Origin of the sequence: Streptomyces sp. NPDC088733 (assembly GCF_044751185.1) — a bacterium.
Classification (GTDB): Bacteria; Actinomycetota; Actinomycetes; order Streptomycetales; family Streptomycetaceae; genus Actinacidiphila.
Window position 1 is genome coordinate 1 of the sequence record NZ_JBIVLH010000006.1, and the last position, 114,390, is coordinate 114,390.

Consider the following 114,390-nt stretch of genomic DNA (forward strand, 5'->3'; position numbering starts at 1 on the left):
TGGTGGGTGACCTGTTCCAGGTGGTGCCGCAGTTGACCGAGGAGGTCACTGCCCGCAAGGGCTGATCTTCGTTTCCCCGCGGGCGGCTCCCTCACGGCCCGCCGCGACGGAGCCCCGTGGCGCCACCCGGCACCACGGGGGCTCCGCACGTATGACCGGGGTCACAAGAACGCGCGCGCGGATCCGGACAGTACAGGGAGTGATATCGAGATCCCTCGCCGACCGCACGCCGCCCGTGCCACGCGCGGGCGGGCCGCTCGTGCCCGCGCCCCGCACCGCCGTCCCCGCGCCGCGCCCCGCCCGGGCGGGCAAGGGCCACGCGTGGCGTCCGGACATCCAGGGACTGCGCGCCGTCGCGGTCACGATGGTGGTCCTGGCGCACGCGCAAGTGCCGCACCTGGCGGGCGGCTACGCCGGCGTGGACGTCTTCTTCGTGATCTCCGGCTTCCTCATCACCACGCTCCTCCTGCGGGAAGTGCTCGCCACCGGCACCGTCTCCCTGCGCGCCTTCTACGCCCGGCGGGCGCTGCGCCTGCTGCCCGCTTCCACGATCGTCGTCCTCGCCACGGTCGCCGGCGCGTGGTTGTTCCTGTCGAAGATCCGCTTCGCCGAGTACGCCGGTGACGCGCTGGGCAGTTCGCTGTACGCGGTGAACTTCCGGCTGGCCGTCCACGGCACGGACTACTTCGCCCAGAGCGCCCCGCCCTCGCCCTTCCAGCACTTCTGGTCGCTCGCGGTGGAGGAGCAGTTCTACCTGCTGTGGCCGCTGCTCCTGCCCGCCGCCGCGCGCTTCACCCGGCGCCGGCGCGGGCTGGCCCTGCCGCTCGCCGCGCTCTGCCTGCTGTCGTTCGGGCTGAGCGTGTGGACGACGCGGAGCTCGCCCTCCTGGGCGTACTTCGGCTTCCACACCCGGGCCTGGGAGCTCGGCGCGGGGGCCCTGACCGCCCTGGCCGCGGTCCGGCTGCGCAGACTGCCCGCGCGGTGGGCGGCGCCGATGACGTGGGCGGGGCTGGCCGGTGTCCTGCTGTCCGCGGTGGTGTTCGACGCGGACACCCCCTTCCCGGGCCACCACGCCCTGCTGCCGGTGCTCGGTGCCGTACTCGTCCTGGCGGGCGGCTGCGCGCCGGCACCGCAGTGGGGTGCCCGCGCGCTGCTCGCCCGGCGGCCGCTGACATGGCTGGGCGGACTCTCGTACGGCTGGTACCTGTGGCACTGGCCGCTGCTGGTGATCGTCCCGGTGGCGCTGGGGGTACCCGCGGACCCGCTCCTCGGGGTCGGTCTGAGCGCCCTCGCCCTCCTGCCCGCGTGGCTGACGCTCCACCTGGTCGAGAACCGGGTGCGCTTCCACCCCGCGCTGCTCAGGCGCCCCGCTCGCGGGCTCGTGCTCGGCGCCGCGCTGACGACGGGCGCCGTGGCGACCGTCCTGGTCGCGTCTGCCTTCCCGCCCGCCGTCGACTCCGGCGCGCCCGCGGTCGCCCTGAGGCCCGCGCTCACCGCCGCCCCCGACCCGGGCGGGCGGCTCGCGGAGCTGCTGGACGGCGCGGCGACGAGCCTGCCCGGCAACCTGCGCCCGGCGCTGGCGGACATCACGTCCGCACGGTCGGCGGTCTACCAGGACGGCTGCCACGTCAACTACGCCAGTACCGCGGTGTCGCCGTGCGTGTACGGCGACACGTCCGCGGACCGCACCGTGGTCCTCTTCGGTGACTCCCACGCGGCGCAGTGGTTCCCCGCGCTGGACCGGCTGGCCAAGGCCCGCCACTGGAAGCTGGTCTCACTGACCAAGGCCTCCTGCAAGGTGGCCGAGGTGACCACCGTCAACGGGGGCGGCCCGTACCGCGCCTGCGACCAGTGGCGGGCCAAGGCCCTCGCCCGGATCCACGCCCTGCACCCGGCGCTGGTCGTCGCCTCCTCCTCCGACGCCGGTACTCCGGACCGGCGGACGGACGACCCGCTGCGGCAGTGGACCGCCGGCTTCGCGGCCACCTACCGCGCGCTCGCACGGGACGGCACCCGCGTCGTCGCCCTCCTCGACACCCCGTGGCCCCGGGCCGACGCGGTCGACTGCGCGGCCACCCGCCCCCTGCACCTCGAACGCTGCACCAACCACCTGCCCGGCGCGGTCCGCGACCCCCTCCGCGGGGCCGCGATCCGCGCGGCCGCCCGTACGACCGGCGGGACCGTCCTCGACCCCACCCGCTGGTTCTGCACGGACGCGGGCGCCTGCCCGGTCGTCGTGGGCGACGTCTTCGTCTACCGCGACGAGAGCCACATGGCCGACGCCTACGCCGAGGCCATCGCCCCCGTCCTCGGCGACCACCTGCCGCTACCTCCGAGGTAATCGACGCCTCCGCGCCGTCCCGGCAGGGTGGACGTACCGGCGGACGGGCCGCGCACTCCACCCCGTCCGCCGGGCCCACCACAACGAGCGGGAGGAAAAGGCATGGAGCAGAACCGGTACGAGACCGCGGTGGCCCGGTACTTCGAGGCATGGAACGCCGGAGGCCCCGGGAACGCGGAAGCACGGGCCAAGGCCGTGGCCGCCGCGTGGACGGAGGACGGCCGCTACACCGACCCGCTGGCCGACGCCACCGGCCACGAGGCCATCGACGCGCTCATCGGCGGCGTGGCGGAGCAGTTCCCCGGCCTGGTGTTCACCCTCACCGGCAGCGTGGACGGCCACCACGACATCGCCCGGTTCTCCTGGGAGCTGGGGCCGCAGGGCGCGCCCGCGGGAACCGCACCGGTGGCCGGGTCGGACGTGATCACACTGGCCGAGGACGGCCGGATCCGCTCGGTCAGCGGCTTCCTGGACCGGATTCCGCAGGGCTGACGGGCGGCGTTCCCGCCCTGAGGGCGGCGGCGGTCTCCGGGTCGGCGGGCAGGAACGTCTCGATCGCCAGCTCGGAGACCGTGATGTCCATGGGGGTGTTGAAGGTGGCGGCCGTCGAGAGGAACGACAGCTCCCGGCCCCCGTGGGCGACCCGCAGCGGCAGCGCCAAGGGGACGTGCGGGCCGTCCGGCGCGGGCGGGTCCGGGTGCGCGCCGTCCACCGGATAGGCCGCCAGCTCCTCGTGCAGCCGGCGCAGCGGCGCGTAGCCGCTCATCGTGATCTGGCGCTCGACGCGCTCCAGCAGATGGCCGCGCCACTCGCGGAAGTTGAGGATGCGCGGGGCGAGACCCTGCGGGTGCAGGGTGATCCGCAGGGCGTTCATCGGAGGCCGCAGCAGGTGCCCGGCGACACCGTCGAGGAGCAGGCCGACCCCGCGGTTGGCGGCCACGACGTCGTACATGCCGTCCAGGACCAGCGCCGGGTACGGGTCGTACGCGGCCAGCAGCCGGTCGAGGCCGTCCCGCAGCGGGCTCATGGCGGGGTCGCGCAGCGGCGTCTCGGGGAAGGAGGGAGCGTAACCAGCCGCCACCAGCAGGGCGTTGCGCTCCCGCACCGGTACGTCCAGGTGCTCCGCCAGCCGCAGCACCATGGCCTGGCTGGGACGCGAGCGGCCGGTCTCGATGAAGCTGATGTGCCGGGCCGAACTGTCGGCCCGCAGCGCGAGTTCCAGTTGGCTGATCCGGCGCCGTTCGCGCCAGCCGCGCAGCAGGGCGCCCACCCCCGCGACGGACGGGCCGGGGCCGGCGGTGGTCGTCGTCATGCGCCGACCGTAACGCAGGTGCGCGGCGCGGGCGGTCGTGCTGTGATGCGTTGATGGAGCGGGAACCGCGGATCGACATCGGCGAGCACGAGGGGCCGACGCCCTGGGCGGACCGGGCGTGGCGGCACGACGCCCTCGCCTGGGCGGAGCAGGCCATCACCGCCCGCGGTCTGCGACCGCGGGCGCGGGAGGAGTGGCTGGCCCGGCTGCGTCCCTGGTCGGTGGTCGTGCGCATCCCCACCGCCTCGGGGGAGACGGTGTGGTTCAAGGCGAACCCCCCGGGTTCCGCCTTCGAGCCCGCGCTGACCAGGGCCCTGCACGGGTGGGTGCCGGGCCGGGTGCTGGCGCCGCTGGCGGTGGACACCGGGCGCGCCTGGGCGCTGCTGCCGGACGGCGGGCCGCTGCTGGCCGGCACCGCGGACCGGCCGGGGGGCAGCCCCTACTACTGGGAGGCCCCGCTGCGCGCGTACGCCGCCCTGCAGCGGGCCACCGCGCACCGCGCGGAGGAGATGGCCGCACTGGGAGTGCCCGACCTGCGGCCCGCGCGGCTGCCGGAGCGGCTGGACGAGCTGATCCACCGCACCGACGCGCCCGCCGACGTCCGTGCCGTCCGCCCGCGGTTCGCGGACTGGTGCGCGGAACTCGACGGGTCCGGCATCGGCGCGGCACTCGACCACGCCGATCTCCACGACGACCAGGTCTTCCACCGCGGCGACGCCTATGTCTTCTTCGACTGGGGCGACGCGGCCCTCGCCCACCCCTTCACCAGCCTGCTCGTGACCGCCCGGATGGCGCACCGGCGGCACGGCGCGGACGGCCCGGAGGTGGTGGCCCGGCTGCGCGACCGCTACCTGGAATCCTGGGGCGGCGAGGGCCACGACCTGCCCGCGCTGCGCCGGCTGGCGAGCCTGGCCTGCCGGGTCGGCGCGGTCGGCCGCGCCCACACCTGGGGCCGGGTCTTCCCCGCCACGGGCTCCGGCACCGCCACCGGAACGGTGCCGGTCGAGCGGATGACGCTGTGGCTGAAGGAACTCCTCAACGAGCCGCCTCTGTAAGGGAATCCGGGCCCTTGGCGAGGGCGACCGGCCGGAAGACCGGATCGGGCCGAGGCCTGTCCTGGTCCGGCAGGGCCGCCGGCCGCCCGGCCGGTGAGGCGGCGTCCCCCGCGCCCAGCACGAGCGCGGTGGCGAAGTGGCCCGCGGCGATCCGTGCGGCGAGCTCGCGCGGGGTCCGGCCCTGTCCGTGGCCGGTGAAGCGGGCCTCCCCGGCGGGACGCAGGCCGTGCGCCGCGGCGTGCCGCAGGACCGGCCCCTCGGCGTCGTACGGCTCGCGCCGCCGGAAGGGTCCGAGCAGCGCGTCGATGTCGCTGCCCACGTCGTGCCCGGCGTCCTTGTCGACGGTGGTGACCAGCACCCCGCCGGGCCGCAGGACCCGCGCGCATTCCGCGACCACGTCCGTCGCGAACGGCAGCAGATGCAGCACCCAAAGCGTGGACACGGCGTCCAGCGACCCCGTCGCGAACGGCAGCCGGCGGACGTCGGCGACCATGATGCCCGGCCCTGCTCGGGCCCTGGCCATCCGTGCCATGGCGGTCGCGCCGTCCACCCCCGGCACCCGCAGCCCGGGACGTGCGTACCGCTGCGTCACCAGGCCCGTCCCGCACCCCGCGTCGAGCAGCGTGCGCGCCTGCCGTGGCACCAGCCCCAGCACCGCCTCGGCGGCGGCCCGGGCCCGCGGTGTCCCGCCCCGGGTGGCGTCGTACCGGGCGGCCTCCCTCTCGTGGTCCAGCATGACCGCAGGCCAGGCCGGTGCCTCAACCCCCTTCACGGCGCGGGGGGTTACCGAAGCCAGGGCGCTTGGGCGACTGCCGGGAACGGCAGAGGCGGCGGACCGGTCACCGGTCCGCCGCCCTTGTGCCGTGCGGGGCGAGGCCTATGTCAGTTGAAGACCATCGGGTCGGGGCCCAGGCGGCCGTCGTTGTCGAGGGCGTCGATGGCCGCCAGGTCCTCGGCGTCCAGCTCGAAGCCGAAGACGTCGATGTTCTCCTTGATCCGCGCGGGGGTCACGGACTTGGGGATGACCACGTTGCCGAGCTGGAGGTGCCAGCGCAGCACGATCTGGGCCGGGCTCTTGCCGTGCTTGGCGGCCAGCGCGGCGAGCGCGGGCTCGTCGAGCAGGCCGCGGCCCTGGCCGAGCGGCGACCAGGCCTCCGTGGCGATGCCGTGCGCCGCGCCGAAGGCGCGCAGCTCGGCCTGCGGCAGATTCGGGTGCAGCTCGATCTGGTTGACGGCGGGCGCGACGGTGCCCTCGTCGAGGACGTGCTGCAGCTGCGCGACGGGGAAGTTCGAGACGCCGATCGCCCGGGCCCGGCCGTCGGCGTGGATCTTCTCCAGGGCGCGCCAGGTCTCCAGGTACAGGCCGCGCGCGGGGCTCGGCCAGTGGATCAGGTAGAGGTCGACGTAGTCGAGGCCGAGCTTGTCCAGGGAGGCGTCGAAGGCGCGCAGCGCGTTGTCGTGGCCCAGATCGGTCTTCCACAGCTTGGTGGTGACGAACAGGTCCTCACGGGCGATGCCGGAGGCGGCGATGGCGCGGCCGGTGCCCTGCTCGTTGCGGTACAGCGCGGCGGTGTCGATGCTGCGGTAGCCGGCCTCCAGGGCCGTGGCGACCGCGACGGCCGCCTCGTCGTCCGGCACCTGCCAGACGCCGAAGCCGAGCTGGGGCATCGTGATGCCGTTGTTGAGGGTGATGTCGGGGACCGTGCTCACAGGCGGCTGATCCTTAGGTTCTCGTTCGGTATACACGTAACGTGGGTGCCAACGATCGCATCCCGGCAGGCATTCCCGCGACGTCCCCGGTCAGTGCCGGTACAGGGCCTCGATCTCCCGCGTGTACGTCTTCTCTATCGCCTTCCGCTTCAGCTTCAGCGACGGCGTGAGCAGCCCCTCCTCCTCGGAGAACTGGCCGGCCAGGATGCGGAAGGTACGGATCGACTCCGCCTGCGAGACGAGGGTGTTCGCGGCGACCACCGCCCGGCGGATCTCGGTCTCCAGGTCGGCGTCGTGGATCAGCCGGGCGATCGGCAGCTGCGGCTTGCCCCGCATCGTCAGCCAGTGCCCGACGCCCTCGGGGTCGAGGGTGAGGAGCGCGGCGATGAACGGACGGTCGTTGCCGACCACGACGCACTGCGACACCAGCGGATGGGACCGCACCCGGTCCTCCAGCACCACCGGGGAGACGGACTTGCCGCCGCTGGTGACCAGGATCTCCTTCTTCCGCCCGGTGATGGTCAGATAGCCGTCCTCGTCCAGCGCGCCGAGGTCGCCGGTGGCCAGCCAGCCGTCGTGCAGGACCTCCGCGGTGGCCTTGGGGTTGTTGAGGTACTCGGTGAACACCTGGCCTCCGTGCACCCACACCTCGCCGTCGTCGGCGATGTGCACGGAGGTGCCGGGGATGGGCAGCCCGACCGTGCCGAAACGTGTCTGCTCCGGGGGGTTGGCCACGGCGGCGGCCGTCGTCTCGGTCAGTCCGTACCCCTCGAAGATCCGCACGCCGGCGCCGTCGAAGAACAGCCCGAGCCGCCGGTCCATCGCCGACCCGCCGGAGAAGGCGTGCCGGACCTTGCCGCCGAGGGCCGCGCGCACCTTGCCGTAGACGAGCTTCTCGTACAGCTGGTGCTGCATCCGCAGTCCGGCGCTGGGGCCGGGGCCGGTGCCGAAGGCGCGCGCCTCGGTGGCCTCCGCGTGCCGTACGGCGATCTCGACGGCCTTCTCGAACGGCCCCAGTTTGCCGTTTGCCTCGGCTTTGCGGCGCGCGCCCTGGAAGACCTTCTCGAAGACGTACGGGACCGCGAGCACGAAGGTCGGCTTGAAGGAGGCCATCGCCGGCAGCAGTTCGGCGGCGGCCAGGTTCGGCTGGTGGCCCAGCCGCACCCGGGCACGCACCGCCGCGACCTCCACCATGCGGCCGAAGACGTGGGCGAGCGGGAGGAAGAGCAGGGTCGAGGCCTCGTCGCCGGGCCGGGAGTGGAAGACCGGCTCGTACTTGGCGATGACGTTGTCGGCCTCGGCCATGAAGTTGGCGTGGGTGATCACGCAGCCCTTGGGGCGGCCGGTGGTGCCCGAGGTGTAGATGACGGTGGCCGGGCCGTCCGGGGTGACGGCCATGCGGTGCCGGTGGACCAGGTCGTCGTCGACGTCGGCGCCGTCCCGGGCCAGTTCGGTGAGCGCGTCGGAGTCCAGCTGCCACAGCCGGGCCAGCCGGGGGAGTTCGTCGACGACCGCGCCGATGGTCATCGCATGGTCCTCGTGCTCCACGACGCAGGCCACCGCGCCCGAGTCCTGCAGCATCCAGCGCACCTGCTCGGAGGAGGACGTCGGGTAGATCGGCACCGGCTGGGCGCCGATCGTCCACAGCGCGTAGTCCAGCACGGTCCACTCGTAGCGGGTGCGGGACATCAGGCCGACCCGGTCGCCGAAGCGGATGCCGTGCGCCAGCAGGCCCTTGGCCACGGCGAGGACCTCGTCCCGGAAGCGGGCGGCGGTGACGTCCTCCCACTCGGCGCCCTCGGGACCGGTCCGGCGGCCGAGCACGACACGGTCCGGCTCCTCCGCGGCGGCGGCGAACACGGAGTCCGCCAGACCGCCGACCTGGGGTGCCGTCACCAGTGGGGGAATGGTGAACTCGCGCAACGTCGCTCCTCGGCCGCTCGGGCGGTTGCAGAAGCTACCCGATGGCGCGGCGGGGCGGGAGGGGTGCGAAAACCGTGTGTGAGGGTCTGCGGAGAGGCCCTCACACGCCGGTGACGAGCGGATTCCCTGTTACCGCAAGGAACATGGGGCCGGGAGGGAGCGTCCGGACGGATCGGGCGCCGTCCGGATCTGCACCAAATCCCCGCGCGGGTATCACCCTCGCTCTACAGCGCCCACCGGCTCCGGAACGGGTCGTTCCGGTGCTGCCGCCTGCGGCTTCGACCGTACGAGGACAAGCACGACCGCGCCCGCGACCAGCCCCGCGATGCCGGCGGTCACGGCGGCCGCGTCGAGCCCCGCGGCGAAGGCGGCGTGCAGCGCGTGGTCGGCCGCCGGCCGCTGCGCCTCGGGCACCCGGGCCAGCAGTTCCCGTGCGCCGCCGCCCGCGAGCACCCGCGCGGTGGCGTGCGGGGCGGGGACGCCGGAGTCGCGCAGCGAGTCCTCCATCCGCCCGGTGAGCAGCGTGCCGAAGACGGCGACCGCCAGCGCGTAGCCGAGCTGGCGGAAGGTGTTGACCGCGCCGCCCGCCATGCCCGCGCGCCGCGGCGGTACGGAGGCCAGTGCCGCGCCCGCGATCGCCGGGTTGACCAGGCCCACGCCGAGGCCGGCCACCACCAGGCCCACGGTCAGCGAGGCCCAGCCGGAGCCCGCGTCCAGCACCGCCTGCGCCAGCGCCCCGGCGCCGATCAGCACCAGGCCGCCGCCGATCACCAGCCGGTACGGCGCCCCGTGCAGGAGCCGGCCGCCCACCGCCGAGGCCACGAACGCCGCCAGCGCCAGCGGGATCAGGACCAGGCCGCCGCGCACCGGGCTCAGCCCCAGCAGGGTCTGCAGCCACAGCGAGGTGTACGCCAGGACGCCGAACGCCGTACCGGCGAGGGCGAACGCGCCGACCATGACGGCGGTGAACGAGCGGTCCCGGAAGAGCGCGAGGTCCAGCATCGGGTGCGCGGACCGCCGTTCCACGAGCACGAAGACCACCAGGGCCGCCGCCGCGCAGGCGAACGTCGTCGCCGTGCGCGCCGAGGCCCAACCGGCCTCGTCCGCGCGGATCACCGCGAAGGTGGTGAGCCCGGCGAAAGCGGTGAAGGACGCGGTGCCCGGCCAGTCGATCCGCGCGCCGCCGTGGCCGCCCTTCGACTCGCCCACCACGCGCAGCGTGAGCGCGATGGTGACGACGCTCACCGGCAGGTTGACAAAGAAGATCCACCGCCAGTCCAGTCCCTGCGTCAGCAGGCCGCCCAGCACCGGGCCGAGCGCCGCCGCCGCGCCGCTGACCGCGCCCCACACGCCGAGCGCCACCGAGCGGTCGCGTCCCTGGTAGGCCGCGCCGATCAGCGAGATCGTGGTGGCGAACATCGCCGTCGCGCCCACACCCTGCACGGCGCGCATGGCCACGAGCCAGCCCGCCCCGGGTGCCAGGCCGCAGGCGAGCGACGCGGCGGCGAACAGCGCCGTCCCCACCACGTACATCCGGCGGCGCCCGATGACGTCCGCCGCCGAACCGGCGCCGAGCAGCAGGGCGGCCAGCGCCAGCGCGTATATGTCGATCATCCATTGGAGGTCGGACAGCGAGGCGTTCAGCGCGTCCGCGATGTCCGGGAGCGCGACGATCACGATCGTCACGTCGATCAGCAGCATGAAGGTGCCGAGACAGACCGCGACCAGCGGTCCCCACTTGCGCATGGATTTTCCCTTTTCCTTGACGTCCCCCGCGGTCCCTCGACGGGGACCCTCTTCCGTACCATCGCCAAGGACGGCCCGGTTCCTCCAGCCACGAGCCGTGATGCGCCGGATTCCGACATGAGGAGAGAAAAGATGGGGGATTCCCACATGCTCGACGAGCTCGACCTGCGCCTGGTGCACGCCTTGCAACTCGACGGACGGGCCCCCTTCAGCCGCCTCGCGGACGTGCTGGGCGTCTCCGACCAGACCGTGGCGCGCCGCTACCGTCGCCTGCACGCCGACTTCGGGATGCGCGTGCTGGCCCTGCCCGAGCAGGAACTGCTCGGCAGGACCCGCTGGGCGCTGCGGCTGCGCAGCACGCCGGAGGCGGCCGAGTCGCTCGCCAAGGCGCTGGCCCGGCGCGCGGACACGGCGTGGATCTCGCTGATGGCGGGCGGCACGGAGGTCATGTGCGTCACCCGCTCGCGCAGCCACGACGAGCACGACGCGCTGCTGCTGGGCCGGCTGCCGCGCACCCCGAGCATCGTGGAGATCGGCGCCCACAGCATCCTGCACACCTTCTACGGCGGCGCGCTGGGGTGGTTCGCCAAACGGGAGGCGCTCACCGCCCAGGAGGCCGATGCCCTGCGGCTGCCCCCGCCGGACCTGCCGGAACCCGGCACCGTCGTCCTCGACGCCGCCGACGAGGCCCTGTTCGCCGCCCTGGCGCGGGACGGGCGCGCCACCTACCCCGAACTGCACCGGGCCACCGGGCTGTCGGAGTCCGCCGTCAAGCGCCGGCTGGAGCAGTTGCGCGGCTCGGGCGTGCTCTACACCGACGTGCAGCTGGACACGGCGTGGATCGGCCACGGCACCCGGGCGGTGTTCTGGATCACCGCGGCCCCGGCGGAGCTCCACTCGGTCGGCACGGCGCTGGCCGCCCACCGGCAGACCGCTTTCGTCGCGGCGACCACCGGCTCGTCCAACATCGTCGCCATCGTCATCTGCCGGGACACCGCGGAGATGTACCGCTATCTGAGCGAGCAGGTCGGCGCGCTGGAGGGCGTCCGGCATGTGGAGACCGTGCCCTACCTGCGCCTGGTGAAGCAGATCACGACGGAAGGGATCCACTGAGGGACCCGCTGAGGGATCCGTCGAGGATCGCCGCCGCCAGCGCGTCCGCCGCCTCCCTGGCCGCGGGCCGCCGCGATCCGTGCAGCAGGACGAAGTCCACCCCGCCGAGGTCCGGCAGCCCCGCGCGGGACGGCACCCGCACCAGACCGGGCGGGAGGAGTCCCTCGGCGTGTGCCATCACCCCGAGACCCGCGCGGGCCGCGGCGACCAGCCCGCTCAGCGAGCCGCTGGTGCACGCGATCCGCCACGACCGGGCGTGCCGTTCCATGACCTCCAGCGCCCGGGCCCGGGTGATCGCCGGGGCGGGGTAGAGGATCAGCGGGACCGGCCGCCGCGCGTCGAGCCGGAACCGCTCCGCGGCCACCCACACCAGCCGGTCCCGCCACACCAGTTCACCGTGCGTGTCGCCGGCCGCGCGCTTGCCGAGCATCAGGTCCAGCCGTCCGGCGGCCAGCCGCCGGTGCAAGGTGGCCGACAGCTCGACCGTCAGCTCCAGGTCGACCTCGGGATGCTCGCGCCGGAACGCCTCCAGGATCTCCGGGAGCCGGGTCAGCACGAAGTCCTCCGACGCGCCCAGCCGCAGCCGCCCGCGCAACCGGGTGCCCGCGAACCAGCCCGCCGCCCGCTCGTTGGCCTCCAGGATCGTGCGCGCGAAGCCGAGCATGGCCTCGCCGTCCTCGGTCAGCTCCACGCTGTGCGTGTCGCGTGCGAAGAACTGCCGTCCCGCCTCCTCCTCCAGCTTCCGCACGTGCTGGCTCACGGTCGACTGGCGCAGGCCGAGCCGCCGGGCGGCCTGCGTGAAGCTCAGCGTCCCCGCGACCGTGACGAAGGTCCGCAGCTGCACCGGGTCGAACATGCCCCCAGACTAGCGATGTCCATCGCGAAACGTGATGACAGTCAGTGCGGTCAATGCCATTTACGATCGACCGCGCGGCGGGCAAACTGGCGAGGCCACGTCCGTGCACCGATGAGGAAGTCCATGCGCCGCCTGCGTTACCCGTCCTGGCTCCCCCTGGACCCCTACATCGCGGCGCTGCTCGGCACCGTACTGCTCGCGGCCCTGCTGCCCGCCCGGGGCGCGGGCGCCCATGTGGCGGGAGGGGCCTCCACCGCGGCCGTGGCGCTGCTCTTCTTCCTGTACGGGGTGCGGCTGTCCACCCGCGAGGCGATGGACGGGCTGCGCCACTGGCGGCTCCACACGACCGTACTGGCCTGCACGTTCGTCCTCTTCCCCGTCCTCGGCCTGGCGGCCCACGTCCTGGTGCCGTACCTGCTGACGCCGCAGCTGTGGACCGGACTGCTCTTCCTGTGCCTGGTGCCCTCCACCATCCAGTCCTCGATCGCCTTCACGTCCCTCGCGCGCGGCAACGTCGCCGCCGCCATCTGCGCGGGCTCCTTCTCCAGCCTCGCCGGTCTCGTGCTCACCCCGCTGCTCGCGGCGGTGCTGCTGGGCGGCAGCGGGGCGGGCTTCTCGATGGACTCGGTCCTCGGGATCGTGGTCCAGCTGCTCGTGCCCTTCGCCGCGGGACAGGTGCTGCGCCGCTGGATCGGCGGCTTCGTCCTGCGGCACAAGAAGGTGCTCGGCCTGGTCGACCGCGGCTCCATCCTGCTGGTCGTCTACGCCGCCTTCAGCGAGGGTGTGGTCGGCGGCATCTGGCACCTGGTGACGCCCCTGCGCCTGCTCGGGCTGCTGCTGTCGGAGGCCCTGCTGCTGGCCGCGATGCTCGCGCTGACCTCGTACGGGGCGCGGCGCCTCGGCTTCGGCCGGGCGGACCGGATCACCATCGTCTTCGCCGGGTCGAAGAAGAGCCTCGCCGCCGGACTGCCCATGGCGACCGTGCTGTTCGGCGCGCAGGCCGGCCTCGCGGTGCTCCCGCTGATGCTCTTCCACCAGATGCAGCTCATGGTCTGCGCGGTGATCGCCAAGCGCTGGGGACGCCAGGCGGAGGCGGCCGCGCCCGCGGCGGACACTGCGGCGGGCACGGTGCCCGTACGCGGCGTCCTGGTGCGCAGTTCCGCGCCGGCGCGCGGGGACGAGGCCCCCTGACGCGGCGCGTTCCCGGCCTCGGGACTGGTGGGCTCGCATGTCGAAGTCTCGTATGTGCGTCGCTGACGTCGGCAGCTCCATGACGCCGAGTGAGCCGTCCGAGGCGGTCAATCGCGGTGGGATGATCGCGCGGTGAGCGAGACGAGGGTGTCGGCCGCGGAGGCCGTTGAGGCACATGTCCGGGCGTTCTTCGAGGGCCACTCCGTGGATGTCGTCGATTGCGACCTCGGGCCGGAACGGCGAGAGGTGTTGCCTGATTTGCGGGTACTCGTTGTGGGGCCCGGTCCCCGCAGCGACAGCTGGGCCTATGTGACCGCCGGGTGCTGGGCCGTGATGGAGAAGGACGGTCACGGCCTTGAGTTCGTCATGACGGCCCACGTCCGCGACCAGCGGTTCATCGAGGTCATGGCGATGATCGCCTACTACCACTGCGGAGGGCATCAGCTCGACCTGGAGCACAGCCTGCCGATCGGTGAACCGTGGGTGCCGGGTTCAACCTGCGATCACCTGCTGATCAGCCTTCCCTATCTCCACGGACCCGACCTTGAACACTGTCCCGTTCCCGGGGGCCACGCGCGCATCCTGTGGAGCCTGCCCGTAACGACAGCTGAGATAGAGTTCCGCGGGCGTCACGGGCACGAGGCGTTGGAGAAGCTCTTCGACGAGGCGGGAATCGTCCCCACCGATCCTTTCAGAGCGTCGGTTGCCTGAGTGTTCGTCCTCCGGCGGTCACCGATCGTGGTCGCCAGGAGCGATCGGCTTCAGGTTCCGCCGGCATAGGTGACCAGCCGGGTGGCGGTCGTGTCGCGATAGCCGAGTGTCTTCGCGACGGCGGGGCCAGGGCCGGCAGGACCCGGCCGCGGGAGCGGGTGGAGGCGGCTGGAGATGCAGCGGTCCTCCTTGAAGACGACCGGGTCCTCGATCCCGGCCTCGGCCAGGGACGAGGTTCTGACGGTCGATCGACTGCCGGTCGGCTGAGCGCCCGCTCCCGGTCGCCCGCCCGCAACTGGCGGTGGAGCCTCCACGCGAAGAATCGCCGCCTCCGGCGGGGCCCCTGGCGAGCTGCGCCACCGCCGTGACGGTCAGGGCACGGCCGCGGCGTGCACGGCTCAGTCCTGCCGGCAGATCACGAAGCCGGGGTAGGGGTGGTTGCCCCGGCGCTCGCCGATCTCGTCGATCGCCCGCCGGATCTCGTGGAGCTGGCCGACCGTCATCTCCAGCGGCGGTTCGTCCGGCTGGTAGGTGGTGCGGATCGGGTAGTCCACACCTGGGTCGCGGCTCATCTCGATGTGGCAGCCCAGCACATGGCTGACCGGGCGCTCCGCGGCGAAGGCGATGAGCCGGTCGACGGTGCGGACGAAGGCGGCCCAGTCGGCGATGTACAGGCGGCCCGGGTAGACCGTGTCGCCGGTGAGCAGGAAGCCGGTGCGGGGGTCGTAGTAGGTGACCGAGGCCTCGTGGTGGCCGGGCGTCGCCAGGCACTCCAGGACGCGGCCGCCGAGGTCGATGCGGGCCACCGCGTCCGGGTCCGCGTCGAAGCCGAAGAACGGCCACGCGCCCTCGCGCCCGGCCGGGACGACGACGGTGTCCGGGCGGTCCGCGAACTGCCCGTCGCCCGCGACGTGGTCGCCGTGCGCGTGCGTGTGCAGCACCAGCAGCCCGTACCCGTCCCGCGGATGCCGCTCCCGCCAGGCGTCGACCAGCTCGTCCACGACCCGGCGCAGCGGGAAGAACGCGGCGGACTCGGTGGCCCCGGTGTCGATCAGCACCGCCCGCTCCTCGCCGAAGAGCAGGAAGAGGAAGGGCGCTTCGTAGTGGACCGCCTTGTTCTGCCGCAGCACGACGGTGTCCTCGGAGTACGCGAACACCTGGATGTCGGGGTCGGTGTTGTGCTTCGCGGACGGGGACCCGTGGATCCATCGCACGTCCAGGGGCTGTGTCGCGGGGGTCATCCGGCTCCTCGTTCCTCGGCGGCGTCGCGGTCCCGCCGGGCAGTGCCCGGCGAGCGGCAGCGTACGTGCCCCGTCCGCGGCGGTCGCGGTCCCCCCGGCCGGCCGGGCGCCGTTTTGTGCGACCGCCCGGTCGGGAGGGACACTGTCCCCGTGACCTCAGAGGGCTCGGCGGAACGGTTCCTGCACCACATCGGCGTCTTCGCCGCCGACCACGAGGCCAGTCGCGCCTTCTACACGGCCGCGTTGGCGGCCCTCGGCGTGTCCGTCGGCCACGAGGCGGACGGGGTCGTCGAGTACTGGCACCCGGACCGCGACACCCCGTCGCTCTCCCTCGAACGGGCGGACGGGCAGCCCACCCGAGGCGCCCACATCGCCTTCGCCGCGTCCGACCGGGCGGCCGTCGAGGCCTTCCACGCCGCCGCGGTCTCCGCCGGCGGCACCTCGCGGCACGCCCCGCGTCACTGGCCCGAGTACCGCGCGTACTGCGCTTTCGTCAGCGATCCGGACGGCAACAACATCGAAGCCGTCCACAAGGAGGTGGCTTCCTGATGGCCTCGCGCCTCGTGCTCGTGCGGCACGGACAGACCGAGTGGTCCAAGAGCGGCCAGCACACCGGCCGTACCGACATCCCGCTGACCGAGGAGGGGCGGGAGGCGGCGCGGCTGCTCGGCAAGCGCCTCGCCCGCGCCCCCTGGCACGACTTCCCGGGCGCCCGGGTCCGCACCAGCCCGCTCCAGCGCGCCCGCGAGACCTGCGAGCTGGCCGGGTTCGGCGACCGCGCGGAGTCCTGGGACGCGCTGCGCGAGTGGGACTACGGGGAGTACGAGGGCCGCACCTCGCCGGAGATCCGCGAGGAGCGGCCGGGCTGGGTGATCTGGCGGGACGGCGTCGTGGGCGGTGAGACCTCCTGGCAGGTCGCCAACCGCGCCGACGAGGTCGTGGCCTGGGCCAAGTCCGAGGACAGCGACGCCGTGGTCTTCGCGCACGGCCACTTCCTGCGCACCCTCGCCGCCCGCTGGCTGCGTCTGGACCCGATGCGGGGCATGGTGCTGAGCCTGGCGCCCGCGTCGCTCTCCGTCCTCGGCTGGGAGTACGGCGACCCCGCGATCACCCTGTGGAACGACACCGCGCACCTGCAGTGAGGCCCGGCCGCCTCAGCGTGCCCACGGCGGGCTGAGGCGCGAGCCGTCGGCAAGGGACGCCTCCAGCCCGGTGCTCGTGGTCACCCAGAGCACGGCGGGCTCGTCCGCCGGGTTCTCCAGGACCAGGGAGCATCCGGCGGGCGCGATGGCCACGTCGCCGGGGGAGAGGTCGTGGCGGTCCCCGTCCAGGGAGAGCCGAGGTGTGCCGCCGAGCACCAGGAAGACCTCCTCCCGGCTGATGACGTGCGCGGGTCCGGCGGTGCGCGGCGGCACCTCGCCGCGCCAGGCGCAGATCTCCCGGCTGCCGGTGGCGGTCGCGGCGTACGAGACGAAGCGGACGCCGTGCAGATCGTGCACATGGGCGTCGGAGGCACGGACGACGGGCATGGTGGACTCCTGTCGATATGGGCAAGCAGCTTGCGCAAGTGACTTGCTCATATGTTCAAGCTGCTTGCGCACTGTGTCAAGGTGATCCCATGAACGACGAGGAGGCCCTGGCCACGGCCCTGGGCGTCAACCTGCTCGCGGCGGCGGGCGCGCTTACCGCCGCCATCCACGACGGCGTCGTCGCCCGCGGCTACACCGACCTGCGCCCCGCCCACGGCTTCGCCTTCGCCCGCATGGCCGCGGGCGGTGCCACCGTCACCGAACTCGCCGCGCATCTCGGCGTGACCCGCCAGGCCGCCGGTCAGCTCGTCGACGAACTCGTCGCCAAGGGCTACGCCGAACGCCGCCCGCACCCCGACGACGCCCGTGCGCGGCTCGTCGTCCTCACCGGCCGGGGCCACGACTGCACCCGCGCCGCCGAGGCCGCCGCCGCCGACGCCGTCCGCCCCTGGACCGGCGTCCTCGGCCGCGACCGCCTGCGCGCCCTGGCCGAGGACCTGCACCGCGTCGCCCCGAACGGCCCGGTCCGGCCCACGTGGTAGCCGCGGCGGAGGCGGCACGCCGCACCGGCGGGGAGCCCGGCCGGTGAACGCCCGCGAGGAACGCGACCCCGCGGCCGCCGCGCACCGGGCCGTGCTCGACCATCTGCTCGGCCTGGTCGCCCGGTCCCCGCTCGGCGACCTGCTCGTGCTGCGCGGCAGCATGGTCATGCCCGCCTGGGTCGGCGCCGCCGCCCGCGAGCCGGCCGACCTCGACTGGATCGTGCCGCCCTCCCTGGCCGTGCCGGTCGATCCGCTCCACCCCCACCCGTACGTCGACGAGTTGGCGACCGTCCAGCAGTGGCCCGAGGCGGCCGACGGCGCGGCTGGCCCCGAGATATGGGCGGACGAGGAGTTCGGCACCGGCGGACTGCGGGCCCGCGTCCCGCCCGAAGGGCTGCGCTGGATCACCGATCCGGAACCCGACCCCTCCGACGGCCCGCCCGGCGAACTGCTGGAACTGGTGCGGAGGCACCCCGAAGCCGCCCCCGGCGTGCGGCTCGACGCGAACGGCGCCGGCCACGACGGCAACTGGACGTACACGGAGTACGACACTCCCGGCGTGCGCCTGGTCGTCCCCTGGCACGCCGACGGACTGCCCCCGGGCGAGGTGCGCCTCGACTTCGCCCGCGACGAACGGATGCCGGAGGCGCCGGTGCTGACCGCCGTGCCGCGCGGCGACGGCGGCCCCCCGGCGGTGGTGCGCACCGCGAGCCGCGAACTCTCCCTCGCCTGGAAGCTGCTGTGGCTCCAGGCCGATGCCGCGGCAGAAGGCCGCGCGCAGGGCAAGGACCTCTACGACGCGGTCCTCCTCGCCGAAGGGCCCGGCATCGCCCTCTCCCCGCGCCTGCTGCACCAGGTGATGCGCCGGGAGCCCGGCCACCCCGCCGCGCAACCGCGTCTCGCACGGGTCGCGCCGCACTCCGTCGACTGGGACGCCTTCCGCGCCGCCCACCCCCGGGTCGGCGGCACCGCCGCGCAATGGCTGGACCGCCTGGGACGGGCCCTGGACGCCATGCCGGACGCGGACGGCTGACACTCCCCTCCCGCGACCGGTCCGGCCCTACGCTGTCCTCGGGGCCGTCACCAACGGAACGAAGGGCCGGGACCACCGTGGCAGCAGCACCCGAGACCGACCCGGTGTACCTCACCTACCAGCGCGGCGCCCTCCACGACCTCCCGGACGCGCCGGATGCCTACGACACCGTGCTCGCGCGCGTCGCCGAGGAGGCGCTGGCGCGCATCACCGAGGACGGCAACCTGGAGCGCCCCGGCTGCGTGCTCGACGTCGGAGACACCTCACTGGGCGTCACCTCGCTGCTGGCGCTCGCCTTCCGGCGCTCCGGCGGCGCCCTGGAGCACCTTGCCGAACCGGTCCGGCGAAGCCTCGCGTTCCACCTGCGCGAACGCGTCTACGTGCACGACAACCCGGGCTACCCCAACCTGCGGGTCCGTGACTCCGCTGTGCCGTACGCCCGTTACTCCCTCGGCGACGGCGAGCACCCGCTCGGGGACTGGCCCAGCACCGTGTGGGCGCTGCTCCAGGCCGTCAACATCCTGGACGCCGCCGACGGGCTGCTCGACGCCGCCCACCGCGCCGCCCTCACCGAACTGGCCCGCGGCTACTGGCGCCGGCTCACCGAGATCACCTTCTTCAATCCCCAGGACGCGACCAACCAGGCCATCGGCTGCGTCGTCGGCGGCCTTATGCTCGCCCGCCACCTGCCCGCGGCGGCCGGTGCGGCCGTACGCGCCACCGCCATGCAGCTGTACGAACGCGAGGTGCGCGCCCGCCGCCTCCCCGACCGGGGCGCGCTGCTGCCCGCGGAGCACGGCGGCGCGTACGACAACAACTACGGCCCGATCTCGCTGTCCTTCCTCGCGCAGGCCCACCGCGTCAGTGGCGAGGAGGTCTTCGCCACGGACGGCGACGAGATCGCCCGCTACATCGACGCCCGCCTCTCCTCCGGCGGCTACGACGTCGGCGGCCCCCGCTACAGCGAGCAGCACTGCGGCTTCGAAGCCGTCCTGGGGCTGCGGTACTTCAGCCGCCGCGTGCGCGCCGACCTCGGCCGCTACCTCGGCGACACCCGCTGGGCACGGCACGCCGCCGGCCCCGACGGCGCGCTCGACGGGCACTTCGCCTTCATGCTGGTCTGGCAGACGCAGGACCCGCCGGGCTGGCACCGCGCCCCGCGCGAGGGCGCCGTGCGGCACCAGTTGCGCCGCGAGGGCGTCAGCGTCTCCTTCGACGACCGCCTGACGCCCGCCGTCGTCGAGGCGGGGCGCACGGTGCTGCTGCCCGCCGCCGTGAGCCGCCAGCACGGCATCGGCCCCGCCGAGGACGGCTTCCTGCTCACCCGGCCGTTCGGCCGGGTCCGCGTACGGGACGCGGCCGCCGGGCCCGGCCTCACGGCGAAACTGGTCACCAAGCCCGTGGTCACCAGGGACGGGGACCTGGTCCACACCCGGTCCCTGTACGTCACCGACGGCGTGCGCCTGTGGCTCGTCGTCGCCGTCGACCGCCGCCCCGGCGAGCCCTACCTGCTGGCCGGCCTCCCGTACGCCACCGCGCACGGCGACCGCCTCGCCAAACTCCGGCACGCCGCGGGCGTGGACTTCGCGGCGAAGGGCCTGCGGCACACCACCGACGGCGCGCTCGTCATCGGCGGCATGGCCGTCGCCGGCGCGGCCGGACTCCGCCTCACGACACCGGACTTCCCCGGGGCCGACGGCACCGCGTACTTCAACAGCCCCACCACGATCGGCCTCACCCAGGAGCAGGCCGCCTTCCGCCTCGCCGCCGACCCCCGCGGCTTCGGCAACCCGGACGAGGGCTGGCGCCACATCACCGCGACCACCGCCATCGAGGCCCCCGCCGTCCCGCAGGGCCCGGACGGCCTCCACCTGTTCGCCGTCCGCTACGGTCCGGCCGCCACGGCGGCGGAGCCGTTCGAGCCGTCCTTCGAGCCGGCCGGGGCCGATCTCGTCGTGCGGGCGGAGGAGTTCACGGCCGTCGTGGGTCCGCCGTCGGGCGACCACGCGGGCGAGCCGACGCTGCGCCTGCGGGGCCGCTGAGGCGGCGCTGCCGACAGGGCCCGGGCGGCCTGCACGTGTTTGCCGTCCGCTCCGGTCCGGCCGTGGAGCCGTTCGCCCTGCGGGTGGGGGAGTCCACGGCTGTCGCCGTGCCGACGGCGGGTCGGTCCCGGGCCGTCATGACGTTCCCCGCAGGCACACCGGCGTCCGGTGCATGTCGGCGCGGGCCCTCCACGGGGCCCGGACGACCTCCACCTGTCAAGTCCGCTGTGCTCCGGCCGTCACGGCGGCCGTGGAGCCGTGGGCCGCGTTCCTCGGTCTGGTGGGGGGAGTTCCCGGCTGTTGGCGGGCCGCTGTCGAGGGATGACGCGGGCGAGCCGACGTTGCGTCTGCGCGGCCGTCGACGCGCCGCCGCCGGGTTGCCGAGGCTTCCTCGCGGGCGCACCGGCGACCGGCAAGCTACGGGGGCGGCCTGCACGTGTTCGCCGTCCGCTACGGTCCGGCGCGCACGGCCGATGAGGCGTGGCGGGGGCCGCTTTTGCCGTGCGGGTGAGGGAGTTCAGGCCCGCCAAGGGCTTCCTTCGGGCACACCGGCGTCCGGCAGGGTCTGGGCGGCCTGCACCCGTTCGCCCGTTCGCTGTCCGCTGCGGTCCGGCGGTCGCGGCCGGTGAGGCGTGGCGGGCGGGGGAGTTCACGGCCGTTCGGACGCAGGTCGAGAGCCGGTGGCCGTCGGGGGGCCATCCACCGTCAGGCGGCCTCCCACAGGCACACCAGTGTGCGGTCGGTGTCGGCGCCGGCCGTGCGGAAGGCGGACTGCTGGAGGAACCCCAGGAGGTCGGGGGAGCCGGCGGTCCAGGCGTCGGCGAGGTGTTTGGCGACGTCGGGGCGGCGGATCAGCTCCGCGGTGGCGCCGGTGCACAGGACCAGCACGTCGCCCGGGCGGGTGTGCACGGACTGGTGGCGCAGTTCGCACCCCGCGGGCAGGGCGCGGCCGGGTGCCCACGCGGTGGCCTCGGAGAGCTCCAGCACCGGGTGCCAGGCGCCGTCGCGCAGCAGGAACGCCACGCCGGTGCCGGTGCCGAGGACGAGGTGGCGGCGGACGGGGGTCTCGCCGAGCGGGGAGAGCACCGCCAGGACGTCCGCCGACACGTCCCCGGTGTCGGCCTGGTGGCGGTGGCCGAGCCGTTCGAGGCTGTTCGCCGTGCCGCGGAGGGCCGTGCGCAGCAGGTCGGTCACCGTCTCCGGCGACGCGTCGTCCGACAGGGCGGTGTCCAGCGGCTTGGCGAAGGCGTCGAGTTGGGTGCCGAGCGACTCGCACAGCAGCTCGGCCGCGGTCCGTGACCACAGGCCCAGCGGGTTGCCCGCGGCGACCGCCGACAGCAGCGTGGGACGGGGGAACTCAGGGAGGGTGCGGGTCAGGAAGGCGTCGCGCCGGAACCTCTGGTCGGCGCGGTGGCGCCCGCCCCGCAGCGAGCCGCCCCGTACGTGGAGCGACCCGAGGTCGGCGCCGTCGACGACGGTGTCGTGGACGGCGTCCCGGCCCAGCGCGAGGCCGCCGGGCACGGCGGGCGGGAAGGGGCCCGGGCCGAACTCCGGGGCGGGGCCGATCCGTACGACCCGTTCGGGGCCGGGGACCTCGACGCGGACGATCCGCTCGGGGCCCGGTATCTCGACCTTGACCATGCGTTCCGGGCCCGGGACCTGGACGACGCGTTCGGGGCCGGGGACCTCGACGCGGACGATCCGCTCGGCCACCTCCGCGGGGCCCACGCGGGGACGGCGGCGTCGCACCGTCCACAGCAGCAGCGCGTTGCCGGCCAGGGAGAGGCTCAGGACGACGTAGACGAGGGTTTCCACCGTGGTTCCTCCTGGAGTGCGCGGAGCGCGAGGGCGGTGAGCGGGGCGCAGGACGCGGCGAGGAAGCGGGCGCGCAACTCCGCCGCGTAGGAAGGGTCGAGCAGGCGCACGGGGTCCGGCGGGGAGGCGGCCCGGCCCGGGCCCGCCGCGCGGGCGAACCCCTGCCGCGCGGAGCGCAGGGCGGCGGCGTAGCGGAGCGTGGACAGCCTGGCCACGGTCCCGCCGGCCGACGCTGTCCACGGGCCGAGGACCCGGTCGGCGAGGTCGGTCAGGCCCGCGGCGGTCCGCTCCCGCCCGGTCCCGGCGGCCGCGGCGTGCCCGGGCAGCACGGGCACCACGGTGAGGGACGCCGCCGCCTCGCCGAGCACGCGGCGGGCCGCCGCGGCCGACCACTCGCGCAGGCGCGGCCGCGCGCCCACCCCGAGCGCGTCCGCGCCCAGGACCAGCACCGCCGTACGGTCCGCGCCCACGGCGGCCACCGCCGTGGGGAGGATGTGGCGCAGGGCCCGGAGCCGGGCCCCGAGCCGCGTGCCGGACGCCGCACCGCGCGCGGCCGGCTCCAGTTCCCCGTACTCCACCGCCACCAGCACGGCGTGCGCCTGCCGCACGACGCGCTCGGCCGCGCGGTCCTCCCCGTCCGGGGCCGCGGGTCCGACCGCGGCGTCCAGCAGTTCGTGGCGCACGAGCGGTCCGGGTCCTGCCGGGCCGCCCGCGGTCGCCGCGTCGAGAGCGCCGTCGAGCACCGCGCGGAACCCGGCGGGCAGTGGTGCCGCGCGCACCAGGGCGATCCGGTGGCCCACCGCGTCCGCGGAGGCCGGGTCGCGCCCGACGTCCCCGGCGAGCGCCGGTCTGAGGCCGGCCCGCTCCCCGGTCGGGGTGGCGCCGAGGACCCGGGCCACATCGGCGGCCCAGGACGGCGGCGGGGGTTCCGGCAGGTGCCGGGGCGCCGGTGCGGGCATGTCAGCCGTGCCCGCGCGGGGTCCAGATCACCCGTCCCGGCCGCAGCACGGCTTCGCCCTGACGGGTGATCACATACGGCAGCCGGACCCACCACAGGACCTCCGCGGTGTCGCCCCGCCCGTACACCGTGATCGAGTCCTGGACGAGGCTGTCCAGGTTCTCCTTGGTCTGGTAGTTGGCGAAGCCGCCGCGCTGCTCGGCGCCCTCGCCCTTCAGCAGGGTCGCCACCTGCTCGACGGCCTCGCGCCGCCGCTTCTCCCACCAGCTGTCGCGGGGCGGGACGGGGTCCGGCACGATCTGCGCGAGGATCTCGTCGAGCTGGACCAGGGTCGCGACATGGGCCTCCCGGTCGGGGCCCGCGGCGCGGCTGGACGACTGCCGGCGCAGCGTGCGCAGGCACCGGTGCAGATGGGTCTTCCAATTGGCGACCCGCGCCCGGTCGAGTTGCCGGACCCCTTGGTCCCCCGCCGGCTGGTCGATGAGCGCCAGGCCGCCGCATCCCGAGCGCGTGCTCTCGTCGACGACGGCGACGAGCTGCGCCGCGCCGGCGACCAGCCGGCACAGCGCCCCGGTCTCCTCAGGGTTCTCCGTGTGGGGCGGCGACGCGTCCTGCGGGTCGACGGAGGGCGCCAGCAGGCCGACCAGTTCGCGCCACAGCGACGGCAGGCCGTCGCCCGCCGCCTGCCCGGTGCGGGGGATGCCGACGGCCTCCAGCACGTCGTCCCAGCCGGGCAGCAGCGCGTCCCCGGGGGAGCGGACGCCGAGCAGCTTCTCCAGGTCCAACAGCGGCGAGGCGGCGTCGTGGGGGTTGACGCGGAGCGCGTCCAGGCGCAGTCCCCGTGCCAGCGCCTCCGGCGTGCCGGGGTTCCGGAGGCGTTCCTTCGCCACCTTGGTCTGGAGGCCCGGGAGTTCGGGGTGGAACCGGGCGGGACGCCCCTTCCCCGCCGGGCTCTCGGGCCACCAGGTCTCGGTCAGCCTCCGCAGCTCGGCCTCGCGGCCGTCCGGCGGGGAGGCCGCCGCGGCGCGCGAGGCGGTCCGTGCCGGTGTCCGCCGCGGTGCCGGGTCCTCGGGTGTCGCCGCCGCCGGGGCCTTCGCCGCTGGCGGCGAAGGCGGTGGTTCCTCGGGCCGGGTCGCCCTGCGGTGCTGGAACGCCAGGACCGCCAGCTGCAGTTCGTCGAGGTGCCGGACGAGCGTCATCAGGGCGATGCGGCGGGCGTGCTCCGCCGGGTCCGTTCCCCCGCAGAGCGCGTGCAGGCTCGTGGTGGCGCTGTGCAGCCACGCCAGCGCGTTCTTCTCGTCCTCCTCGTGCTCCAGCGCGGTCAGGGCGCCGGCAAGGCCCTCGGCCGCCCGGCGTACGGCTTCTGCGGTGTCGTCCGGCATGCGGACCGCCTTCCTTGGCTCGGCCGCCCGTCCGGCGTCCGCTCGCGACAGCGGTTCAGTGCTCGCCACTGAAGGGGTTCCAGTCGGGGTAGAGGCTTTCCAGGTCCTGGCGCATCGGCGCGGTGTAGACCGCCCCGGGGTGCTCCTGCATCGCGCGGATGGTCTTGAACGTCAGGTACGGGGGCCGGCCGCCGTGGACCCGCAGCCTCCCGCGGCTGTCGAGGCTGAGGAAGTGCTCCGTGCCGGACCGGCGGCCCGCCGGGACGGGCACGTTGCCGAGCGTGTGCGCCCGCCCGTCCCCGTCCACCACCTCGATCACGTACTCGCCGGAACCGGCGAGGGGCGCGAACGGGACCAGCAGCCCCGGCAGTGCCTCGGCGGAGGCGGCCGGGTCGTGGTCGGTGTGGAAGGTCTCGGGCAGCCGCTCCGCGAGTGGCGCGCCGTCGTCCTGCCAGGGCCGGACGAGCTCGACGGACTCGGTCCGCTCGCCCTGCCGGTTGACCCCGTGCAGCCGGACGGTGCCGAGCAGCGCGGTGAGATGGCCGTCGACGCCGAAGGCCGCGTGCCGCGTGCCGACGAGACCGGTGCCCCGGCCGTCCGCCGGGCCGACCACGAGGTGCGCCCGGCGGCCGTGGCAGAAGTGGATGCCGGGTTCGAGGCGTTCGTCGATCTCCAGTTGCATGCGGATGCCGGGCTTGACGCCCTCCGACAGCCGGCCCCACCACAGGTCCTCGTCCAGCTGGACGTCCTCGGCCAGCGCGGTGCGCAGCACCGAGAAGGAGCCCCAGCTCATGCTGACCCGCCCGTTGAGCGGCCGGTGCAGGTCGAGCACCCGGCTCGGGGCGCGCCAGTCCGAGCGCACGGCGAGCCGTTCGCCCGCGAGCGACTGGTACGGGGTGCCGACGGTGAAGACCTTCTCCAGGTCGTTGTTGGCGTCCACGAGGCTGAAGTCGCACGGCAGGGTGGGGCAGATGTCGCCCACCACGATGTCCACCGAACTCGTCCGCGGCGCGCCGCCGGTGCCCTCGGCCCACTGGTGCCTGGCGGCACGGCTGCGGGCGTGCGCCCAGGCCGCGCCGATCGAGGTGGCCTGCTTGGCGAAGGGCGCCTCCACCTCGATGGCGGCCGGATTGCGGAACAGCGGCTTGTCGTTGGGGAGACTGCGCGGCGCGATCTCGTCGGCGACGGACTCCCGGGCGACCGGCATGGAGGTGCTGCGCCCGGAGAGGATGATGCGGTCCAGCGTGAGGGAGTCGTCGAGCGCGAAACGGCTCTGGACGAGCTCCACCGCGATGGTGGCGGCCTCCCGGAAGACGGGGCCGGCGAGCCGGTCGAACTGCGCCTTGCCCAGGGTCAGCACCTCCGGGTCCTCGATCTGCTCGACCAGGTCCAGGACATCGGGGCCCGAGCCGTCGCCGGTCAGCCCGGAGAGCCACTTGATGACGTCGGGGCGCAGCGCGCGCCACGAGTCGGCGCCCTCCTTGCCCAGGTGGATCTTGGCGTCCTCAGCCGCCGACCACAGCGCGTGGAAGACCGGGTTCTCCCGGGTGTCGCCCCGCTCCCACCCGGTCGGCAGCACATTGGCCAGCGCGGACCTGACGGTCTCCGGGGCGAGTTTCTTGGGCAGTTCGGAGCCGGAGAGGTGGGAGAGCACGGCCGTGGCCAGGCTCGGCGCGCCCGCGGAGCCGGTCAGCAGCGACTCGGGGATCAGGTCCAGCAGCTGCCGGTAGGTCTCCGACCCCTGGGCGCCGCCCGCCTCCTGGGCCTCGTACGCCTGCCGCACCAGGCGGTCGATGAGCGTGGCCTTGAGCAGGTAGTACACCCTCAGCGTGAGGTAGTCGCCGCCGAGGTCGGGGTGGCCGGTGGAGCCCAGCACCTCCGGGCGCAGCTCGTAGCGGCGCCCGCGCGTCCTGGCCTCCTCCTCGGTCAGCTCACCGCTGTAGTCGGTGAGGGTGAGGCCGAGCAGGGCGATGTCGGTGGTGCCGCCGCCGATGTCGACGACCAGCATGGTCTGCTGCCAGGTCGGCCACGCCGCCCCGGGCACCGGACGGGCAGCGGCGCGCAGGGCCTCCACGCCGGAACCGGTGTTGCCGGAGAAGTCCCTCAGCACGAAGAACAGTCCGGCGGCCACCCCTTCGTCGTAGCCGACGTAGACCTGGCTCAGGCCGGCCTTCGACTGCAGCAGGTTCTCCAGCCGCCGCTGCACGTCCGGCGCCGTCGTCGTGGGATAGGTGACGACGATCTCGGTGAGGTGCCGGGCCTCCTGGGTCTGCGGGTGCCGGGTCCTGGTCTCGGCGGCCTCGATCAGCCGGACGAAGGCCAGGGCGATCAGGTCGTCGGAGTGGTGGGCCACTCCGTCGCCGAGCCGCGGCACCGGGACCTGCACCGGGCGCCGCAGCATCCGCTTGAGTCCGCGCAGCGACCCGGAGTGCTGGTCGGACAGGTGCAGGGCGCCGTTCCTGACGTTCAGCGCGCTGGGCACCTCGTAGGTGTCCGTGGTCTCCCCGAAGTTGATCCGCTCCAGGCCGAGCCGCTTCAGGGGCGGCACGCGGAAGGCCCGGTTGTAGGCCCGGAACAGGCGCGGCACCAGCCAGTCGCCGTGGTCCGCCGTGCGGGCCAGCCGCTCCAGTTCCTGCGCCGTGCGCTCGATCAGCCGGCGGTCGGGGCCCTCGCCGCCGACGGTGAGCAGTTCGACCAGATGGGCGCAGGTGCGTTCGTCCTGCGGCCGGTCGGACAGGACCACCGCCGCGATCTCGTCCGCCGACTTCGGCCAGTCGGGCGGTGTCCTGTGCCCGGCTGTGGTCACGGCGGCCGGGCGGGCGTCCCGGCGCAGCGTGGCGGCGAGTTCGACCGCGAGGGCGCGGCCCTGGTCGGGGTCGATCCGCCAGGTCGTGTTCTCCTCGCCGTTGTAGAGGGTCGCGGTCGAGCTGGTGTTGCCGAAATCCACCGAGGCGAAGTGGACGAAGACCGGACGGTCCCCCACGTGCCGCGGAATGCCGTCCAGCAGGGGTGCCGCGGCGGGCGGCCCGTCCTCGGTGCTGAAGGTGAGCTCCACGGAGGCGAAGTCCTCGCCGGGAGCGCTCTTCTCGTCACGGAACGCCAGCTTCCAGCTGACGGTGACCCGTACGTCGCCCGGGGGAGTGCCGGCCGGCCGCACCACCTCCGCGGGGATGCTGAAGGCCGGGATCACCACCTGGCGGCCGTAGACCGGGTGCTTGCCCGTGAGGACCCCGCAGACCCAGTTGTTCTCCAGCCACTGGCGCAACGGCACGGGCCCGCCGCCCGTCTGCACCACCGTCAGGTCCTGCGGGTAGCCCAGCATGGCGTTGACCGAGTCCAGCGCCACCGCGGGCAGGGGGTAGCGGCCCTCCTGCTCGACGCTGGTGAACGCCTGGTCGATGCCGTTGAGCCCGGGCACCGGTTCGAACGTGATCTGCAGGATGCTCACTTCTCGGCCTCCCAGCGGCGCAGGACGGCACGGAGCGACTGCCGGGCGCCGTGTTCCTGCTCCTCGTCCTTCGCGCCGCCGCCCCGGGCGGCCGCGCTGATCATCTGTGCCACCTGGAGCGAGTCGGGCACGGCCTTCGCGTTCTCCTGGACCATGCCGATCATCTGGGCCAGCGCCGCCGCGAGCATGTCCGCGAACGCCGCGGCCGTCTGCTCGTACACCGACGCGACCAGCCGGTCGCGGAACAGGGCGACGGCGTACTGGCTGCTCTCCGCGTTCCGCCGCTCGGGGGAGGGATCGTCCCGGTACTCGTGGCTCCACGGCAGGACGTGGTCCTGGAGCTGCGGGAAACCGCCGACGGGTGCCTCGGTCCGCGCCTCGGCCCGCTTCCGTGCGCCGCGTTCGGCGGCCGAGGCGAGCGCCGAGGTACGGGCCAGCACCTTCAGCTGGGTCACCCGGAACGACGGGGTCGTGGCCCGGTCCGGCAGCTCGGCGAACAGGCTCTCCAGCCGTACGGCGGTCTCCTCCTCGGCGAGCCACGCGACCGACTCGCCGAACGCCTCGTCCTGTTCCGCGGCCCACGCCGCCGCCCACAGGGTCAGCTGCTCGAACGCGTCGTCGTACAGCGAGCGCACGGTCTTCTCGTACTGCTCGTGGAAGGCGGCCGTGGTGTCCGCCTGGCGCTCCCGGGTGCGGCCCCTGAGGTTGTCCAGGAACTCGTGCCGCTCCTCCTCCGGCAGGGCGTAGACCCATTCCGGGACGTCCTCCGGGTCCGTCCTGGGGGCCTTGGCGACCACGCCGTCCTGGAGGGTCGCGTACAGCTCGCCCCACAGCGGCCAGGTGAAGACCTGGGCGACCGCGCGCTCCTCCAGCCGGGCCAGCACCGAAGCGCCGCCGTCCCGGCGGGCCTTGGCCGGGTTGCGCAGCTCGTGCAGGCCGGTCATCAGCCGCTCCGCCGCGGTGCGCAACTGCTCGAACCGCTGGATGATCCGGGCGTGTTCCGGGCTGCCGGCGGCCACGCCCCGGGCGCCGGCCCGCACGTCCACGGTGCGCCAGGCCCGGTGGGTGCGCAGGAACTGCTCCTTGATGGTCTGCCGCTTGAGCCGGGCCCCGTGCTCCTCGATGTGGCGCGCGAGCAGCCCGCGCAGCGCCAGCAGACCGCCGTCACGGGCGTACTCGCCCAGCTGGTCCACCCAGTGGTGGCCGGGATCGGCGGCGGCGATGCGTCCGGCGAGCCGCCCCCACGCCAGGCGCTTCCTGCCGAGGGCGGCGATCTCCTCCTCGCTGGGCGAGGCCAGGTCCCGCAGGGTGCAGTCGAGTCCGGTGCCCTCGGTGGTCAGCGCGGTGAACACGGAGAACGGCTGCATCCGGTCGCGCCGCTGGAACAGCAGCTTGGCCGCGTCGGTGCGCAGGGAGTACAGGTCGTCGGAGTGCTCGGTGACGGTCTCACCCGTCGCGGCGACGCCGTCGGGCAGCTGCGGGACGTCCGCGCAGTCCCACTTGTTGAAGGCGACGAGGATGGAGTCGCGCAGCGCCGCCCGGTCGGGCCGCTGGGTCTCCATCATCCCGTAGAAGCTCGCGGCCAGGTCGGAGCCCATGAGGTCGCCGCGTGCCACCACCAGGATGGTCTCGACGTTCTTCAGCTGCGACTGGCACAGGTAGTCGTCCCGCCGGCCGGCCGCACCCAGGCCGGGGAAGTCCAGCAGCACCGCCCCGCCGTCGCCGGACTCGACGGGCGCCCAGGTGCCGGGGCGGACGGCGACGTCGAGGTTGATCCTGCGGATGAGGGGCGGGACGAGCCTGCGCCGGTCGGCCTCCTGCCGGCCCTCGGGGTCCGGCCGCAGGAGGCGGGTCAGCACCGCGGCGTCCAGCCGTTCCCGTGCGGGGGAGCGGCCGGGGTAGGGGGCTCCGGGTGTCTCGGGGCGTCCCGTGTCGGCCAGTTTCAGCGCCTCCTGGGCCGGCAGGGTGTGGGTGGTGCCGAACAGCGACGGCTCGGCGCTCAGCACGGCCTCGCTCAGCGCGTGCAGTTCCCTGACCCGGCCGCGTATCTGCTCGTTGTCCTCCGGGCCGGCCCACAGCGCGCCGCGGGCCCATGCGTCGAACCGCTGCCAGGTGCGCGGATCCCGCCAGGCGGGCAGCTCGGACGGGTGCGCGGACGCGGGAGTCCCGGAGCCGGCGAAAGCCGCGAGGAACTCCTGCAGGGGACGGCGGTCGACGGCGGGCTTGGACCGCTTGAGGTCGTCCGCCAGCTTCTCGGCCATGTACGTCAGGCAGGCCGCGAGTTCGGCCGGGCCGAGCAGTTCCACGGTCGCGTCGGGGCCCAGCGCCGTGGGGACGCCGTCCGGGCCGGGGCGCAGCCGCAGCGCGGTGACCTGCGCCGTGGCGGCACGGCGTGCGACCGGCAGGAGGTCGGGCTTGCCCAGGATCGCGCCGACCACACTGGACTTGCCGGCCGTGAACTCACCCACCACACCGATCGTCACCGGGGTGGTGGCCACGGCCTCCAACTCGTTCGTGTGCTGTCCGGCGTCGGTGAAGTCGTCCACGGCGTCGTCGGGGATGTCCGGCCAGTCCTCGACGGCCTGGCGGACCTCCCGGACGAATCGCAGCGCCTGTGCGGGGTCGTCCCATGTCACCTGCGTTCTCCTCAACGGTCGTGCTCGGCGCCGGTGTCCCGCGCGAGGGGTCCGGCGGTGGCTGGTGGGCGGGGGAGGCGCCGGCTCCGGGCCGGCGCTCAGGCGTTGTAGAAGAAGACCTCCATGCGCAGGGCACCGGAGGCGCCGCTCAGGTCGATGTAGCCGCGGTAGAAGGCGGCGTCGAGGGGGAGCAGCCGGTGGTGGCCCCGCAGTATCGCCTCGGCCGCCGCGTCGGCGTAGCGGGAGCTGCGGTCGGAGTCGGCCGCGCAGCCGGCGCACCCGCCGTCCGAGCCCCAGACGAAGATCATCGCGCCGCGCCGTCTCTCGCCGGCCAGGACCCGGTCCACCTCCTTGTTGATCCGGCGCCGCGCCGCCTCCCGGGCGCTGCCGGAGCCGCGCAGGTCGTCCGCCACGTCCTGGCTGACGAGCAGTTTCAGGCGCTTGCTGACCGGGTCCATGCCGATCCTGTTGGGGGGCGCCGCAGCGGACGGCGTGGCGGACGGTGCGGCCGAGGGCGCGGCGTAGGCCCGGGCGGCCGGTGCGGGTGCCGCGTCCTGGACGGTGTGGACGGTCTGGCCGCCCAGCACGATCAGTACGAGGACGAGCAGCAGGTCGGCGAAGAGCCATCCGGCGAGGTGCGTCACCCCGGGGCCTCTCATGCCGCGCCGTCCGTTCCGTCGTCCCGCGCCGCGTGGCCGGGGGAGCGGCGCAGGAGCACCGTGCCGCCCCGCAGCGGCGGTTGACCGCCGTCGGGGACCAGGGTGTCGTCCGGCGGCTGCCGGTCCGCGGGCACGGCGGGGACGTGGGGGACATGGGGCACGGCGTCGGCGGGAGGTTGCCACTGCCGGTCCGCGGGGTGGCCGGGCGCGGGCGCCGCGACGGGCGGCTCACGGAGGGCGCCGACCGTGCCGTCGAGCCGGCCGACGGCCTCGGTCAGGGCGGCCAGGGCGCTCTCCACACCGCCGCCCGCCTCGTGGAACCGTCTGCTGAGTTCCACCGCCGCGGTGGCGATGGCGAGTTCATAGGTGCGGGCGATGCGGTCGGCGCCCTCGCCGAGCGTGTACTCCAGCCACTCCGACAGCCCGCCACCGGCCGCGCCGAGCCGGCTGCTGGAGCGGTCGAGCGCGGCCGCGGCGACCCGTACCTCGTCCAGCAGCCGGGTGAGCGAGGCGCCCGCCTGGGCCGAGGCGTTGCCGACCAGCTGCCGGCCCTGCTGCGCGGTCACTTCGAGTGCCTTCTCGACCTGGCCCCCGATGTCCGCCATGCGCTGCGTGGCCGCGTCCGACAGGGCGGCGACCGTGCGGACCGCCTCGTCGCCCAGCGTCGCGACGCGCTGCGCCGAGGTCTCCGACGCCCGCCGGATGTCGTCGGCCGTCGCGCCCGCCGCCGCGGCCAGTTCCGTGCGCGCCCGCTCGATGTCCTCGGTGACCAGCCGGCCCATCGCCTCCGCGGCCACGGTGGTGCGTTCCGTCGTGGCGGCCATGCGGTCGCCCGAACGGTCCAGCCGGGCCGCGGCGACGTCGAGCGCGCCGGCCGCCGAGGAGAGCTTCTCGATGTCCTGCTGTGCGGTGCGCAGCAGGGCGACCGTGGTGTCGGTGACCTTGCGGCTCTCGGCGTGGGTGCGGTTCGCCGCCTCCAGCAGGGTGGTGAGCCGGGCGGCGGCGCCGCTCAACTCGGCGGCGAACCGGGCGGGTGTCTCCAAGCGCAGCGGCAGCAGGTGGAGTTGGGTCTCCGTGAGCAGCGGCAACAGCTGGTTCACGGCCTCCTGCACGGCCGTCTCCGCGGTTCCCTCCTGGCCGCGGCGCAGCAGGCCGGACGCGAGGGTCACCACCACGAGGAGGCCGAGGGACGCCAGCGTCCACCACACCTGCGCGCCGAAGGTGAACGCCCCGCTGAGATGGCCCGCGAAACCGTCCTGCCACAGGTCGAGGAAGGTACGCCCGTCGGCGATGCGCCGTCCTTCGCCGGTGGCACGCAGCTCCTGGTAGGCGTGGGTCGCCCGGCTCAGCCCGTACCAGGTGACCACCAGGGGGAGGAAGACCAGCAGGGAGGGGAGCAGGCCCAGGACGGAGCGCACCCGCGCCTCGCCTGCCGACGGAGCCGGCACGCGGTACGTGTCGGGGCGGCCGAACAGCATGAGCAGGTCGAGCTGGGCCCAGGTCGCGGCCTCTGCCTCCAGCACGGGCCCGGGGTCGCCGCTCCGCCGGCCCCCTCGCGGGGGTGTCCGGCCCGCCTGCCGGTCGACGGCGGCGGCGAGGCCCAGCAGCCCGGACCGGTGGACGGTCAGGGCGGGCAGCGCGGCCGCGGCCCGCAGTCGGTCGCCGAGACTTTCCGGCAGCGTGGTGTGACGCACAGTATTGTCCCCCCGTCAACGAGGCCGGTTTGCGCCCTTTGGTGCCTCGCTGAGGGGACAAGTGTGAAGGCGGCGTGGAGGACAAGGCAAGGCATAGACCGAAAAAGCCCTTGAATGCCATGAGTTGCCTGTTTGCCCGGACAGTTCCCCGGCGCGGTGGTGGCAGGGGGTCCGCCGGGGACGCCGTCGGCCCCTCCGGCCGTCCGCGCCGCGGGCGGGCCTGCCGCTTCGAGCGGTGCGGGAGCGGCGGGATGGCTAGCATGCGGGGAGAACATGATCGCGCGCGAAGGAGGCGGGTCCACCATGGCGGACGACCGTACGATCCCGGGCATCGACCCCACGGCCAAGCCGAGCGGCGAGGGCTGCGCCGACTGCGGCGCGGGCCAGGGGCCGGGCTGGTGGCTGCATCTGCGGCGCTGCGCCGAGTGCGGCCGGATCGGCTGCTGCGACTCCTCGCCGTCCCAGCACGCCACGCGGCACGCCCGGGAGGCGGGACACCCGTTCATCACCAGCTTCGAGCCCGGTGAGGACTGGTTCTGGAACGTCGACACGGAGGAGTACTACGAGGGGCCCGCCCTGCCCCCGCCGACCTCCCGCCCGGAGTCCCAGCCCTCCCCGGGCCCGCACGGCAGGGTGCCCGAGGACTGGCGTCAGCAACTGCACTGACGCGCTGCCTGGGGCGCGGGCGCGGTAGCCGCAAGGCTCCCTCGTGGCCGGCGTGGCGGGGCCGCAGGGACGATGCGGCAACTCCCCCGGGCAGAAGGCCGGGGGAGTGCCGACACGGCCTACCGGCCTACGTGTCCTCCGGCAGCCGCACCCGCGCCAGTTGCCGCGACTGCGCCACGAGACGGCCGGCCGAGTCCCAGACCTCGGCGTCCTCCTCCATGTAGCCGTCGGCGAAGTTGCGCGTGGAGTGCTTGAGCCGCAGCCAGCCCGGCGCGGGCCGGGCCCGGACGTGGGCGGTCAGTTCCAGGGTGGGGGCCCAGCCGCCGATGCCCAGGTCGAAGCTGGCCGGCGGGAGCGCGTCGACGGCCAGCAGCAGCATCAGCGGATCCGGCTCACGTCCGTCGGGCAGCCGCAGCCAGCCCTGGATCAGGCCGCGTCCGGACGGTGCTCCGACCGCCCAGCCGACGGTGTCCGGGTCCAGCCGCAGCTCGATGCGGTCCAGCATCGGCGCGATCTTCAGGAAGTCGGGCGGCGCCAGGTCGGTGCCGGCGCACCGTTCCGGGGGCGGCATCTGCGGGGGCGTCGCGGAGGTCCGTACGTCACCCGCGTGGTCGTGGCCGTCCAGGTCGCCGTAGGTGGCGATGGCGCGCAGCCGCTCCTGGCCGTCCTGCACGACCGACGCCGTCCCGGTGGAGACGGTGCGGCCGCGGCGGAGCGTCTCGGTGCGGACGGTGACCGGGCCGGGGCGCGAGGTCGACAGGTAGTACGCGCTGATCGAGAACGGGTCGCGGTGCCCGCGGTCGTCCCCGCCGAGTTCGGCGGCGAGCGCCCGCCCGGCCAGGGCCAGCAACAGGCCGCCGTTGATGCCCATGCCGATCCGCCAGCCCTCGTGGAGCTCGCCGTCCCGGAGCGAGGGGTCGTCCGGGCGGGGGGTCAGGGCGGTCTCGCGGTCGAAGCCGTAGGTCTCGGTCATCGTCGGCGTTCCTTGAGGTCGTACGAGGTGAACAGGGCGTCCAGCGCCGCGTCCGCGGACGGCGCGCCGGTCGCGAGGGCGAGGGAGCCCCACAGCCAGAGTTGCACCAGGCCGTGCAGTCCCGACCACAGGGCGCCGGTGAGCGCGCGGGAGTCGGCCTCGGGGTGCCAGCCGTCCGCCTGGGCGGCGCGTACGAGCACGAGCAGCCGGTCGTCGAAGGCCGACAGGCTCACCCGGCCCAGTTCCTTGTCCTGGGGGTCGAGCAGGTCGTGCCGGAACATCAGCGCGAACATGGCGGGCCGCTCCAGGGCGTAGGCCACGTATCCGCGGGCCCCGGCCCGCAGCCGCGCCGTCGCCGAGGCCCCTTCGGGGCAGTCCCGCACCGCGGCCTCCGCCGAGGCGTTGAGTTCCCGGAACCCGGCCGTCGCCACGGCCGACAGCAGTGCCGCGCGGTGCGGGAAGTGCTTGAGCGGGGCGCCGTGCGACACCTCGGCCCTGCGGGCGATGGCCCGCAGGGTCAGCCCCTCGACGCCGTCCTCGTCGAGGACGGCGAGCGCGGCGCCGAGCAGCCGGGCGCGGGGGTCGGTGGCCGTGGCGGGCATGGCGGGCACAGCGGGCATGGTGGACAGTGTCCACCGCGTGGTAGACGCTGTCTACCCCCGGCGGACCGGCGGACCGGCGGACCGGCGGAATCAGCCCCGGCCGGCCACCGGCGCGGGCAGGGCGATCCGCTCCTCGCCCGCGTAGACGTTCATGGAGGTGCCGCGGAGGAAGCCGACGAGGGTGAGGCCCGACTCGGCGGCCAGGTCGACGGCGAGGGAGGACGGGGCGGAGACGGCGGCCAGGACGGGGATGCCGGCCATGACCGCCTTCTGGGCGAGCTCGAAGGAGGCGCGGCCGGAGACCATCAGGATCTTCCCGGCGAGCGGGAGCAGGCCCTGCTGGAGCGCCCGTCCCACGATCTTGTCGACGGCGTTGTGGCGGCCGACGTCCTCGCGGACGTCGAGCAGTTCGCCGTCGGCCGTGAAGAGCGCGGCGGCGTGCAGACCGCCGGTCCGGTCGAAGACCTGCTGGGCCGCGCGCAGCCGGTCGGGGAGGGCGGACAGCAGGGCCGGTTCCAGCCGGAGGGGGGAGGGGTCGGCGATGGGCCAGCGCGCGGTCGTGCGGACCGCGTCGAGGCTGGCCTTGCCGCACAGGCCGCAGGAGGACGTCGTGTAGACGTTCCGCTCCAGGGTGATGTCGGGGACAGGGACACCGGGCGCGAGCCGCACGTCGACGATGTTGTACGTGTTCGACCCGTCGACGGTCGCGCCCGCGCAGTAGACGATGTTCGCGAGTTCCTCGGCACTGCCGAGCACGCCCTCGCTGACGAGGAATCCGGCGGCCAGGGCGAAGTCGTCGCCCGGTGTGCGCATCGTGATGGCGAGCGGCTTGCCGTTCAGCCGTATCTCCAGCGGCTCCTCGGCGACCAGGGTGTCCGCCCGGTGGTCGATGGCGCCGTCCCTGATCCGCAGTACGCGGCGCCGTTCGGTGACCCGTCCCATGTCGATCAGTCCCGGTTCTGTCCGTGCGGGCGGCCGGTTCGGCCCTTGGTACAGAGGTTGCCACGCGCGGGCGCGGTGGCGCGCGGCGCGGGTGCTCGTAGATTGTCTACAACATTCAGCGAGGTGGTCAAGTGCCGTGTGCGCGGGGGCGCGGGGGTCAGAACACGTCCACGACGCTGCCGACGGTCAGGTAGAGGGCGCCGGCGAGCAGGGCGAGGGTGAGCAGGCCCAGCGCGGTGATGCCGGTCAGCCGGGCGTACCAGCCGGTGCCGGAGACCACGTCGGGGTGGTCCGGGTCGTACGTGATCTCCACGCGCCGCGCGTCGCCCTCGACCTTGCGGCCGGAGCCCCGGTAGTCGTGCACGACCCCTTTGAGGTCGGTGAAGCGGTAGACCGTCACCGCCGACTGCTCGCTGTCCGCGGGCTCCTCCTTGCGGTCGAACACGGCGACCACCGTGATGCCGCGCCGACGCAGGGCCAGGCCCTTGTCCAGTTCCGAGACGAACCCGTACAACGCGCCGCCGCCGATCAGAAAAGGCAGGAAACCGAGGCCCCAGCGGAGCGCCTGTCCTCCCTCGCCGTCGACAAGCAGCCAGACCAGACCCGTCAGCCAGCCCAGCGCCACGAGCAGGAACACGATCCCCCCGGCGGCCTCGGCCGCGGTGGCCTCCTCGGCGGGCTTCGCGTCGTCGCGCGCGGGACGGGACTTGGTGGAGGTCACCTCCACCAGGGCCGTGCCGTCCTCCCGGGTTTCGTGGGCGTCGCGCGGCGGGATCGCGGCGTTGACGGCCGCGGCGAACGCCGTCACGGCACGGGAGTTGTGGTGCGTGACGGAGTGCACGGCCGCGGGCCCGCCCGCGGTGGTGAGGACGATCTCCGCGGTGCTGCCCTGCGGGCCGGCCGCACGGACCTCCTCGATCGCGGCGACCGGGATGCGGCGCCGCTCGTGCCCTTCGCTCACGTGCACGTCGTCCCCGTCGAAGCGGGCGGTCACACCGCCCCCTCGCAGGACCAACTCCGGCTGCTCGGCGGCGGATACCTCGCTCGTCACGGGATCACTGTATTGGCCGGTCGCGCAGCGCGGAACAGCCTCGCGGCCATGGTTTGACGCGCGGTGCCGCAACTGGGTACAACCGTGCGAATCCGCTGTGCCGTACGCCGACAGGGGCTGTCACTCGTGAGTACCACGGACGCCGATCAGGGGACCCAGCCCCCGGTCACCACCTGCTACCGCCACACCGACCGCGAATCGCACGTCCGCTGCACGCGCTGCGACCGCTTCATCTGCCCGGACTGCATGCGGGAGGCGTCCGTCGGCCACCAGTGCCCGGAGTGCGTCCGTGAGGGCAACCGCGGTGTCCGCGAGGCCCGTACGGCCTTCGGCGGCAGGATCGCGACCTCGGACGTGCCCGCGGTGACGTACGCGCTGATCGCGCTGAACGTCGCCCTGTACGTGGCCGAGTTGATGCGCCCGGACATCGTCGTCCGGCTGGACGCCCTCGGGTCGGGACTGCTCGGTCCCGACGGGAACAGCTACGTCTACCGCGGCGGGCCGGTCCCCCCGGGCTTCCGGGCGATCGGTGTCGCGCACGGCGAGTGGTACCGGCTGATCACCTCGTCCTTCCTCCATCTCGCCCCGACCGAGGGGCACTTCGGGATCACCCACATCCTGTTCAACATGGCCGCGCTCTGGAACATCGGCCGGGTCGTCGAGGGCCAGCTCGGACGCGTCCGCTACCTGGGGCTCTACCTGCTCGCCGCCCTCGGCGGCGGTGTCGCCACGTACGTGCTCGCCCCGTACACGCCCGCGCTCGGGGCCTCCGGGGCCGTCTTCGGGCTGGGCGCCGCGTACTGGATCCTGAGCCGGCGGCTGCGCTACGACCCCCTCGGCGGCAACCAGCTGATCGTGATGCTGCTGGTCTGGATGGTGATCTCGGCGGCCATCACGTCCTGGCAGGGCCATCTCGGCGGCCTGCTCACCGGCGGCGTGTTCGGGCTGGTCATCGCCCGTGCCCCGGCCCGTCACCGGACCCTCGTCCAGGTGGTGGGCGCGGTCGCTACGCTGGCCGTGCTGGTGGTGCTGGTGACGGTCAAGACCGCCCAACTCACCGGCGCCGCATAAGGGAAGGCCCGCGTCCCAGATGTGAAGAGGGTCACGCGCCGGGGCGGTGTCCTCAGCGGGCCCCACCCCCGGTAGACTGTAGACGAAAGCCAATCATCCCCGGAAAGGCAGGGGGCCGAGATGCTGTCCACTGGGCTGTCACAGGGATCAGTGCCCAAACTGGAGCGTCCAGGACCCCTGCGCGAGCGGGTGTACGAGGCACTGCTCGAACTCATCATCACCCGGGCGCTGAGCCCCGGCCAGCATCTGGTGGAGACCGAACTCGCCGGCCACCTCGGCGTGTCCCGCCAGCCCGTGCGCGAGGCCCTGCAGCGGCTCAACACCGAGGGCTGGGTCGATCTGCGCCCGGCCCAGGGCGCGTTCGTCCACGAGCCCACCGAGGAGGAGGCCGACCAGCTGCTCGTCGTCCGTGCGCTGCTGGAGACCGAGGCCGCGCGCCTGGCCGCCGCCAACGCCGGCGCCGAGGGGCTGGAGCGGCTGGACGAGCTGTGCCGGACGGGCGAGGCCGCGGTCGCGGTGGACGACGTCGACGCCGTCGTCGCGGCGAACGCCGCCCTGCACGCCTACGTGATGGAGCTGGCCGGCAACGCGGTCCTCGCCGAACTCTCCCGGCAGGTCGACCGGCGGGTGCGCTGGTACTACACCCCGGTCGCCCGGCAGCGCGGCATGCAGTCCTGGATCGAGCACCGCGAGCTGATCGACGCCATCGCCGCGCGCGACGCCGCGCGGGCGAGCGAGGTCATGCGCGGCCACACCGAGCAGACCCGCACCTCCTACCACCACCGCGCCGACAAGGACTGAGCGCGGCGCCCCGCGGGACCGGACCGGCCCGCGGGACCGGCTCGCGAGGTCAGAACAGCGCGTTGCCCTCGAAGTAGCCGAGCCTCTCCCGGTACAGCTCCAGATTGAGGCCGTTGGGGTCGCGGATGTACAGGCTGTTGTCCACGCCCCGGTCCGGCCCGAGGTACTCGGTGCCCGCCGCGTCCAGGCGCTCCTTCGCCGCGTCGAACTGCTCCGCCGTCACCGACAGCGCCATGTGCTGCAGACCGCCGATGGTCTCGTGCTGCTCGGGGTGCTCGTGGCCGGGGAAGTCGAAGAAGCCCAGCAGGTTCCCGTGACCGATGTCGAAGAAGAAGTGGCTGGAGCCCGCGTAGTCGCGGTTCTCGACCAGTTCCACCAGCGGGAAGCCCAGGAACTCCTGGTAGAAGCGGATGGTCTCCTCGACGTCGCGGCAGATGAACGCCACGTGGTGCACCCCCGCCGCTGTCGTCTCCGGCCGCTTGCCGGGTTCGCGCAGATAGGCCGCGCGCAGCTCCTCCCGCCGCGCCCGAACCGCCTCCAGCTCCTTGCCCTGCGGCTCACCCATGTCCGTCCCGCCTTTCAGCCCCGCCGATAATCCAGTGCGCCGGAAGATATACCCGATTACCCTCCCGCCATGGTGACCTTCGACCGACTGGCGGCCTTCGCCCTGGTATCGCTGGTGCTGGTGCTCATCCCCGGCCCCAGTGTGCTGTTCGTCATCGGCCGCGCGCTGGCGCACGGCCGCCGCGTCGCGCTGACCTCCGTGGCCGGCAACACCCTGGGCTCCTACGTCCTCGTCCTGGCCGTCGCGTTCGGCGTCGGCCCGGTGGTGGAGCGCTCGGCGCTGCTGTTCGCCGCGCTGAAGCTCGCCGGCGCCGCGTACCTGGTGTATTTGGGGGCCAAGGCGCTGCGGCACCGCAAGGCGCTCAGCATGGCCGCCGCGGAGGCGGGGGCGGCGCGTGGCGCGCTGCGCACACTGGCCGAGGGCTTCGTCGTCGGGGTGTCCAACCCCAAGACGATGGTCTTCTACGCGGCCGTCCTGCCGCAGTTCGTGGATCGCGCCGCCGGGCACGTCACCGTGCAGATGCTGCTGCTCGGCCTGGTCTTCAACGTCATCGCGCTGGCCTCCGACAGCACCATGGGCCTGGTGGCCTCCGCGGCCCGCTCGTGGTTCGCGCGCTCGCCGCGCCGGCTGTCGATGGTCGGCGGTGCGGGCGGCCTGGCCATGATCGGCCTGGGTGTCACGGTCGCCGCGACGGGGCGTACCGACTGATCACCGCGGCGCTGGATAGGCTGGGCGGATGAACGAAGGACACGCGGACGACGCGGCCGCGCTGGAGCGCCTGCGCCACCTGCGCGGCAGTATCGACAACCTGGACGCGGCCCTGGTCCACCTGCTCGCGGAGCGCTTCAAGGCGACGCAGCAGGTGGGCGAGTTGAAGGCCGCGTACCAGATGCCGCCCGCCGACCCGCGGCGCGAGGCCGAGCAGATCGCGCGGCTGCGGCAGATGGCCGAGGAGGCGCACCTCGACCCGGCCTTCGCGGAGAAGTTCCTCAAATTCATTGTCGAAGAGGTCATCCGGCACCACAAGGCGATCGCGGCAGACCGCTCCGGATGACCTCCGCGTGGGCCTCAGCCGTGAGGTTCCACGGCTGAGGCTCCCGTCATGCCGTTCTTGCCGTTCTTGCCGTCCGGCGACCGGACGCCGCCGGGGTCACCCGGTGCCCGGTGGGCACCTCAGACCATCTCCCGGCTGATGGGCTGGGGGTTCGGCCGGATGTCCTTGGCGCGGGGACGGCCCGGCTGCCGCAGCAGCAGCGACAGACCACCGGTGAACAGGCCGATGCAGCCGGCCAGGATGAAGGCGCCGCCATAACCCCAGGCGTCCACGACGATCTTGCCGACGCCCGCCCCGACGAGGCCGGAGACCAGCTTGGAGCTGTAGACCAGGCCGTAGTTGGAGGCGTTGTTGTTCTCCCCGAAGTAGTCCGCGGTCATCGCCGCGAACAACGGGAAGATCGCGCCGCCGCCGAAGCCCGAGATCATCGACGCCAGCAGGAACAGCGGCATGCTGCCCATCGAGCCGGAGAAGTAGACCGCGAACTGCGCCAGGCCCAGCACCACGCAGACGAAGGTCAGCGTCTGCCGGCGCCCGTACCGGTCGGAGATCCAGCCGATGACACCGCGGCCGGTGCCGTTGACGATGGCCTTCAGGCTCATGGCGAGGGCCACGATGCCGCCCGCGAAGCCCATCTCGTCACCGAAGTCGACCTGGAACGAGATGCCGAAGATGTTCACGCCCGCCGTGCAGAGCAGGCAGAACCACATCAGCGGCAGGACACCGGTCTTGACGGCCTCCATCGGGGTGTACTGCTTGACCGCGGGCGGGTTCTTCTCCAGCGCCCGGCGCACCCGGGGGTCGTCGGAGACCGCGAGCGGGTCGATGTGCGCGGGCCACCAGTTCTTCGGCGGGTCCTTGAAGAAGAAGCCGCTGACGGCGACGGCGAGCGCCAGCCCGATACCCACCACGATCAGGACGTTCCCGTAGTTGTCCAGGTCCATGTAGTTCTTGAACAGGAAGATGAAGGGCACCGACCCGTAGGCGAAACCGCCGTTGACGAAGCCGGTCTTGCCGCCCTTCCGCTCCGGGTACCACTTGCCGACCATGTTGATGCAGGTCGCGTAGACGAAACCGGCGCCGCCGCCGCCGAAGAAGCCGAAGCCCAGGTACGCCCAGAAGACATTGGGCGCGTGGGCCAGCGACAGGTAGCCGAGCAGGGTGCCGCCGGCGCCCAGCACCATGGCGGCGCGGGCCGACAGGGTGCCGTTCTCCCGCATCTTGCCGGCCGGGAAGGCCACCGCCGCCTGGAAGAGGATCCAGACGCCCAGCAGCCAGAAGATGTGCGCGCCGTGCCAGTTGTGCGCGTCGGCGAGCGTGTCCTCGGCGGAGGTGAACGCGTACTCCGAGGAGCTGATGGCCATCATGGCGACCCACGGCAGGATCACCATGGTCCACCGGGGCCGCCCCATGATCTGCCGGTCGGTTTCGCCGATCCGGTACGTGCGGCCGTTGCGGTCCGTCACCTCCGTGTATGAGCTGGGTGGTTGAGACGATGTCGATGACGCCATTGTCGTTCCCCTTGCCTCGTAAGAGCCGGGCCAGCGCCCCCTGGACGGTTCTCTTGTGGTGCTTCCGGGGCGGGCGGTCCGGTCGCGTGTCACGGGACCGGTGCCGCCCCTTGTGCTCCGCTCGCAAGCGGGAGCGACTGCCCGGTACGACGTCGTCCGGGCAGGATCAGTGGCGGGCCGACTGCGCGGCCCGGGCGCGGCGGCTGGGCCGCGCTCGCGGAGGGACGTGCGCGCCGTCCCGTCCGCCTACGGCGGCGTACCGCCGGTGATGTTCCTGGCGAGGGGTGCCGCGCGTGACGGCGCGGTGGGAGAAGTACCGGCGGCGGGTGCGGAGTTGCCCTCGTACATGGCGAGCGGGGTCCTTCCGTTCGGGGCCGGTGGGTGGGTCCTTGGTGCGATTCCGTTCAGCAGTCTGTACATTGCATACAGCCGACGAATACTGTATGCAGACGTTTATCCCTCATCGGCCGTCCGGTGTCCAGAGGTGTGCACCGGATTCTCCGCCGACTCCAGTCAGGGCAGGTGCGTTTGACGATGGATCTGTTCGAGTACCAAGCACGGGAGCTCTTCGCGGACCACGGCGTCCCCGTGCTCGACTCCTCCGTGGTGGACGAACCCGCCGCGGCCCGCGCCGCGGCCGAGCGCCTGGGCGGCCGGGTCGTGGTGAAGGCCCAGGTCAAGACCGGCGGCCGGGGCAAGGCGGGCGGTGTGAGACTCGCCTCCGATCCCGCGGACGCGGAGGACAAGGCCCGCGCGATCCTCGGTATGGACATCAAGGGGCACACCGTCGGCACGGTCATGCTCACCGAGACCGCCGACATCCAGGACGAGTTCTACGTCGCCTATCTGCTCGACCGCACGGAGCGCACCTTCCTCGCCATGGCCTCCGCCGAGGGCGGCATGGACATCGAGGAGGTCGCCGCCACGCGCCCCGGGGCCCTGGCCCGCGTCCCCGTCGACGCCGACGAGGGCGTCACGGAGGAGAAGGCCCGCGAGATCGCCGCCGCCGGCGGCCTGCCGGACGAGGCCGTGCCCGTCCTGGTCGCCCTGTGGGAGGTCTTCACCGAGGAGGACGCCCTCCTCGTCGAGGTCAACCCGCTGGTACGGACCGAGGACGGCCGCATCCTCGCCCTCGACGGCAAGGTGTCCCTCGACGACAACGCCCGCTTCCGCCACCCCGCCCACGCCGCCTACGAGACCCCCGGCGAGGGCGACCCCCTGGAGGCCGCCGCCCGGGCGAAGGGCCTCAACTACGTCAAGCTCGACGGCACGGTCGGCGTCATCGGCAACGGCGCGGGCCTCGTCATGAGCACCCTCGACGTCGTCGCCCACCACGGCGGCGCCCCCGCCAACTTCCTCGACATCGGCGGCGGGGCCTCCGCCCAGGTCATGGCCGACGGCCTCGGCGTCATCCTCTCCGACCCCGACGTCACCTCCGTGCTCGTCAACGTCTTCGGCGGCATCACCGCCTGCGACGCCGTCGCCGACGGCATCGTGCAGGCCCTCGGCCTGGTCGACCTCACCAAGCCCCTCGTCGTGCGCCTCGACGGCAACAACGCCGAGCGCGGCCGGGCCGTGCTCGCCGCCGCGGCGCCGTCGCTGGGGCCCCTCGTACAGCAAGTGGACACCATGGACGGCGCGGCCGCGCGGGCCGCCGCGCCCGCAAGGAGCTGATCGCGATGGCCATCTTCATCGACCGCAACAGCAAAGTGATCGTGCAGGGCATGACCGGCTCGGAGGGCATGAAGCACACCCGGCGCATGCTCGCCTCGGGCACGGACGTCGTCGGCGGCGTCAACCCGCGCAAGGCCGGCACCCATGTGGAGTTCGACGGGCGCATCATCCCGGTCTTCGGGTCGGTCAAGGAGGCGATCGGCGCCACGGGCGCGGACGTCAGCGTCGTCTTCGTCCCGCCGCCCTTCGTCCGCGCCGCCGTCGACGAGGCGGCGGACGCCGGGACCCCCCTCGTCGTCGTCATCACCGAGGGCGTCCCCGTGCACGACACCGTCGCCTTCCGGGCCCGCGCCACCGCGGCCGGGACGCGCGTCATCGGCCCCAACTGCCCCGGCCTGATCAGCCCCGGGCAGTCCAACGCGGGCATCATCCCCGCCGACATCACCACCGCGGGCCGCATCGGACTGGTCTCCAAGTCCGGCACCCTCACCTACCAGCTGATGTACGAGCTGCGCGACCTCGGCTTCTCCACCGCCGTCGGCATCGGGGGCGACCCCGTGATCGGCACCACCCACATCGACTGCCTGCGCGCCTTCCAGGACGACCCCGACACCGACCTCATCGTGATGATCGGCGAGATCGGCGGCGACGCCGAGGAGCGGGCCGCGGCCTACATCTCGCGCCTGGTCACCAAGCCCGTCGTCGGGTACGTCGCGGGCTTCACCGCCCCCGAGGGCAGGACCATGGGCCACGCCGGCGCCATCGTCTCCGGCTCGGCGGGCACCGCCCGGGCCAAGAAGCAGGCCCTGGAGGCCGCGGGCGTCGCCGTCGGCAGCACGCCCTCGGAGACCGCGCTCATCGTCCGCGGGCTGCTGTGATGACGGGCACCGAGGACCTGCTGGTCCGCCGCCACGACGTCGGCGCCGCCCTGATCCCCCTCGACCCGAGGAAGCGCGAGCCGCAGACCCGGGTCGCCATCCTCGCCTGCATGGACGCCCGGCTCGGTGTCGAGGCGATGTTCGGCCTGCGTGCGGGCGACGCCCATGTCATCCGCAACGCGGGCGGGTGCGTCACCGACGACGCGCTCCGCTCGCTGCGGCTGAGCCAGATACGGGAGGGCACCCGCGAGATCGTGCTGGTGCACCACGAGGACTGCGCCGCGCTGAGCGACCCGGACGAGGACCTGCGCGTCTGCATGGCCCGCGTCGAGGGCAACCCGCAGCTGCCGCACACCGAGGCGCTGCGGGGCTTCCTCTACACGCGCAGCGGCGCACTGAGGGAGGTGCGTCCGGCGTGAGCCGCGCCCGATGACCGATGAGCGCAGACCGCGGCACCGTGCGCCCCGCGACCCCCCCCGGGGGGAGGGCGGCGTACGGTGCCGCGGCCCTGCGGATACGCAGGTGAAACCCGCCCCGAATCCTTGGTATCGTTGTCCTTGTCGCCGCGGGGATGCCCCGCGGTCGGACACCCGGTCCGGGTGGCGGAATGGCAGACGCGCTAGCTTGAGGTGCTAGTGCCCTTTATCGGGCGTGGGGGTTCAAGTCCCCCCTCGGACACAGCAGACGTAGCGAGGAAAGTGCCGGCAGGGAGTGATCCCGGTCGGCCTTTGTGCTTTCCGCGGGCGTGCCGCGGCGACGGGGACGCCGTGCGGGGCGGCCGGTTCCCCGGCTGCCCCGCACGGCGCGGAGCGTCATCGCCCCGTCGCCGGCCGTGTCCCTCAGAGCGCCTCCGGCAGCGGTGCCGCGCCCATCCCCTGGTGCACGCGGTCGAGGAGCGCGGCGTACGCGGCGATCATGCGGGTGCGGCTGAAGCGCTCGCGGCTGAGGGCCATCGAGGCGCCGAATTCCGCCCGGCGGGCCAGGGCGTCGGCCCAGGCCTCCCCGATCGCCTCGGGGTCCTGCGGGGTGATGATGCCGTGGCCGGCCACGATCGCCGCGGTGTCGCCGACGTCGGTGGCGACCGGGACGGCGCCGCACATCATGCCCTCGATCAGGCACAGCGGCGCCGCCTCCCCCGAGGAGGACGTCAGGGCCACCACGTCGGCGGCCGCGTAGACCGTCTCCATGTCGCCCCGCACACCGAGCAGATGGAGCCCGCGGGGGAGCCGCGCCCCGTCGCCGAAGGCGTCCGCGATGTCCGCGCGCAGCGCGAGGTTGGCCTCGGTCATGCCCGCGCCGCACATCAGGACGTGCCCGTCCGGCTCGCGCCGCAGCCACGCCTGCGCGGCCCGCAGGAACAGCGGGACGTTCTTCATCGTGGCGTAGCGCGCGGCGAAGACGACCACCGGCGCCTGGTCCGGGATGCCCAGCGCGGAGCGCAGCAGCACCCGCCGCGCGGGGTCGGGGCGGAAGCGCAGCAGGTCGACACCGTTGGGGATGACATGCAGCAGCTCGCCCGGGATCCCGGCGGCCTCGTACGCGACGCGCGTGGACTCGGCGCAGCACACGCAGGCCGCGATCCTCCCGTTCGCCACGGCGGCCTTGAGCTCGTCGAGGGCCTGGCCCTGGTTCTCCGGGTCGGAGCGGTGCAGGCAGACCACGACCGGCCGCAGCGGCAGGCCGGCCTGGTTGAGCAGTTCCAGGGGCTGCTCCTTGAGCGACAGGATGACGTCGGCGGCCGCCGTCGCCCTGGCGGTGGCGGCCAGTTCCGGTCCGGTGAAGGCCGTCGGGCCCCCGGTCGGCCCGAAACTGCGGCCCAGGGAGGTGACGTCCACCCCGGCCGCCGTCAGCGACCGGTAGCAGGCGTCGTTCTCCATCGGCTGGCGGGTCGCCTCCCGATGCACCTCGCCGTGCATGCTGAGCACGCTGTGGTGCTGACCGCCCTCGCGCAGTCCGAGGACGACGTCGCTGTGCAGGATCCGGGCCCCACCGGAGAAGAAGCCCTCATAAACGGAGAGCACACGCAGTCCGTGCGTCACGCGCACACCATCACCCGCCTTGCAGAAGTTCTGAACGACCCCCGTGATCTGCGGGTTAGCCGATATCTGGGGGGATGGAGATGACGCGGTCCTGAACACGGCCCTTCGCCTGGACGTACGATCGGTTGTCTGCGACCCAACAACCTGAGCCAGGGTCTATACGGTACAAGTCGGGCCCCGGCGAGGTCACCCCGGCTGCGCGAACTTCGGCGGGTTTGCCCGGATGTACGGGCGGCCCGCGCCGGGCCGGGCCGCCGGAGGCGTCGACCGGCGGGTGAGCGGGCACGGGCATTCCGGTAGGAATCGCGCATACGCCGCACATATACTGCCAACGGACAGGAAACCTCCGTGATGAGCAGCCGGACAGTCACAGGACACGACCGCGAAGCGGTCCCCTCCCCGGCGCTGGGCGGCGATCTGGCGGCGGTGGTCTACCGTGCGCTCCGCGACGCCGCGCAGCGGCTCGACGGTGTGGCGGCGGCCGTCTACCTCCTGACCGCGGACGGCGGCGAACTCAAGGCGGCCATGATCGGCGGCAGCTCGCCCTCGGTGTTCACGCTGCCGGGGCACATGACGCTGGACGCCCCCTACGCCTCCTCGCGTGCCCTGGCCACCGAAGCGGTCGTGGTCCTGACCGATCCGGACCCCCAGGTCGAGGACCGGTCCGATCCGCCGCTCGACCTGCCGCACTACCCCTTCGCCGTCGCCGCGACCCCGCTCGTCTGCGAAGGAGTGCGTTTCGGCGCGCTGTCCGTCCTCCGGCCGGAGAACCGCGGCGGCTACGACGCCGCCGACCGCGCGCGGCTGGCGGCGCTCGGCGACCGGCTCGCGCAGACCTTCGCGGCGCTGGCCGAGCGGGGCACGGCGATCGTGCCGGGCCACATGCCCGCGGTGGTGCCCATCGACCGCGCCGCACGCACCGACGTGGTGGACGAGACGGCGGGGGACGTGCTGTGGGGGGTGCGCGGCGTCGCCGGCTCCGTGGGGCTGAGCCTCATGTACCCGCTGCGACGGCTCTCCGAGATGGTCAACCAGGCCACGACCCTGGACCAGCTCGTCGGGGCGGCGGGCTTCTGCGTCATGGCGCCGTTCCGGGCCAGGGCGCTCGTGCTGGCGTCCGTCGGCCGGGGGCGCCTCTGGGTCGTCGGGCACAGCGGGGACTCCGCGGACCTGGCCCGGCGGATCCACGGCAGCGGGCTGCACACCGCGCAGCCCGCGGCGGAGGCGGTCCGGCGGCGGACACTGGTCGTCGCCGGGGGTTGCGCTCCGCTCGCGGCCGGCCCGCTCCTGCCCGACGACGGGTCCCCCTCCGCGGCCTACCTCCCGCTCGTCGGGAACCGGCACGTCATCGACCTCCCCTTCATCGGGAAGGACGACGTCGTCGGCGTGTGCTGCCTGGAGTTCGCCGGCCCGCGCCGCTTCTCGCCCGAGGAGCGGGCGGTGCTGGCGATGATGGCGGGCACGCTGGGCCCGGCCGTCGAGCGGGTGGAACTGGGCCGCAAGCGGCACGCACTCGCCGAGACCCTGCAGAAGCGGCTGCTCCCGCCGGTGCTCTCGGAATCGCCCCAGCTGACGACGACGGCCCGCTACGAGCCGGCCGTCGCCGCGTCCGAGGTCGGCGGCGACTGGTACGACGTGATCGACCTGCCGGGCCGCCGTGTCGTGCTGGTGGTGGGCGACGTGGAGGGGCACGCGATGGAGAGCGCCGCCCTCATGGGCCAGTTGCGCGGCGCGGTGGTGGCGTACGCGACCGAGGGGCACAAGCCGGCGGCGGTGATCGACCGGACCGGCAGACTGCTCGCCCGGCTCGGCACCGACCTGCTCGCCACCTGCTGCGTCATCGCCCTGGACACCGCCGACGGCGTGGCCGAGGTGGCCCTCGCGGGCCATCCACCGCCGCTCGTCATGGGGCCCGACGGAGGTGTCGCCGTCCTGGAGGCCCCCTCCAACGTGCCGCTCGGTGTCGCCGTGGGCGGTGCCTGCCGGGCGCGGGAGCACACGGTCGTGCCGGGGTCGGTGCTCATGCTGTACTCGGACGGGCTGCTGGACGCGTGCGTGCCCGACCCCACCGCCGCCGCGGCCGGCTTGTTCCGTACCGGCGGCTGCATGGCGGGGGACAACCTCGAAGAGCTCGCCGACGGCGTCGTCGCCGAGATGCCGGGGTTCGACCAGCGGCGCGACGACGCGGTACTGCTGCTGGCCCGTTTCGAGGGCGCCGACGTCCGCGACGGCTCCCGGACGGGTCATCTCCACCTTCAGGAGCACGACCTGCTGGGCGTCAAGGCGGCCCGGGGCTTCGTGCACGACTCGCTGCGCGCGTGGGGCCTGGAGGAGATGACGGAGGACCTCCAGCTCGTCGCCTCCGAGGTCGTGACGAACGCGCTCATCCACGCGGGAAGCGACGTCGACGTACGGCTGCGGGCCTTCCGCGACAACATCCGCATGGAGGTCCGCGACTCCGACAGCGACCCGCCCGTCCCGTCGGCCTTCTCCCTCACGGAGGAGGGCAGTTCCCAGGCGGAGTCCGGACGCGGCCTCTTCCTCGTGGACGCGCTGACCAGGGCGTGGAACAGCTCCCCGAACGGGCGCGGCAAGACGGTCTGGCTGGAGATGGCCATCCCTGGCGCCTGAGGGGCCGCCCAGGGGCGGCAGAGGCCCCTCGTGCGCTCCTGGGGCGGTGCCGCCCGTCAGCGGCGCCCTGGGCGGCCTGTGCGGCCGTCGACGGCGGCGCCGAGTGCGACTTGGGGGCGGCGTCGGCCAGTCGGGCGGGCGCTTCGAGACGTGGGCGTACTCGGGGCCCGGCCGGTCACCGGGAAGTCCCGCGAGGGGAGGCCGCGACCGGGGCAACCGGTACCGGGCGGAGCGCTCCGCGGCGCGAGCACGGCGTCCGGTCCCGCACCCCGCCCCGGGCCGCACACCGCTGTCGGACCGCGCTGTTACGGTCCCCGGTCATGGCGGCAGACGACGGCATCGCATGGATCGGCGCACGGTGGCCCGACGACGACGCCGACCCCCTCCTCGGGGTGCAGGCGGGTCTGGTGTTCGCGGAGGGCATCGCACCGCAGGACCTGGCGGTGGTGTTCGGCGCGGTTCCGTGGGAGATGCCGGAGCCGGTGGGCGCGGAGGCCAAGGCGGTCTGGGACCGGACCCACCCCTGTACACGGGTCCCCGACGAGCCGTTGCTGACCGTCTACGGCAAAGAGGGCGAGTGGTCGTTCCTCGCCGGGCACTTCGACTACCTCGTCCCGTTCCGCGAGGACTTCGCGCTGCCGCGCGGGACCGGTCGGGCCGTACTCCTCTACAACATCGCCGCCAAGGGCATGAGCCTCATGGCCTGCTTCGAGGGCGGCCGGGAGGTGTGGCACGGCGAGATCCCCGGCGGGTCCGGGAGCCGGCAGGGGGCAGGGGAGCCGGCCTTCCTCGACCAGGCCGTGAGGGAAGCCTGCCGGGGGGAGGGCGGTCACCGCTCCGGGGACTGGCGGAAGCGGTTCCTCGGGAGCCTGGGGACCGCGTTCGGCTTCTCCGTGTGCCAGGAGACCTTCGACGCGGGCGGATATCCGCTGGCCGCCGTCCACTTGTCCTGAATCGCGGGGCCTCCCCGCCCGGCCCCGCGGGGTGCCCGTACGGGCAAATATTTGCCGGCGCGGTCTGGACATCCGTCACGCCTGCCGCGACCATGAAGGAACTCCATACGGTATGCAATCTACAGTCCAGGAGTCAGTCAGTCGGTCGGGTCGGTGTGGACAGGTGAGGTGGGGACGGCGATGAGCAGGGCACTCGAAGGCATTCGTGTTCTGGACATGACGCACGTGCAGTCCGGGCCGTCGGCGACGCAGTTGCTGGCATGGCTGGGGGCCGACGTGATCAAGCTGGAGGCGCCGGGGGGTGACATCACCCGCAGTCAGCTGCGCGACCTGCCGGACGTGGACAGCCTGTACTTCACGATGCTCAACGCCAACAAGCGGAGCATCACCCTGAACACCAAGACGCCGCGCGGCAAGGAGCTCCTGACCGAGCTCATCGGCCGCAGTGACGTGATGGTGGAGAACTTCGCCCCGGGCGCCATCGACCGGATGGGCTTCACCTGGGAACGCATCCACGCGATCAACCCGCGGATCGTCTACGCCTCCATCAAGGGCTTCGGCGAGGGCCCCTACACCGACTACAAGGCGTACGAGGTCGTCGCGCAGGCGATGGGCGGGTCGATGGCCACCACCGGGTTCGACGACGGCCCGCCGATGGCGACCGGCGCGCAGATCGGCGACTCCGGCACCGGCATGCACGCGGTCGCCGGCATCCTGGCCGCCCTGTACCAGCGCACCCACACCGGACGCGGCCAGCGGGTGCAGGTCGCCATGCAGCACGCGGTGCTCAACCTGTGCCGCGTCAAGCTCCGCGACCAGCAGCGCCTGGCCCACGGTCCGCTCGCGGAGTACCCCAACGACGACTTCGGCGACGAGGTGCCGCGGTCGGGCAACGCCTCCGGCGGCGGCCAGCCCGGATGGGCCGTCAAATGCGCGCCCGGCGGCCCCAACGACTACGTGTACGTCATCGTCCAGCCGACCGGCTGGCCGCCCATCGCCGAACTCATCGGCCGCCCGGAACTGGCGCGGGACCCCGAGTGGGCCACCCCCCAGGCGCGGCTGCCGAAGCTCGCCAAGATGTTCCAGCTCATCGAGGAGTGGACCAGCACGCTGCCCAAGTGGCAGGTCCTGGAGCAGCTCAACGGCCACAACATCCCGTGCGGGCCGATCCTGTCCACCAAGGAGATCATCGAGGACGCCAGCCTGCGCGCCAACGAGATCGTCGTGGACGTCCCGCACCCCCAGCGCGGCTCGTACACCACCGTGGGCAACCCCCTCAAACTCTCCGACTCGCCCACCACCATCACCCGCTCACCCCTCCTCGGTGAGCACAACCACGACATCTACATCTCCGAACTCGGCATCGACGAGGCCGAGTTGCCCGACCTCAGGGCGCAGGGCGTGATCTGACGGCGACCGCGATCCGCAGGTACCGGGGCAACAGCAGAAAGGCACAGGCCAGAACGTGAGCACCATCGAGGACCCGAGCGACGAGCATCTGGAGGTGACGCCGCCCAAGATCTGGGCGACCGGACTGCCTGCCGTGACCCACGCGATCCAGTACTCCCTGGGCCAGACCACGGTCCGGCGGACGGCGCTGACCCTGCTGAACATCAACCAGGCCAAGGGTTTCGACTGCCCCGGCTGCGCGTGGCCGGAGCCGGACCCGGCACACCGGCACCTCCAGGAGTACTGCGAGAACGGCGCCAAGCACATCAGCGACGAGGCGACCTCGCGCCGGGTCACCGCTGACTTCTTCCGCGCACACCCGGTGTCCGAGCTGGACGGGAAGTCCGACCTCTGGCTCAACCAGCAGGGCCGGCTCGCCGAGCCCATGGTCAAGCGGCCCGGCTCGGACCACTACGAGCCGATCGGCTGGGACGGCGCCCTGGACCTGCTCGCGGGTGAACTGCGCGCCCTGGACTCCCCGGACGAGGCGCTGTTCTACACCTCGGGCCGGGTCGGCAACGAGGCCGCCTTCCTGCTCCAGCTCTTCGCCCGCGCCTACGGCACCAACAACCTGCCCGACTGCAGCAACATGTGCCACGAGTCCAGCGGCTCCGCACTCAACGAGACCCTGGGCATCGGCAAGGGCAGCGTCTCCCTGGAGGACATCCACGGGTCCGACCTGGTCTTCGTCGTGGGCCAGAACCCGGGCACCAACCATCCGCGGATGCTGTCCGCGCTGGAGGAGACCAAGCGGCGCGGGGGTCAGGTCGTCGCGGTCAACCCGCTGCCCGAGGCCGGGCTGATGCGGTTCAAGCACCCCCAGAAGGCCCGCGGCATCCTCGGCCGCGGGACGGCCATCGCCGACCAGTTCCTGCAGATCCGGCCCGGCGGCGACCTCGCGCTGTTCCAGGCGCTGAACCTGCTCCTGCTGGAGGCCGAGGACGCCGCGCCCGGGACCGTGCTGGACCACGCGTTCATCGACACCCGCTCCACGGGCTTCGCCGAGTTCGCCCGGCACGCCCGCAAGACCGACTGGGACGACGTCCGCAAGGCCACGGGGCTGACCCGCGAGGAGATCGAGCAGGTCCACGAGCGGGTGCTGAACAGCAGGAGCGTCATCGTCTGCTGGGCGATGGGCCTGACCCAGCACAAGCACGGTGTGCCCACCATCCGCGAGGTCGTCAACTTCCTGATGCTGCGCGGGAACATCGGGAAGCCGGGGGCGGGCGTGTGCCCCGTGCGCGGCCACAGCAATGTGCAGGGCGACCGCACCATGGGCATCTGGGAGCGGATGCCGCAGGCCTTCCTGGACGCGCTGGAGCGGGAGTTCGGCTTCACTGCGCCCACCCGGCACGGCTGGGACACCGTGGACTCCATCAGGGCCATGCGCGACGGACGGGCCAAGGTCTTCGTCGGCGTCGCCGGCAACTTCGTCCGGGCCGCACCCGACAGCGAGCTGACCGAGGCGGCGCTGCGCAAGTGCCGCCTCACCGCGCACATCTCGACCAAGCTCAACCGCTCCCACACGGTGTGCGGCGAGACGGCACTGATCCTGCCGACCCTGGGCCGCAGCGACCGGGACGTCCAGGGCGGCGTCGAGCAGTTCGTCACCGTCGAGGACTCGATGAGCCAGGTGCACGCCTCGCGCGGGCGGCTGGAGCCCGCCTCCCGCACGCTGCTCAGCGAGGTGGCGATCGTCTCGCGGCTGGCCGCCCGGACCCTCGGCGACAGCCCGTCCCTTCCCTGGGCGGAGTTCGAGGCGGACTACGGCGCCATTCGGGAGCGCATCTCCCGGGTCGTGCCCGGCTTCCACGACTACTCCGCCCGGGCGGCCGAGCCGGGCGGCTTCGCGCTGCCGAACCCGGTCAACCACGGGACGTTCCCCACCCCGAGCGGCAAGGCGGTCTTCACGTGCAACGACTTCGCGATGGTGCAGGCCCCCGAGCGGCACCTCGTGCTGCAGACGCTGCGCTCGCACGACCAGTGGAACACCGTCCCGTACGCGATGAACGACCGCTACCGCGGCATCCACGAAGGCCGCCGCGTCGTCCTGGTGAACCCCGCCGACCTGGCGGCCCTCGGCCTCGCCGACCGTGACCTCGTCGACCTGGTCGGCGTGTGGCACGACGGGGTGGAACGCCGCGCCCGCGGCTTCCGGGTGATCCCCTACCCGACGACTCCGGGGTCGGCCGCCGCGTACTACCCGGAGACCAATGTCCTGGTGCCGCTGGACAGCGTGGCCGACATCAGCAACACCCCGACATCGAAGGGAATCGTGATCCGGCTCGAACCGTCCGGCATCCCGGCACGGGTCCCTTCACCCCGACGACCGGAATGAGGCAGCCCAGCATGTCGACGTCGACGCAACCCTCCGCGCAGTCCTCCGGCGGCCCCCGCGACCCGGAGACGGTCACCGACCGCCTCGTGGCGTCCAACCGGGAGTACGCCGCCGGGTTCACCGATCCGGGCATGGGGGCCCGCCCCGTCCTGGGCGTGGCCGTCGTGGCCTGCATGGACGCGCGGATCGATCTGCACGCCGCCCTCGGCCTCGCACTGGGCGACTGCCACACCATCCGCAACGCGGGCGGCGTGGTCACCGACGACACGATCCGCTCCCTGACCATCAGCCAGCGGGCCCTGTCCACCCGCAGCGTCGTGCTGATCCACCACACGGGCTGCGGCCTCCAGACCCTGACCGAGGACTTCCGGCACGAACTGGAGCGGGAGGTCGGGCAGCGCCCGGCCTGGGCCGTGGAGGCGTTCCAGGACGTCGACCAGGACGTCCGGCAGTCGATGCAGCGGGTGCGGACCTCACCGTTCCTCCCGCACACCGACGACGTCCGGGGCTTTGTCTTCGACGTGTCGACCGGGCTGCTGCGGGAGATCGGCCCCCAGGCCGACGCGCGGCCCTGAGCCGACCAGGTGTGCGCGCGGGCCGGCGGACGGCAACCGGCCGGGCCGCCCGGCGACGGGCCCCGGCACACGGCCCGCGCGCACGGTGGCGGGGCCGGCCGGCGCGGATGTGCTCCGCGGCGGCCGGCCCCGTACGACCGGGAACCACGACTCCCGTACACCGACCGGCCCCCAGCGGGCCGGAATCCACTCCCGAGGGGGCACCCCGTGCCGTACCGCACCGCTTTCTCCCACGTCCTGAGCAGCGTCATCGAGCCCTCCGCCGAGCGGACCGGCACGGAGGGCAGGTTTCCGCGCGGCGCGGTGACGGCCCTGGGCCGTGCCGGGCTGCTCGGACTCACCGTCTCCGCGGACCTGGGCGGCGGTGGCCTCGGCCTGTCCGAGGCGGCCGAAGTGGTCGCGCGGATCGCCCGGGTGTGCCCGGCCACCGCGGCGGTGCTCCAGTCGCACTACGCGGCGGTCGCCGTCCTGGAGGCGCACGGCAGCCGCTGGATCCGCGGCGAGATCGCCGCCGGCCGCCACCTCGGCAGTCTCGCCCTGACCGAGGGCGCCCCCGGGGAGCGGGTCCCCCCGAACGGGCCCTGGACCCCGCGCTCGACGGCGTCCCGCACCGGTGACGTGGTGGCCCTGAGCGCCCGCAAGCGCGAGGTGGTCGCCGCCGGGGAGGCCGACAGCTACGTCTGGTCCTCCCGGCCGCTCGCCGCGGAGGACGGGATGACGCTCTGGACCGTGCCCGCGCACGCCCCCGACCTCTTCGTCCCCGCCCGCACGGACGGGGCGGGACCGTACGGCAGCGCCACCTCCGGCGTCGTCGCCGACCCGGTCCTCGTCCCCGCGGACGCGATGCTGGGGGAGGACGGCGGTGGGCTCGGCATCGTGCTGGGCACCGTGCTGCCGTGGCTGCTGGAACTGCGGGAGGCCCTCGGCGATACCGCCGTCCACCCCTCCGTGGCGGTCGTGGCCGCCGCGGGCCCGGACCGGCGTCCCGCCGGCGCCCTCGCGTCCTGACGGGCCCGGTGTTCAGCCGCGGCCGGACGCCTTGCCGGCGACGGCCCTGCGGAACTCACCGGTGCGCTGGGTGTGCTTGCGCATGATCTCGCTCGCGCGGTCCGCGTCGCCCTTGGCGATGGCCTTGATGAGGGAGGCGTGCTCGTTCCAGGCCTCCTTGCCGCGGGGTTTGGCGATGGGGGTGTAGTACCAGCGCACCTTGCGGCTCACCTGCGAGATCAGCTCGGCCAGTACGGCGTTGCCGGCAACGGAGGTGATGAAGGCGTGCAGCGCGATGTTGGCCGCCACCAGGCGCTCGATGTCGCCGCCGGCGAGGGCGTCGACGCCGTCCTGGTGCAGCTCCCACAGGTGTGCGACGTCCTCGGGTGTCGCGTTGCGGGCGGCGAGTTCGGCCGAGTACGTCTCCAGGACGCCCCGGACGCCCAGCAGTTGGCCGGCTTCCTCTTCGGTGGGGGAGTGGACGAAGGCGCCTTGTGCGGGGCGGAGGTCGACCCAGCCGTCGGTCTGGAGGCGTTGGAGGGCTTCGCGGACGGGCTGGCGGCTGACGCCGAGGTGTTCGGCGAGTTCGGCCTCGACCAGGTGCTGGCCGGGTGTCAGGGTGCCGTTGATGATCAGTTCGATCAGCGCGTCGTAGACGGCCTGGCGCAGCGGCGCAGGGCGGGCGACGCGATGACCGGCCGCCGCCGTCAGGGCCTCGCGCATCGTTCCCCCGTTCTGCCGGCGAGCCTGCGGGGCCGACGGCTCTGCCAGTGGAGTCCGCCGAGAGGGGCCTGGACGGCGGCGCCTGAGTATACAGGTTTTGGTATGCAACATGGCGTGTGCTGCCGGTCTGCGGAGGTGTGTTGACCCTGCGTCAGAGTGTGCCGGGCAGCGGTGACGGACCGACAAAAGTGCGACGGCATTCTGTATGCAGAAGCTTGTATGCGTTATCGTTCCTGGGAGTACCGCCAGCACCGCCTGAAAACCGAAGCGGCTCTGTACGTCGGTCACGGACCCCGCGCATCCGCAGGAGAGGTCAAGGGGCCCGCATGTGTGTGCATCGAATGTGCCGTACGGCAGTTGAGCGTCCCGCGCCCGGACTCCCGCGCGCCGCGAAGGCGGAGCGGTCATGACGCCGGGGAGCACCGACGGGACCGACGGGACCGACGTGTCCGTCGAGCAGGTGGTCCGGGCGGCCGCCGCCGACCACCGGGGTGACCGGGGGCCGCTGCTGCCGATCCTGCACTCCGTCCAGGCCGAGTTGGGCTGCGTGCCGCAGGAGGCCGTCCCGGTGCTCGCGGACGAGCTCAACCTCTCCCGGGCCGACGTCCACGGAGTGGTGACCTTCTACCACGACTTCCGGCGCGAGCCCGCGGGACGCACCACCGTGCGGATATGCCGCGCCGAGGCCTGCCAGGCCGTCGGCGCCGAGGACCTGATGGACTGGGCCCGCGAGGCCGGACTGAAGCCGGGCGGCACGACCGCCGACGGCTCGGTGACCGTCGAGCAGGTCTTCTGCCTCGGCAACTGCGCCCTGGGGCCCTCGGTCGAGGTGAACGGCCGGCTGTACGGACGTGTGGGCACGGCCCGGCTGGGCTCCCTCCTCAAGGGGACGGTCCGATGACAGAGCGCGCTTCCGACCCCACCGTGACGATCTGGGTCCCCCGCGACTCGGCGGCCCGGTCCGTCGGCGCGGACGAGGTCGCCGACGCACTGCGCCACGCCGCGGCCGAACGGGAACTGCCCGTCGAGATCGTGCGCAACGGCTCCCGCGGCATGCTCTGGCTGGAACCGCTCGTGGAGGTGGCCACCCCCGCCGGCCGCGTCGGCTACGGACCCGTCGCCCCCGAGGACGTCGAGGAGCTGCTGACCGCCGGCCTGCTGGAGGGCGCCGACCACCCGCTGCGCCTCGGCATCGTGGACGAACTGCCCTGGCTGGCACGGCAGAAGCGGGTCACCTTCGCCAGGATCGGCGTGACCGACCCCCTGTCGGCCGAGGACTACCTCGCCCACGGCGGACTGGAGGGGCTGCGCGCGGCGCTGGCCCTCGCCCCCGCGGACGTGGTCACCGAGGTCACCGACTCCGGACTGCGCGGCCGCGGCGGCGCGGGATTCCCCGCCGGGATCAAGTGGAAGACCGTCCTCGGCTGCGCCGACGAGCTGAAGTTCGTCTGCTGCAACGCCGACGAGGGCGACAGCGGCACCTTCGCCGACCGCATGGTCATGGAAGGCGACCCGTTCATGCTCATCGAGGGCATGACCATCGCCGCGCACGCGGTCGGTGCCCGCGAGGGCTACCTGTACATCCGCTCGGAGTACCCCGACGCGGTGGCCACCATGCGCGCGGCCATCGACATCGCGCGGGACCACGGATGGCTCGGCAAGGGCGTCCTCGGCTCCGCGCTCGACTTCGACCTGCACGTGCGGGTCGGCGCCGGCGCGTACATCTGCGGCGAGGAGACCTCCATGCTGGAGAGCCTGGAGGGCAAGCGCGGCACGGTGCGCGCCAAGCCGCCGATCCCCGCCATCGAGGGCCTGTTCGGCAAGCCGACCGTCGTCAACAACGTCCTCACCCTCGCCACCGTGCCCGTCGTCATGTCGCACGGCGCGAAGGCGTACCAGGAGCTCGGCGTCGACCGCTCGCGCGGCACCCAGGTGTTCCAGCTCGGCGGCAACATCGCCCGCGGCGGCATCGTGGAGACCGCGTTCGGCATCACCCTGCGCGAACTGGTCGAGGACTACGGCGGCGGGACGTTCTCCGGGCGCCCGGTGCGCACGGTCCAGGTCGGCGGGCCGCTCGGCGCCTACCTGCCGACGACGATGTTCGACCTGCCGATGGACTACGAGGCCTTCGCGGCGGCGGGCGCCATGCTCGGGCACGGCGGCGTCGTCGTCTTCGACGACAGCGTCGACATGGCCGCGCAGGCCCGCTTCGCGATGGAGTTCTGCGCCGAGGAGTCCTGCGGCAAGTGCACCCCCTGCCGCGTCGGCTCCGTCCGCGGCGTCGAAGTGATCGACAAGATCGTGGCCGGTCACCAGCGGGACGAGAACCTCGCCCTGCTGGAGGACCTGTGCGAGCTGATGACCGACGGCTCGCTGTGCGCGATGGGCGGTCTGACCCCCATGCCGGTGCGCAGCGCCATCGCCCACTTCCCCGACGACTTCCTCGCTCGTGACACCGGCCACGGGAGCCGGAACAGGCAGCCCAGCGGCGCCAGGACGGAGGGTCCGGCATGACACTTCTCAAGGAACCCGACTTCGGCACACCCGAGCGGCCCGGCGCGGCGACGGTGTCGGTGGAGGTCGACGGGATGCCGGTGACCGTGCCCGAGGGCACGTCGGTGATGCGCGCCGCCGCGCAGGCCGGCATCGACATCCCCAAACTCTGCGCCACCGACAGCCTGGAGCCCTTCGGCTCCTGCCGGCTGTGCGTGGTGGAGATCGACGGCCGCCGCGGCACCCCCGCCTCCTGCACCACGCCGGTGGCCGACGGCATGCAGGTGCGCACCCAGACGCCGAAGGTGGAGAAGCTCCGCCAGGGCGTCATGGAGCTCTACATCTCCGACCACCCGCTGGACTGCCTCACCTGCCCGGCCAACGGCGACTGCGAACTCCAGGACATGGCCGGGGTCGTCGGACTGCGGCAGGTCCGCTACGGCTACGAGGGCGAGAACCACCTCGACGCCCCCAAGGACACCTCCAACCCGTACTTCGACTTCGACGCGTCCAAGTGCATCGCCTGCTCCCGCTGCGTCCGCGCGTGCGGCGAGGTCCAGGGCACCTTCGCGCTGACCATCGAGGGGCGCGGCTTCGACTCCAAGGTCTCCGCCGGCGCGGGCGAGAGCTTCATGGACTCCGAGTGCGTTTCCTGCGGGGCCTGCGTGCAGGCCTGCCCGACCTCCACGCTCCAGGAGAAGTCGGTGGTCGAACTCGGCATGCCGACCCGCTCGGTGGTCACCACCTGCGCGTACTGCGGCGTCGGCTGCTCGTTCAAGGCGGAGCTGCGCGGCGACGAGCTGGTGCGGATGGTGCCCTACAAGGACGGCGGGGCCAACGAGGGCCACTCCTGCGTGAAGGGCCGCTTCGCGTTCGGCTACGCCTCGCACCCCGACCGGGTCCTCAAGCCCATGGTGCGCGAGAGCATCACCGACCCGTGGCGCGAGGTCGAGTGGGACGAGGCCATCGGCACCGTCGCCCGGCGGATGCGCGAGCTCCAGCAGCGGTACGGATCGGGCTCGATCGGCGCCATCACCTCCTCGCGGTGCACCAACGAAGAGGTGTACGTCGTCCAGAAGATGGTGCGTGCCGCCTTCGGCAACAACAACGTGGACACCTGCGCCCGGGTCTGCCACTCCCCGACGGGATACGGGCTCAAGCAGACCTTCGGCGAATCGGCGGGCACCCAGGACTTCCGTTCCGTGGCCGAGGCCGACGTGATCATGGTGATCGGCGCCAACCCCACCGACGGGCACCCGGTGTTCGCCTCGCGGATGAAGCGCCGGCTGCGCGAGGGCGCCAAGCTCATCGTGGTCGACCCCCGCCGCATCGACCTGGTGCGCTCACCGCACATCCAGGCCGAGCACCACCTCCAGCTGCGGCCCAGCACGAACGTCGCCGTCGTCAACGCCATGGCCCACGTGGTGGTCACCGAGGGCCTGGTCGACCGGGCCTTCGTGGCCGAGCGGTGCGAGGACTTCGACGAGTGGGCCGAGTTCATCGCCCGCCCGGAGAACAGCCCGGAGGCGGCCGAGGAGATCTGCGGCGTGCCGGCCGAGGAACTGCGCGCCGCGGCGCGGCTGTACGCGCAGGCGCCCAACGGGGCCATCTACTACGGCCTCGGCGTCACCGAGCACAGCCAGGGCTCCACCATGGTCATGGGAATGGCCAACCTCGCGATGGCGTGCGGCAACCTCGGCCGGGACGGCGTCGGCGTCAACCCGCTGCGCGGCCAGAACAACGTGCAGGGCTCTTGCGACATGGGCTCCTTCCCGCACGAACTGCCCGGCTACCGGCACGTCTCCGACGACGCGGTGCGCAAGGTCTTCGAGAACCTGTGGGGCGGCACCCTCCTCGCCGAGCCCGGGCTGCGGATCCCCAACATGTTCGACGCGGCGATCGACGGCACCTTCCGCGGCCTGTTCGTCCACGGTGAGGACATCGCCCAGTCCGACCCCAACCTGGGGCACGTCACCGCCGCGCTGGCGGCCATGGAACTGGTCGTCGTGCAGGACCTGTTCCTCAACGAGACGGCCAAGTTCGCGCACGTCTTCCTGCCCGGCGCGTCCTTCCTGGAGAAGGACGGCACCTTCACCAACGCCGAGCGCCGGATCAACCGGGTGCGCGCGGTGATGAAGCCGAGGACGGGCAAGCACGAGTGGCAGATCGTGAGCGAGATCGCCACAGCCATGGGCTACCCCATGGCGTACGACCACCCGAGCCGGATCATGGACGAGATCGCCGCGGTCACGCCCACCTTCACCGGGGTCTCCTTCGAGCTGCTGGACAAGCTCGGCAGCGTCCAGTGGCCGTGCAACGAGGCGGCACCGGAGGGCACGCCGATCATGCACGTGGACGAGTTCGTACGGGGCAAGGGCAGGTTCGTGGTCACCACCTTCGTGCCGACCGCCGAGCGCAGCACCCGGCGCTTCCCGCTGGTCCTGACCACCGGCCGGATCCTCAGCCAGTACAACGTGGGGGCGCAGACCCGCCGCACCGGCAACGTGGCCTGGCACCCCGAGGACGTGCTGGAGATCCACCCGCACGACGCCGAGGTCCGCGGCATCACCGACGGCGCCATGGTGACGCTGGCCAGCCGGGTGGGGCGGACGACGCTGCGCGCGGAGATCTCCGACCGCATGCCGACCGGGGTCGTCTACACCACGTTCCACCACCCGGTCACCGGCGCCAACGTGGTCACCACCGAGAACTCGGACTGGGCGACCAACTGCCCGGAGTACAAGGTGACCGCCGTGCAGGTCGCCCTCGCGCGGCCGCCGCGGCACGAGGACGCCGAGCCCGCAGCCGACAGCCTGCTCACGGTGGGGGACTGAGATGGCCGCGGGAGTGCCGTCGGAACGGAGAATGGCGAACGACATCGCCGCGAACCTTGTGCACCTGCCCGGGGAGCGGGCCGCCGAGGCCGTCGCGGGCCACATCGGCAGGTTCTGGGACCCGCGCATGCGTGCCCGGCTCTTCGCGTACGTCGACGCCGGGGCGGACGGCCTGGACCCCTTGGTGGTGGCCGCGGTGCGGCTCATGCGCTGACCTGGTGCGGGACCGGTTCCCGGACGGCGGAGGAGGCCCCCTCCGCCGTCCGGGAACCGGCTGTGGGCGGACTCACAGGCGGCCGCCCCCGAGCTGCGGCGGGGCCGGCGGGCGTCCTGTGCTAGGGTTGCCGTAGTTGCAGTTGTGGTACCCAAGGATCTTTATGCGCCTGGTGGGAGTGACTTCTCCTTCAGGCGCATTATTTGTTCTCCGGCATCTCCGGATGGGGCCTCTGCCTACTGAGGGAGAAAAGTCATGGCACAGGGAACCGTGAAGTGGTTCAACGCCGAAAAGGGTTTCGGCTTCATCGAGCAGGACGGCGGCGGCCCTGACGTCTTCGCCCACTACTCGAACATCGCGACCCAGGGCTTCCGTGAGCTCCAGGAGGGCCAGCGGGTCTCGTTCGACGTCACCCAGGGCCAGAAGGGCCCGCAGGCGGAGAACATCGTCCCCGCCTGATCGCCTGACGCGTATCTGCTCACCGGGGTCCGCACCGTCTGGTGCGGACCCCGTTTTGCGCTGGTTCCAGGAAGGCAGTAACCGCATGTCCCGCAGGCCCCAGAAGCCGGTCCGGCGCACGTCGCCGTCCGCATCGTCCGCAGCGTCGGCGCCGCGGGAGTTCCGGCTGCCGGAAAGCACCACCCCCGCCCTTCCCCCCGTCGAGGACTTCGCCGCCCTCGACATGCCCGCGGGGCTGCTGAAGACCCTCACCGCGCAGGGCGTCACCGACCCCTTCCCCATCCAGGCCGCCACGCTGCCGAACTCGCTGGCCGGCCGGGACCTCCTGGGCCGCGGGCGGACCGGCTCCGGCAAGACCCTCGCCTTCGGGCTGGCGCTCCTGGCCCGCACGGCGGGACTGCGCGCGGAGCCCAAGGCGCCCCTCGCCCTGGTGCTGGTGCCCACCCGCGAGCTCGCCCAGCAGGTGGCGGACGCCCTGACCCCGTACGCGACGGCCGTGAACCTGCGGCTGACCACGGTGGTCGGCGGGCTGTCCATGACCCGGCAGGCCGCCACGCTGCGCCGCGGCGTCGAGGTCCTCGTGGCCACCCCGGGCCGGCTCAACGACCTCGTGGACCAGGGCGCCTGCCTGCTCGGCGACGTGCGCATCACCGTGCTGGACGAAGCCGACCAGATGACCGATATGGGCTTCATGCCGCAGATCACCAAGCTGATCGAGCGCGTACGCCCCGACGGCCAGCGCATGCTCTTCTCGGCCACCCTGGACGGCAACATCGACCGCCTGGTGCAGCGGTTCCTGACCGACCCCGTGGTGCACTCCGTCGACCCGTCCGCGGGCGCGGTGACCACCATGGAGCACCACGTGCTCCACGTCCTGGACGAGACCGACAAGAAGGCCGTCACCACGCGCATCGCGGCACGCGACGGCCGGGTCATCCTCTTCCTCGACACCAAGCGGGCCGCCGACCGCCTCGCCAAGCGGCTGCTGTCCGTCGGCGTCCGCGCGGCGGCCCTGCACGGCGGCCGCTCCCAGCCGCAGCGCAACCGCACCCTGGAGCAGTTCAAGACCGGCCTGGTCACCGCGCTGGTCGCCACGAACGTCGCGGCGCGCGGCATACACGTGGACGACCTCGACCTCGTCGTGAACGTCGATCCGCCCACCGACCACAAGGACTACCTGCACCGCGGCGGCCGCACGGCCCGCGCCGGCGGTTCCGGCAGCGTGGTCACGCTCGTGCTGCCCGAGCAGAAGCGGGACGTCACCCGGCTCATGTCGGACGCGGGCATCCGCCCCCGGACGGCCCGCATCACCTCGTCCGACGCGGCGCTGACCACCATCACCGGCGCGCGCGAGCCGTCCGGCGTGGCCGTCACCATCGAGGTCCCCGAGCCGGCCGCCCCGGCCCCGCGCACCGAGCCCGGCAAGCGGCCCAGCCGCCGGCGCCGCAGTGGCGGCGGCGCCGCCGCGACCGGCACTGGCACGGGCACCGGCGGGCAGGGCGGGGACCGCCGCAGGGCGGGAACCCGCGGTGCCGCGACCGGATCGGCCCCCACGGGCGGCGGGACCCCCCGGGGCCGCGACCGCCGCACCGGCTCCGGCACGACGAACGGCACCGCCCGCCGTACGGCCTCCGGCGACGGGCAGGGCGGTACGGGTGGCCGCCGCGGTGGCCAGGGCGGCCGCGGAGGCCAGGCCGGCCGCCGCACCTCCGCGAACTGAGCCGCCGGGCTCAGGCCCGGCGGCCCGGAAGGCGGGTCCCGCACGGCGGAGAGCCGCCCTCGTGCTCGGCGTTGTCGGCGTGAGCGGGCTGCTCGGCCGAAGCGGCAACTCCCCCCGGCCCGAAGGCCGGGGGGAGTTGCCGTGCGTGAGGGCCCGTGACGACCCGGCTCGGGCCGCCGGGCTCAGGCCCGGCCGCCCCGAATCACGACGGGCGACCGCCGAACTGCCAGGGGTGCACCTCGATCGAGGCGTACCGGTCCGGGGTCAGGACGGCGCGTGCCGTCCCCGGGTCCGGTGCCCGCAGCAGGGCCGCCGTGCCGAGCCAGGCGCTGCCGTCGTCGGACAGCAGCGGCCCGTAGGCGATCAGGTCGTCGTCCCGGCCGGGCGGCGGGGTGAGGTCGGCGGCCTCTCCCGCGCCGAGGCCGAGCACCAGGTACCGGCTGCCACCGGTCCTGCCGCCGGGGAACTCCCACATGGTGCGCCCCAGCAGGTTGCGCCACCGTCGCAGCAGCACGTCCCGGTAGACGCCGGCCTGGTAGTTCGGCTCGTCGAAGGCGAACGCCCGGGCGGCGGCCGCGTCGGGCAGGTCGAGGATGTGCACGCTCCCGGTGGGTGTGTCGAGGTCGTCGGCGAGCGTCGGTCCGCGGGCGATCATCTCCTTCGACCACTGGTCCATGTAGGACCAGTGGTCCTCCAGCAGCGCGTCGCGCAGCGCCAGGGATCCGGACCGGTCGCGGTGGTAGCAGAGAAACTCCATGCGCAGAGGGTCCCGGCAACAAGGTCCCCGGGTCGAGCGGGTTTCGCCGCGCGGTCCGCCCGTTAACTCTGATCGACCGTCAATTCGGCCCCCTGCCACGGGTCCGCACGCCCGCGTGCGGCCGTGCGCGCGTGATTGTGCAGGTCCGCCGCCCGAATCCCCGGGAGTGAGCGGGCCGTTGGCCGTCCATGGGTGGGCGCCGATGGTAATGCGGTAGTCAATCTTCCCGACATCCTCTGGACACACGCTTCCGCGGATCCATACCGTATGCAATCTCCAGTATGTAATGCATCGCACAACGACCGGCTGACCAGCGAGAACTGGACGCCCGGGCGCGGCTTTGCCGTGTGCCGCGGGGGTCCATGGATGTGCCACCGACCATGCGCCGCAAAGCCCGGGATGCCGCCCCGGACCCCGGCGGACGGACGGCGTACCACCGGCACGGCCGCGTGCCGGGCGTGCCGCAGGGATGGGAATCCGTACCACCCCGCCGCATGAGAAGAGATAGGCCCAGGGAGCGCACGCCAGGTTCTTTTCACGCAAGGGAAGGCACACATGTCAGCAATACCTGAGGTGGCTCCTGCTCCCTATCGGGAAGTCACCGACGTGAACGGCCGCGTGTACCGGATCGGCGAGACCGACCGGTCCATCCTGGGCAGGCCCCGGGCCTGGATGGTCTGGCTGCCGTGGTTCGCGATGATGGGTGTCAGCGTCTTCGAGTACGGCTACAGCTCCGCGGAGTCGACGCTGGAGACCGCCCACGGGTGGACGCTCACCGAGGCGTTCTGGATCGCGAGCATCTGGGCGGTCTTCCAGGCCGGCGTGGCGTTCCCCGCCGGGCGGCTGAGGGAGACCGGGGTCCTGCCGGCCAGGACGGCCATGCTCGCCGGCGCGCTGCTCTCCGGCCTCGGACTGTCGGCCGTCGCCCACTTCGGCAACCCCGCCGTCGTGATCCTCGGCTACTCCGTGCTCGGCGGCACCGGTGCCGGTCTGGTCTACGCGACCTGCATCAACATGGTCGGCAAGTGGTACCCCGACAACAAGGGCGCCCGCACCGGGTTCGTCAACGGCGGCTTCGCCTACGGGACCCTGCCGTTCATCTTCGTCTTCAGCTACTGGTTCCACCCCGGGAACTTCAAGCTGGTGCTCGACCTGATCGCCGTGTTCATGGTGATCGTCGTGGGCGTGTGCGGCATGTTCTTCAAGGACCCGCCGAAGAGCTGGTGGCCGCAGGACGTGGACCCGCTGAACCGGGGCACGACCGAGGACTCCGCTCGCGTCGCGAAGCGGCTGGCCAAGAACCCGCCGGCGAAGGCCCAGTTCACCCCGATGCAGGCGATCAGGACCGGGCAGCTGCCGCTGATGTGGTTCGCCCTGGTGTGCATCGGCGGTGTGTCGCTGTTCGGCATCAACTTCCAGGTGCCGTTCGCCAAGAGCCTCGGTTTCGGGCCGCTGGTGGCCGCCTCGTCCGCCGGTGTGCTGGCCGTGGTCAACGGCGTCGGCCGGGCGGCGGTGGGCTGGCTGTCCGACACCCTGGGCCGCAAGCGGACGCTGACGCTGGTGCTGGTCGTCGCGGGCGTGGCGCAGTTCGGCGTCCTGTGGTCGGGCCAGGCCCACAACGAACCCCTCTTCCTGTTCTTCGCGTTCGTGAACGGCTTCGGCGGCGGTGCCTTCTACCCGCTGTTCGCCGCGCTCGTACCGGACTACTTCGGTGAGAACAACAACGCGCAGAACTACGGCCTGGTCTACAGCGCCAAGCTGTTCGGCGGTGTGTTCGGCGGCGGCCTGGCCGCCTCGGTGATCAGCGCCTGGGGTTACACCGGTGGTTACAGTCTGGCCGGAGGCATCGCCTTCCTGTCCGCGGCGATCACCTTGTTCCTGCGCCAGCCGAAGCCCTCGCACGCACAGGACACGCCCGCCGTGCAGGAGACCGCGGGCGGCCAGGCGGCCCAGCCGTCCCCCGCCGAGGCGAGCAGCGGCTGACCGTTCCGGTACCGGAGGGGGCGCCCGCCCCGGCGCCCCCTCCCGCATGACGTGCGCGGGCGAACGGAGCCCGGCCCGGTCCAGCGGCAGTTCCGCGCCGGGTCGTCCGCGTCACGGGAGCGGGGCCGGTCGGTGGGGTGCGCTCCCTGCTTCGTCCGGCCCCGCCCCATCTCCCCTGATGTAGAGGGGGGATGGGGCGGCTGTGCGTCACCCCTTGCGGGCACCGGCGGCGGCGATCTGCCGGCCGTAGAAGTCGGTGGTGCGCTGGGTGTGACGGCGCATCAGTTCCTCGGCCCGTTCCGCGTCGCCCTCGGCGATGGCGTCGATGAGGGCGGCGTGCTCGTTCCAGGCATCCTTGCCGCGGGGCTTGGCGATGGGCATGTAGTACCAGCGCACGCGCCGGTCGACCTGCGGGATCAGTTCCGCCAGGACCTTGTTGCGGGACAGCTCGGTGATGAAGCCGTGCAGGGCGGCGTTGGCCTCGACGATGCCCCGCGCGTCGTCCGCCGCCAGGGCCGCGATCCCGGCCTCCTGGAGCTCCCACAGCCTGGCCACGTCCTCCCCGGTCGCGTGCAGCGCGGCCCCGTGGGCGGAGTGCGTCTCCAGGACGGCCCGCACGCTGAGGAGTTGGGCGGCCTCTTCCTCGGTGGGGGAGTGGACGAAGGCGCCTTGTGCGGGGCGGAGGTCGACCCAGCCGTCGGTCTGGAGGCGTTGGAGGGCTTCGCGGACGGGCTGGCGGCTGACGCCGAGGTGTTCGGCGAGTTCGGCCTCGACCAGGTGCTGGCCGGGTGTCAGGGTGCCGTTGATGATCAGTTCGATCAGCGCGTCGTAGACGGCCTGGCGCAGCGGCGCCGGCCGGTTGATCCGGACGGTGGCGGCTGCGGCGGTGCGTGTGTCGCGCATGGGCCCCCTCATCGGACTGCGGTTCGTGACGGAGCCAGGATACAGGTTTTAGTATGCAATCTACGTACAGTCTTGTCCAAGCCTTCGTCAGCGAAAGGCGGTTGACGCGGGGCAGGGCAAGGCAGGGCGCAGCGCTGCGGGCGGGGCGGGGAGGCCACGGCCTCCCCGCCCCGCCCGCACCGTCGTGCGGAGCGCCCGTCAGGCGTGCGTGGGCTGCTCGGCCGTACGGCCGCCCGGCCGCGCCGCCGCGGACCCGGCCTCCGGTGCGCTCAGCGCGCGCAGGATGTTCTCCACGCTCTGCTTCGCGTCCCCGAAGAGCATGCGGCTGTTCTCGCGGAAGAACAGCGGGTTCTGCACGCCCGCGTACCCCGAGGACATGGACCGCTTGAAGACGACGACCTGCCCGGCCTCCCAGACCCGCAGCACCGGCATGCCGGCGATGGGGCTGGACGGGTCCTCCTGCGCCGCCGGGTTCACCGTGTCGTTGGCGCCGATGACCAGCACCACCGAGGTGTCGGTGAAGTCGTCGTTGATCTCGTCCATCTCCAGCACGACGTCGTAGGGCACTTTCGCCTCGGCCAGCAGCACGTTCATGTGCCCGGGCAGCCGCCCGGCCACCGGGTGCACGCCGAACCGCACCCGCACCCCGCGCTCGCGCAGCGCCTGGGTCAACTCCGCCACCGGGTGCTGTGCCTGGGCCACCGCCATCCCGTAGCCCGGGGTGATGATCACCGAGGTGGCGTTCTCCAGCAGCTCCGCGGTCTCCTCGGCGCTGGTCTCGCGGTGCTCGCCCTGCTCGGCCTCACCGCTCGGCGCCGCCTCGATGCCGAATCCGCCGGCGATCACCGAGAGGAAGGACCGGTTCATCGCCTTGCACATCACGTACGACAGGTAGGCACCGGAGGAGCCCACCAGCGCGCCGGTGACGATCAGCAGGTTGTTGTTGAGCAGGAAGCCCGCCGCAGCGGCCGCCCAGCCCGAGTAGCTGTTCAGCATCGAGACCACGACGGGCATGTCGCCGCCGCCGATGGACGCGACCAGGTGCCAGCCCAGTGCGAGCGCCAGGACCGTGACGGCGATCATCAGCCCCAGGCTCGGGCTGACCGCGAACCAGACCGTCAGCCCCACGAAGACGGCCAGCGCGCCGAGGTTGAGCGCGTTCTTCCCCGGCAGCGTCAGCGGACGGGACTTGATCCGGGCCGACAGCTTCAGGAACGCGATGATCGAGCCGGTGAAGGTCACCGCGCCGATGAAGATGCCGATGAACACCTCGGCGTGGTGGATCCGCAGCAGGTCGGCGGCGATCCGGGTCTGCTCCGCGCCGTGCGCCTCGACCTCCAGGTAGCTGTTCCAGCCGACCAGCACCGCGGCCAGGCCGACGAGGCTGTGCAGGACGGCGATGAGCTCCGGCATCTGCGTCATCTCGACCTTGCGGGCCCGCCACAGGCCCACGGCGCCGCCGACGGCCGTGGCGGCCACGATGAGCAGGACGGCGCCGGCCGATATGTCCCGCGCGGCGACGACGACGGTGGCGACGAGCGCCAGCGCCATCCCGCCGATGCCGTAGGCCACCCCGGCGCGGGAGGTGCGGTGCTGGGAGAGCCCGGCCAGGCTGAAGATGAACAGCAGTGCGGCGACGATGTCGGCGGCCTGTGCGGCCGTTGTTGCGGTCATCGGACCTCAGCCTTTCGAGAACATGCCGAGCATGCGGCGGGTGACGGCGAATCCTCCGAAGATGTTCACGGTGGTCAGCGTGATCGCCACGAGCGACAGCACGGCGACGAGCACCCCGTCGTGGCCGATCTGCAGCAGCGCGCCGACCACCACGATCCCGGAGATCGCGTTGGTGACCGACATCAGCGGGGTGTGCAGGGCGTGATGGACCTTGCCGATCACGTAGTAGCCGATGACCACGGCGAGCGCGAACACCGTGAAGTTGCCGATGAGCTGCGCGGGGGAGAACGCGACGAGGAAGAACATCGCGAGCATGCCGAGCCCGACGAGCCCGTAGCGGACGGCCGGGGTCAGACGGGGCTCCTTGGCCTGCGGGGCCGCCGTCACCGGAGCCGCGGCCTGCTGGGCGGGCGCGGCGGCCGACACCTGCACGGGCGGCGGCGGCCAGGTCTTCTCGCCGTCCCGCACCACCGTCACCGACCGCTGGACGACGTCGTCGAAGTCCACCGTCAGCCGCCCGTCCTTGCCGGGCGTCATGAGCCGGAGCAGGTTGACCAGGTTGGTCCCGTACAACTGCGAGGCCTGGGCGGGCAGCCGGCCGGCGAGGTCGGTGTAGCCGATGATCGTCACGTCGTTGCCGGTGACGATCGCCTTGCCGCTGACCGTGCCCTCGACGTTGCCGCCCTGCGCCGCGGCCATGTCCACGATGACGCTGCCGGGCTTCATGGCCGCCACGTCCGCGGCCGTGATCAGCCGGGGCGCCGGGCGGCCGGGGATCAGCGCGGTGGTGATGATGATGTCCACGTCGGCGGCCTCCTCGTGGTAGATCTCGGCCGCGCGCCGGTCGTACGCCTCGGACGTGGCCTTGGCGTAGCCGTCGCCGCTCGCCTGCTGCTCGACCTCCACGGCGAGGAACTCACCGCCCAGCGAGCGCACTTGGTCAGCGACCTCGGGCCGCGGGTCGGTGGCCCGCACCACGGCGCCCAGGCTGCCGGCCGCGCCGATCGCCGCGAGCCCCGCCACCCCCGCACCGGCCACCAGGACCTTCGCGGGCGGCACCTTGCCCGCCGCGGTGACCTGGCCGGTGAAGAAGCGCCCGAAGACATGGGCGGCCTCGATCACCGCCCGGTACCCGGCGATGTTGGCCATCGAGCTGAGGACGTCCATGGACTGGGCCCGTGAGATGCGCGGCACCGCGTCCATCGACAGGACGGTGATCGGCCGCCGCGCGAGCTCGTCCAGCAGGCCGGGGTTGACGCCCGGTCCGATCAGCCCGACGAGGGTGGCCCCGTCGCGCAGCTTGGCCGTCTCCTCCTGCGAGGGCGGGTTGACCTTCAGGACGACGTCCGCCCGCCAGGCGTCGCCGATCCGTGCGCCGGCCTCGGTGTAGGCGTCGTCGGAGAAGCCCGAGGCCGTTCCGGCCTCCGACTCCACGACGACCTCGTAGCCGATGGCCAGGAGCTTGCGGACACTGTCCGGTGTGGCCGCCACGCGGGTCTCCCCGGCGGTGGACTCGGTGACGACACCGATCTGCTGTGGTGGTGAATCCGACATCGCTCTCCTGTTCCGTCCCTTCCGACTGACTTGACCGGTGCCGTTGTCAGTTGAGCCGTGCGCCGTGCTGTGCCTGTTCCTGTTCCTGTTCCTGTGCCGGCCGACCCGCTCTGACGTGGGCCTTCACCACGAGCCGCCGGCGGACGTGCCCAGCGGTGCGTTCCGCTGCGACCGCGTGCCGGCCTCGGTGCGCGGTGGCGCGCGGCACAGCGTGTGCGGCGAAGGCTTCCCCCGCTGGGTGCCCGGCCAACCAGCCGGGGGTGTGAGTTGTGCCGCCTTGTGGGGCGTTGGAGCCGACCCGACGGGGCGCCGGACCGCGGTGGGGCCCTGCGTCGCCCCGCGGCGACCGGCGTTCGCGCGTGCGCCTTTCCGTAGGGGGACTGTACATCGCGAGACAGCACTGCATACAGTATTCATTCCCGCTCGAATCGAGAGGAGCCGCCGTGAGAATTGCAGTCCTCGGAGCCGGTGCGATCGGCGCCTACTGGGGCGCGGCACTGCACCGTGGTGGCGCCGACGTCCACCTGATCGCCCGGGGTGAGCATCTGCGGGCCATACGCGCGGACGGAGTCCGGGTCCTCAGTCCGCGAGGCGACTTCGTGGCGCGGCCCAACGCCACCGACGACCCGTCCGAGATCGGTCCCGTGGACTACGTCTTCCTGGGGCTGAAGGCACACGCCTACCCGACCTCCGGATCACTGGTCGCCCCCCTGTTCGGCGACAGCACCGCGGTCGTGGCCGCCCAGAACGGCATCCCGTGGTGGTACTTCCACAAGCTCCCCGGTCCCTACGAAGGGCGCCGCATCGAGGCCGTCGACCCGGACGGCGCCACCAGCCGCGTGCTGCCGCCGGAGCGGGCGATCGGCTGCGTCGTCTACCCCGCCACGGTCATCGAGGCCCCCGGCGTCATCCGGCACCTGGAGGGCACCCGCTTCTCCATCGGCGAGCCGGCGGGCGGGGTCTCCGACCGCTGCACGGCCCTGAGCGAGGCCATGATCGCCGGTGGCCTGAAGAGCCCGGTGGAGCCGAACCTGCGCGACGACATCTGGATCAAGCTGATGGGCAACGTCGCGTTCAACCCGATCAGCGCCCTGACCCGGGCGACGATGGTCGAGATCTGCCAGCACCCGCACACCAGGCGGCTGGTCACGCAACTCATGGAGGAGACCCTCGACATCGCCGCCAGGGTCGGCAGCACCCCGGACATCTCCATCGAGAAGCGGCTGCGCGGCGCGGAGGGCGTCGGGCACCACAAGACGTCCATGCTCCAGGACCTGGAGGCCGGCAAGCAGCTGGAACTCGACGCCATCGTCACGGCGGTGGTGGAGATGGCCGACATCTCCGGCGCCGAGGCACCCACCCTGCGCACCGTCCACGCCGCCACCGACCTGCTGGCCCAACGGGCAGCGGCGGGCTGGGAGATCGACGACACCGCCCAGAAGGCGGCGCCCGCGTAACCCCGGGCGCCGCGCGGCGGCCCGCGACCCCGGTGCGACCGCGCCGGGGCCCGGGCCGTGCGGGCGGCCGCACCGGGCTCGGTAAGCTGGCCGCGCCGGACGCCCCTCGCATCCGGCGTGTCCGTCCCCGGCCGGCCCGGGGACGTGTCCCACGTCCGGGGCGTCGACCAGGCACCACTGACGGCCTTGCGACTCCAGCAGGAAGCGCCGGCGCGGCCACGGCCCCAGGCAGAGAGGAGTCGTTCATGCTGTTCCGTCAGCTGGAGTACTTCGTGGCGGTGGCCAGGGAGCGGCACTTCGCGCGGGCGGCCGAGTCCTGCTACGTGTCCCAGCCCGCGCTGTCGGCGGCGATCGCCAAGCTCGAACGGGAACTCAACGTCACGCTGATCAACCGCGGCCACAACTACCAGGGCCTCACCCCGGAAGGCGAACGCCTCGTCGTGTGGGCCAAGCGCATCCTGGCCGAACAGGAGGCGTTCAAGGCCGAGGTGGCCGCCGTCCAGTCGGGCATCACCGGCACCCTGCGGCTGGGCACGGAGCCCACGGCGTCGACGACGCTCGTGCTCCCCGTCGCCGCGTTCTGCGCGGCGCACCCGCTGGCCAAGGTGCAGGTGCGCTCCCGGCTGTCGACCACCGAGCTGCACCGTCAGCTGCTCGCCTTCGAACTCGACGCCGCGATCGCCCACTTCGCCCCCGACGACCGCGAGAACCTCCAGGTGATGTCGCTGTACGAGGAGCGGTACATGCTGCTCGCGCCCAGCGACCAGCTGCTGTCCCCGTCCGACACGATGCGCTGGGCGGACGCCGCCCAGATGCCGCTCGCCCTGCTCACCCAGGACATGAGGATCCGGCAGGTCATCGACACTGCCTTCGCCGAGAGCGGGGTCGCGGTGACCCCCCAGGTGGAGACCGACTCCGTCGCGGCCCTGTACGCCAGCGTGGGGGCCGGCGCGTGCGCGAGCATCGTGCCGCACACATGGCTGCGGGCGATGCCGCCGCTCGGCAGGATGCGCGCCGTCCGCCTGGTCGAGCCGGACGCCAGGGCACGGGTGTCGGTCGCCATCCACGCCGCGACCCCCGGCTCGGTCGCGGCCCGGGCGTTCATGACCGCGGCGGCGGGCCTGTCGCTGGACGAGTTCTTCGACGAGCCGCTGCCGGCCGAGCACCGCGTCAGGTGAGTCCGGGCCCGCGGGGCCGGTCCGCGTACAGGGCGTGCACCGCCGGCCGGTCGAGCCCGCCCTTGGCGGTGTGCGGGAGCGAGGCGACGACGGCGAGCCGGTCGGGCACCTCGAAGGCCGCCAGCCGGGTGCGGCAGTACCGCAGGATCTCCTCGGGCCCGACGCTCTCGCCCCGCGACAGGACCACGGCCGCGCCGACGCGCTCACCGTACGTCGCGTCGGGCACGGCGAACACGGCGGCCTCGGCGACCCCGGGACAGCCCGCCAGGACGTCCTCGACGCGCTCGGGCGAGATCTTCTCGCCGCCCCGGTTGATCAGGTTCTTGATGCGCCCGGTGAGGAAGAGGTAGCCGTCCTCGTCGAGCGTGCCGAGGTCGCCCGTGCGCAGCCATCCGTCGCCGAAGCCGCGCTCCGTCCCGTCCGGGTCGGCGAGGTAGCCCCGGGCGACGGTGGCGCCGCGCACCCACACCTCGCCCTCGGCGCCGGCCGGGCAGGGGCGGCCGCCGGGGCCGACGACCCGCAGCTCCACCCCGGTCGCGCGGCCGACCGAGCCGTGCTTCAACTTGCCGTGGTGCGGCAGCGGTTCGCTGGCCGCCTGGTGCGTGGACTCCGTCATCCCGTACGCCGACAGCAGCGGCGCACCCAGCGCGCGCTCCAGCGCCCGCTGGGTGGCCGCGTTGAGGGGCGCGCTGCAACTGCGCACGAACTTCAGCGGCGGCCGGTACGACGCCGGCTGCGGGCCCGCCTGGTCGACCGCCGACCGGTCCAGAAGGATCTCGTGGATGGTGGGGACGGCGGTGAACCACGTGGCGCCCGCCGCCCGCATGTCGTCCCAGAACGTGTGCGCGGAGAACCGGCCGCGCGCCGGCAGCAGCACACTGCCGCCGCTCGCCAGGGAGGACAGGAGCGCGGCGAGCAGCCCGTGGCCGTGGAAGAAGGGCATCACCGCCACGGTCGCGTCACCGGGCCCCAGTTCGTAGGTGGCGCAGATGTTCCGCACGGACGCGGCGACGTTGGCGTGCGTCAGTGGAACCATCTTGGCGCGGCCGGTGGTGCCCGGCGTGAACAGGACCAGCGCGTCGTCGTCGGCCAGTTCGCGGGCCGCGCCCCGGCCGTCCGCGGGCGCGGGCGCACCGGCGTCGAGCGCGGCCGACACCGCCCCGGCGCGGGACACCGCCACGCGCAGGGTCCACGCCGGCACGCGCACCCGCCCGACCGGAGCGGCCCCACCCTCGTACGGACCGACCAGCAGCGCCCGCACCCCGAGCGCCTCCAGCCGGGCGGACACCTCGGCCTCCGGCAGCGCGGGGTCCACGGGCGCGACCACCAGCCCCGCGCGCGCCCCGGCCAGCAGCGCCACGACGAACTCGACGGTGTTGGCGCACAGCAGGCCGACCACGTCCCCGCGGCGCAGCCCCCTGCCGCCGAGCCGGCCCGCCACGTCGTCGGCGAGGGCGGCGAGCGCACCGTACGACAGCTCCACCCGGTCCCCGGTGACGACCAGCGCGCGGGCGCGCGGGCGTTCGCGGAGCTGACGGTCCAGCAGACCGCCGAGGCCGGTGACCGCCGGCGGCCGGTACCGCTGCGGGTCGCGCACGGGTGCTGCGGCCGGAACGGTCATGACCGCACCTCCTTGGCGCCGGGTCGTTGAGCCAGGTCTGTCGAGCCACGTCTGCGAGCCCGGTCGCGTGCGCCGTCTCCTCAGCGAGACTGGGCGGGGTGCCCGGCACACGTCCAATACGCGCTGGTGAACGGTCGATAGCGGACGTCTATCAAGGGTGCTCCGGACCCCCGCGGCATGCGTTGATAGACGCCGCTTATGGGCTGGTCGCCGATAGGTCTTGGACGCGGGCGGGCGCGCTGCGGATGGTGAGACGAGTAGCCGCACCGGCATGACCTGCCCAAGGAGGACCTCGGACCATGACCGCCCCCTCACCACTGGAGACCGTGGCGACCGCCGACGTTCCGGCCGAGCTCACCGACGGGTACCACCTGGTCGTCGACGCGCTCAAGCTCAACGACGTCGACACCATCTACGGGGTGGTCGGCATCCCGATCACCGACCTGGCCCGCCTCGCCCAGGCGCAGGGCATCCGCTACATCGGCTTCCGCCACGAGAGCAACGCGGGACACGCGGCGGCGGCGGCCGGCTACCTCACGAAGAAGCCGGGCGTGTGCCTGACGGTGTCCGCGCCGGGCTTCCTCAACGGGCTGGTCGCCCTCGCGAACGCCACCACCAACTGCTTCCCCATGGTGCAGATCTCCGGCTCCAGCGAGCGCCACCTCGTCGACCTCAAGCAGGGCGACTACGAGGAGATGGACCAGCTCGCCGCCGCCCAGCAGTTCTGCAAGGCCGCCTACCGCGTCAGCCGCGTCGAGGACATCGGCCGCGGCATCGCCCGCGCGCTGCGCACCGCGATCTCCGGGCGCCCCGGCGGTGTCTATCTCGACATACCCGCCGCGGTGCTCGGCTCCATCATGAACGCCGACGAGGGCGCGAGGACGGTCAGCCGCCTCGTCGACCCCGCGCCGCGCCAGATCCCCGCGCCCGAGGCGGTGGACCGCGCCATCGAGCTGCTGGCGGGCGCGCAGCGGCCGCTGGTGGTGCTCGGCAAGGGCGCCGCGTACGCGCAGGCGGACGACCAGGTACGGGAGTTCATCGAGTCCACCGGCATCCCCTACGTGCCGATGTCGATGGCCAAGGGCCTGCTGCCCGACGACCACCCGCAGTCGGCCGCAACCGCCCGTTCGCTGGCGCTGAAGAAGGCCGACGTCGTGATGCTGGTCGGCGCCCGCCTCAACTGGCTGCTCAACCATGGCGAGGCACCGCAGTGGAACCCCGACGCGAAGTTCATCCAGGTGGACATCGAGCCCCGGGAGATGGACAGCAACCAGCCCATCGCCGCCCCGCTCGTCGGTGACATCGAGTCGGTCCTCGACGCGCTCGCCGAGCGGACCAAGCCCGGCCAGATCGCCGCCCCCACCGCCTGGCGCGAGGAGCTGGCGGCGCGCTCGGCGCAGAACGTCGCCAAGATGGCCGAGCGCCTGAAGGCCGACCCGCACCCCATGCAGTTCATGGGCGCGCTGAAGGCGGTGCGCGACGTGGTGCGCGAGCGCCCCGAGACGTACATCGTCAACGAGGGCGCCAACGCCCTGGACATCGCGCGCAACGTCATCGACATGCACGTGCCGCGGCACCGCCTGGACAGCGGCACCTGGGGCGTCATGGGCATCGGCATGGGCTACGCCATCGCCGCCGCCGTCGAGAGCGGCGCGCCGGTCGTGGCCGTGGAGGGCGACAGCGCCTTCGGGTTCAGCGGCATGGAGCTGGAGACCATCTGCCGCTACAAGCTGCCCGTGGTCACCGTGATTATGAACAACGGCGGTGTCTACCGGGGCGACGACGTCAACCCCCTCGACGACGCCCCGTCCCCGACGACCCTGATGTCCGCCGCCCGCCACGAGCTGATGATCGAGGCGTTCGGCGGCAAGGGCTACCGCGCGACCACCCCCGCCGAGGTCACCGCCGCCCTCACCGAGGCCCTGGCCTCGGGCGGCCCGGCCCTCATCGACTGCGTGATCGACCCCTCGGCGGGCACCGAGAGCGGCCACATCTCGCACCTCAACCCGAAGGGCATCACCGTCGGCAACATCGTGCCGGCGAAGAAGTGAGCGCCCGAACCCCCGAGTCGTCCAGCTCCCGCACAGCCCATGCCCGCTCAGCGAACATTCACCAGAAGGAAGCCACCATGAGTGACAAGCCGCTCGCCGGAATCAAGGTGATCGACTTCACCGGGGTCCAGGCCGGTCCCGCGTGCACGCAGATGCTCGCCTGGTTCGGCGCCGACGTCATCAAGGTCGAGCGCCCCCAGGGCGGCGACGTGACGCGCAACCAGCTCCGCGACATCCCCGACCTCGACGCGCTCTACTTCACGATGCTCAACAGCAACAAGCGCTCGCTGGCCATCAACACCAAGACCGCCGAGGGCAAGGAGGTCATGGAGAAGCTGATCCGCGAGGCCGACATCCTGGTCGAGAACTTCGCGCCGGGCGCCATGGACCGCATGGGCCTGGGCTGGGACCACATCCATGAGCTCAACCCCCGCCTGATCTTCGGCTCGGTCAAGGGCTTCAACGACGACTCGTCCTGGAACGACCTCAAGGTCTACGAGAACGTGGCCCAGGCCGCCGGCGGCGCCGCCTCCACGACGGGCTTCTGGGACGGCCCGCCGACCATCAGCGGCTCCGCCCTCGGCGACAGCAACACGGGCATGCACCTGCTGATCGGCCTGCTGACCGCGATCATCCAGCGCAACGCGACCGGCCAGGGCCAGAAGGTGTCGGTGTCCATGCAGGACGCCGTCCTCAACCTCACCCGGGTCAAGCTCCGCGACCAGCAGCGCCTGGAGAAGGTCGGCTACCTGGAGGAGTACCCGCAGTACCCGAACGGCGAGTTCGGCGACACGGTGCCGCGCGGCGGCAACGCGGGCGGCGGCGGCCAGCCCGGCTGGATCCTGAAGTGCAAGGGCTGGGAGACCGACCCCAACGCCTACATCTACTTCACCATCCAGGAGCAGAACTGGAAGCGGACCGCCGAGGCCATCGGCCGGCCCGAGTGGGTCGAGGACCCGGAGTACACGACCGCCAAGGCCCGCCAGTCGCACATCTTCGAGATCTTCGCCGAGATCGAGAAGTGGCTGGCCGACAAGACCAAGTACGAGGCCGTCGACATCCTCCGCACGTGGGAGGTGCCCTGCGCGCCCGTGCTGAGCATGAAGGAGCTGGCCGCCGACCCCGACATGCGCAAGAGCGGCACGATCGTCGAGGTCGAGCAGAAGGAGCGCGGCACCTACCTGACCGTGGGCAGCCCGATCAAGTTCTCCGGCTTCAAGCCCGAGATCATCGGCGCCCCGCTGCTCGGTGAGCACACCGACGAGGTGCTGGCGGACCTCGGCTACGACGCGGACGCCATCCGCGCCCTGCACGAGGGCAACGTGGTCGTCTGACCCCCTCCGTACGGCAACGGTGCCCCGCACGCGACGCGCGTGCGGGGCACCCGTGTTTCATGTCGCCTGTGCCGCCTTGGCGGCGGCGAGTTGCCCGTACAGATCCTTCTCCTTGGCGCGCCGTTCGGTGACGTCCCGGATGACCGCTCCGACCCAACCCGGCTGCCCGTCCGCGTCGTTCAGCAGCACCACGCTGAACTCGATCGACAGCTTCCTGCCTCCGGCGCCGACCGCGGGGACGGCGAGCAGGTCGTCGTCCCCGTACCGGGTGGTGCCGGTGGCCATGGACTTCTGGAAGCCGTCCCAGTGCCGCTGCTGGTGCCGCTCGGGGATGATCACGTCCAGGCTGTGACCGATGACCTCGGTCGCCGGGAACCCGAAGATCCGTTCCGCGCCGTGGTTCCAGTAGCGGATGCGTCCTTCGCGGTCGATGATCACTACTCCGTCGGGTGCGCGGGCTGTCATGCCCAGCACCACCTCGGGGTCCAGATGCTCCATGTCGCCTCCGGTGTCGAGCCGTTGGACTGATCGTATGCAGGATACTGTCGCCCCTCTCTCTCCGGCATCGGGGCGCAGCCTCCGAATACGCTTGTCGCGTCAAGCAAGTTCATGTTTGAATGATCCCGGATCCGGCAAATGGGGCCTGGGGCATGCCGGTTCGGCGTGCGGCTTCCTCGCCGGGCCGAAAGCCATGGGCCCCATATCCACGACCCGTTCGGCCACGTGTGCCGGCGTGCGACCGCGGCCGGGAGACGTGGGCGCCCGCATACGTCCGGTCCGCACCTGCTTGGAGCTCGACATGCCTGAAAAACTGACGCGCGGGTTCGCTGTCACGGACCGTGATGCCCGGTGTCCGTTCGACCCCTCCGAGCGGCTCGCGGAGATGGCCCGGCGCGAGGGGCCCACCCGGCTCCGCATGGTCGAGCGGGAGTACGGCGAGGTCGACGTGCTGATGTTCTCGCGTTATGCCGACGTCCGGGCGCTCTACAACGAGCCGCGTCTCGACCACAGCTTCATTCCCACGCCGGACGGAGCCATGGACAGCGCGCTGCCCGGCTTCTTCCCCCGCTTCCGCGGCGCGGACCACGCCCGTCTGCGCCGTATGGTCGCCGGTTCCTTCACGCCCAAGCGGGTCGAGCAGCTGCGGCCCAGGATCGCGGCCATCGTCTCGGAGCTGCTGGACGAGGTGGAGGAAGCCGGCCCGGGAGTCGATCTGTTCGAGGCGTACGCCCTCCCGCTGCCCTCCATCGTGATCGGCGAGATACTCGGCATCCCCGGTTCCGAGCACCGGAACTTCAACCGGCTGTGCGCGGGCATCGTCGACTTCTCGCTGCCGCCGGAGGAGGCCTTCAAGAACTTCATGCGCCTGAACGACTACGTCGGCGACCTGGTGGCCCAGAACCACAGGAATCCGACCGACGGCCTGATCGGCGCCCTGGTGGCACAGCGTCACGGTGAGGTCCGCGACGAGGAGATCGTCGGCATGGTCAGCGCACTGGTCGTCGCAGGGCACGAGACGTCCGCGGCGACGATCGCCCTCAGCGCCCTGGCGCTGATGCAGCAGCCCGAGCAACTCGCCGTGCTGCTCGACGACTCCCACTCCACGGCCGACGCCGCCGAGGAACTGCTCCGCTACATGAGCGTCTCGGGCGGCTTCCCCCGCATGTCGACCGAGGACGTCACCATCGGTGACCACGTCGTGAAGGCGGGCGAGTGGGTCCTGGCCTCGCCGCTGAACGCCAACCGCGATCCGGAGGTGGTCCCCGGGGACCCGAACACCCTCGACCTGACCCGGGAACCGATCCAGATCATGACCTTCGGGTCCGGCATCCACCAGTGCCCGGGGCAGCACCTGGCCCGAGCGGAACTGCAGACGGCGTTGGCCCCCCTCTTCCGCAGGTTCCCGGGGCTGCGGCTCGCGGTCCCCGCCGAGGAGCTCTCCTTCCACCGCTTCGGCCCGAACGTCTACACCCTGGACGCCCTGCCCGTCGCCTGGTGAGTCCTCAGTACGCATTCTCGAAGGACGATTCATGATCATTACGGTGGAAGAGGACAAGTGCGTCGCCGGCGGCCAGTGTGTCGTGGCCGCACCTGAGGTCTTCGACCAGCGGGAGGACGACGGGGTCGTGATCCTGCTTCAGGAGAAGCCTTCCGCGGCGGAGTTCGACCGGGTGCGCACAGCCGCGACGATCTGCCCCGCCGCCGCCATCCGGCTGGCGGAGTCGCTGCACCCGTGACCGCCGACGTGCTGGTGGTCGGCGCGTCGGTCGGCGGGCTGACGACCGTGGAGACGCTGCGCAGCAGAGGCTTCCGCGGCACGGTCCGGGTCGTGGGGGCGGAGACCCACCTCCCCTACGACCGGCCGCCGCTCTCCAAGAAGGTCCTCTCGGGGGCCTGGGGAGAGGAGCGGGTGCGCCTGCGCGACCGGCGGGAACTGGACCGGCTGGACGCCGAATTCCTGCTGGGCTGCCGAGCCGTGCGCCTGGACGCCGAGGCGCACGCCGTCGTCCTCGAGGACGGCCGCACGCTCGACTACGGCCGGCTCGTCCTCGCGACCGGCCTGACACCGCGTACCCTGCCGGGCACCGGGGCGCTGCGGGGCGCGTGGGTCCTGCGCACCCTGGAGGACTCCGCCGGGCTGCGCGCGCAGTTGCTCGCGGCCCGCGACGTGGCGGTCATCGGGGCGGGAGTGCTGGGGTGCGAGGTCGCCGCGACAGCCCGGGAGATGGGCTTGAACGTCACCTTGATCGACCCGAACCCGGCTCCGATGTGGCGTCAGACAGGTGCGGCCGTCGGCCGGGAGCTGTCCGGGCTCCACGCCGAGCGCGGTGTGCGGCTGCTGATGGACACCCGCGTCAACGGGCTGCTCGACGACCACGGGTGGGTCACCGGCGTGCGTGTCGGGGGCGGCGGGACCGTTCCCGCCGATGCCGTGGTGATGACCATCGGCTCGGTTCCCACGACCGACTGGCTCGTCGGCAGCGGCCTCGTCCTGGACGACGGCATCGTCTGCGACGAACGCGGCCGCGCCTCGGCCGGCGTCCACGCCGTCGGGGACGTGGCCCGCTGGTCGGACGGCCGGACCGGCGTCGGTCCCCGTCTGGAGAACCGGGCGAACGCCGTGCAGCAGGGCGTGTTCGTCGCCGGGGACATCACCGGCGGCCAGGACGCCTACTGGTCCGTTCCGTACTTCTGGACGGACCAGTACGACGTCAGGATCCAGGTCTTCGGCGCGCTGCCCGAGGACGCGGACGTCCGGCTGATCGAGGGCACCGTGGAATCCCGGAAGTTCGTCATGCTCGCGGAGAAGGACGGACGGGCTGTCGGCGTGGTCGGCTGGAACAGCGCCAAGGCGGTCATGGCGGCCAAGAACGCCTACCTGGGCTGACGTCGTGAACCGGCCGTGCGCCGGTGCGCCGGCCGTTCCGGCCGCCGCGGCCGCGACGCGCCGGGGGAGCGCCGGGTCCGCCCGTCGTCCCCCGGCGCGACGCGCCCGCGGCCGCCTAGGTGATCAGGCCCCGACGAAACGGCGCTTGTACGCGCCGTAGACGTGCGGCAGCAGGAGGCCGGGCTCCGCGTTGATCACCTCGGGAATGACGGGGATCGCGGAACCGACCATCGTCTCGGGGTGGTAGGTCCGGTCCTCCGCCGGGTCCGGGCGCATCTCCATCACCAGACTGGGCTTGCCCTCGACCTTGACGCGCCAGCCCGAGGTGATCGGGACGCCCGGGATGTCGTCGGAGACGGCCCAGCGCACCTGCACGGTGATCCGGATCTGGTCGGGGTCGACCGGAACACCCGCGTAGGTGAGCGTGACCACGGCGACGGTGCCCTCGGCGATGAGCCCTGCCGCGATCTCGATGTCGCGATGCGCGGGCGTGAGCTCCGTGCTCATCTCGACGGTCTTCAGCTCCATGTCCAGGGAGTGCGCCACGTTGTGGGTCAACTGGACGAAGAGGTGGTCGAGTTGCTGCTTGAGGGCCGTGCCCTCGTGCCAGTCCTCCAGCTTCGCGCCGAAGTTGACCGCGGTGAAGACGATCTCCGGTCCGTCGTCGGCCACGGAGTAGGTCTCGCGGATGTGGAGGGACTCCACGTCCGCGCACAGGCCCGTGATGGTCGGGGCCAGCCGGGAGGCGATGAAGTTCGGGTTGAGGCCGGCGCCGGTGAAGGTCGAACCGCCCTCGCGGCACGCCTCCTCGAACTTCTCCGCGTAACCGGGTATCGCGGACGGCATCGAGTGCTGGCCCGTCACGGAGATGACGTTCTTGCCCGACCGGAGGAGGTCGGCGATGTCCTGGTCGTTGGCGTCCATCTCGTCCGGGCGCAGGCGGGTGCAGAAGAGCACGACGTCCGCGTCCGTGCGGAGCAGTTCCTCGCGATCGGTGGTCGCGAGGACACCGATCGGCTCGATGCCCGCGATGACACCGGCGTCGACGCCGTCCTTCGCGGGACTCCAGACCTTGCAGCCGACCAGTTCGAGATCGCGATGGCGAGCGACAGCGCGAATGAGGGCCTGCCCGTTGTCGCCGGCACCCCACTGAATGACCTTATATGTCAATTTTTCTCCCACGGTAGGCAGTGCTCGAACGTCCCGGGCAAAGGGGGATGTCGCAACACTGGCGAACGCCAAAGCGAGGTCAACTCCGGACTTCCCGCCTGGTCGTTGACTGGTCAAGCATATCGGGTGCCGGGCATCCTGTGCTGGAGGCGGCAGGCGGGGCGGTCGCGAAGCCGGGCCGGAAACCACGTGACGTGGAGCGCCCGATCGCCGAAAATCCATGGCGTGGCCACCATGAACGCCGACGCGAGCAGCCGTGACCCGTCCTCCCCCGAAACCTCCCCGACCGCGCCGATCGGACGGGCCTTCGGTGCGATCCCGCCCACGGGACTGGTCCTGCTCGGCATCGTCAGCGTCCAACTCGGCTCGGCACTGGCCAAGAACCTCTTCGACGCGGTGGGCAGCTTCGGAACCGTCGCCCTGCGCCTGTGCTTCGCGGCGGCGGTGCTGCTCGCGGTCTGGCGGCCCTCGCCGCGCATGAGCCGCCGCACCTGGGCGGTGGTGCTCGGCTACGGCGTGACCCTCGGCACGATGAACCTCTGCTTCTACCTGTCGCTGGCCCGGATCCCACTGGGGATCGCGGTGACCGTCGAGTTCCTCGGCCCGCTCACGGTGGCGCTGGCCGGGTCGCGGCGATGGTTGGACGCCCTGTGGGTGCTGCTCGCGGCAGGCGGTGTCCTCCTGCTGACGGACGGCAGTGGCGGCCTCGACCCCCTCGGCGTGCTGTTCGCCCTCGCCGCGGGAGCGTGCTGGGGACTGTACGTCCTGGTAGGCGCGGCCCTGGGCCGCCACACGACGGAAGGCGGCGGCCTGGCCCTGGGCATGGCCGTCGGGGCCCTGGTCGCCCTGCCGTTCGGCGTCGCCGACAGCGGCGCGGCGCTCGTCCAGCCGTGGGTCCTGCTCGCGGGGCTCGGCGTGGGACTGCTGTCCTCGGTGATCCCGTACTCGCTGGACCTGGAGGCCCTGCGCAGGATGCCGCCGCGCGTCTTCGGCATCCTGATGAGCCTCGAACCGGCGATGGCGGCCCTCATCGGCCTGGTCGTCCTCCAGGAGTCACTGCGCTGGACCCAGTGGATCGCGGTGGTGTGCGTGGTGGCCGCGTCGGCGGGCGCCACACGGGGCGCCCGCGCGGACACCTGACCGGAGGCCGGGCGAGGCGGCGGGTCAGGGTGCCGCCTCGGGCGGCCCCTGGTGCCGTGCCGTCATGCGCACGCTGCTCATTGCGCGTTCAGCACCGCCGGGACGTTGACCTCGAAGTGGATGGACTCGTACATGCTGTAGTCGCTGTACTCCTTCATCCCGAGCGCTTCGCGGACCTGGTCGGCGGACAGTCCCTTGCCCTGGGCCTCCCGCGCCAGGCCGGTCAGCTCCTCGAGGTAGGCGATCGAGTGCAGGACGTCGGCACGGCGCATGGGCCGGCCGTGGCCCGGCACGATCAGGGTGCCGTCGTCGAGGAGCTCGTAGAGGCGGCGGTAGGTGGCGAGCGCCTCGTCGGCCCGCCCCTCCAGCAGCCACGGGAAGGCCGGGGGAGGGGCCTGCAGCATGTTCCCGACGAAGACGACGTTGTCCTCACGCATGCGGACGACCAGGTCGCCGTCCGTCTGGGCGAAGCCGATGTGCTCGATGTCCACATGCTTGCCTCCCAGGTCCACGGAGCAGGCCCCGGACACCGCGATGTCCGCCGAGCGGGAGACCACCTCCTCGATGCCGACGTTCGCGCCGAGCAGGTCGATCATGAAGGCGCGGTCCTGCTCGAAGCGCTCGTCGATCGCACGCTTGGTCGCCTCATGGTGGATGATCACCGTCTGCGACGGGAAGGCGAAATTCCCGAAGCAGTGATCGCCGTGGAAACTGGTGTTGACCAGGAACCGGATGGGCAGCGAGGTCACTGCGCGCACCGCGCCGATGACCTGGGACGCCAAGCGGCCGTTGCTCAGTGATTCGACCACCAGCACTCCCGAATCGCCGACGACGAAACCGGCGTTGGTCGCGGTGTGGTCGGTTTCCTCGACATCCGCCGCCATGACCGCGTACACGCCGTCGGCGAGTTCGCGCCGGTGCATCCGCACTTTGGCGATGTCGAAGGGCCTGCTCTTCTGCTGCATGGTTCTTTTCTCTTCCGGAAGACTGGCCGGTTGGTCCCATTTGTCTCATGGTCGGGCGGTGGTTGCATCCTGCCCCGGCGCGCATGTCCGTCGACGTCAGGTGAGGACCTTGTCGAAGACCTCGTTGAGGGCTTCGGTCGAGCTCGGGTGGGTGTAGATCGCGTCGCGGAGCTGCGTGGCCGTGATGCCGTGCCGCATGGCCAGCGCGACGGTGTTGACGATCTCCTGCGCGTCGATGCTGAGCAGGGCGGCCCCGAGGACGAGGTCGGTGTCCGGGTCCACGATGAACTTCATGACGCCGCGGGTCTCCTCGACCGTGTAGGCGCGGGGCATGGCCACGATGTCCGCGACCCTCTCCCGCGAGACCTTGATGTCCAACCCCCGCGAGCGCGCCTGGCTCTCGGTGAGTCCCACCGTGGCCAGCGGGGGTGTGATGAACAGGGTGTGGGGCACTGCCCTGCGGTCGCTCGTGGAGCGCTTGCCCTCGCCCAGAAGCTGGTCCAGGACGATGCGCGCGTCGTCCAGGGAGATGTAGGTGAACTGCTCACCTCCGTTGACGTCGCCGAGTGCGTAGATGTGCGGCCGGCTGCTGCGCAGGAACTCGTCGACCACGATCGCGCCGCTCGGCGCGGTGCGGACACCGGCGGCGTCGAGCCGGAGGCCGTCCGTGACGGGCCGGCGCCCGGTGGCGGGCAGCAGGGCGGAGGCCTCGACGGTGTGGGTCCGCCCGTCCTTCTCGTAGACGACGGTCGAGACGGCGCCGCTGTCCCGCACCTCGGTGACGTTCGCGCCGGTGACGACGCGGATACCGTCGCCGGTGAGGATCTCCTCGACGGCCCCGGCGATGTCCTCGTCCTCCCGCGGCAGGAGCCGGTCGGCAGCTTCGAGGACCGTCACCTCGCTGCCGAAGCGCCGGTAGATCCCCGCGAACTCGAGGCCGAGGTATCCGCCTCCCAGGACCACGAGACGCTCGGGCAGGTTCTGCGTGCGGGTGAGCTCCGTGCTGGAGACCAGATGGGAGCTGCTCGCGAGGCCGGGAACCGGGGGGATCACCGGCTCCGACCCGGTGTTGACCAGGATCGTGGGGGCGGTGACGGTGATGACGTCCGGTCCCTCCCCGACAGCGACGGTGTACGGGTTGATGAACCGGGCCGTGCCGGTGATGACCGTCGCGGTGTCCCTGCCGTTGAGGGCCTCGAAGTTGCCGGCGCGGAAAGCGCTGGTCAGCGCACGGACGCCGGCGACCGAGCGGGCGAAGAACTCCTGTGCGTCGTCCCCCGGGCGTTTGGTCCCGGCGTAGTGGACGAGCATCTTCGTCGGCACGCAGCCGACGTTCGGGCAGGTCCCGCCGTACATGTTCTCGGACCGCTCGACCAGGACCACCCTGCGGCCGGCCCCGGCGAGCGCGTGAGCGGCGGTCTTGCCCCCCTTGCCGAAACCGATGACCAGGACATCCGCGGTGAGTGCTGTGGTGATCTCCATGCGTCGAGTCTGCGATCCGGCCACCGGGGCAAATAGACTCGGCCGTCTCACTGTCCTGCCCGAAAGTCTCACCGTGGACTCAGTCAGCCGACTGCTGCGCCTGGCCCGGCTCAGGGCCGACCTCGACAAGCACTGCCTGCTCGGGGCCGGCACCAGGATGGAGGTGCCGCCCCACGGCGAGCTGGAGGCGCCCTTCCACGTGCTGCTGGAAGGCACCTGTCAGCTGCAGGTGGGCACGGTCCTGCTCGACCTGCGCCCCGGGGACGTGGTGATGATCCCGAGCGGCACGCCGCACCGGGTGATCACCGAGGGCGAAGGCGACCAGGTGGGGACGGCGGAGACGCCCGGCGACGTCTTCACGACCACCCGCAGCGAGCACGGCGGGGAGCCCGTCATCGACCTGTTCTGCGGGCACTACACCTTCGACGCCGGCACGGGCGCACTGCTGTTCGCGAGCCTGCCCGACCCCGTGCACGTCTCCTTCGGGCAGTCGGCGGAGAGCGACGAGGTGCTGCGCATGCTCAGCGCCCTGATGCGCGGTGAGGCGCGCCGCGAGGGCGAGGGCACCGCGGCGATCCTCTCCGCCCTGTGCACCGTGCTGCTGGCGATGGTGCTGCGCACCGCGCGCGGCGACACCACACGGACCACCCTGTGGACCGCGGCGGCCGACGGCCGCATCGCGGCGGCCGTCGAGGGCATGCTCAACGACCCCGGAGCCGACTGGACGATCGAACGGCTCAGCCGCACGGCCGCCATGTCCCGCGCCACCTTCCTGCGCCACTTCACCCAGGAGACCGGAACGACCGTGGGCGCCTTCCTCACCCGCGCACGGCTGATGACCGCGGCGGAACTGCTCACCGCCACCGACGCGACCGTCGCGAGCGTCGCCGGGCAGGTCGGCTACTACTCCGAGTCCGCGTTCTCACGGGCTTTCCGGGCCCACCTCGGCACGACACCCGCCCGCTTCCGGCGCGAGCACACCCGTCCGGCCTGAACGTGTCCGCGGTCGCTTCCCCAGACCGCGCCTCCCGGGTCACGCGATGGCCGGGTCCGACTCCTCCTGCACGGTCCAGGCCGGGCCCTGCGGAAGCGCCCGGCTCGCCGCGGCGACCCCGCGCAGCGGCAGCTGGACGACCGCCGCCGACGCCAGGGCGCACAGCAGCCAGGTGACGAACCAGGGCAGCCCGTCGGGCCCGAACCAGAGGACGGGCGCGGCGATCGCGGCCGCGAGGAGGGCACCGCCGAGGATGGGTCCGTGCACCGGTGCGGAGAACTTGGCGGTGCGCGGCACGCGGCGTACGGCGCGGTCGGCGGCGTCGGGACGCGAGGCGGCCTTGAGGTAGGGGCGTGCCTCGTCCGGGTCCGTGAGACCCACGACCGTCTCACCGCTGTCGGCGACGAACGCCGCGGGCAGTTCGTCTTCGATCAGCTTCCACCGCTCCGGCCAGCAGAGCCAGCCGTCCTGGCCGCCGAGGCGCAGGACCGCCCGGCCCAGCTCCTCGTTGTGCCCGGCGAGTCTGATCTCCTGGTCGCCCTCCTTCAGGACGATCCAGTGGAACTGCGTGACGTCCAACTCGCCCGGCTTGTCACCGCGCTTGAGGTAGCGCATCCGCACCGGCTCCCCGACCCGGACGCGCACGGCGTGCAGCCCGCCCCGGCCCGCGTCCTCGGACAGCACACGCATCTTGGCGCGGACGTCGCCCTGCCTGGTCCGGCGGCGGGCGAACTGGAGCGTCTTCGCCGTCAGGACGAGGACGAGGATGATCAGCACGCCGGAGAGCACCCCGCCGGTCCCGGCGGCCAGCCGCGTGAGGAAGAGCGGCGTGACGATGAGGAGCACGGCCCCCGTCGCGCGCCCGGCGTCCCGGGCCGGCATGGGCAGTTTGCGCGGCACGGGCGGCGGTGCGGACGGCAGCGGGGCGGAGGGCGCCAGGCCCAGAGGCGGCGCCAGGCGGCAGGCGACCACCCAGGCCCCGGCGGCGACCGCGGACGCCCCGAGCGCCGTCAGGATGTCCCACCGCGGGGCGGGCGCGTCGTAGCGTACGAAGACCAGTGCCAGGGCGACCGCGGCGCACACGAGGGCGGTAGCGCCGAAGCCGCGGGTCAGCAGGGTGGAGCGTCGCATGGGCGTCCTTCGCCGGAAGTCGAGCCGGAGTGGGGCACCGTCTCACGAGGATGGGCGTGCGCCGACGGCCTCCCGGGCCGGTTGCGTGGGTCAGGGCACTCGGGCGGCCGTGCGGTGCTCCAGTGTCGTCCGTGATCCACTGTCACGTAAAGCGCGGACGCCGCTGCGTCGTTACGTCGTTCGCGGGGCCGGTCGACGAGGGCGAGGAGCGGATGGGCGGCCGATGAGCGACAACTACCTGACGGTGATCCCGACCGACCCGTACTGGCAGCCGGGCAAGGACGCGGCGGATCGCGCTGCGGCAGCGTTGTCGCGGATGCTTCCCGACGACGATGCCCGGCGCGGCCTGGCCACCGCGTGGCACGACAGCGTCGAAGTCGTCTGGTGCGGCTCCCACCTGACGAGCATCTCCTGTCCGCACTGCGGTGCGGAGTGCCCCTCCGGTTGGTGGGGCGAGGCTGTCTCGGAGCGCTACGACGAGGGCTTCCCGACGCTCGTGACGACCCTTCCCTGTTGTCAGGTCGACACGTCGCTCAACGACCTGGTGTACGACTGGCCGATGGGGTTCGCGCGGTTCCGGATCGAGGTGCTGTACCCGAACCGGTCCTGGCTGACCGACGCCGAACTGGCCACCGTCGCGGACGCGCTCGGGCATCCGCTGCGGCAGGTCGTCATCCGTGTCTAGCGCGGCGCGGCAGCGCGGAGACCGTGCCTATGGACGGTTCGTTCCAGGCCTGAGCCCTCGTCGGGCAAGGCGTAGGGGAACGGGACGGCGTCGTGACGACCGGCACGTTCTCGTACCTCCGCCAGCATGGCAGCAGGCTGCCACACGGTCACGTCCGGGATCTCAGCACGTCGACCTCGCAGCCCGGCGCGAACGGGTCGAAGCCGTGCTCGACCAGCCAGCGAACCCCCAGCAGGCTTCGCAGCGACCACCACGCGCGGATCACGTCGATGTCGACGTCCGTGCCGTAACCGGCGACGACGTCGCCGAGGTGTTCCTCGTGTCCGAGCGTCAGGGTGGCGAGGTCGAACAGGGCATCACCCGGGCCCGCCTCCGACCAGTCGATGATGCCGGTGACCTCGTCGCCGTCGACGAAGACGTGCTCGATCTGCAGGTCGCCGTGGGTGAACACCTGGGTCCACGGCCGGATCGCGGCCTCGGCGACCTGGCGGTTGCGGGTGACGAGGCCGGCGGGCAGGACGCCGTTCGTCACGAGCGACGCGCACTCGGCGTCGAGTTCCGCCGCCAACTCGTCGGGGCTCCGGCGGCGCCGGCCGGACCAGGGCGGCAACGGGGCCTCGTGCAACCGCCGGACGGCGGCACCCGCCGCGGCCCACGCCGCCGGCGACGCGGTCGACGGCTCACCGAGACGGCCGAGCACCGTCCCCGGGACGGCGGCGATCGCGAGCACGGGCGGCTTGCGCCACAGGACCTCTGGCGTCGGGACTGGTACCAAGGCCATCGCCTGGACCTCGACGTCGGTGCGCGCCCGGTCGGTGTCCACCTTCAGGAACACGTCGCCGACCCGCAGGGTCGCGCGCTCGGAGTGGGCGACGACGACTTCGACCTCATCCATGGGCGCCCAGTATCCCGGGAGGATCGGCGATGTCGCCGGGCTTGTGTGCGCATTCTCGGTCCGGTGGCGACCACAGCACCCTGACCCGGTCGGCGGCGATGTCGTACCCGAGCAGTGGTTCCGTGCCGCCGCCCTCGGGGAACAGCGGTACCGACCTGCCCAGCCGCCGTCCGATCGCGGTCAGGAACCCGCACAGGATGTCCAGCCGCTCCTGTCCCTGGAGTTCCCGGACGTCGACGTCGAAGTCGATCTGCTCGTCCCCGAGGAACCGGAAGATCGCCCGGACCTCGGGGTGCGGCCACACCCGCAGGCTGGGGCACTCGGCGTCGGCCGAACGGGACAGCACCGCCTCGGCTCGGGGCAACGGCAACACCGCGGTGCCCTCGGCGTACTCGAAGGCCCAGCCCCGTTCGCGGATCAGGTCGAGCACGGCCTGCCAGTCCGCCGTCGTCGTGTCCTCGACGAACACGTCGGGGAGGTAGCCCCAGTCGGCCGGATCGAGCAGCCACGCGACGTCGTCCCACAGCAGATCGCCCATCTCGCCATCCTCCCAAGGCGGACCCGTAAATCAGAGGCCCCGGCGTACCCCTGGAAGGGGTCGTGCGCGGCCTCGGCCGGGGTGCGGCCGGCTTCTCGGCTGTCCCGTGACTCCCAGGGCCAACCGTATGCGGGCAGGCGGTCACCCGCCTCTGCGTGCCCTTTGTAAAGCGGCTCTGACCTGCGGCTTTCCCGTTAATCGCCTAGGCTTGGCGGCACTGTTGGACACGGTCGCAGGGGGATTTGGTGACTGAGGACGCCAAGAGGTACAACGCAAGCGACATCACGGTGCTGCACTTGTGGGAGGCCGTTCGGGCGCGGCCCGGGATGTACGTCGGCTCGACCGGCGAACGGGGCCTGCATCAGGCGGTGTTCGAGGTGGTGGGCCTGGCGGTGAACGAGGTGCTGGCCGGCCGGGCCACTTCCGTCCACGTCGCCCTCGCGCCGGACGGCGGCGTGAGCGTCGCCGACGACGGGCCGAGGCTCCCCGTCGAGCTGGAAGCTCCGCTGACCAGCATGCATGCCAGGATGGGATCCGGCGGTCGCGTCCACGCGGAACTGGACATGGTCGGAGTGGGGCCCTGCGTCACCAACGCCCTGTCGAGTCGTCTGACGGCCGAGGTGCGGTGCGACGGGACCCGTTGGGTCCAGGAGTACGTGCGTGGCGTCCCGGTAGCCCCGCCCACCGCCGTGGGGGAGGCGATGGGCAGCGGGACCACCATCACCTTCTGGCCGGACGCGGACATCTTCCAGACCGTGGAGTGCTCGTTCACGGTGTTGGCGGACCGATTCAGAGAACTGGCCTTTCTGAACCGGTGCCTGGCGATCTCCTTGACCGACGCGCGCGTTCCGGGCGAACCCCGATCGGAGCGCTTCCGGTTCCCGGGCGGGGCACGGGACTTCGTCGCCTTCCTCGACGCGCCGAGGCGGAGGCCCGTACACCCCGACGTCATCGCCTTCGAGTGGGAGGACGAGCGCATGGAGGGGCGGGCGGAGGTAGCACTGCGGTGGTGCGCCTCTGACGAAAAGCGGCTGCGCAGCTTCGCCAACAGCCGGCCCACATCTGAGGGTGGCACGCATGTGACCGGCTTCCGTGAGGGGATGGCGGCCGCGCTCCACGCGTACGCCCGGGAGCGGCGACTGCTGTCGCCGACGGATCCCGACCTCGGCGCCGCACGCATCGGCCAGGGTCTCACGGCGGTCGTGTCGGTGAAGCTGGCCAGGCCGGAATTCCCGGGTGCCACGCGCAGCCTGCTGGGCAATACCGCGGTGTCCGCCTGCGTCAGTGAGGCCGTCCGGGAGTACCTCGGCAACTGGCTGGAGGGCCACCCGGAGCAGGCCGCGGCCGTGGTCGGCCGGCTCCTCCAGGACGCCTCGCGGAGCTGAGCCATCGATGGGCATCCGCGAACGCGAACGCAAGGTGCACCGGTCGCTGCGGCGGGCCGGCCTCGAAGTGATTCCGGACGCCGTGCCGGAGGGCACGATGCCGTTCGTCGTCGGATACGAGGCCGAGGACGTGGACGGCGCCTTCTCCCACCGGTACGACACCCCTCGGCTCGTGGAACGCCTCAATCAGGACTGGTACGACCTCGCCGTCTCCTCGGGCCTCCTCGACCGGCGGCGTGAATTCCTCGTCCAGCTCCCGCAGGGCGCCCGGACCCACCAGGCCGTCCTGCGGGACATGCACGGCGACAGCGGCGACGTCCGCCTGCCCGCGTGGACCCGGGTCCGGCTGCTCGCGGACTGGGACATCATGGGGCGCGGCGCGTCATCGGCCTTCCTCGGCGTACGCGCGGGCCACCCCGGCTTCGCCATGATGGCGCTCGACAGCAGCGTGTACCTCCAGGCCTCGACGGGCGAAACCGGCGTCGACGTACTGGCGGTGCGCCACCCCTACCGCTCGCAGAACGTCCTGCGGCACCTGGAGTGGATCAGGGATCAGGACAGCTTCTACGTCAACCGCGAGTTCAAGCAGCGGACCGCGGAATGGCTCGCGGGCGGGAGGAGATGAGCGAGGTGTTCGACTTCGGGATCGACGGCTACCGGCCCGACTGGCTGAACGGCCACCCATCGGTCGCGGCACGCCACGGCGCACGATTGGCGGCGCTCATCGGCCGCCCGCTGGCCCGCGTCTGGCTGGTCTGGGACGTCCAGGACGACGAGTGGTTCGCCGACTGCCCGGTCCTGCTCGACTTCACCGGGGAGCAGGTGGAGATCAACCACCAAAAATTCGACGACGTCTCGATCACGTGGAATTCGGCGGACCCCCATCAGCCGGTCGTCCGGCCCGATTTCGACCTTCGGTGGCGCCACGACGCGCGCGGCGAACTCCAGGCCCTCCAGGGCCAGATCCTTCAGGACGTACAGCTCCTCGAATGGACCGGGAACGACATGGCCCTGGGGACAGTCGCCGTCGGCTTCCGCTTTCCCCGCGGCCAACTCACGGTCTTCAACGCCCTCGATGAGAACGGGCTGCTGTTCGGGCCACCGGATGCGCGCTACCGGTGTCACCCGGTGCGCTGAGGCCCCCGGCGCGATCGTGCCGACGCCGCGCACCCGCGCCTGGCGGAGTGCGCGCGTCGGTCGTCGTCCCGTACGTCAGCCCGTGACGGAGCAGTTCCTCCAGGCGGCGATCAGGGCGTCCGGGATCTGCAGGATCTCGGCGCAGCCGTGAGGGCTCGCGGGGAAGCCGTCGGAGGCGAAGTAGCTCCAGTCGCTCCCCGTGGTGGCGCGGAAGTACTTCATGGCGCTGCCCTCGTCCTGCAGGTTCACGAGCTCACCCTCGTTGGCCCCGGACGTGGGGTCAAACGGGGTGGCGGCGTAGCGGACGGTGCCGCACTGGCCGTAGAAGAACCGGCCGGGCGCGGGCGCGATGTGGACGAAGCGGGGGTAACTGCGCTGGTAGGCCCGCGTCACCGCGGCCTTGACCTCGCCGCTGACGGCCAGATTGCGGCAGCCGGGGACGGAGGCAGGCGCCTGCGGGACCTTGACCGGGGCGGTGGTGTGCTTCGACGTCGGCGGGGGAGTCGCAGGCCGTGTCGATGTCGACGCCGAGGCCGTGGCGGCCGCGCTGGAGGACGACGCCGAAGGCGAGGGCTCACTGGAAGGGTCCGCCGTGGCGGAGGCCGAGGACTGCGGCGAGGCCGAAGCGGTCGTGCCGGCGGCGGAGTCGGACCCGGACCCGGAGGAATCGGTGCACCCCGAGAGCAACAGGGTGCAGCCCAGCAGCGCGGCCGCTATCGAGGCACTTCTGATTCCGGACAACTCGAGTCTCCTCCTCGGTCGGCAAAGCTCATGTGCGTGGAGCCGCTGCCGCTCTCCGACGGCGCACCGCTCGCCATCCATCACTCCCGCAGCACTGCGGAGGGTTGCACAGGAGTCTGTGTCCATGGTTTCGATTTGGTATAGGCGCCAGGCGTGGCGACGTTGCGCCCTGCTGCGCGATGGCCCTCGTCCCCACCAGGGGGCGAGCAGGGCCATCGACGGCGCATCCGTATGCGCTGAGCGTCGAGGCCCTGGCGCGGCAGGGTCGAGGCGGAGGAGCCGGCGGAGTCCGTGCCGGTCTTCGTCTTGACGGCCGCTCTGGCGGCAGGCATCGGGGCAGCAGGCGACCACTGAAGGTGCTGTTGAGCCTGGAAGCCATTAGCTGGCGTGGGCATGGCGAGAGCGTGACCGCTGAGACATGGCGTGTTCATGCTTGATTCATATGGTTAACGCTTCAGCCCCCAATCCTCGCGATCATGAAATCTCTGAAGACCCTGCGCCTGACCGTGCCCATGGGACTCGCCGCCCTCATGCTCGCCATCACGGGCTCTATGTCCACCGCGTCCGCGACGACGACCCGATGGGTGTACCAGAACGTCTACGAGGGCAACTGCCTCACCTACTCCGACACGACCAGCAACGTCTGGTCGGGCCCCTGCAGCGGGTCAACCGTCGCCTGGTACTGGGGCGATTCGTATACCGACTACATCACCAGGGTCACCTACCGCCAGCTGAAGACCTGGTACCGCAACGACGAGCGGTGCCTCACCACGGACTTCAAGACAGACACGAACGCCGTCTGGACGAGCCCCTGCAATGGCATCTACGACAGCGGGCAGATGTGGAACGGCGACAACAACGAACTCACGGTCGGAGGCGGATTGTCTCCGAACTACCTGCGCACCTCGGGCAACGGTGACGCCGTCTACTCCACCCCCTGGGGTCAGTCCGGCATCGAGCTCGACCGTTGGGAGTGGAATGGCACGCACAACTGACCACTCCACGAGGTGACGAAGGCCCTCACCCACACAGGGAGCGAGGGCCTTCTGCTTTCCCCTGCCGCACCCCCACAAGCCGGCGTCCGCGCTGCCGAGAATCGCTGACCTGCTGCATTCGCAGCGACCCGTCATCGTCAAGGGACGCTCGATTCGCCTCAGTGAAGCGCCGTACAGGGCAACGGCGATGCAGGTGGAGCCGGATGAGGGCGAGAGGGTGAAGGGCGGGCGGAGGTGGTAGCCGGGCACGTACGTCGGCGGCCGCCACCGGGGCGACGGCCTTGTGGAGCCGCTCGCTCGGGGCCGTCTGCTCGCTGCAGGCGCCAGGAGGCGCAGGGAGCGGTGGCGAGGCCGGCCGCCGTCACGCGGTTCATGACCCGCTCCCCGCGGCCGCTCCGTCCTCACGACAGTCGAAGCACCAGCCGTCAGGCGGGAGCGACGGCGACGGCTTCTCGCAGCGCTCTGCGCGTCCGCATCTGCTGTACCGAGGCCGCGGCGGGCCGCCCCCGGTACGGCCGTCAGGAACGCCTCCTGCAGCCGTGCCGCCCCGACGTTCGAGCGGTCCGCCGCCTCCCGCTCGCGGGTCCGGCAGGGCTCACACCGCAGCGCCGCGGGGGCGAGAAGCGTGACCGCTTCTCGCCCCCGCACCACGGACCGCTCCGCGCTCAGTAGGAGAACTGGCGGATCTGCCCGTCGTACGCGCCGTACGTCCAGCCCGTGCGGGTCGCCGGGTCCAGCTGGACGGAGTTCATCACGCCCCCGTGGACCAGGGGACCTCCGTGCCCGTTGATCTGGAAGCCGGTCAGCGTCTTCACCACCGCGCCCGTTGTGGTGTCGATGACGAGCAGCTGGCCGGTGGCGTTGTTGTCCGTGACGACGGCGGTGCCGGAGCCGGCGTAGCTCGTGCCCTCCGGTGCCGTGAACGCCGCGACCGCGAACTTGTTGACGCCGTCCACCGCCATGCCCGTGGCGGGGCCGCGCCGTACGGCCACCGGGTCGTCCGACTCACCGGTGGCCACGGACAGCGAGCCGAGGACACTGGTGGGCACGATCTTGGTGCTGATCGCGGTGGCCGACAGGTTGTAGAGCGTGCCGGCGCCGTCGGAGCCGAAGCCGTTGCTGCAGCCGGACATGGTCCCGACGAGGCTCACGCTCTGGGCCTGCGTGTCCACCCGCGGGATCTGCACGCCGCCCAGGCAGAGGGCGATGGGAGCGCCCTTCGCGAGGTAGACGTCGCCGGTGGAGGAGTCGGTGTCCAGGAGGCTGTACGAGCCCTTGGCGACGCCCGGCAGATCGGCGGGGAGAGGCTCGGCGGTGGTGCCGTCCGCGAGGTCGACGGGCAGCACCAGGTCGGCGTTGTCGGCGGCGGCCCGCAGCAGCAGCGCGCCGCGGGAGCGGGCGGCGTCGACGCGTCCGGCGACGAAGCGGTAGTCGGCCGCGGCGAGCGCGGTCCGTCCGACGAGGGTGCCGGTGGCGGTGTTCCAGGTCTCCACCTGCACGTCGCCGTCCGGCGTCGCCTGGTGGACGGCGAGGGCGCGGTGCGTGGTGGGTGCCACGCCGAGGACCTCGTAGTCGGACGTGTCACCGGCGTCCGAGGCGACGACCGGGCCGTAGGCGCCGGTCCGGGTGGAGTAGTGCCGGAGCTCGGTGGCGCCGGAGACGGTCCGCAGCGCGGCGATCGAGTCGTCGCCCGCGGCGGCGAAGGACAGCACCGTGCTGCCCGCCGGCGCGGGACCGTCGTCGACTTCGAGGGTGGAGACGGGCGAGGCCTGGCCGACGACCCGGTGCCGGCTGTCGAGGGCCATGACGCGCACGCCGTAGACGGTGGACGTGGACAGGCCCAGCCGCAGGGCGTCGAGGTCGACGGTGCCCTTGGCGGCGGGCAGGACGCGGTGGGCGCTGGAGGGGGAGTCGACGCCGTTGTCGTCCAGGGCCGTGCCGTTGGCGTTGGTGAAGGTGTTCAGCGAGTTGTGCAGCGTCGGGGCGGGCGCGGCGAACTCCACCTGCGCGTACTTCGCCCCCGGGACGTCGCGTACGTCGTACCGCAGGGTGAAGCCGGCCTTGGCGCGGGTGACCACGGCGCTGTGTCCCGCGGCGCCGTCGCGTCCCGCGACCAGCGGCGCCTGCGGGCGCAGTTTCGCGGTGCCGCCGTCGACGCGGACCGGCGCGAACTCCCCGTACGTGACGAGGTTCGGGTTGCCGCCGAATCCGGACTGCGCGATGCCGATGCCGTACAGGCCGCCGCCGGCGGCGAACGCGTCGGCGGGGACGGTGACCGTGCCGGATTCGGCGGTCAGCGCCTGGTGCCACGCGGCGCTGAACAGGGGCGCGAGGGCCGGGCTCCAGTGGCCGACGGTGGAGACGACGAGCTGCGGGTCGCGGAGGCCCGCGACGCCGGACAGGTCGTAGGAGACGGTGACCGCATGGCCGGCCTTCACCACCTCCGGGGCCTTGGGCGCGGTGCTCTCCACGTAACGGCCGTCGCTGGGGCCGACGGTGAGGGTGCGGCGCACGGTGGCCTGCGTGCGGCCGCCGGTGAGCACGCGGTAGGTGACGGTGACCGTGCGGTCGGCGTCGGAGACCACGGGGAGGCCCGCGGCGTTCAGCAGCTCCGTCGGCGTCACCCGGATCGCGGGCCCGGCGGAGGTCCAGGTCTTCGCGCCCACGCTGAGCGTGTACGTGGGATCCGCCCCCTTGGGCAGCCCGGTGACGTCGGCGGCGAAGGTGACCGGGCCCACCAGGCCCATGCCGTTGCCGCCGGAGGCCATGTCGCCGAGGTCGATGCGGTCCGGGTCGGTCGTCTCCAGGAACTGCCCGCCGAGGCCCGCGTTGGTCACCCGGTGGGCGACCGACAGCCGGACGGCCGCGGGCCGGTCGCCGCGGTGCCCGAGGACGTCCTCGACGGCGGCGGTGACGTCGATCTGCCGGCCGACATTGAGCTCGCGGTCGATCTGCGCCGGGGTGGCGACCTCACGGCCGGTCCGCTTCAGGACGTCCCGTACCTGAGCGGGCGTCAGGTGGTGTCCGGCAAGGCCTGCGGCCTGGAGCACCACGGCGGCGGCCGCGGCGATCTCCGGCGCGGACGCGGACGTACCGCCGTTGAGGACGGGGGTGACGGACTGCGCATCGCCCCGCTCGGTGTGGGTGAAGGCGACGATGTTGTCGCTGGGCGCCGAGAGGTCGATGCGGGTGCCGAAGCCGGAGGAGAAGGTGCCGAAGCCGCTGATGCGGGTCTCGGCGGTGGTGGCGTGCCCGGTCCGGGAGGCGAGGGTGTCGTCCAGGGTGGTGCCGCCGGCCGCTATCGCGCCGCTGTCGGGAACCTGCGACGGCGTGGTGGAGTACGCCACGTCGTCGATGTCGGTGGCGGACCGGTCGTTCTTCGCGGTGTCGGTGGGCGTGCTGCCGCCGTCGGGGCCGACAGCGGCCGGGGTGTACAGGCGGGTGCCGTCGTTGGAGGAGATCACCACCACGACGTGGTCCTTCTGGACGATCGAGGCGACGACGGACCGGATGTACGGGTCGTCCTCCAGGTAGCGCCCCGGGAAGCCCTGGGCGTCGGTGCCGAAGCCGAGGCTGGCGGTGATGACGTCCGGCTTGGGCGACTGGTGGGCGGCGGCCAGGAGCGCGGTCGCGATCTGGTCCATCGTCGGCTGCTGGGGGACGACCAGCCGGTAGTTGGCGCCGGGGGCCACGCCGAGCAGGTCGGTGTAGTCGCTGCCGGTACGGCCGGGGCGCTGCCGGTCGTGCGCCAGCGGCGCCATGACGCTGAAGTCCAGCAGGACTTCGCCGAGGCCGGGGTCCTGGTCCTTGGTGGACGCCGAACCGCTGAGGCTGCCGTCGGGAGCCGCGACGTAGGCGGGGATCAGCGGCATGGAGGGGAGGTCGAGGTAGCGCTGACCGCCCTGGAGCACGGTGGTCGGGCCGTGGCCCTGGACGTAGGCGTCACCGGCGTCGGCCATGGCCTGGTCCGTGAGGTCGCCGATGGAGACGTTGGTGACGGTCCGGCCGGCGCCGGGCTGCTGCCCGTAGCGGCCCTGGAGGATGTCGAAGGCGCCGACCGCGTTGACCCCGCCGGCGTTGAGGAAGGCCTGGGCGGAGTCGGTGAGGGCGAAGTTGGCGGGCACGGCGCCGGGCGCGGCGGCCTTCGCGCGCTTCGCCGACGTCACGGCTGTGGCGGGCAGTTGCCGCCCGCCGGTGTTCATGGTGTTCACGTACCGGTTCGGCTCGGCGCCGATGATGCCGGGCGTGCCCTGGAGGGCGCGGGCGACGGCGGCGGAGTCGCGGTCGCCGGTCCGTACGACGTAGGTGCGCGACAGGTCGGCGGCCTCGTCTCCCAGGCGCATGCGGGCCGAGGTGGTCATCGACGCGGCGGCGGAGGCGGACAGCGAGGGGAGGAGCGGCTGGAGCGAGGTGGCACCGACCGCGGTCAGCTTCTGGTTCAGCGCGGCGCTGCTCGTCCCGGGGGCGAGGGCACGGGCCCGGTTGCCCGGCAGCGTCCGGCCGGTCACCGCGGTCTGAGGGGAGAGGGTCACCAGCACCTGCCCGGGGACGACGCCCGCGCGCTGGGCGGGCAGCGCCTTTTGCGGCGAGCTGTCACCGAGGGGCGTACGGGCGGAGTCCTCGCCCGGGGAGGCGGGAGCGGCGGAGGCCGGGAGCGCGGCGGTGAGGGCCAGGAAGACGACGGACGTGACGGATATGGCACCGAGCCGCCGTCTGCCGTGCGATGGGGCACGCGACATGGAACACCTTTTCAGCGGGGCGAGGTGTGCGGGGGACACACCGCGGCACGCTGACGCCCACCTCAACGCAGGGCAGCGCGCTCGCTGCTGGAAGATGTCAAGTGAGGCGGACGAGACACAAGGTGGGGAAGGTGGCCTACCTCCGCCAGGTGGCCGGTTGGTGCCACAAAGGTGCGGGAGACGGCATGGAATTTAACGTACTGGGGTTCACGGCGGACACGGAGCGCGTGTACACGGCGCTGGTGGGGATGCCGCGGAGCACGGCGGCGGAGGTCGCGGAGGCGTGCGGCCTGACCGCGCCGGCCGCGGGGAGGCTGCTGTCCGGCCTGGTCAGGGACGGCCTGGCGGTACGCAGCGCGGGGCGGCCGCCGACGTTCTCGGCGGCGGCGCCGGACGTCGCGGTCGGCGCGCTGATCCAGGAGCGGGAGCAGCAACTGGGCGACGCGCGGGCGCTGGTGCAGCGGCTGGTCGAGACGCACCGGGAGGCGGGCAGGATCAGCCACCCGGACATGGCCGCGGAACTGCTGACGGACCGCGAGGACATCAGCAGGGCGGTGTACCGGCTGACGGCCGGGGCGCAGCGCGAGGTGTGCGCCTTCGACCGCCCTCCGTACGTGGACCGGCCCGGCAGCAACCTCGACGCGCAGTTGGAGCGCCAGCGCACGGGGGTGGTCCACCGGGTGATCTACGACCGCGAGGCGGTGGCCTGGCCGGGCAGACTCCAGGCGGACATCATGCCGAGCATCCGGGCGGGCGAACAGGCCCGGATGCGGCCGGAGTTGCCGCTGAAGCTGGTGCTCAGCGACGGCCGGGCCGCGATCATCCCGTTCAGCCTGGCGCCGGGCGGCCAGTCGGCGGCGTACCTCATTCACCCGTCGCCGATGCTGGTGGCGCTGCAGTGGCTGTTCGAGGCGCAGTGGGAGCGGGCGATCCCGCTGGGGGAGGGGCCGGTCTCGGCGGAACCGGGGCAGCCGGACGCCGAGACGCGGGCCCTGGTCGGCCTGCTGGCCTCGGGGCTGACGGACGCGGCGATCGCCCGGACGCAGGGCTGGAGCGCCCGGACCACGCAGCGCCGCATCCACCGCCTGATGACGGAACTCGGCGCGGCCACGCGCTTCCAGACGGGCCTGGCGGCGGCGCGGCGGGGGTGGCTCTGAGCGGCAGTCGAAACTCCCTTGCCCCTCCCGCACGCCCGGCGTTATCGTCAAGGTGACGTTTAGGAGGTCCCCGCGTGGTTCTCGCGGACATGGTCACCCGGCTCCAACAGCCCCTGTTCACCCTGCTCGACACGCCCGTCAGCTGGGTGGAGGTGCTGGGCTTCGGCAGCGGAGCGCTCTGCGTATGGCTCGTGGCCCGCCGGCACATCGCCAACTGGCCGATCGGCATCGCGAACAACCTCTTCTTCATCCTGCTCTTCGCCGGCGCCGGGCTGTACGCGGACGCCGCCCTCCAGGTCGTCTACGTGGCGCTGGCGGTGTACGGATGGTGGGCCTGGATCGCCGGGGCCTCGGGGCACCTCGCCATTAGCCGCACGGACGCCCGCACGTGGCGCATCCTGGCCGCCGCGACGGTGGCCGCCACCGCGCTCCTGACCGTGCTGCTCGACCGGGCCACCGACTCGACGGTGCCGTTCTGGGACGCGCTGACGACCGCGCTGTCGCTGGCCGCGACGTACGGCCAGTGCCGGAAGAAGGTCGAGTCCTGGTACCTCTGGATGGCCGCCGACGTCGTCTACATCCCGCTGTACGCCTACAAGGGTCTCTACCTCACGTCGCTGCTCTACGCGGGCTTTCTGCTGCTGTGCGCGGTGGGGCTGCGGGCCTGGCTGGCCGAAGCAGGGGCGGTCCGGAAGGAGGCCCTGGCATGAGCGAGTTCGACCACGGGCTGGTGCTGGGCAAGTTCTACCCGCCGCACGCGGGCCACCACCACCTGGTCCGCAGCGCGGCGGCGCGATGCCGCCGGCTGACGGTGCTGGTGTGCGCCTCCGCGGTGGAGTCGATCCCGCTGGCGGACCGGGTGGCGTGGATGCGCGAGGTGCACCCGGAGTCGGGCATCGAGGTGGTGGGCGCGGTCGACGACATACCGGTCGACATCACGGACCCGGCGGTGTGGGACGCCCACATGGCCATCTTCCGCGCGGCCGTCCCGGACCCGGTGGACGCCGTCTTCACCTCCGAACCGTACGGGGAGGAGTTGGGCCGCCGCTTCGGCGCGACGCCGGTGACGGTGGACATCGCCCGCACGACCCACCCGGTCTCGGGCACGGCCGTCCGCAGGGACCCGGTCGGCTGCTGGCGTTTTCTGGCGGCTCCGGTGCGGGCGGGGCTGGCCCGCAGGGTGGTCGTGGTGGGCGCGGAGTCGACGGGCACGACGACGATGGCCCGGGCCCTGGCGGAGCACTACCGGGCGCGGGGCGGGGTGTGGTCGGGGACGCGGTGGGTGCCGGAGTACGGCAGGGCGTACTCCGAGGAGAAGTACGCAAGCCTCCTGGCCGCCAGCCCGAACGCGCTGTTCGCCGACGTCACCTGGACGTCTCCCGACTTCGAGCTGATCGCGGAACGCCAGCTCGCGGACGAGAACGCGGCGGCACGCGCCGGCTCCCCGGTCCTGTTCTGCGACACGGACCCCCTGGCCACGACGATCTGGCACGAACGCTACATGGGCACCCGCAACCCCCAGGTCGAATCCATCGCCGCTCGCGCCAACCACCACCTGTGGCTCCTCACGGACGACGCGGGCGTCCCCTTCGAGGACGACGGCCTCCGCGACGGCGAACACGTGCGCACATGGATGACGGACCGCTTCCGCGAGGAACTGACCCGCAGGGGCCTCCCGTACGTCCTCCTGACGGGCCCGCACGACGAACGCCTGCGCACGGCAGTGACAGCCGTCGACACGCTCCTCACGACCGGCTGGCACTTGGCCGCCCCCCTCCCGGAGCGCGGGCGGCCCGACGGGCCGTAGTGACCCTCATGTCACCCGGGGCGGACCGAGGTGAGCTGGTCCGCGGTCCGGCGCCGCGCGGCGTGGGACATCGGGCGTCATCAAGGAACGACGCTGCGGAACTGACGCAGGGACGCCGCGAGATCCGATCGGCCCGCGTCGTCGTCCCGGAGGCGGTGCAGTTCCGCAGCGGCGAACTCCTCGGCTGCCCGCAGGACCTCGGCGAAGAGTTCTTCCGACCGGGTCGTGCCGATGTGTGTGTGTGTTTCCGCTGGAGATCGCGATCCCCCGACGTGTCGGCCTGAACCGGATCGTGAACGACGAGCCGGTTCCGACGAAGGTCATCTGCTTCCCGGTGCTCCGCAGGACGGCCAACTGATCCAGCAGGAGCGACAGCGCCAGGTGAATCATCATCCCCTGGTCCGGGGAGTGGCCTTGGGAAGCCGCGGTACCGGAGTCCCCCGTGACGACGATGTCACCCAGGTCGAACCCGCACGGATCCCCCTGATCCGGGCGGCGGGAGTTCCGACCGGCGTTGTCAGTGATCCCCAGGAGGTTCAGTGCCGTCCCGCCGATGTGGCGCGGAATTCCCCCATGCTGCACAGGAGGTGGCGCGTTGTCGGTTGGGGAGAGGTCGATCACCGCGCGGGTGAGGGCACCTGCCCGTTCGTCGAACTGGCCGACGGACGCCTGCAAGGCGTCGCGTCGAGCGGCTCGGACATCGAGCGGGTCCACGTCTCGTCAATCGCCGCCGGCACGGCTCGTAGTAGTCCCGCACGAGCCGCCGGAACAGCATGAGGATGCCGAGCGTCTGCTCGACGATCCACGCTGTCGACCGGATGGGAGGGGTGGGCGGTCGAACGCGTCTTCCGCCTACCCCCCGCATCCGGAGCGCGGACCGGGCTCATGCCTTTCGGCAGGTGTCACCCGTTGTTCCGCCCGGCTCCGCGTGCGTCACTTGCCGGGGTGGAACGCGTTGATTTCTTCGATGATGCGCTGCGGAGCCTCTTCCGTCAGCCAGTGCCCGGAGCCGGCCACCTCCACGCCGGTCGCGGAGGGCGAGGCGCCCTGCGCCCCGGCGAGCATCACGTTGAGGTATCCCTCCTCGCTGATCATCCTCACGGGAATGGTCAGCGGCTTCTGCTGCAGTCGCTTGTTGTCGATCTCGTCCTGGTTCCAGTAGCGGTAGAACTCGAACCCACCGTGGAGCACCTGCGGCCGCGAGTAGGTGCGGACGTATTCCTTGACGGCACGCGGCGACGGAACGGCGTGAGGCGAGTGCGAGAACGTCGGGTAGAAGTAGCCGAAGAACTGCTTCTCACGGCCGGTCACGAGCTGCTCGGCCAGCGGTGACTGCTGGTTGAACAGGAAGTGGAAGGACACGTTGCTGAAGTCGGCGAAGCGCAGGTTCTTGCCCACCAGGGGGAAGTCGATCATGAAGAGCCCGCTGACCTGCTGACGGTATGTGGCGGCGAGGGGGTAGGCGACGCCGGCGCCGATGTCATGGGCCACGAGCTCCACACCGTGGCGCTTGCCGATCCGGTCGAGGAGATCGTGCACGTAGGTCGCCATGGTCGCGGCGGCGTAGTTCGACGGCGCTCCGGTCGAGTCCCCCAGGCCCGGCAGGTCGACGGCGATGACCGTCCTCCCGGGAAGGAGCTTCGGCATGATCCCTCGGTACGCGTACCAGTTCTCGGGCCAGCCGTGCAGCAGGACCGTGGTCTGCGGGCCGTTGCCGCCGATGACGTAGTGCATCTGTATTCCGTCGACGGTGGTGAAGCAGTGACGGAATTCCCTGTTGAACGCTGCGTCCTTGCGGGTTGCGGAGTCGTAGCCACGGCTCTTCGCCCGCTCCGGAGCTGCGCAGGCCGGCGCGTGGGATGCGGACGACTTTTCGCCGGCGGCGGCGTTCGCAAGGTTCGGGAGGATCAGGGCGGAGAGGGCCACGAGGCCAGCCAGGAACCCCAGGAGTCTTGTCTGATTTTTGTGCACGAAAGTACCTCGGTGTTTGCTGTTCTGCCCGGCCGCTGAGGCGGTGGGCGCTTGCGCACCACTCAAAACCGCGGCCCGATTGACGCACCGGCCTACCGACGTGGGCGCCGGTCCTGTATCGCGGTCATAGCCCTGGGGTGCGCCGTCAGGTGGGTGCTGCCCATGCGGGGGCGCCGATCATGGCGCCTGGGGCTGGGTGATCGTCGAAGCCGCTTCATTCTTGACCGGCTCGTCCATAACGCTAAACCATATGGACGAATCGGTCAAGAACGTGGACTGGCCGCATGGCACGCCCTCGAAGTTCGATGAGCAGAACACCGCCCTGGAGCGGTTCCGGTCCGGCGGGTGCACCGGCACGCGCATGGACGACCTTGCTGAAAGCCGGCTCGGGTGTTCTGCCCGTGCCGGGCCCGGGTCGTTTGCCGGGGCCCTGGGGGCGGACAGTGCCAGAGGTGCGTCGTCCGGCGGTTCGGTCGACGCGATCGTGCGGTGTCCCGGTCTGCGCCAGGGGCGGTGGGTACCGGCGCCAGGGTGTGCGTGATCTCGCCGTGAACGCTGCGCGTGACGGCTGGATGCCCCGCACATCGCGCCGGGAGCGCCGCCCGGTCTGGCACGCGCAGGCGTCCGGGGTGTCCACGACGGGTCGGTCCGGCCGACAGCGTCTTCACCGCCGGGCAGGCCGTCATCCGCCGATTCGCCGTGGGCCGGTCTTGCCCGTGGGCCCCTGAGCCGTACGCTGTGCCGCTGCCGTCCGTCACCACCCCGCTCGACGCAGTGGGGCCGGCCCGTCGCCGGGCCGGCCCCACTGTGTTCTGCGAGGGCGCCTATCGCCTGGTCAGGACCACGTCGGCGGTGACGGCGTCGCGACCGCGCGTTCGCACGGTGCGCTCGGCGGTCCGGTAGCCCTCGGCGCTCACCGTGAGGGAGACGGCGGGTCCGGCGTCCGGGAGCCACAGGTGGTACGTGCCGTCGACCCCGGTGCTCAGCGTGTGCGCGCCGGTCCCGGTCCCGACCCGGACCGTGGCTCCGGCCAGCGGGGTGTTGCCGCCGTGTTGCCCGGCGCCGCTGACGGTGCCGCTCAGGTGCGTCCACCCGGGAGGCGCCACCACGGTCATGGTGACGGGAACGGTGACGGAGGCGTACGGCCCGTCGCTGTCGATGATCAGCCGTGCCTGGTGCACGCCCGCGTCCGCCGGCCCCATGTCGCCGGCGTCGACGGTGACGGTCAGTTCCGCCGTCCTGCCCGCGCCGACCGAGGTGGAGCCCGCCTTCGCCGCCAGCCACGTCACGTCCCCGTGGGGGGCGTCGTAGCCGGGCAGTTCGAGGGCGGAGGTCTGCATCAGCCTGTCGGCGCTCAGGCCGCCGAGGACGGACCAGCCGGGTGCTCCGGCCGCCGCGTACAGCGGCTGCGGCAGGTTCGGCAGTGCGCTCCACGCGTCTGCGGCCGGATCGTAGGCGTAGGCCTCGTTGGTCACTGCTGCGGCCCCGACGAGTACGCCGCCGGCGGCCATGAGCCGGCCTCCTCCGCTCGCCGTCGCGGCACCCCAGAAGTCGACCGGCGGGTCGGCGATCGGCGTCCAGCGGCCCGCGGCACGGTCCAGGGCGTAGCCGACGGCTGTGGCGTGCGGAGGCTGCCCGTCGCCCTGGTGGACACCGCCCGCGCAGTACAGCGTCCCGTCGACGGTTCCGCAGCTCTGCCAGGAGGTCGGCAGAGGGTAGGCCGGGCCCGGGGACCACGTGTCGCCCGCCGGGTCGTAGACCTGGACGTCGCGCGTGCCGCAGGAGAGGCTGGTGCATCCGCCGATGACGTAGAGCCGGTCGCCGACCGCTGCCGCGGCCGAATTGCCGTACGCCTTGGGTGCGTCGGCGATGCGCGACCAGGTGTCGCTCGCCGGGTCGTAGACCTCGCCCCCGGCGATCGGTGTGCCTGCGCGGTTCTTGCCGCCGACGACGTACAGCTTGCCGCGGACGAAGCCGTAGGCCGCGCCGCTGCGCTTGGTGACGGCCGGGGCGAGGTCCTTCCAGGTCGCCGTGGCCGGGTCGTAGGAGTGCAGGGCGGTGGTCCACTGCCCGTCGGGGGTCTGGCCGAGTCCGGTGTAGAGGATGCCGTCGTACGCGGCCGCGATCCCCCCGGTCATGGGCTGCGGGAGGTCCGCGAGCGGCTGCCACGCCTGCCCGGAGGTCGCCCCGGTGGTGCGGTCGGCCGCCGTGGCGGTGGCTGTCGCGACGCCGAGCGGATCGGGCCTGGCCGCGGTCCGTTCCCTGAGGGCGCCGGACATGCGGGCCGGGGTGCCTGCGACGGCCTGCTCCCCGACGGCGAGGGAGGCCGGGGCGCCGCCGGTGTTGCGCACGTTCACGGTGACGGTCTTCTTCCCGCCCCAGGGGACGGTGACGCCCACCGCACCGGGGGTGGCCTTCAGCCGGGACGGGCGCAGGGCGAAGTCTGCGGCGGTGACGGCGTCGGCCTTGACCGTCACGGCCGATGTCCCGGTCGGATAGCCGAAGGCCGGCAGGGCGGCGGTGAATTCCTGGCGGCCGGTGCGGGAGGAGAAGGCCCAGTACAGTCCGTCGCCGACGGCCGGGTCGTCCGGTGTGGCGATGCTGTGGCCGCTGTCTTCCGGGGCTTTCGCTGCGGAGACGGTCGCGCCGACCACCGCGGCACTGGTGTTGGCGTCCGTCACTCGGCCTGTGAGCAGCCCGCCGGGCACGGTGACCAGCGAGCGGGTGCCGACGGCGATGTTGTCCAGCTGCCAGATGCCGGTCAGGGAGCCGGCGAAGTGGAAGCGCAGCCGCACCGAGGACTTGCCGGCGTAGGCGGTGAGAGGCACCACTTGGTGGGAGGGGCCTTCCACGACGTCGGTGTGGTGCCAGAGGTTCTGCCAGTGGTCCCCGTTGTCGGTGCTCACGTCGATGTCGGCGGTGGGGTCGTTGAAGCGCCACAGGCTGGGCAGCGCGGTGTCGAACTCCAGGGCCGGCCGGGTCTGCGCCGAGAAGTCGTAGGTGGGGCTGATCAGTTCGGTGTCGACCTCGCCCCAGCCGAGGGCGTAGTCGTCGACCTGGGCGAAGCCGCCGTTTCCACCGGTCTGGTTGCCGCGGGTGAGCGGGTCGTCGAATCCCCAGCCGCCGGCGTCGGTGTGGTTGACGATGCTCCACCCGGCCGGCTTTGCGGCGGTGTCGAAGGACTGGTAGCCGCCGCCGTGGTAGTCGACGGCGTAGCCGGGTGGGAGGGTGCCGGAGCCGACCAGCGGGAGCGTCAGGTCGGCGGTCCTCGGGGACGATCCGAGCACGACCTTCGTGTCGGCCGGCCGGTAGCCGGGGTAGAGGGCGGTGGCGTGCAGTGTGTATGTCTTGCCGCGCTCGAGGCGGACGGAGTAGCGGCCGGTGCTGGGGTCGGTGTGGACGGTGCCGGGTACGCCGTCGACGGTCAACCGGGCGTAGAGGCCCCAGCCGTGTCCGCCGCCGTCCCGGACGGTCCCGGAGACCGTGGTGGTCGGCACGGCGGCGAGCGCGGCGTTCCTGGTCAGCTGAGTGCCGTCGGTGAGGGTGACCGTGCCCAGGTCCTTGTCGGAGTAGCCGAAGGCGTTGACCCTCAGCGGGTACGGGCCGGTGGGCGCCGCCAGGGACCACTTTCCGTCCGCGCCGGTGACCGCCGAGAGTGCGCCCAGCCGTACCGTCGCCCCGGACACCGCCTTGCCGGTGGCCTTGTCGGTGACCTTGCCGGTCACGGTGCCGTGCGGGCCGGGGCGGAAGGCGCCGACGCCGTGCGGCGTGCCCAGGCCCGTGGGCCCGTCGTAGCCGGGTCCGGCGGTGCAGCTGTTCGCGGGCTCGCACGCGGGCGCGGTGTCCGGGCCGCAGGGCGCGTCGTCGGAGCAGTGGGCGTTGCTGCCGGTGGTCACGTCGTTGAGCGCGCCGGGAGTGCGGTACGGGTATCCGGCCGGGTAGGTGCCCTCGACGGGCGTCCCGGCCAGCGCGTACAGACCGGTGATGATCGGGGCGGAGGCGCTGGTACCGCCGTAGACGGCCCATCCGCCGCCGGAGTAGGTGTTGTAGACCGCCACGCCGGTGTCGGGGTCGGCGACCGCGCTGACGTCGGCCACGGATCGCTTGTCGCAGCCGGTGCCGGTCTGGAACGCCGGCTTGGGCTGGTACGCGGAGCACCCCGAGCCTGTGCCGCTCCACACCGTCTCCGTCCAGCCGCGGGCACCGGTGTCGCTTCTGCTGAGCGAGGTGCCGCCGACCGAGGTCACGTACGGGGAGGACGCCGGGTAGCTCAGGCCGTGGCCGTCGTCGCCGGAGGCGAACACCACGGCGGTTCCGGGATGGTCGAAGTACGCCGCGTCCAGGGCGCCGAGGTCCGGGCCGTCGTAGTAGGCGCCGTAGGAGTTGGAGACGTAGCGGGCGCCCATGGCCACCGCCGTGTTGACGGCGGAGCCGAGCTCGTCCGTGGCGGAGCTGTCGGCCTCGACGAGGAGGATGTGCGCCTTCGGTGCGACGGCCGAGACCATGTCGAGGTCCAGGGATATCTCGCCGGCCCAGCCGTCGTTGGGTTGCGGGTAGTCCGTGCCGCCGCGCTGGTCCACCTTGCGGAAGCAGCCGTTGTCGGGCGTGCAGGGCGGCAGGTCGTACTGGGCCCGGTAGGCTGCGAGGTCCTGCTCGGCCGTCGGGTTGTCGTAGGCGGCCACGATCGCGATGGTCGCCCCGGCGCCGCCGTCCGCGGGCAGGTCGTACGCAGAGCGCAGGTCGGCCGGACCGAACCCCTCGGGTGCGGCGGACCGGGCGCCGTGAGCGCTGCCGGTGTCCGTTCGGCGTACCGCGAAGCAGCTGAAGTGCCCGGGCTGCGGGGTGCCGCAGAGTGACTGCGTCGCGGCCTCGGCGTCATCGGCGACGGCGGGGCTCTGGTGCGGCACTTGGACCGCGAGGGCGGCCAGCAGCAGGGCCGCGGCCGTGCCGGTGGTCTGTCGCCACCGGGGTCGCGATGGCCGGGCGGGGGCACCCCTCAAGTATTCGGCGAGGGGGCGTGGGAGACGGGGCACGAGCACAGGGCGACTCCGGTGGAGGACGGAGTGGACAGGGCAATTCCGACAACGTTGCCGGGCGGGTGACGCGTTGCCGGAAGAAAGATCGCGTGCCTTCGACGACCGGGTCAATGGACGGAGTTGGCGACTTGGCGCCGCGTGTCGTGTTCACGCCTTCTCGATCACCGGCCTGCCGCGGCGACGTGCGTCACCATCGGTGGCCGCTCCGGTCGCCCGGCCGCAACGTGCGAGGGGCCGAGCGGTAATCCCGTCGGCCGCGCTGTCCGCAACCGGGTGACGCCTGAATCCTGTTGTGCGTGAAGTCCGCGGCGCTGTTGTCGCCGGCGCTGGGCGGGAGCCTCATCGAGAGCGGCCGCCCTCGAACCGGTCGCGGTGCCCGGGCGGCAGGTGCCGAGCCATAAGTAGGACAGATGAGGACGAGGGGGATCGCCATGTTCCAGTACCGGTGCGCACAGTGCCGCACGACGTCGCCGGCGGCCCACAGCCGCCATGAGCTGAACGCCGAGAGGAACCGGCACCGCGATCTGTTCCACGGCGGGCACATCCCGGACGGCGAGCAGATCATCGCCCCGCGGCGGATGAGCCTCCTCGACCTCCCCGGCGAGCAGCGCATCGCGGCGGTCGTCCTGACCGTCGTCCTCGTGGTGGCGTACATGATCCGGTTCTGACCCCGGGCTACCCGGCTGATGCCGGTGGTCTCGGCGTGCACGCGGCTGAAGTTCCCTTGGCCGTTCGGCAGTCCCGATCCGACTCCTCATGAGCCGAATTCGGAGCTGAATCGGGAGTAGGTGAAGAAAGCTGCCGCGTCGCATTGAGAGGGGCCCGCTGCGCGATCGGCGAGGGCCCGCCGCGTTTTCCCAGCCGCCCCGGGAGCCATTCGCGTCCGCCGTGCGTCCCTTTGCGTAGGGATGTACGGGAGGGGACGCGTGCCAGAGAACGGGACACCGAGACAAACGAGACTGCGTCTGGCCAGGCAGCGTCCGGGCCCCAGCCGCGTCCGCGCCCGCGAGCGCGCAGAGGAACTGGACTTGGAGGCCGCACGGCCGGGCCGGCGCCTCAGCCTACTCACCCTCGGCGCGGTCGTCACGATCGTGGCAACCCTTGGAAGTCTGGTGACGACCGGCATCGGAACGCTGTGGAGCGCACGTGTCGCCGAAGATCAGCTTTTGCAGTCACGGGAGCAAGACGAGGACCGCCGGAAAGCCGACGATGACGCGGCTCGGGAACAGGCATCTCGCATCGCGTTCTGGATCAGAAGGTCGAGCGACGGCGAGACGCTGCACCTGATGAACAGGTCTCCGGATCCCGTGACCGACGTGCACGTCACCTTCGGCGTCTGGGCCCGGAAAGAGCCTCGGGAGGCGAACTACCGTCTGTTGCTGTCGAACCTGCCACCATGCTCGGACACGTTGATTCAAAGCGCTTCGTTGGGCTACGCGATCGACCTAACGCCCAACATGCTGACGTGGGCCCTTCCGCTCAATCCAAAGAGGGGGAAGACCCCGTACAGGCCGTTTGCCGATGATGTGTGGTTTTTGGGGAACAGGATCGGCATGGATTTCACGGATCGCGCTGGCATCAGATGGACCCGGACAACAGAGCAGCCCCTCAACCCGGGCGCCTTGGAACCACCCGCCTTGCTGAAAGTGGCCGGAAGGGTGATGGGTGAGCCCCCGGTGCAGCCCGTCACTTCCTGCGGAGGTGAATCGAAGCAGTAGCGCCACGAATACGAGGGCCAGCGGCTGCGGGGTACGTAGGCCCGCGCCGTCCGGACACTGCATCGGCATGGCCGCCGGCCCCGTGCCATGGAGCGTACCGGCGGCGCCTCAACTGGTGCGAATCCGTGCGTGATCTGAAATACCGGCACTGACCTGGGAATTCGCTCACGACGCCCGGTTTCGGGTGGATCCTATGATGTCCGCCGACATCCGGAGGATCTTCACCAAAGGGGCGACCTTGATCGGTGCCGTTGACCTCGCCCTGCTGGGATTCGCGGGCTACCGCGGCACCCAGCTGCTCGTCCATGACTCCATCCTCGACCCGGCTTGCGACCGGGTGTTCGCCTGGCAGCAGGCCCGCCCCGACTCCAAGCGGCGCGACTTCGTCGTCACCCTGATCAGCTGCGTGTACTGCACCGGCTGGTGGGTCGCCGGTGCTCTCCTCGCCACGTACCTCCTTGCCACCGGCCGGTTCGATGGCGCGCCGCTCCTGGTCCACGGCATCGAATGGCTCGCCGTCGCCGGCCTCGCAGTGCTGATGAACCGCGTGGATGACACCCTCGGCCGGGTCGCCCAGTGACCACGCCAGGGAGGGCCCTCACCGCGGCGTCGTCCCGCTACGTCGCCCGCAAGATCCGCGGCAAGGGCGCAGGCACCGACCAGTCGTGGCAGGTCCGCGCCTGGCAGATGTACCGGGCCGTGCCCGAGGTGCGGCTCGCCGCCGGATGGATCGGCAACGCCATGTCCGGCGCCCTGCTGTACGCCGGGCGGCGCGCCGACGACGGCACGATCGAGCGCGCGCCCGACAACCACAGGGCCAGCGAGATCCTGGCCCAGATCGCCGGAGGCCCCGGTCAGGCCAAGATGCTCGGCACGTTCGGCCGGCACCTGACCGTCGCGGGCGAGGGCTGGATCGTCGTCCGCCCCAACGCCGACGTCCTCAGCCCCGACAGCCCCGAGGACGGCCACGACTGGCGCGTGCTGTCCGTCCGCGAGGTCCGCCCCCAGTCCGGGAAGCTCATCGCCGAGATCGACGGCGAGGAAGTCGCCATCCCCGAAGGCGACGCGGAGAATCTCGACCCGGACGCCCCCGTGGCGATCCGCGTGTGGGAGGCCGACCCCGAGCGCGCCATCGAAGCGGACTCCCCGGTGCGGTCCTCCCTGGACCTGCTGGAAGAACTCCAGCTGCTGAACGCCGCCGTGAAGGCCATCGCCCGCAGCCGGCTCACCGGCCGTGGCATCCTCCTCGTCCCCAAGGGCACCCGCTTCCCGACCCCGGGCACGCAGGGCGACGCCGAGGACGACCTGATCGAGATCCTGATGACGGTCGCCGAGACCGCCATCAAGGACCCCGAGTCCGCTGCCGCGACCGTGCCGATCGTGCTGGAAGTCCCCGCGGACACCATCAGCGACTTCAAGCTGCTGACGTTCGAGTCCGACTTCGACGAGCTGGCGCTCAAGCTCCGCGAGGAGGCCGTGCGGCGCTTCGCGACCGGCCTGGAGATCCCCGCCGAAATCCTCCTCGGCATGGGCGACGTCAACCACTGGGGACAGTGGGCGCTCACCGAGGAAGCGATCCGCCTCGGCATCGAACCCAAGCTCGGCACCGTGGCGTTCGCCCTCACGCAGCAGTGGCTCCGCCCCCTGCTGGAAGCGGAGGGCCTGGAGGACTGGCACCGGTGGCTGGTCTGGTTCGACAGCAGCCCCCTGCGGGTGCGCGGCAACCGCTCTGAGACCGCCTTGCAGGCCTACGACCGGGGCGGACAGCAGATGTCCACCACTTCGGGAGGCACCACCGTCTGGCGCTGTTCGATTGCGGAGGCCTGATCACCCGACAGGTCGGAGGCTGAGCGTCGGCGTCGGCGTCTTCTGCCGGCTGATCAGAAGAGGCGTGCGCGTGTCCTGCGTGAGGTTCTCAAGATCTCGCGCAGCCACTGGCTGCGGACGGCTGGTAGCCGGACCAGGGTGTGCCAGAAGATTCCCGGGTCGGGTCTGAAGCGGATGCAGGGGTGCGGTGCGGGTGGATCGTCGCGTAGGACGCCGTCGGGCATGACGCCCGACGCGGGGGCGGGCAGGTGCGGCTCGGGGAAAGCCAGACACATCCACACCCCGAACGGAAGGGGCACCGGGGGTGCCGAGGCGGCCGGGCTGGGCGGGGCCCAGGTCTTCCCCGTCTGCGGATGGACCGGCACGATGAGGATGTCGACGTCGGCGTCGGGGGCGGGTGGCCCCGGTCCGGCCAGGACGGCGCGCCGCGCCGGCGGACCTGCGGGCAACAGGGTGTCGAGGAAGCGTTGGAACATCTCCTCGGCCAGGCCGTCCGGGACGGTCACCGACCGGCCCCCTGACGCCGTCAGCAGATGGGCGAGCGCTCGGCCGGCCGCCGCCTCCCACCGCGGGCTCCAGGACCACCAGTGGTTCAACCCCAGCCGTGGTCCGTCCCAGGCGGTGATCGGCTCGAACGGAGGCGTGCGCTTTCCCTGCGCTGCCAGCTCCGCCCAGGAGAGCGGTGCGGCATCGGTGCCGTCGACTCGGCGGCGGCGCACCGCGCCGGGGGCGAGCCACACCGCCTGCCAGAGCGAGCAGTCGTCGATCCTGCTCGCCACGGGCAGGCCGCACGTCTCGCAGGCCACGTTGGGGCCGTCAGCGCCGTCGAGGCCGCAG

General features: G+C 72.5%; 93 protein-coding genes and 1 tRNA gene (1 of these 94 only partly in view). 54 read left to right on the plus strand and 40 right to left on the minus strand.

Features of this window, described 5'->3' with window-relative positions; all coding sequences use genetic code 11:
- Positions 1–199 precede the first annotated feature (199 nt).
- Positions 200–2,341 (plus strand): acyltransferase family protein, encoded by a 2,142-nt coding sequence (locus ACIP64_RS12710; RefSeq protein ID WP_401584781.1) that lies wholly within the window; start codon positions 200–202, stop codon positions 2,339–2,341.
- A gap of 102 nt (positions 2,342–2,443) precedes the next feature.
- Positions 2,444–2,833, plus strand: coding sequence for a nuclear transport factor 2 family protein (locus tag ACIP64_RS12715; protein ID WP_401584784.1), 390 nt, complete (start codon positions 2,444–2,446; stop codon positions 2,831–2,833).
- Here the strand turns inward: ACIP64_RS12715 and ACIP64_RS12720 are convergent.
- On the minus strand, positions 2,799–3,653 hold the full coding sequence (locus ACIP64_RS12720; protein WP_401584787.1) for a helix-turn-helix domain-containing protein: 855 nt from the start codon (positions 3,651–3,653) through the stop codon (positions 2,799–2,801). The genes ACIP64_RS12715 and ACIP64_RS12720 overlap by 35 nt on opposite strands.
- A gap of 53 nt (positions 3,654–3,706) precedes the next feature.
- Here ACIP64_RS12720 and ACIP64_RS12725 point away from each other — a divergent pair, with 53 nt between their 5' ends.
- Complete coding sequence (locus tag ACIP64_RS12725; RefSeq protein WP_401584789.1) at positions 3,707–4,708, plus strand: aminoglycoside phosphotransferase family protein; 1,002 nt, start codon at positions 3,707–3,709, stop codon at positions 4,706–4,708.
- On the opposite strand, the gene ACIP64_RS12730 is transcribed toward ACIP64_RS12725, so the two are convergent.
- The 4 genes from ACIP64_RS12730 to ACIP64_RS12745 form a co-directional block, all read right to left on the minus strand.
- Positions 4,689–5,444, minus strand: a complete 756-nt coding sequence (locus ACIP64_RS12730) for a class I SAM-dependent methyltransferase (protein WP_401584792.1) — start codon at positions 5,442–5,444, stop codon at positions 4,689–4,691. The two genes, ACIP64_RS12725 and ACIP64_RS12730, sit on opposite strands and share 20 nt — an antisense overlap.
- Positions 5,445–5,590: 146 nt before the next feature.
- On the minus strand, positions 5,591–6,418 hold the full coding sequence (locus ACIP64_RS12735; RefSeq protein WP_401584795.1) for an aldo/keto reductase: 828 nt from the start codon (positions 6,416–6,418) through the stop codon (positions 5,591–5,593).
- Positions 6,419–6,508: 90 nt separating this feature from the next.
- Positions 6,509–8,341 carry an AMP-dependent synthetase/ligase gene (locus tag ACIP64_RS12740; protein ID WP_401584798.1) on the minus strand — a complete coding sequence of 611 codons (1,833 nt, stop codon included), beginning with the start codon at positions 8,339–8,341 and terminating at the stop codon, positions 6,509–6,511.
- Positions 8,342–8,554: 213 nt separating this feature from the next.
- Positions 8,555–10,087, minus strand: coding sequence for an MFS transporter (locus ACIP64_RS12745; protein WP_401584801.1), 1,533 nt, complete (start codon positions 10,085–10,087; stop codon positions 8,555–8,557).
- A 132-nt stretch (positions 10,088–10,219) separates the two neighbouring features.
- Between ACIP64_RS12745 and ACIP64_RS12750 the strand changes: the two genes are divergently transcribed.
- Positions 10,220–11,200, plus strand: coding sequence for an Lrp/AsnC family transcriptional regulator (locus tag ACIP64_RS12750; protein ID WP_401584803.1), 981 nt, complete (start codon positions 10,220–10,222; stop codon positions 11,198–11,200).
- On the opposite strand, the gene ACIP64_RS12755 is transcribed toward ACIP64_RS12750, so the two are convergent.
- Positions 11,178–12,056, minus strand: coding sequence for a LysR substrate-binding domain-containing protein (locus tag ACIP64_RS12755; RefSeq protein ID WP_401584805.1), 879 nt, complete (start codon positions 12,054–12,056; stop codon positions 11,178–11,180). The two genes, ACIP64_RS12750 and ACIP64_RS12755, sit on opposite strands and share 23 nt — an antisense overlap.
- A gap of 123 nt (positions 12,057–12,179) precedes the next feature.
- Between ACIP64_RS12755 and ACIP64_RS12760 the strand changes: the two genes are divergently transcribed.
- Both ACIP64_RS12760 and ACIP64_RS12765 read left to right on the plus strand, forming a co-directional pair.
- The gene (locus ACIP64_RS12760) at positions 12,180–13,247 is read left to right on the plus strand and encodes a bile acid:sodium symporter family protein (RefSeq protein ID WP_401584807.1); all 1,068 of its coding nucleotides are present in this window, start codon (positions 12,180–12,182) and stop codon (positions 13,245–13,247) included.
- 132 nt (positions 13,248–13,379) lie between these two features.
- Positions 13,380–13,958, plus strand: a complete 579-nt coding sequence (locus ACIP64_RS12765) for a suppressor of fused domain protein (protein ID WP_401584810.1) — start codon at positions 13,380–13,382, stop codon at positions 13,956–13,958.
- A gap of 398 nt (positions 13,959–14,356) precedes the next feature.
- Here the strand turns inward: ACIP64_RS12765 and ACIP64_RS12770 are convergent, their stop codons facing one another.
- A complete protein-coding gene (locus ACIP64_RS12770; RefSeq protein WP_401584813.1) occupies positions 14,357–15,199 on the minus strand; it encodes an MBL fold metallo-hydrolase in 843 nt (280 codons plus the stop codon).
- Between the two features lie 150 nt (positions 15,200–15,349).
- Here ACIP64_RS12770 and ACIP64_RS12775 point away from each other — a divergent pair, with 150 nt between their 5' ends.
- Together ACIP64_RS12775 and ACIP64_RS12780 are read left to right on the plus strand one after the other, a co-directional pair.
- Positions 15,350–15,748 (plus strand): VOC family protein, encoded by a 399-nt coding sequence (locus ACIP64_RS12775; protein ID WP_401584815.1) that lies wholly within the window; start codon positions 15,350–15,352, stop codon positions 15,746–15,748.
- A complete protein-coding gene (locus tag ACIP64_RS12780) occupies positions 15,748–16,341 on the plus strand; it encodes a histidine phosphatase family protein (protein ID WP_401584818.1) in 594 nt (197 codons plus the stop codon). Before ACIP64_RS12775 ends, ACIP64_RS12780 begins: the two co-directional genes overlap by 1 nt.
- A gap of 12 nt (positions 16,342–16,353) precedes the next feature.
- Here the strand turns inward: ACIP64_RS12780 and ACIP64_RS12785 are convergent, their stop codons facing one another.
- On the minus strand, positions 16,354–16,728 hold the full coding sequence (locus ACIP64_RS12785; protein ID WP_401584821.1) for a cupin domain-containing protein: 375 nt from the start codon (positions 16,726–16,728) through the stop codon (positions 16,354–16,356).
- Between the two features lie 89 nt (positions 16,729–16,817).
- Here ACIP64_RS12785 and ACIP64_RS12790 point away from each other — a divergent pair, with 89 nt between their 5' ends.
- The 3 genes from ACIP64_RS12790 to ACIP64_RS12800 all read left to right on the plus strand — a co-directional run bounded on the left by ACIP64_RS12790 (position 16,818) and on the right by ACIP64_RS12800 (position 20,345).
- Positions 16,818–17,270, plus strand: coding sequence for a MarR family winged helix-turn-helix transcriptional regulator (locus ACIP64_RS12790; RefSeq protein WP_401584824.1), 453 nt, complete (start codon positions 16,818–16,820; stop codon positions 17,268–17,270).
- A gap of 43 nt (positions 17,271–17,313) precedes the next feature.
- Positions 17,314–18,303: a nucleotidyl transferase AbiEii/AbiGii toxin family protein gene (locus ACIP64_RS12795; RefSeq protein WP_401584826.1), complete on the plus strand. Its 990-nt coding sequence runs from the start codon at positions 17,314–17,316 to the stop codon at positions 18,301–18,303.
- 104 nt (positions 18,304–18,407) lie between these two features.
- Complete coding sequence (locus ACIP64_RS12800) at positions 18,408–20,345, plus strand: hypothetical protein (RefSeq protein ID WP_401585618.1); 1,938 nt, start codon at positions 18,408–18,410, stop codon at positions 20,343–20,345.
- A 705-nt stretch (positions 20,346–21,050) separates the two neighbouring features.
- On the opposite strand, the gene ACIP64_RS12805 is transcribed toward ACIP64_RS12800, so the two are convergent.
- The 7 genes from ACIP64_RS12805 to ACIP64_RS12835 all read right to left on the minus strand — a co-directional run bounded on the left by ACIP64_RS12805 (position 21,051) and on the right by ACIP64_RS12835 (position 32,937).
- Positions 21,051–22,160, minus strand: coding sequence for a protein phosphatase 2C domain-containing protein (locus ACIP64_RS12805; RefSeq protein ID WP_401584829.1), 1,110 nt, complete (start codon positions 22,158–22,160; stop codon positions 21,051–21,053).
- On the minus strand, positions 22,133–23,119 hold the full coding sequence (locus ACIP64_RS12810; RefSeq protein WP_401584832.1) for a hypothetical protein: 987 nt from the start codon (positions 23,117–23,119) through the stop codon (positions 22,133–22,135). The genes ACIP64_RS12805 and ACIP64_RS12810 overlap by 28 nt, the downstream gene beginning before the upstream one ends.
- Position 23,120: 1 nt before the next feature.
- Complete coding sequence (locus ACIP64_RS12815) at positions 23,121–24,500, minus strand: hypothetical protein (RefSeq protein WP_401584835.1); 1,380 nt, start codon at positions 24,498–24,500, stop codon at positions 23,121–23,123.
- A 55-nt stretch (positions 24,501–24,555) separates the two neighbouring features.
- Positions 24,556–27,948: a hypothetical protein gene (locus tag ACIP64_RS12820; protein ID WP_401584837.1), complete on the minus strand. Its 3,393-nt coding sequence runs from the start codon at positions 27,946–27,948 to the stop codon at positions 24,556–24,558.
- The gene (locus ACIP64_RS12825; RefSeq protein ID WP_401584840.1) at positions 27,945–30,584 is read right to left on the minus strand and encodes a dynamin family protein; all 2,640 of its coding nucleotides are present in this window, start codon (positions 30,582–30,584) and stop codon (positions 27,945–27,947) included. The genes ACIP64_RS12820 and ACIP64_RS12825 overlap by 4 nt, the downstream gene beginning before the upstream one ends.
- Positions 30,585–30,682: 98 nt before the next feature.
- Positions 30,683–31,243 (minus strand): hypothetical protein, encoded by a 561-nt coding sequence (locus ACIP64_RS12830; RefSeq protein ID WP_401584842.1) that lies wholly within the window; start codon positions 31,241–31,243, stop codon positions 30,683–30,685.
- The gene (locus ACIP64_RS12835) at positions 31,240–32,937 is read right to left on the minus strand and encodes a hypothetical protein (RefSeq protein WP_401584844.1); all 1,698 of its coding nucleotides are present in this window, start codon (positions 32,935–32,937) and stop codon (positions 31,240–31,242) included. The genes ACIP64_RS12830 and ACIP64_RS12835 overlap by 4 nt, the downstream gene beginning before the upstream one ends.
- Positions 32,938–33,240: 303 nt before the next feature.
- On the opposite strand from ACIP64_RS12835, the gene ACIP64_RS12840 reads away from it, so the two are divergent.
- Complete coding sequence (locus tag ACIP64_RS12840) at positions 33,241–33,603, plus strand: UBP-type zinc finger domain-containing protein (protein ID WP_360898836.1); 363 nt, start codon at positions 33,241–33,243, stop codon at positions 33,601–33,603.
- Positions 33,604–33,730: 127 nt separating this feature from the next.
- On the opposite strand, the gene ACIP64_RS12845 is transcribed toward ACIP64_RS12840, so the two are convergent.
- From ACIP64_RS12845 to ACIP64_RS12860, 4 genes are all read right to left on the minus strand, one after another.
- Positions 33,731–34,576, minus strand: a complete 846-nt coding sequence (locus ACIP64_RS12845) for a thioesterase family protein (RefSeq protein WP_401584847.1) — start codon at positions 34,574–34,576, stop codon at positions 33,731–33,733.
- Positions 34,573–35,196 (minus strand): TetR/AcrR family transcriptional regulator, encoded by a 624-nt coding sequence (locus tag ACIP64_RS12850; protein ID WP_401584850.1) that lies wholly within the window; start codon positions 35,194–35,196, stop codon positions 34,573–34,575. Before ACIP64_RS12850 ends, ACIP64_RS12845 begins: the two co-directional genes overlap by 4 nt.
- A 72-nt stretch (positions 35,197–35,268) precedes the next feature.
- Positions 35,269–36,120, minus strand: a complete 852-nt coding sequence (gene fdhD / locus ACIP64_RS12855; protein WP_401584852.1) for a formate dehydrogenase accessory sulfurtransferase FdhD — start codon at positions 36,118–36,120, stop codon at positions 35,269–35,271.
- Between the two features lie 157 nt (positions 36,121–36,277).
- A complete protein-coding gene (locus ACIP64_RS12860; protein ID WP_401584854.1) occupies positions 36,278–37,171 on the minus strand; it encodes a hypothetical protein in 894 nt (297 codons plus the stop codon).
- Positions 37,172–37,297: 126 nt separating this feature from the next.
- On the opposite strand from ACIP64_RS12860, the gene ACIP64_RS12865 reads away from it, so the two are divergent.
- On the plus strand, positions 37,298–38,242 hold the full coding sequence (locus ACIP64_RS12865) for a rhomboid family intramembrane serine protease (RefSeq protein WP_401584856.1): 945 nt from the start codon (positions 37,298–37,300) through the stop codon (positions 38,240–38,242).
- Positions 38,243–38,362: 120 nt separating this feature from the next.
- The gene (locus ACIP64_RS12870; protein WP_401584859.1) at positions 38,363–39,043 is read left to right on the plus strand and encodes a GntR family transcriptional regulator; all 681 of its coding nucleotides are present in this window, start codon (positions 38,363–38,365) and stop codon (positions 39,041–39,043) included.
- A gap of 49 nt (positions 39,044–39,092) precedes the next feature.
- Here ACIP64_RS12870 and ACIP64_RS12875 read toward each other — a convergent pair whose 3' ends face one another.
- A complete protein-coding gene (locus tag ACIP64_RS12875; RefSeq protein ID WP_401584862.1) occupies positions 39,093–39,608 on the minus strand; it encodes a VOC family protein in 516 nt (171 codons plus the stop codon).
- Positions 39,609–39,677: 69 nt separating this feature from the next.
- Here ACIP64_RS12875 and ACIP64_RS12880 point away from each other — a divergent pair, with 69 nt between their 5' ends.
- Positions 39,678–40,316 (plus strand): LysE family translocator, encoded by a 639-nt coding sequence (locus tag ACIP64_RS12880; protein ID WP_360898860.1) that lies wholly within the window; start codon positions 39,678–39,680, stop codon positions 40,314–40,316.
- A gap of 28 nt (positions 40,317–40,344) precedes the next feature.
- The gene (locus ACIP64_RS12885; RefSeq protein ID WP_401584865.1) at positions 40,345–40,662 is read left to right on the plus strand and encodes a chorismate mutase; all 318 of its coding nucleotides are present in this window, start codon (positions 40,345–40,347) and stop codon (positions 40,660–40,662) included.
- A 119-nt stretch (positions 40,663–40,781) separates the two neighbouring features.
- Here ACIP64_RS12885 and ACIP64_RS12890 read toward each other — a convergent pair whose 3' ends face one another.
- On the minus strand, positions 40,782–42,173 hold the full coding sequence (locus ACIP64_RS12890; protein WP_401584868.1) for an OFA family MFS transporter: 1,392 nt from the start codon (positions 42,171–42,173) through the stop codon (positions 40,782–40,784).
- 534 nt (positions 42,174–42,707) lie between these two features.
- Between ACIP64_RS12890 and sucC the strand changes: the two genes are divergently transcribed.
- The 4 genes from sucC (at position 42,708) to ACIP64_RS12910 (ending at position 45,403) form a co-directional block, all read left to right on the plus strand.
- Positions 42,708–43,847, plus strand: a complete 1,140-nt coding sequence (gene sucC, locus ACIP64_RS12895) for an ADP-forming succinate--CoA ligase subunit beta (protein ID WP_401584871.1) — start codon at positions 42,708–42,710, stop codon at positions 43,845–43,847.
- Positions 43,848–43,852: 5 nt separating this feature from the next.
- A complete protein-coding gene (sucD, locus tag ACIP64_RS12900; RefSeq protein ID WP_401584873.1) occupies positions 43,853–44,725 on the plus strand; it encodes a succinate--CoA ligase subunit alpha in 873 nt (290 codons plus the stop codon).
- Positions 44,725–45,144: a beta-class carbonic anhydrase gene (locus ACIP64_RS12905; protein WP_401584876.1), complete on the plus strand. Its 420-nt coding sequence runs from the start codon at positions 44,725–44,727 to the stop codon at positions 45,142–45,144. The genes sucD and ACIP64_RS12905 overlap by 1 nt, the downstream gene beginning before the upstream one ends.
- A 174-nt stretch (positions 45,145–45,318) precedes the next feature.
- A tRNA-Leu gene (locus ACIP64_RS12910) sits at positions 45,319–45,403 on the plus strand.
- A gap of 161 nt (positions 45,404–45,564) precedes the next feature.
- Here ACIP64_RS12910 and ACIP64_RS12915 read toward each other — a convergent pair.
- A complete protein-coding gene (locus tag ACIP64_RS12915; RefSeq protein WP_401585621.1) occupies positions 45,565–46,746 on the minus strand; it encodes a glycosyltransferase in 1,182 nt (393 codons plus the stop codon).
- Between the two features lie 369 nt (positions 46,747–47,115).
- Between ACIP64_RS12915 and ACIP64_RS12920 the strand changes: the two genes are divergently transcribed.
- The 6 genes from ACIP64_RS12920 to ACIP64_RS12945 all read left to right on the plus strand — a co-directional run bounded on the left by ACIP64_RS12920 (position 47,116) and on the right by ACIP64_RS12945 (position 55,718).
- Positions 47,116–49,395 carry a SpoIIE family protein phosphatase gene (locus ACIP64_RS12920; RefSeq protein WP_401584879.1) on the plus strand — a complete coding sequence of 760 codons (2,280 nt, stop codon included), beginning with the start codon at positions 47,116–47,118 and terminating at the stop codon, positions 49,393–49,395.
- 320 nt (positions 49,396–49,715) lie between these two features.
- Entirely contained in the window at positions 49,716–50,348 is a 633-nt protein-coding gene (locus tag ACIP64_RS12925; RefSeq protein ID WP_401584882.1) for a hypothetical protein, read from the plus strand.
- Between the two features lie 180 nt (positions 50,349–50,528).
- A complete protein-coding gene (frc, locus tag ACIP64_RS12930; protein WP_401584884.1) occupies positions 50,529–51,758 on the plus strand; it encodes a formyl-CoA transferase in 1,230 nt (409 codons plus the stop codon).
- Between the two features lie 55 nt (positions 51,759–51,813).
- Positions 51,814–54,135: an FdhF/YdeP family oxidoreductase gene (locus tag ACIP64_RS12935; protein WP_401584887.1), complete on the plus strand. Its 2,322-nt coding sequence runs from the start codon at positions 51,814–51,816 to the stop codon at positions 54,133–54,135.
- Between the two features lie 11 nt (positions 54,136–54,146).
- Positions 54,147–54,710, plus strand: a complete 564-nt coding sequence (locus ACIP64_RS12940; RefSeq protein ID WP_401584889.1) for a beta-class carbonic anhydrase — start codon at positions 54,147–54,149, stop codon at positions 54,708–54,710.
- A 207-nt stretch (positions 54,711–54,917) separates the two neighbouring features.
- Positions 54,918–55,718: an acyl-CoA dehydrogenase family protein gene (locus ACIP64_RS12945; RefSeq protein WP_401584891.1), complete on the plus strand. Its 801-nt coding sequence runs from the start codon at positions 54,918–54,920 to the stop codon at positions 55,716–55,718.
- A 12-nt stretch (positions 55,719–55,730) separates the two neighbouring features.
- On the opposite strand, the gene ACIP64_RS12950 is transcribed toward ACIP64_RS12945, so the two are convergent.
- Positions 55,731–56,420 (minus strand): GntR family transcriptional regulator, encoded by a 690-nt coding sequence (locus ACIP64_RS12950; protein ID WP_401584894.1) that lies wholly within the window; start codon positions 56,418–56,420, stop codon positions 55,731–55,733.
- 406 nt (positions 56,421–56,826) lie between these two features.
- Between ACIP64_RS12950 and ACIP64_RS12955 the strand changes: the two genes are divergently transcribed.
- From ACIP64_RS12955 to ACIP64_RS12980, 6 genes are all read left to right on the plus strand, one after another.
- On the plus strand, positions 56,827–57,321 hold the full coding sequence (locus tag ACIP64_RS12955; RefSeq protein ID WP_401584897.1) for an NAD(P)H-dependent oxidoreductase subunit E: 495 nt from the start codon (positions 56,827–56,829) through the stop codon (positions 57,319–57,321).
- Complete coding sequence (locus ACIP64_RS12960; RefSeq protein WP_401584899.1) at positions 57,318–58,934, plus strand: formate dehydrogenase beta subunit; 1,617 nt, start codon at positions 57,318–57,320, stop codon at positions 58,932–58,934. The genes ACIP64_RS12955 and ACIP64_RS12960 overlap by 4 nt, the downstream gene beginning before the upstream one ends.
- Positions 58,931–61,747 (plus strand): formate dehydrogenase subunit alpha, encoded by a 2,817-nt coding sequence (gene fdhF / locus ACIP64_RS12965; protein ID WP_401584901.1) that lies wholly within the window; start codon positions 58,931–58,933, stop codon positions 61,745–61,747. Before ACIP64_RS12960 ends, fdhF begins: the two co-directional genes overlap by 4 nt.
- A gap of 31 nt (positions 61,748–61,778) precedes the next feature.
- A complete protein-coding gene (locus tag ACIP64_RS12970; protein ID WP_360898909.1) occupies positions 61,779–61,961 on the plus strand; it encodes a formate dehydrogenase subunit delta in 183 nt (60 codons plus the stop codon).
- Positions 61,962–62,216: 255 nt separating this feature from the next.
- Positions 62,217–62,420 carry a cold-shock protein gene (locus tag ACIP64_RS12975; protein ID WP_030069301.1) on the plus strand — a complete coding sequence of 68 codons (204 nt, stop codon included), beginning with the start codon at positions 62,217–62,219 and terminating at the stop codon, positions 62,418–62,420.
- 85 nt (positions 62,421–62,505) lie between these two features.
- Complete coding sequence (locus ACIP64_RS12980) at positions 62,506–64,140, plus strand: DEAD/DEAH box helicase (RefSeq protein ID WP_401584903.1); 1,635 nt, start codon at positions 62,506–62,508, stop codon at positions 64,138–64,140.
- Positions 64,141–64,342: 202 nt separating this feature from the next.
- On the opposite strand, the gene ACIP64_RS12985 is transcribed toward ACIP64_RS12980, so the two are convergent.
- Positions 64,343–64,897: a YciI family protein gene (locus ACIP64_RS12985; RefSeq protein ID WP_401584906.1), complete on the minus strand. Its 555-nt coding sequence runs from the start codon at positions 64,895–64,897 to the stop codon at positions 64,343–64,345.
- Between the two features lie 555 nt (positions 64,898–65,452).
- On the opposite strand from ACIP64_RS12985, the gene ACIP64_RS12990 reads away from it, so the two are divergent.
- Positions 65,453–66,880 (plus strand): OFA family MFS transporter, encoded by a 1,428-nt coding sequence (locus tag ACIP64_RS12990; protein ID WP_401584908.1) that lies wholly within the window; start codon positions 65,453–65,455, stop codon positions 66,878–66,880.
- Positions 66,881–67,087: 207 nt separating this feature from the next.
- On the opposite strand, the gene ACIP64_RS12995 is transcribed toward ACIP64_RS12990, so the two are convergent.
- The 3 genes from ACIP64_RS12995 to ACIP64_RS13005 form a co-directional block, all read right to left on the minus strand.
- A complete protein-coding gene (locus ACIP64_RS12995) occupies positions 67,088–67,783 on the minus strand; it encodes a GntR family transcriptional regulator (protein WP_401584911.1) in 696 nt (231 codons plus the stop codon).
- 198 nt (positions 67,784–67,981) lie between these two features.
- Positions 67,982–69,457 (minus strand): Re/Si-specific NAD(P)(+) transhydrogenase subunit beta, encoded by a 1,476-nt coding sequence (pntB, locus tag ACIP64_RS13000; protein WP_401584913.1) that lies wholly within the window; start codon positions 69,455–69,457, stop codon positions 67,982–67,984.
- 6 nt (positions 69,458–69,463) lie between these two features.
- Positions 69,464–71,011, minus strand: a complete 1,548-nt coding sequence (locus tag ACIP64_RS13005) for a Re/Si-specific NAD(P)(+) transhydrogenase subunit alpha (protein ID WP_401584916.1) — start codon at positions 71,009–71,011, stop codon at positions 69,464–69,466.
- Positions 71,012–71,454: 443 nt separating this feature from the next.
- Between ACIP64_RS13005 and ACIP64_RS13010 the strand changes: the two genes are divergently transcribed.
- Together ACIP64_RS13010 and ACIP64_RS13015 are read left to right on the plus strand one after the other, a co-directional pair.
- Entirely contained in the window at positions 71,455–72,468 is a 1,014-nt protein-coding gene (locus ACIP64_RS13010; protein WP_401584919.1) for a 2-dehydropantoate 2-reductase, read from the plus strand.
- Between the two features lie 245 nt (positions 72,469–72,713).
- Positions 72,714–73,646, plus strand: coding sequence for a LysR family transcriptional regulator (locus ACIP64_RS13015; protein WP_401584921.1), 933 nt, complete (start codon positions 72,714–72,716; stop codon positions 73,644–73,646).
- On the opposite strand, the gene ACIP64_RS13020 is transcribed toward ACIP64_RS13015, so the two are convergent.
- Complete coding sequence (locus tag ACIP64_RS13020) at positions 73,639–75,267, minus strand: FadD7 family fatty acid--CoA ligase (protein WP_401584924.1); 1,629 nt, start codon at positions 75,265–75,267, stop codon at positions 73,639–73,641. The two genes, ACIP64_RS13015 and ACIP64_RS13020, sit on opposite strands and share 8 nt — an antisense overlap.
- A gap of 299 nt (positions 75,268–75,566) precedes the next feature.
- On the opposite strand from ACIP64_RS13020, the gene oxc reads away from it, so the two are divergent.
- Both oxc and frc (ACIP64_RS13030) read left to right on the plus strand, forming a co-directional pair.
- Entirely contained in the window at positions 75,567–77,318 is a 1,752-nt protein-coding gene (gene oxc, locus ACIP64_RS13025; protein WP_401584927.1) for an oxalyl-CoA decarboxylase, read from the plus strand.
- 77 nt (positions 77,319–77,395) lie between these two features.
- The gene (gene frc / locus ACIP64_RS13030; RefSeq protein WP_401584930.1) at positions 77,396–78,652 is read left to right on the plus strand and encodes a formyl-CoA transferase; all 1,257 of its coding nucleotides are present in this window, start codon (positions 77,396–77,398) and stop codon (positions 78,650–78,652) included.
- Positions 78,653–78,709: 57 nt separating this feature from the next.
- Here frc (ACIP64_RS13030) and ACIP64_RS13035 read toward each other — a convergent pair whose 3' ends face one another.
- A complete protein-coding gene (locus ACIP64_RS13035) occupies positions 78,710–79,150 on the minus strand; it encodes a PAS domain-containing protein (RefSeq protein ID WP_401584932.1) in 441 nt (146 codons plus the stop codon).
- 301 nt (positions 79,151–79,451) lie between these two features.
- Here ACIP64_RS13035 and ACIP64_RS13040 point away from each other — a divergent pair, with 301 nt between their 5' ends.
- Genes ACIP64_RS13040 through ACIP64_RS13050 form a run of 3 tightly spaced genes read left to right on the plus strand, consistent with a single transcriptional unit; the run spans position 79,452 to position 82,040 of the window.
- The gene (locus ACIP64_RS13040) at positions 79,452–80,651 is read left to right on the plus strand and encodes a cytochrome P450 (protein ID WP_401584935.1); all 1,200 of its coding nucleotides are present in this window, start codon (positions 79,452–79,454) and stop codon (positions 80,649–80,651) included.
- A gap of 31 nt (positions 80,652–80,682) precedes the next feature.
- Entirely contained in the window at positions 80,683–80,889 is a 207-nt protein-coding gene (locus ACIP64_RS13045) for a ferredoxin (protein WP_401584938.1), read from the plus strand.
- A complete protein-coding gene (locus ACIP64_RS13050) occupies positions 80,886–82,040 on the plus strand; it encodes an NAD(P)/FAD-dependent oxidoreductase (RefSeq protein WP_401584940.1) in 1,155 nt (384 codons plus the stop codon). The genes ACIP64_RS13045 and ACIP64_RS13050 overlap by 4 nt, the downstream gene beginning before the upstream one ends.
- Positions 82,041–82,163: 123 nt before the next feature.
- Here ACIP64_RS13050 and ACIP64_RS13055 read toward each other — a convergent pair whose 3' ends face one another.
- On the minus strand, positions 82,164–83,210 hold the full coding sequence (locus ACIP64_RS13055) for a hypothetical protein (RefSeq protein ID WP_401584943.1): 1,047 nt from the start codon (positions 83,208–83,210) through the stop codon (positions 82,164–82,166).
- A gap of 234 nt (positions 83,211–83,444) precedes the next feature.
- Between ACIP64_RS13055 and ACIP64_RS13060 the strand changes: the two genes are divergently transcribed.
- Entirely contained in the window at positions 83,445–84,350 is a 906-nt protein-coding gene (locus ACIP64_RS13060; protein ID WP_401585624.1) for an EamA family transporter, read from the plus strand.
- 77 nt (positions 84,351–84,427) lie between these two features.
- Here the strand turns inward: ACIP64_RS13060 and ACIP64_RS13065 are convergent, their stop codons facing one another.
- Together ACIP64_RS13065 and ACIP64_RS13070 are read right to left on the minus strand one after the other, a co-directional pair.
- Positions 84,428–85,315 (minus strand): MBL fold metallo-hydrolase, encoded by an 888-nt coding sequence (locus ACIP64_RS13065; RefSeq protein ID WP_401584945.1) that lies wholly within the window; start codon positions 85,313–85,315, stop codon positions 84,428–84,430.
- 96 nt (positions 85,316–85,411) lie between these two features.
- Positions 85,412–86,797 carry an FAD-dependent oxidoreductase gene (locus tag ACIP64_RS13070; RefSeq protein ID WP_401584948.1) on the minus strand — a complete coding sequence of 462 codons (1,386 nt, stop codon included), beginning with the start codon at positions 86,795–86,797 and terminating at the stop codon, positions 85,412–85,414.
- Positions 86,798–86,870: 73 nt separating this feature from the next.
- Here ACIP64_RS13070 and ACIP64_RS13075 point away from each other — a divergent pair, with 73 nt between their 5' ends.
- The gene (locus tag ACIP64_RS13075; protein ID WP_401584951.1) at positions 86,871–87,791 is read left to right on the plus strand and encodes a cupin domain-containing protein; all 921 of its coding nucleotides are present in this window, start codon (positions 86,871–86,873) and stop codon (positions 87,789–87,791) included.
- 39 nt (positions 87,792–87,830) lie between these two features.
- On the opposite strand, the gene ACIP64_RS13080 is transcribed toward ACIP64_RS13075, so the two are convergent.
- Entirely contained in the window at positions 87,831–88,922 is a 1,092-nt protein-coding gene (locus ACIP64_RS13080; protein WP_401584953.1) for a hypothetical protein, read from the minus strand.
- A 223-nt stretch (positions 88,923–89,145) separates the two neighbouring features.
- On the opposite strand from ACIP64_RS13080, the gene ACIP64_RS13085 reads away from it, so the two are divergent.
- Entirely contained in the window at positions 89,146–89,607 is a 462-nt protein-coding gene (locus tag ACIP64_RS13085; RefSeq protein ID WP_401584956.1) for a hypothetical protein, read from the plus strand.
- Positions 89,608–89,755: 148 nt separating this feature from the next.
- On the opposite strand, the gene ACIP64_RS13090 is transcribed toward ACIP64_RS13085, so the two are convergent.
- Both ACIP64_RS13090 and ACIP64_RS13095 read right to left on the minus strand, forming a co-directional pair.
- Entirely contained in the window at positions 89,756–90,502 is a 747-nt protein-coding gene (locus ACIP64_RS13090) for a phosphotransferase family protein (RefSeq protein ID WP_401584958.1), read from the minus strand.
- Positions 90,495–91,040, minus strand: coding sequence for a hypothetical protein (locus tag ACIP64_RS13095; protein ID WP_401584961.1), 546 nt, complete (start codon positions 91,038–91,040; stop codon positions 90,495–90,497). Before ACIP64_RS13095 ends, ACIP64_RS13090 begins: the two co-directional genes overlap by 8 nt.
- A gap of 245 nt (positions 91,041–91,285) precedes the next feature.
- Between ACIP64_RS13095 and ACIP64_RS13100 the strand changes: the two genes are divergently transcribed.
- Genes ACIP64_RS13100 through ACIP64_RS13110 form a run of 3 tightly spaced genes read left to right on the plus strand, consistent with a single transcriptional unit; the run spans position 91,286 to position 93,562 of the window.
- Positions 91,286–92,425 (plus strand): DNA gyrase subunit B, encoded by a 1,140-nt coding sequence (locus ACIP64_RS13100; RefSeq protein WP_401584963.1) that lies wholly within the window; start codon positions 91,286–91,288, stop codon positions 92,423–92,425.
- Positions 92,426–92,432: 7 nt separating this feature from the next.
- Positions 92,433–93,050 carry a hypothetical protein gene (locus ACIP64_RS13105; RefSeq protein ID WP_401584965.1) on the plus strand — a complete coding sequence of 206 codons (618 nt, stop codon included), beginning with the start codon at positions 92,433–92,435 and terminating at the stop codon, positions 93,048–93,050.
- On the plus strand, positions 93,047–93,562 hold the full coding sequence (locus tag ACIP64_RS13110) for a hypothetical protein (RefSeq protein WP_401584968.1): 516 nt from the start codon (positions 93,047–93,049) through the stop codon (positions 93,560–93,562). Before ACIP64_RS13105 ends, ACIP64_RS13110 begins: the two co-directional genes overlap by 4 nt.
- 75 nt (positions 93,563–93,637) lie before the next feature.
- Here ACIP64_RS13110 and ACIP64_RS13115 read toward each other — a convergent pair whose 3' ends face one another.
- Positions 93,638–94,303: a hypothetical protein gene (locus ACIP64_RS13115; protein ID WP_401584971.1), complete on the minus strand. Its 666-nt coding sequence runs from the start codon at positions 94,301–94,303 to the stop codon at positions 93,638–93,640.
- Between the two features lie 476 nt (positions 94,304–94,779).
- Here ACIP64_RS13115 and ACIP64_RS13120 point away from each other — a divergent pair, with 476 nt between their 5' ends.
- On the plus strand, positions 94,780–95,298 hold the full coding sequence (locus tag ACIP64_RS13120; RefSeq protein ID WP_401584974.1) for a hypothetical protein: 519 nt from the start codon (positions 94,780–94,782) through the stop codon (positions 95,296–95,298).
- Positions 95,299–95,963: 665 nt separating this feature from the next.
- Here ACIP64_RS13120 and ACIP64_RS13125 read toward each other — a convergent pair.
- Positions 95,964–100,037, minus strand: a complete 4,074-nt coding sequence (locus ACIP64_RS13125) for a S8 family serine peptidase (protein WP_401584976.1) — start codon at positions 100,035–100,037, stop codon at positions 95,964–95,966.
- 185 nt (positions 100,038–100,222) lie between these two features.
- Between ACIP64_RS13125 and ACIP64_RS13130 the strand changes: the two genes are divergently transcribed.
- From ACIP64_RS13130 to ACIP64_RS13140, 3 genes are all read left to right on the plus strand, one after another.
- Entirely contained in the window at positions 100,223–101,194 is a 972-nt protein-coding gene (locus tag ACIP64_RS13130) for a helix-turn-helix domain-containing protein (protein ID WP_401584978.1), read from the plus strand.
- 74 nt (positions 101,195–101,268) lie between these two features.
- A complete protein-coding gene (pnuC, locus tag ACIP64_RS13135; protein WP_401584981.1) occupies positions 101,269–101,904 on the plus strand; it encodes a nicotinamide riboside transporter PnuC in 636 nt (211 codons plus the stop codon).
- Complete coding sequence (locus ACIP64_RS13140; RefSeq protein WP_401584984.1) at positions 101,901–103,001, plus strand: AAA family ATPase; 1,101 nt, start codon at positions 101,901–101,903, stop codon at positions 102,999–103,001. The genes pnuC and ACIP64_RS13140 overlap by 4 nt, the downstream gene beginning before the upstream one ends.
- Before the next feature lie 933 nt (positions 103,002–103,934).
- Here ACIP64_RS13140 and ACIP64_RS13145 read toward each other — a convergent pair.
- Positions 103,935–104,735, minus strand: a complete 801-nt coding sequence (locus ACIP64_RS13145; RefSeq protein ID WP_401584987.1) for an alpha/beta fold hydrolase — start codon at positions 104,733–104,735, stop codon at positions 103,935–103,937.
- Between the two features lie 1,061 nt (positions 104,736–105,796).
- A complete protein-coding gene (locus ACIP64_RS13150) occupies positions 105,797–110,005 on the minus strand; it encodes a carboxypeptidase regulatory-like domain-containing protein (RefSeq protein WP_401584989.1) in 4,209 nt (1,402 codons plus the stop codon).
- A gap of 413 nt (positions 110,006–110,418) precedes the next feature.
- Between ACIP64_RS13150 and ACIP64_RS13155 the strand changes: the two genes are divergently transcribed.
- From ACIP64_RS13155 to ACIP64_RS13170, 4 genes are all read left to right on the plus strand, one after another.
- Positions 110,419–110,676: a hypothetical protein gene (locus tag ACIP64_RS13155; protein WP_401584992.1), complete on the plus strand. Its 258-nt coding sequence runs from the start codon at positions 110,419–110,421 to the stop codon at positions 110,674–110,676.
- Between the two features lie 258 nt (positions 110,677–110,934).
- Positions 110,935–111,726 (plus strand): hypothetical protein, encoded by a 792-nt coding sequence (locus ACIP64_RS13160; protein WP_401584995.1) that lies wholly within the window; start codon positions 110,935–110,937, stop codon positions 111,724–111,726.
- A 238-nt stretch (positions 111,727–111,964) separates the two neighbouring features.
- Positions 111,965–112,306: a DUF1360 domain-containing protein gene (locus ACIP64_RS13165; RefSeq protein ID WP_401584998.1), complete on the plus strand. Its 342-nt coding sequence runs from the start codon at positions 111,965–111,967 to the stop codon at positions 112,304–112,306.
- The gene (locus ACIP64_RS13170; RefSeq protein ID WP_401585000.1) at positions 112,303–113,553 is read left to right on the plus strand and encodes a hypothetical protein; all 1,251 of its coding nucleotides are present in this window, start codon (positions 112,303–112,305) and stop codon (positions 113,551–113,553) included. Before ACIP64_RS13165 ends, ACIP64_RS13170 begins: the two co-directional genes overlap by 4 nt.
- Before the next feature lie 53 nt (positions 113,554–113,606).
- On the opposite strand, the gene ACIP64_RS13175 is transcribed toward ACIP64_RS13170, so the two are convergent.
- Positions 113,607–114,390: the 3' portion of a hypothetical protein gene (locus ACIP64_RS13175; RefSeq protein ID WP_401585003.1), read on the minus strand. Its footprint extends 347 nt past the window's final position; 784 of the gene's 1,131 nt are visible here — the last part of the coding sequence; the start codon falls outside the window, past its right edge; it ends in the stop codon at positions 113,607–113,609.

What these genes read in the sequence shown, in the direction of transcription:
- ACIP64_RS12810 (WP_401584832.1), bottom strand. Translation starts at nt 23,119, where the DNA reads ATGCCCGCACCGGCGCCCCGGCACCTGCCGGAACCCCCGCCGCCGTCC.
- ACIP64_RS12990 (WP_401584908.1), top strand. Translation starts at nt 65,453, where the DNA reads ATGTCAGCAATACCTGAGGTGGCTCCTGCTCCCTATCGGGAAGTCACC.
- ACIP64_RS12785 (WP_401584821.1), bottom strand. Translation starts at nt 16,728, where the DNA reads ATGCCCGTCGTCCGTGCCTCCGACGCCCATGTGCACGATCTGCACGGC.
- ACIP64_RS12745 (WP_401584801.1), bottom strand. Translation starts at nt 10,087, where the DNA reads ATGCGCAAGTGGGGACCGCTGGTCGCGGTCTGTCTCGGCACCTTCATG.
- ACIP64_RS12725 (WP_401584789.1), top strand. Translation starts at nt 3,707, where the DNA reads ATGGAGCGGGAACCGCGGATCGACATCGGCGAGCACGAGGGGCCGACG.
- sucC (WP_401584871.1), top strand. Translation starts at nt 42,708, where the DNA reads ATGGATCTGTTCGAGTACCAAGCACGGGAGCTCTTCGCGGACCACGGC.
- ACIP64_RS13020 (WP_401584924.1), bottom strand. Translation starts at nt 75,267, where the DNA reads ATGACCGTTCCGGCCGCAGCACCCGTGCGCGACCCGCAGCGGTACCGG.
- ACIP64_RS13125 (WP_401584976.1), bottom strand. Translation starts at nt 100,037, where the DNA reads ATGTCGCGTGCCCCATCGCACGGCAGACGGCGGCTCGGTGCCATATCC.
- ACIP64_RS12770 (WP_401584813.1), bottom strand. Translation starts at nt 15,199, where the DNA reads ATGACCCCCGCGACACAGCCCCTGGACGTGCGATGGATCCACGGGTCC.
- ACIP64_RS13060 (WP_401585624.1), top strand. Translation starts at nt 83,445, where the DNA reads ATGAACGCCGACGCGAGCAGCCGTGACCCGTCCTCCCCCGAAACCTCC.
- ACIP64_RS13120 (WP_401584974.1), top strand. Translation starts at nt 94,780, where the DNA reads ATGAAATCTCTGAAGACCCTGCGCCTGACCGTGCCCATGGGACTCGCC.
- ACIP64_RS12970 (WP_360898909.1), top strand. Translation starts at nt 61,779, where the DNA reads ATGGCGAACGACATCGCCGCGAACCTTGTGCACCTGCCCGGGGAGCGG.
- sucD (WP_401584873.1), top strand. Translation starts at nt 43,853, where the DNA reads ATGGCCATCTTCATCGACCGCAACAGCAAAGTGATCGTGCAGGGCATG.
- ACIP64_RS13130 (WP_401584978.1), top strand. Translation starts at nt 100,223, where the DNA reads ATGGAATTTAACGTACTGGGGTTCACGGCGGACACGGAGCGCGTGTAC.
- pntB (WP_401584913.1), bottom strand. Translation starts at nt 69,457, where the DNA reads ATGACCGCAACAACGGCCGCACAGGCCGCCGACATCGTCGCCGCACTG.
- ACIP64_RS12755 (WP_401584805.1), bottom strand. Translation starts at nt 12,056, where the DNA reads ATGTTCGACCCGGTGCAGCTGCGGACCTTCGTCACGGTCGCGGGGACG.
- ACIP64_RS13145 (WP_401584987.1), bottom strand. Translation starts at nt 104,735, where the DNA reads ATGCACTACGTCATCGGCGGCAACGGCCCGCAGACCACGGTCCTGCTG.
- ACIP64_RS12995 (WP_401584911.1), bottom strand. Translation starts at nt 67,783, where the DNA reads ATGCGCGACACACGCACCGCCGCAGCCGCCACCGTCCGGATCAACCGG.
- ACIP64_RS13045 (WP_401584938.1), top strand. Translation starts at nt 80,683, where the DNA reads ATGATCATTACGGTGGAAGAGGACAAGTGCGTCGCCGGCGGCCAGTGT.
- ACIP64_RS13015 (WP_401584921.1), top strand. Translation starts at nt 72,714, where the DNA reads ATGCTGTTCCGTCAGCTGGAGTACTTCGTGGCGGTGGCCAGGGAGCGG.
- ACIP64_RS12830 (WP_401584842.1), bottom strand. Translation starts at nt 31,243, where the DNA reads ATGAGAGGCCCCGGGGTGACGCACCTCGCCGGATGGCTCTTCGCCGAC.
- ACIP64_RS12780 (WP_401584818.1), top strand. Translation starts at nt 15,748, where the DNA reads ATGGCCTCGCGCCTCGTGCTCGTGCGGCACGGACAGACCGAGTGGTCC.
- ACIP64_RS12845 (WP_401584847.1), bottom strand. Translation starts at nt 34,576, where the DNA reads ATGACCGAGACCTACGGCTTCGACCGCGAGACCGCCCTGACCCCCCGC.
- ACIP64_RS12815 (WP_401584835.1), bottom strand. Translation starts at nt 24,500, where the DNA reads ATGCCGGACGACACCGCAGAAGCCGTACGCCGGGCGGCCGAGGGCCTT.
- ACIP64_RS12985 (WP_401584906.1), bottom strand. Translation starts at nt 64,897, where the DNA reads ATGGAGTTTCTCTGCTACCACCGCGACCGGTCCGGATCCCTGGCGCTG.
- frc (WP_401584930.1), top strand. Translation starts at nt 77,396, where the DNA reads ATGAGTGACAAGCCGCTCGCCGGAATCAAGGTGATCGACTTCACCGGG.
- ACIP64_RS13085 (WP_401584956.1), top strand. Translation starts at nt 89,146, where the DNA reads ATGAGCGACAACTACCTGACGGTGATCCCGACCGACCCGTACTGGCAG.
- ACIP64_RS12920 (WP_401584879.1), top strand. Translation starts at nt 47,116, where the DNA reads ATGAGCAGCCGGACAGTCACAGGACACGACCGCGAAGCGGTCCCCTCC.
- fdhD (WP_401584852.1), bottom strand. Translation starts at nt 36,120, where the DNA reads ATGGGACGGGTCACCGAACGGCGCCGCGTACTGCGGATCAGGGACGGC.
- ACIP64_RS12760 (WP_401584807.1), top strand. Translation starts at nt 12,180, where the DNA reads ATGCGCCGCCTGCGTTACCCGTCCTGGCTCCCCCTGGACCCCTACATC.
- ACIP64_RS13140 (WP_401584984.1), top strand. Translation starts at nt 101,901, where the DNA reads ATGAGCGAGTTCGACCACGGGCTGGTGCTGGGCAAGTTCTACCCGCCG.
- ACIP64_RS12925 (WP_401584882.1), top strand. Translation starts at nt 49,716, where the DNA reads ATGGCGGCAGACGACGGCATCGCATGGATCGGCGCACGGTGGCCCGAC.
- ACIP64_RS13080 (WP_401584953.1), bottom strand. Translation starts at nt 88,922, where the DNA reads ATGCGACGCTCCACCCTGCTGACCCGCGGCTTCGGCGCTACCGCCCTC.
- ACIP64_RS13105 (WP_401584965.1), top strand. Translation starts at nt 92,433, where the DNA reads ATGGGCATCCGCGAACGCGAACGCAAGGTGCACCGGTCGCTGCGGCGG.
- ACIP64_RS12960 (WP_401584899.1), top strand. Translation starts at nt 57,318, where the DNA reads ATGACAGAGCGCGCTTCCGACCCCACCGTGACGATCTGGGTCCCCCGC.
- ACIP64_RS12905 (WP_401584876.1), top strand. Translation starts at nt 44,725, where the DNA reads ATGACGGGCACCGAGGACCTGCTGGTCCGCCGCCACGACGTCGGCGCC.
- ACIP64_RS12955 (WP_401584897.1), top strand. Translation starts at nt 56,827, where the DNA reads ATGACGCCGGGGAGCACCGACGGGACCGACGGGACCGACGTGTCCGTC.
- ACIP64_RS13110 (WP_401584968.1), top strand. Translation starts at nt 93,047, where the DNA reads ATGAGCGAGGTGTTCGACTTCGGGATCGACGGCTACCGGCCCGACTGG.
- ACIP64_RS13155 (WP_401584992.1), top strand. Translation starts at nt 110,419, where the DNA reads ATGAGGACGAGGGGGATCGCCATGTTCCAGTACCGGTGCGCACAGTGC.
- ACIP64_RS12870 (WP_401584859.1), top strand. Translation starts at nt 38,363, where the DNA reads ATGCTGTCCACTGGGCTGTCACAGGGATCAGTGCCCAAACTGGAGCGT.
- ACIP64_RS13095 (WP_401584961.1), bottom strand. Translation starts at nt 91,040, where the DNA reads ATGGGCGATCTGCTGTGGGACGACGTCGCGTGGCTGCTCGATCCGGCC.
- oxc (WP_401584927.1), top strand. Translation starts at nt 75,567, where the DNA reads ATGACCGCCCCCTCACCACTGGAGACCGTGGCGACCGCCGACGTTCCG.
- ACIP64_RS12715 (WP_401584784.1), top strand. Translation starts at nt 2,444, where the DNA reads ATGGAGCAGAACCGGTACGAGACCGCGGTGGCCCGGTACTTCGAGGCA.
- ACIP64_RS12890 (WP_401584868.1), bottom strand. Translation starts at nt 42,173, where the DNA reads ATGGCGTCATCGACATCGTCTCAACCACCCAGCTCATACACGGAGGTG.
- ACIP64_RS12885 (WP_401584865.1), top strand. Translation starts at nt 40,345, where the DNA reads ATGAACGAAGGACACGCGGACGACGCGGCCGCGCTGGAGCGCCTGCGC.
- ACIP64_RS12980 (WP_401584903.1), top strand. Translation starts at nt 62,506, where the DNA reads ATGTCCCGCAGGCCCCAGAAGCCGGTCCGGCGCACGTCGCCGTCCGCA.
- ACIP64_RS12850 (WP_401584850.1), bottom strand. Translation starts at nt 35,196, where the DNA reads ATGCCCGCTGTGCCCGCCATGCCCGCCACGGCCACCGACCCCCGCGCC.
- ACIP64_RS12840 (WP_360898836.1), top strand. Translation starts at nt 33,241, where the DNA reads ATGGCGGACGACCGTACGATCCCGGGCATCGACCCCACGGCCAAGCCG.
- ACIP64_RS12940 (WP_401584889.1), top strand. Translation starts at nt 54,147, where the DNA reads ATGTCGACGTCGACGCAACCCTCCGCGCAGTCCTCCGGCGGCCCCCGC.
- fdhF (WP_401584901.1), top strand. Translation starts at nt 58,931, where the DNA reads ATGACACTTCTCAAGGAACCCGACTTCGGCACACCCGAGCGGCCCGGC.
- ACIP64_RS13035 (WP_401584932.1), bottom strand. Translation starts at nt 79,150, where the DNA reads ATGGAGCATCTGGACCCCGAGGTGGTGCTGGGCATGACAGCCCGCGCA.
- ACIP64_RS12950 (WP_401584894.1), bottom strand. Translation starts at nt 56,420, where the DNA reads ATGCGCGAGGCCCTGACGGCGGCGGCCGGTCATCGCGTCGCCCGCCCT.
- frc (WP_401584884.1), top strand. Translation starts at nt 50,529, where the DNA reads ATGAGCAGGGCACTCGAAGGCATTCGTGTTCTGGACATGACGCACGTG.
- ACIP64_RS12880 (WP_360898860.1), top strand. Translation starts at nt 39,678, where the DNA reads ATGGTGACCTTCGACCGACTGGCGGCCTTCGCCCTGGTATCGCTGGTG.
- ACIP64_RS12720 (WP_401584787.1), bottom strand. Translation starts at nt 3,653, where the DNA reads ATGACGACGACCACCGCCGGCCCCGGCCCGTCCGTCGCGGGGGTGGGC.
- ACIP64_RS13070 (WP_401584948.1), bottom strand. Translation starts at nt 86,797, where the DNA reads ATGGAGATCACCACAGCACTCACCGCGGATGTCCTGGTCATCGGTTTC.
- ACIP64_RS12730 (WP_401584792.1), bottom strand. Translation starts at nt 5,444, where the DNA reads ATGCTGGACCACGAGAGGGAGGCCGCCCGGTACGACGCCACCCGGGGC.
- ACIP64_RS12790 (WP_401584824.1), top strand. Translation starts at nt 16,818, where the DNA reads ATGAACGACGAGGAGGCCCTGGCCACGGCCCTGGGCGTCAACCTGCTC.
- ACIP64_RS12750 (WP_401584803.1), top strand. Translation starts at nt 10,220, where the DNA reads ATGGGGGATTCCCACATGCTCGACGAGCTCGACCTGCGCCTGGTGCAC.
- ACIP64_RS13005 (WP_401584916.1), bottom strand. Translation starts at nt 71,011, where the DNA reads ATGTCGGATTCACCACCACAGCAGATCGGTGTCGTCACCGAGTCCACC.
- ACIP64_RS12975 (WP_030069301.1), top strand. Translation starts at nt 62,217, where the DNA reads ATGGCACAGGGAACCGTGAAGTGGTTCAACGCCGAAAAGGGTTTCGGC.
- ACIP64_RS12875 (WP_401584862.1), bottom strand. Translation starts at nt 39,608, where the DNA reads ATGGGTGAGCCGCAGGGCAAGGAGCTGGAGGCGGTTCGGGCGCGGCGG.
- ACIP64_RS13040 (WP_401584935.1), top strand. Translation starts at nt 79,452, where the DNA reads ATGCCTGAAAAACTGACGCGCGGGTTCGCTGTCACGGACCGTGATGCC.
- ACIP64_RS13090 (WP_401584958.1), bottom strand. Translation starts at nt 90,502, where the DNA reads ATGGATGAGGTCGAAGTCGTCGTCGCCCACTCCGAGCGCGCGACCCTG.
- ACIP64_RS13065 (WP_401584945.1), bottom strand. Translation starts at nt 85,315, where the DNA reads ATGCAGCAGAAGAGCAGGCCCTTCGACATCGCCAAAGTGCGGATGCAC.